Origin of the sequence: Bacillus sp. S2(2019) (assembly GCF_005144805.1) — a bacterium.
Taxonomy (GTDB): domain Bacteria; phylum Bacillota; class Bacilli; order Bacillales; family Bacillaceae; genus Bacillus; species Bacillus altitudinis.
The window spans coordinates 57,672-173,014 of sequence record NZ_SWFL01000004.1 but is presented as its reverse complement, the minus strand read 5'-3'; the positions used below and the strand labels follow the sequence as shown (position 1 = coordinate 173,014).

The window sequence follows — 115,343 nt, the reverse complement described above, 5'->3', positions numbered from 1 at the left end:
CAGAAAGTAGTGTCAATGCATCCTCATAGGAATGCGGCATGACGGCGATCTTTGCAATGTCGGCACCGACCGATTCTGCATTGGTGAATAGTTCCACGAGCCGATCCGCCTCCGGGGTACGCTGGAAATCGTGGTACGACACAATCAAGATGACCCCGTTTCTCTTAGCCGCCTGACTGACTTGCTGGATATGCGAGACATCATGCATTAATTCAAAATCAACGGCAGCCACAAGCTGAGTGGCACAAAGCTCGACAAGCAGGGAAACCTTTTCATCCTCTGAGAGTGAGATGCGTTCGCCGCCCTCTTTTTCAGAACGAATGGTGAATAAAAATGGGATGCTACCTGCCTTTTCAATCATCCCTTTCAGGGTGGTGATGACTTGTTCCTTGTCATTGAGGTGATTGAAAAAATCTGCTCGCCACTCTATCACATCAGGCTTTTTATCAGCTAACACCTCAACTTCAAGAAACAATTCTTCCTTTGTTTGTCCAATGAGCGGCGTACAAATCATCGGCTGACCGCCTGTCTGCGCACTTTTCACCTTTTGCTGAAAGACATTCACATCCATCTGCCCCCTTTATAGCCCATTTGGCAGCACAACCATTTTGGTTTCGGTCATCTCCTCGATGGCGAAACGCGGGCCTTCCCTTCCAATACCGCTTCGTTTAATCCCGCCATATGGCCAGTGATCTAGTCTGAAATTCGATGTCCCATTGATGACTACGCCGCCAGTTTCAAGCTCTTTTGCTGCGTGTAACGCAACATCCAGCTGATTCGTAAAGACGCCTGCCTGCAAACCATATCGACTATCGTTTGCTTCTTTGATTGCCTCATCCAGCTCCTCATATGGGAGAATGCTGACAACTGGACCGAACACTTCTTCACAGACGACCTTGGCTTGTTTTGGCGGGTTTAGCAAAATAGCCGGTGTGATGCTTGCGCCATTTCGTTGTCCTCCATATAGAAGCTCGGCACCCATTTTCTCTGCCTCTCGTATCCATGCCTCCACACGTTTTGCTGCCTGTACATCAACCATACAGCCGATATCACTTTCACTAGACAGCGGATCTCCAACGACGAGCTGTTCTACTTTTTGTTTAAGTGTCTCAGTAAATGTCGACAAAATTTGCTTGTGAACATAAATTCTTTGAACAGAAATACAGCTTTGACCAGAGTTGCTAAAGCCCGTTTTGGCGCAAAGAGATGCGGCTTGCTCGATATCTGTATCATGATGAACAATCGTCGCTCCATTTCCTCCGAGTTCCAGCAGTACCTTTTTTAATCCAGCAGAGTTTGAAATATGTTCTCCGCCCACCGCACCGCCAGTAAAAGAAACAAGATTGGTTCTTTCATCCGTGACTAACTGTCTGCCGGCGTCTACTCCCCCAATCACAAGCTGCAGGCTCTTTTCAGGAAACCCTGCTTCAAGCAGGAGCTTAACAAACGCTGTGGCAACAGCTGATGTTTGCGGTGCTGGTTTTAAAATAATGGCATTCCCTGCCGCAAAAGCTGGACCGATTTTGTGGCAAATTAAGTTGAGAGGCGCATTAAAAGGCGTAATCGCCAGCACAACCCCAACCGGCACTTTAAATGTCATCGCCATTGCTCTCTGTCCACGAGAAGATACATTGCCAGGAATAGTCTCACCGATTAGTCGATTGGCTTCTTCAGCTGACTGTGCGAGCGTTTCAATTGATCGTGAGACTTCATCTCTTGTATTTTTAAGCGGTTTGCCTAATTCTAAAGAAATGAGTTTTGCAAAATGCTCTTTTTGTTCTTCCAATAAAGCGGCTGCCTTTGTTAGAAGCGTTGAGCGTTCTAATGCTGATATTGCCGCTATTTGTTTTTTAGCTTGCTGCGCAATAGAAAGCGCTTGTTCTATATCTTCTGAGGATGCAAGATAGGATGTACCAATCATTTCCCCAGAGTATGGATTGATGATATCTTCTTTGCCATGGTTTGCATCCAGCCATTCGCCGTTTATATATGACAACGCTTTCAATTCACTCAAATCCTCTCACCCTCCTTCAAGTGACGCGTCCCGACCCCCGCATAACGAACAAGTCTTTCTTCATTCGGACAAGGGCCTTTCACTAGGGCACCTTTTGTCAGCTCTTCATATGCATGCGCCACGATGCCCATTCCTCTGGATAAGGAAAAGATGCCTTTTGCCGCTTCAGCTGGAATGCTTAATTCACATTGGATCGCAGCAGATACACCATCTATATTCATCGTGATTTTTTTCCCTTTTAATTGTTCAAGTTCATGCCTAATCGCCTCAGCTAACCGTAAGTACGTTCCGCTGATATCACCTTGCTGCACATATGTTTGACTCAGCTCATACAGCCGTCTCACTCTCGGATCATCGTCATGCAGCTGATGACCGATCCCCGGAATTTTTTCCTTGCGGGCTAACCACGTCTGACATACTTGCTTTGCAGCAGACTTGATATCCTTGTGTTCATCGTAGGCTGCTTTGGCGTCGTATAACATACGCATCGCCTTTTCACCAGCTCCGCCATGAATATCACCTAATAGATTCACCCCTGTTGCAACAGAAGAATTAAACGAAATGCCGCATGTAACCGCCATTCTTGCCGCTGCAATAGACGGTGCTCTTGGCCCATGATCCGCACCTGCGACAAGAACACTTTCAAAAAGAGCTGCCTTCGAATCATCTAGTAATTCACCAACAAGCAGTAGATAAAGCATTTGTGGATACGATAATTGACCAATAAGCTCTTCAATTGGATAGCCCCGAAGTTCAATTGAATTTTTTTGAATATGACTAATCTCAGTCTCCCACCAAGCGCCTCCTTCTTTGTATATTTCCAGTGCACTTCGATTTTTCATTGTGTGAATCATTCCTTTAGCCACTTATTTGGAGATGAACGACTCCTTATATTCCGTCTAGTGGAATTCAATTTCACTTTTTGGAATGTGTTTTTATTGTAAGCGCATTCGTTTTTATCGTCAATCATTTTTTCTGAAAATACTGTCTTTTGATGAGAAATTAAGTGAATCGAACTAATTATTTCACCACTTATTCTTCAATTCATCCTTTATTTAGTCAAACAGACTTATGTATATCGTTCTACTAATTAATGAACCATTTTCGATTCATTCTGTCAAATTCAGCTGAAATTTGACATAAAAAGACCCCTCCATCTTCTGGAGAGGTCACTTATTTTATTTCCACCAGTCATCAAACATAGAAGCTGGTACTTGACGTTTATGTTCTGATTGAACATAGCGTTTTTCAATCGCTTCTGCTGCTTGATCTGAAACTGGTTTTCCTTCTAAGTAATCATCAATTTCATTGTACGTAATACCAAGTTCTGTTTCATCCGTTTGCTGAGGCTTGTCATCCAGCAGATCGGCTGTCGGTTTCTTTAAGTATAATCGCTCCGGCGCCTGAAGAGTCTCAAGCAACAACCGTCCTTGGCGTTTCGTTAAACCTGTGAGCGGAAGGACATCTGCACCGCCATCACCATACTTCGTGAAAAAGCCCGTCACAGCTTCAGCTGCATGATCCGTTCCAATGACAAGTAAGCCTTCCTGTCCACCGACAGCATACTGTGCGATCATTCTCATGCGTGCTTTGACGTTCCCTTTATTAAAATCAGACAGCGCACCGCCTGTTTCCTTTTGATATTGTTCACTGAATGCCGTCACGGCAGGCGCGATGTCATATTTCCAAGACTTGTCCGGCTGAATAAATGATAGAGCCAGTTGCGCATCATCTTCATCTTGCTGCGTGCCATGCGGAAGACGGACTGCAATAAAGACAGCATCCTCTTTTCCTTCTTGACGAAGCTCACTTACAGCGAGCTGAGCGAGACGGCCGGCAAGCGTTGAATCCTGTCCGCCGCTAATACCAAGAACGAATCCTTTTGCACCGGTCTTTTTCAAGTAAGCCTTTAGAAATCCAACCCGTTTTTCGATCTCCTGCTTTGGGTCAATTGAGGGCTGCACATGCAACTCTTGGCTGATTTTTTTCTGCAAACTCATACACTTTTCCTCCTAAGCATCCTCTACATGAAGAGAACAGGTTTTACTTCCATTTCAATTGATTTACCTACGATTTTAGCCACTTTATTATATCATGTTTTGAAAAAAGATATTTTTTAGACGTTCCCCTTTTTCTTAAATGATCAAACATTCACAAACGAAATAGACCAAGTCTCTTTGACTGGTCTTTCCTTTTCAATCAATCTCCACCCGGATGGATGTACAGCTTGAGCCATTGCATTTTCCAATGTCAGCAGGACATGCAGACACCGCGACGATAAGGTCCATTTCTGCACGCAGACGAATGTAATCACCAGGGAGCGATTTTGGTAGCTCGACAGACAGTTTTCCTTTCTCATCAATGACTGTATTCATAAACGCATTAAAAGGATAATACATATCCTCCTTTGGAATCCCGAATGGCTCAAAAGCCGTTCTGAGATTATCGTAGCATGTATGCATGACCTCTAGGTGCGTACGCCCATATAAGAGCTGATACATTTCTTGCCGGCATGCAGGCATATATAAATCATGACATTCAACTGTATCTTCGATGACCGTAAACATTGGTTTATATAAATTAGAATATAGCTGATCTCCCTTTTTCACCTTGGAAGAGAACAGGCTGTCCATTGTAGCGCCTTGATCAAATTTTTCATAAAAATCCTTTTCATGATAGGCCATCACGTCTGCTACTTGCTGCCCTTCGACATCAACCACTCGAATACATTGTCCTTTTCCTAACCGAAAGCCAAATCCATCCTTTGGTAAAATCACGTATTCTCCATTCATCACATGCACTCCTTTCCATGTTGACAGTATGCCCAAAACGTCCTCTTGATCATGTATAAAAAAAAAGAGGCGGTCACAAGCTAATGCTATTGAATCGGAAAGGTGTTGCACACAAATTGAAAGAAGAACAATCTTTATCTTGGTGGCAGCTTTCTCTTATCGGAGTCGGCTGTACAATCGGCACTGGTTTCTTCCTTGGTTCCAGCATCGCCATTACAAAATCCGGTTATTCCGTCTGCATTTCATTTTTGCTTGCGGCAGTCGGCACATATCTCGTCTTTAAACACCTGGCTGCGATGACAGCCGAGAACCCAGATAAGGGATCATTTTGTTCCTATGCCCGAAAAGCCTATGGGCGCTGGGCGGGATTTAGTAATGGCTGGGTGTATTGGTTTTCAGAAATGCTCATCACAGGGAGTCAGCTGACGGCGATTTCTCTTTTTACTCGTCACTGGTTTCCATCCATTCCACTTTGGGTATTTTCAGCGATTTATTCCGCTCTTGCCCTGCTTGTGATTATCATTGGGCTTTCTTCTTTTCAAAAGACGGAAAATGTCCTTGCCGTGCTGAAGACCGGGGCGATCCTATTGTTTGTCGTCCTTGCCGTTCTTGTTTTATGCGGCATTCTCACAGAGCATAGGCCCACCCTCCACCTGCCAAATAAAGACCATGAATGGATGCCGCTCGGCCCGCTCGGTCTATGGAATGGGCTGATTTATGCGTTTTATGCTTTCGGGGGAATTGAAGTCATGGGGCTGATGGCGGTTCATTTAAAAGACCCGAAGGACGCCGCAAAATCTGGACGTGTGATGCTGATCATTCTTGCTGTCATTTATATCGTCTCCATCGGACTTGCGCTTTTGCTTGTGCCAGTGACAGCCTTTAACGAGAATAGCAGTCCATTCATTACATCACTAGAACCATTTCATTTATCGATTTTTCTTCATATCTTTAATGGCATTTTCATTATTGCTGGGTTTTCCACATTGGTTGCCTCCCTCTATGCAGTCACGACACTGCTTGGCACGATGTCGGAACATCAGGATGCACCTGCTTGTTTTAAACAAAAAGAACCATCTCATGTTAGATGGTCTTCAATTCTTTTAACTGCTGCAGGGTTGATTGTCTCGATTTTGCTGGCACTCTTTTTGTCCAAACACATATATGAGCATCTCACAACAGCAGCCGGCTTAACTCTTTTATACACATGGGTGTTTATTCTGCTTTCGAGCAAAAAGCTGTCAAAGCCATCCACTCGCCAAACGTGCGAAATGGTTCTTGCCCTGATCTTAATCGGTGCCGCCGTTTCAGGCACTCTGACAGAGGCAAGCGGACGACCCGGCTTTTTTATAAGCATTGGGATCATCGCCGTGATTGGCATCATGGTACTCTTTATGAGAAAAAAGTGGAAACAGGATCAGGCAGCATCATAATTTCATCATGTTTTTTAAAGCAGTAAATGGGCATTTGGCGGAGGCTGGTTTCTCCGCCTCTTCATCTGGGAGAAAATATTGCTTCCATTCATGATTTGTTGGATCACCGTACCATTTTAACGATGGATGGACGTCAACTTGATCATATGCTTTGAGCCGCTTGCGAACGAGCTGGCTCATTTTTTGTCCAAACTTGGTCGATCCATTCAATTTTTCGAACACCCATCTGGGCTGAAATGCCATCATGACATATGGAAAGTGGCGGCTCTTTCTGAGCTTATGAGCTGGTGTTGAACACAGAATAAAATAAGCCTCGCCATGAAAACAGTACTCCCATTCATGGTGATGAGGGTCCAGTGGAATCTCCGCTGGCCATGGCAATTCATCCTTTTGATGTAACCGTTGAAGCAATGACCAGAACTGCTGCTCAAATTCTTCAATTGGGCTTTCCTTTAAATCCTGCGGAGTTTCAAAAAAGCAGATAAATGAAGCGTATTGACCAGTTTGTTTAGCGCAGCCTTGATATTCTTTTAGCAGCTCTGCTAACTCATTCACTGCCCCGTCTTCCCGCAGATCACCGACAAATCCATAGCGTAAATGATCGAGAAAAAATCCTTGTCTGCCTGGTACACACGGAAATGTATCTGCCTCATCCCCTACCATCTCTCCAAACTGTGTGAAGGCATCCTGCTTCCATTCTTCGAGTGATCGTAGATTTTGATCAAGGCAACTTTTTGCATACAGCTGAGCCATTTTCTTCCACCTCGTTTTAGCGTCTTCTCCATAGCCTATGAGGAGGAAAAAGCTGTGGTGACTGTCCTTCAACGACTTTCACTGGACATTCACAAGGTGATTGATTTGCCGGATGAGGCAGGAATTCACTTCCATTTATCTAATCATGTATGAGTATGCTTCTGCATATCATCATTTAGCCGCCTCTATCTAATAGAGTTGGTCATTATAAAAGAAATGGGTGAATGACATGCGTCTTCTTTTTCTCCATCCGATGTATCTGATCTTATTTACACTACCAGTGATGGCTTTCCTTTGGGGATTTGTTGGTTATCTGCTATATAAACGGATATGGCCTGTCCTCATATTAACGTCCGTGATCTCGATGATTTTCATCTTCGCTTATACTGGATTTGACCTTAGCAATCTATACTGGGTCCTTCTGATGACGGCTCTTGCTTTTGTATCAAGCGGACTCTCGAAGGTCATACACGTTCATTTTCAAGAGAAAAAACGGGAAAAGCCTTTATGATTGTTTCTTCTTTAAAAAGACGGAATCAAGCAGCCAATAAACGAAGGCCGCACAAAAGCTAAATAGATAGACTTTATAGCTAATGAAGACGACAACACCATAATCAATCCATAAAGCAAGCGCCGTACAAACCACCCACGCCCCGATAAAATAAACCAATAAATCACGGCGTCGAAACTTCTCAGGATGACGGTGTAAAACCATTTGGATAGGTGTAGCAAATAGGACATAAGCGATCAAAATGAAAAGACTGGTGACCTCCACATAACTGAATCTGGATTCAGGTGGGTCAAACAACATGGTATAAACAAATGTCGCTGTGATCACAGACAACATCAGCATACACACATAGTTGAATGCTGGCAGGAACATACGCATGGCAAAAACTCCTTCAATTTTATGTATCTTCCATCATTATTGAAGAGTGTCTTATTTCTGTCAAATAAGAAAAAGGGCTAAAATGATTTAGATTTTAGCCCTTTTTCTTATCAACCATTCTATCCAATGAGCGCCATGATCCCTTGATATCCAAAATAGGCACCGAAGCCAAGTAAAGAGAGACCTGCCAGAACGGATAAGCCGTGCAAAATTCGTTCATTTAAATACCGTCTAAACGTACTGGCGAGTAGCGCCATACAGAAATCCCATAAGAGCATGCCGATAAAAATAGCCATGCTGTACATCAGCATTTGAGATGCTCCATACTTTTCAATCGTATTGGCCAAAATACTTCCATAAATTCCAAGCCAAAATAAAATACTAAGCGGATTGGAAAGAGAAATAAAAAATCCCGTCATGAACGAATGCCCGATCGATGTGTTTCCTCCATCCTTCTTTGGGCTTTCCTGCAAATTGATTTTACGAAGGCTTTCAATACCGGTATAGGTCAGAACGAAAAAGCCGAACAGCCACAAAAAGGTTTTCACAAGAGGTGCAGTCAAAAGCTGGGCGACACCAAAATAGATGAGGAGCATATAGACAATATCCGCAGCCATAGCCCCCACACCAAAAATCCAAGCGTGCCAAAATCCACTTTTAATCCCTCTGTCGATTTGGGCTGCATTGACTGGCCCAACAGGCGCTGAAAGTGACAACCCTAAAAAGATATAACCAAAAAACACCGCCACATAGACGTCCTCCTTTTGATGCTGACTTGTACATGTTATTCACGCTTTCGTTGTTTTAGTACAAGTCCTTCGTCACCTTTTCTGAAGATAAGCTATACAAAAGGAGGAGCCACCAGATCAGCTGCTTATCGATCGGCTTTCATCGCCGGCGGCTGTGTGGGTATGGTTTCTTTTTTCTGAGATCGATTCATTTGAATGGCAGCCGCAAAAAGGAGAACAGCTAAAAAGGCGAAAACAAAGACGGCGCTTGCCGCACCTGCCCACTCAAGGCTAAACCCAATCAAAAAGGACAAACAAGCTCCACCTAAACTAGCGGCGGCAATAAAATAACTCGTGGCCTCGTCGATGGCATTTTCAATCATTAATGCAGAAGCCGTCAAGGCAATGGGGAACATGCCAGCTGCGCACAGACCGATGAAAAAGATCAGAATTAGCTGCGCAGCGATGTGGGTGGCTAGAGCAAATACGGCGAGCAGCACAATCATCAGCGCTGCGCTTAACTTTAAAAAACGCAGCGGATGCAGCTGATCGGCTTTTCTCGCAATGACAGTTCTGCCAATGACGATCGCTGTCCAAAAAGTAGAGACCGCAAAAAGACCCCAGTTGTCTCCCCCTTTTTCTAGCATGATCGACGGTAAAAAGTTCGCAAAGTTCGTTTCAATTCCTGCGTAGAAAAACGCAAAACAGATCATCAGCACCACAATCATTCGATTCCCTCGATCAAACAGCAAAGATGGTTTCTTCATGTCTTGAGAAGGAGCTGCCATCTGTCCTTGAGGGAGTTTATTCATAAAAGTAAGCCACAGCATAAGGAGAAAAGTCAGTGCACCGACTTGAAATAAAAACACATAATGCCACGTTTCCTCTGTCACAGTCAACAGAATCAATAGAGGAAATAATAATGCACCTAATCCAAAAAAGACCTCCATGATGCTGATTCGCTTTGCACTGTTTGCCATTGAAATGACATACGCCCCGGCCGTCGTCTCAAGACTGCCTGCACCGCTCCCAAGGAAAAAACCTGCCACCACAAGAATCGTCCAGCCCGGCACTAAAAGGCCAAGAAGAAGCGCTCCGATCATCAGCAGCAATCCCATCGTCAGAACAGTGCCGTAGCCTTTTTTCCTCACAAGAATGGGCGACAAAAGAACGCCTGTCAAAAAGCCAATAAACTGAAAGAAGATTAAAGAAGATAATTCCCCAGGACCCTTATCATAACTAGACAGCAAATAAGGCGTTAAACTGCCAAAAAACACATGAATGGTCCCAATAAAAAAATAAAAGATACAGCCAAAATAAAACACCTTTTTCATCTTTTCACTTCCTCTAAAAAGGAGCGGAGTTATGATATCCTCCGCTCCACCTCTTCATTAATATGCACGGGCAGAGACGACAGCCTCTTCCCTCTCGAAGCATGTATTCAGCGCAGCCTGCGCGCGATAACCATCTTCAAAATCAGCTACCTTCATATGAGATGGATATGAGTTTGTATTTACCCAATGCATCAGCTGATCACGGAATGTATCAGACCATCCATAAAATTCATTCGGCGGATCTGTCAGCAATGTTTGCGGCATTTGATGACGCTCTACACACAAACCATCACTGATCTCATATTCGTTTTTCATGTTTGTATGGTATTTAAAAACCTTGTCATGCCCCACCACTTCTACACTAAATCCACATTCCTCGGGCTGCGTACTTTTGGACGTCACCAAATGAAAGAACACTTGATTCTCCATTTGTCCAAAAATTTCGGTATGGTCATCAACCTGTACCTTTTTCTCTTCTTTTTCCTTTACATGTGTCAGCATCTTCGTATTAAGGGATTCTTTTTTCATTTCACTGCCAAATAAGTACCACAGCATATCAATCAAATGAATCCCTAAATCTCCTAATGCACCACTTGTACGCAGACTTTCGCCGCTGTCTCTCCACGAAAATGTCTTTCTTCTAAGGGCACTATTTTTCTTAAAATGTGTCCGTACTGTCAAAACGCGTCCTAATTCACCATTGGCGATCAAGTTCTTCAAAATATTCACAAAGGATAAATAGCGATAGTTAAAGCCCATACTGGCTTGAACCTGGAACTGTTTGGCTGTCTCCACCATTTCCTTCGCTTCTTTTAACGATACAGCCATCGGTTTTTCGCATAAAATCGGCTGTCCCGCTCTAAGTGCCTGAAGGGCATGGTCCTTGTGACAGAAGTTAGGGGAAGCAATGATCAATCCATCTGATGCATCCGCTAGTGTTTCGATACTGGCATACACCCGTCCGCCGTACTGTTTAATAAATCCTTGTGCGACGGATTCGTGCAAGTCATAGACCCCAGATAATTCTGCACCTTTGATCGTTGATAATGCTCTAGCATGTGCTTTTGCAATATTCCCTGCTCCAACAATTCCAATTTTCTTCATGAATGTGCCTCCTCATGTTTATACATCACTGTTTTCAATGTTTCATAGATTCCTTTTGCATACCCATGATGACAAATTTGATGATGGTGCCGTTTGGCTTCGGCTGTTGCATTTTGGACAAGAAAGCCGTGCGTGACGGATTGAAGCATCCGCAGATCATTCCCACTATCACCAAAAGCAAAACCCTTATCTTTTGACAGGTTATATTGATTCAGCATAAACCGAACGATTTCATCCTTACCTGTTCCCACTGGTAAAAAATCAACGTCATAGCAATCCGCAGGGTCACCCGCAAGCGGGTTGCATTTGTTGATGTTCACCGCCACACCCCGCTCCTTCGCAAGTGTTTGGATGAACGATAGATGATGGAGATCTGTTCGTTCATCCTGCTCCTGATAATAGAAATTCTTTTTATACCCAGAGCTGCCTAGCTGCGTTTGCGGCCTAAGGGTGATCCCCTTTTCACGTACGGCTTGCAGAATATCTTCAATTTTTTCGTCCGAAAAGCCCTGTGCATCAAGCCGTTTCATCCATTCTGCATCCGGCTGTCCAAATTTCCCATCTGATGTATACACGATTTCAGTTCCTAAATTCGACGCAATAAAATGCGGGAATTGATAGAAACCACCTTTCTCCATTTTGCTCGTAACAGAATCGAGGCTGCTTCCCGTCACCCAGCCCAGCATGAGCTGTCCGGCTTCGCTCTTTTCTGCCACAAAAGCTTCCAGCCGTTTTACATCCTCTCTCTGCTCCTCGGTCATTCCGTGAGAATAATAGGTCTCATCGAAATCACAGAAGACGATCCACTGCGGATGTTGCGGTTGATGCACAAGCTTTTTATTGAATGGAAGATTTGATAACATGATGGACCCCCTCGATGACTTTCTCCTGATCTTGCAGCGGCATTCCTGGGTAAAGCGGCAAGTGGAGTAATTGCTGTACGGCTTTTTCCGTATGTGGTAGTTCCGTTTGTCTATACTTTTGAGAAACAAGATTCGTTTGATGCTGATGCGATAAGATTGGGTAATAGACGTCTGTTTCTATGCCCATTTCCAGTAATTTCTCTGCCAGCTCATCTCGGCTTCCCTTCACCACTCTGATCGGGAATAGATGCCATACATGATCGTCTGTCAGCTTCGGAAGCTTTATATAGCCTTCATCTTCCAGCGTTTTCAGCTGATCTATGTATCTCTTTGCCAAGTAAAAACGTTTAAAGTTTTGTAAACCTAAATATTTCATTCGTTCTAGCCCGATTGCGGCCTGTAAGTTATCAATCTTAGAATTAAAGCCATAGTCACTGCGCTTCACGTTTTTCTTTCCTGGTTCAAAACCGTGATAGCTGATTTCCATGCATTTTTCTGCTAGGGCTTCATCATTTGTTGCGATGGCTCCTGCCTTCCCGCAAACTCCAAGGTTTTTGTAAGGATTAAAGCTGAGAACAAGTCCATCCCCAAATGCCCCAAGCCCGCTGCTGCCAATCGCCTGACAGCCATCCTCAATGATCGATAGACCATGCCGTTTCGCAATCGTCGAAATGGCCTTCATATCCGCTTGCTTTCCATACAAATGAACCGGGAGAATACATACTGTCTTATCTGTGATATGCTTTTCTATTTCATTCGCCGCTAGGCAGTAGGTGTCTGGATCAATATCGGCATAGACTGGAACCGCACCAATCGCAAGCACTGCATTTTCTGTTGCAGCAAAGCTGTTAGCAGGTAGGATGACCTCATCTCCAGGATGGACGCCTGCTGATATTAAACTGATCATCAAGGCATCTGTTCCACTTGATGTGGCAATGACATATTTTTTCCCTAAGTACGCTGCGAGCGTCTTTTCAAACTTTGGAATATAAGGGCCTGATGTAAAACGGCCTGAACTTAATACTTCTTTCAGCACCTGCATAATATCATCGATCTCATCCTCCGAAATCAGTTTATCGACCGGCAGGAACGGTATCTTTTTTTCCTTATTTTGTTTATAATGGAAGAGAATTTTTTCCAAACCCGTACGCGCAATATCTTGCTCAAGGAACGCAGCAAGCTTATCATTCGCTAGATTCTTTTCAACTGAATCAGCCTTTACTTGAACACCTTGATTGATCATATCCAGCAACGGTAGATAATCCTTGCTTTTACCTGATATCTTCGTCAATATTTGCATTCCATTCCCTCCAATTAATCAATTCCATTTGTTAATATTTAACTTGTTTCACATTGTAAATGATGTTATCGATTTCAGAACAATAACTTTGTGTAAAGGATTTGTTAATATGTGTACAATTTATGAAATTGCCAAACGCTGCGGGGTTTCAACGACCACTGTTTCTCGGGTGCTGAACAACCATCCATATGTATCAGAAGAAAAGCGCCAGCACATTTTACAGGTGATGAAGGAAATGGAGTATACACCAAGCTCAGCAGCCCGCACCCTTCGGTCACATCAGACAAAAACCATTGCTGTGTCTGTTCCAGCTGTGGACCATCCTTTTTTTGCACAATTGATTAAAGGCATTTCAAAGGAAGCACTGGATCAAGGGTATAAAGCCATCGTGCTCCAAACGTTTTATCAAGAATCAGTAGAACTTGAAGGGCTTCAATTATTAAAAAGAAAAGAAGTAGATGGTGTCATATTGGGGGCGTTAGAAAATAAGTGGGAAACAATCGAGCCATTTTTATCAAACGGCCCGATCGTCATGGCAAATGAGTATCATCAAACAGCAGACATTCCGATTATCGGATATGATGAGCGGGAAGCTGCTTATAAAGCGGTTGACTACTTGATTCAATCAGGGCGTACATCCATTGGATTTTGCTTTGATACAGAAAGCAGTGAAGCGCAAAAACAAAGAAAGCAAGGCTATCTTGATGCGCTTTCTGATCACGGTTTGCCGCTTAAAGAAGATTGGCTGTTCGGCGAGGCTTTTACCATTGAGGACGGCTTTCGTTTAATGGACTTAATCCACAGGATGCCGGATGCGCCGGATGCGATTTTCACCGGCAATGATCAAGTGGCAGCAGGCCTCATTAAACAAGCCATTTCATATGGATATGACATTCCTAAAGATTTAGCGGTGATCGGTTATGACAATCAAGACATTTGCGAGGTGACAGCTCCAACGATCACGACCATCGACATCCCTATCGTCGAGCTTGGCCAGCAGTCTGTCAAACAAATGATTCAGCTGTTGCAAGATCAAAAACCATTACAACGTGAACATATTCAGCTACCTACTCGGCTTGTCACACGAGAATCTACATAAAAAAAAGACTGAGAAATCTCTCAGTCTCAGCGTGTAGACAAACCCTCGCATTCTTTGTCAGTCCTGCGCTCTGGTGCTCACGAATGCCGAATTCGCTCCGCTCCAGTGCTCGTCCTTCCTAGACTGAAAAGGTTTTCTTTCACGCTGAAAAGAAGACAAAGGGCTAAAAAAAGTACATTTTAGCCCTTTGTTAACAATCTGAAGACTGAGAAATCTCTCAGTCTTTCATTTTTCAATCAATCGATCAACCTATATAAATTGAGCAAGAATGAATGTCCATATACATACGATGCCGAGCAAAATGAAGCTGTACTTCACTGTTTTTTGGAAGAGCTCAGATTCTTTACCTGTTTCTCCAACAGCTGCTGTTGCAATAGCGATAGATTGTGGAGAAATTAATTTCGCCATTACACCACCGGTCGTATTTGCCCCGATTAACAAACCTGCCTGAGAGCCGATTTGAGAAGCGGTGACTGCTTGAAGGTTACCAAATAAGGCATTGTTACTCACAACAGATCCCGTAATAAACACGCCGATCCAGCCAAGCACTGGGCTGACAAGCGGGAATAAATCGCCTGTTTTAGCAAGTGCTAGTCCGATAGCAGAACTTAGGCCTGCAAAGTTCGCCAAGTTGGCAAAGCCCATGACAAAACAAATCGTAAGAACAGGGACCCAAAGCTCTTTGACCGCTGCATTTAAGCAGGCAGCCCCTTCTTTTAATGTAATATGTCTGCTGAACAACCCTGTCAGCATCACCGCAATTAGAATGGCGGTACCTGTTGCACTAATAACATCAATTTTAAAGATCGCATCAATCGGTGTTTCTGTTTGGGCAATTGGTGGTAATTTCACAATTTGCTGATGCAGAAACGGCATTTTCACTAAAATGGTTGTCCAGTTAAACGGTCCTCCTTCAGCAAATAATGCTTTAAAAGCTGGTAGGCTCCATACAGTAATGACAGCCGTTAAGATATAAAACGGAGACCATGCTTTCAGCACCTCAACACCGCTATACGTTTGTTTCTTCTCAATGGCTGGTGCCCCTTCTTCACGATAAATATGTTTCGGCTGCCATTTTCGAAGAAATAAAGCCAAAATTCCCATACTCGCTAAAGCTGAAATAATATTGGCAAGCTCAGGACCCATCGTGACCATTGTAACAGCCTGCAGAATCGCGTAGCTTCCACTCACAACAAGCAAGGCCGGAAGCGTTTCTTTAATCCCTTTAAAGCCGTCTACAATGAGAATCAGCAGAAATGGGATACAGAAAGAAATAAACGGAATGGTGTACACAAGGGTTTGAGACAGCTCAAGCGGCGTCATATTCCCCATTTGTGCTCCAGTAATAACTGGAATACCTACTGCACCAAAAGCGCCAGACGCAGCATTTGCAATCAAGCAGAGCATGGCGGCTTTTAGTGGTTTAAACCCAAGCTCTGTTAAAAGAGCGGCACTAATCGCAATCGGTACACCGAATCCAGCGGCTCCCTCTAAAAATGCGTTAAAACTAAAACCAATTAATAAGAGCTGTAACCGTTGATCTTGAGAAATTCCTGCAATACTAGAACGAATGACATCAAACTTTCCAGACTTCACAGCAATTTTATAGAGCCATACGGCCATGATGACGATATATCCAATCGGCCACAGCCCATTAGATACACCGAGCACCACAGCAGATAATGCTTTTTCAATTGGCATATGAAAGAAGAAAACAGCTGTTACAAAACTGACGATCAAGGTAAAACAAGCGGCTAATACCCCTTTTAACTTAAATACAGTTAATGCTAGTAGGAAAAACAAGATTGGAAGCATGGCCACCAATGCACTGACGAACTCATTACCAAACGGATCATATATTTGCTGCCACATAGTGATTCATCCTTTTCTGCTCAGATAGGTTGCCTTTGATTGATTAAAAATGAGGAGCTAAAATCTCTTTTAACACATTCACACTATGTGCGAATTTTTCTTTTTCTGTGTCGTTCAGTGCGAGCTCCATCACTTCTGTTGCACCATTTCGGTTCACGAGGGCAGGTACACCAATGTAGACATCTTCTGCTCCGTATTCCCCATCTAAATAAGTGCTGACAGTCAAAATGCTGTTTTCATTGTGTAAAATGGCTCTAGTAATACGGGCTAAACTCATCGCTACGCCGTAATAAGTCGCTCCTTTTTTCTCAATGATTTGGTAAGCGGCATGACGGACATTTTCCATGATGTCGTCTAAATCTTCTTGTTTGTATTGGTCATTTCTCTTCATTAATTCTGTGATCGGTACACTTCCGATATTCGCATGGCTCCAAACAGCAAGCTCTGTATCCCCATGCTCTCCAATGATGTACGCATGCACATTGTGCGCCGCTGCTTCAAAGTACTCACTAAGCATGTATCTGAATCTTGCCGTATCAAGCGTTGTTCCACTACCAATCACTCGTTCTTTTGGCAGTCCGCTGAATTTCCAAGTCGCATATGTCAAAATATCAACTGGGTTCGTAGCAACTAAGAAAATACCATCGAATCCGCTTTTCATCACATTGTCTACAATGCCTTTAAATATATTTAAATTTTTCTCAACAAGATCAAGTCTCGTTTCACCTGGCTTTTGGTTTGCGCCAGCGCAGATACATACAATGTCAGCATCCTGACAATCCTCATAATCTCCATACCAAGTATTCACAGGATGCGGGGCGAATGCTTTCCCGTGGTTTAAATCCATGACGTCACCCATTGCTTTATCTTGATTCAAATCGATGACTACCAATTCATCTGTGATTGCTTGATTTATTAATGTAAAGGCATAACTGCTGCCGACAAAACCTGCTCCAATAAGTGCTACTTTGTTTACTTTTTCGTTTGTCATTTATCTCATCCTCCTGAGTAAAACTAGGTTGTTTTTTATGTGAAGTATTTCACATTCTTATTGTGCAACACTTCACAAACTTTTGCAAGGGGATTGCTCAAAAAAATAATGTAGCCATTTTGTGAACACTCATATTGTGGTTTTAAACCGCTGTCCCCATACATGTTCTCATAAGAAAAAAGCCACCAAACACTCTTTGGTGGCTTCTCTCTTATTTAATAAGGTCCCCAATTGATCATGACACCGATACAAATAAAGACAAGGCCGATGACGAACCAAATGAGCGCAAGCGGCACCATAAAACGCAGCCATTTCACGTATGGAATCCCACTTGCAGCCAAGACAGCCATCAACACACCTGAAGTCGGATTCACGCAGTTGACCACCCCTTCACCGAGCATCACTGCTTCTACCGCTACTTGTCTCGTGATACCCATTAAATCAGCAAGCGGCGCAAGAATCGGTATAAAGACAACCGCTTCTCCTGATCCTGATGAAATCAAAAAGTGAAGGAGCGCACTGGCGATATACATGCCGATCGCACCAGCGATTGGACTAAACCCTGTCAGCATACTCGCAAGCCCATTCACCACAGTATCAAGCAGCTTGCCGTTTTCCAAAATGACTGAAATGCAGCGTGCCATGCCGACAATGAGTGCGCCGTATACAAGGCTTTGACAGCCGACAATAAACGTTTTTGCAATATCATTGGCAGCTAATCCCCCAAGCAGTCCAGCAGCAATTGCCATGAAAATGAACACACCAGCCATTTCCTTATCGGTCCAGCCAAGCTGAAGCGCACCATATAAGAACCCCCCAAGCGACAAACCGCACACCGCTAAAATCAGCTTATGTCTACCGGTGAATTCAGGCTTGTCCACAGATTCCGCATCAGCTCCTCCTAGCCCTTTAGCTGGAAACCACTCGTCACCAAGCAGGCTCCCCTTTTCTTTATTTTTCAAGCGTTTTGTATATAAATAGATGTACACAATACTAGATAGGAGAAAACAAAGATAAATGATGACACGCAGCCCAATACCAGAAAAAATCGGCAGTTCTGCAATCGTTTGTGATAAACCTAAAGGAGATGGAGACAAAATAGTTGCGTTAAAACCTGCATAACAGCCGATGTAAATAACCGCCGCTCCCGCCACTGCATCCCACTTTAAAGAACGTGCCACAATGATCCCAATAGGAATAAAGCCAATGACTGAGTTCACCACAATTCCGGTCGTCCCAAGTACAGAAAACAATCCGCCAACAATACAAATAAACAATAGCTGTTTCGTTTGGAACCGGCTGATGACATTGTGAATCATCCCGTTAATGGCACCTGTCTTTTCCAAAATTGCAATGGTTCCGCCAGTAAAAAGAATCAGAAAAATAATAGAGGATGAACCAACCATCCCTTCTTGAATCGCTGTAAAAAAACCAACCGGACTAACTGGTGATTGATCTATACGGTGATAACTGCCAGGAACCGCTGTTGTGATTTCTCCTGACGTTTTCCGATCAAATTCACCGGCTGGTACAAAATACGTTGCGATCGTACAAATTAAAGCAATCATAAATAAGAGTACATACGCATCCGGCATCTGAAGTTTTCTTTTTTGTTTCTCAGGTGCTGATACTGTTGTTGTTTTCATCTGTCAAAACCCCTTTGTCCCGATCGGAATTTCACTTAATTTTCAGAATAATCAAATGATGTGTTATATTATAAACACTGATGATATTTAAGATCAATATTATTTCACTAAAAGAATGTTTTGGCAGATTATCTGTCAGCAAGGAGGCTTCTCATGACAACTTTGACAAACGAGATGAAACAAACCGTGACAGACATCTTTGAACATCTGCACGCCCATCCAGAAATCAGCTGGGAAGAGACAAATACGACAGCTTATATTGAAGCTCTATTAAAGAAATTAGGCTGTAAAACGAGAACATTTGAAGACTGTACAGGGGTGATCGGTGAAATTGGGGAAGGCGCACCAGTAGTCGCTGTGAGAGCCGATATTGACGCATTGTGGCAGGAAGTAGATGGCGTATTTCAAGCCAACCATTCATGCGGACACGATGCTCATATGACGATGGCACTTGGGACATTCATGGCATTGAAAGAAAAAGAACTTCCAAGTGGCACGATCCGATTCATTTTTCAGCCTGCCGAAGAAAGAGGCGGCGGCGCTTTAAAGATGATCGAAAAAGGTGTGTTAGCTGACGTCGATTATTTATACGGGGTGCATGTGCGCCCAATTCAAGAAACCTTAAACGGACGCTGCGCTCCTGCCATTTTGCACGGATCAAGTAATCATTACGTCGGGACCATTCTAGGGGAGGAAGCTCACGGTGCACGCCCGCATCTTGGGGTCAACGTCATTGAAGTTGCATCTACGCTTGTGCAGAGACTGGCACATATCCATGTCGATCCACGAGTCGCCCATTCTGTGAAAATGACCAATTTAAATGCAGGCGGCGGCAGCTCCAACATCATACCTGGCAAGGCCTCTTTTACACTCGACGTTCGGGCACAGACAAATGAAGTGATGGATGAATTAGAAAAGGAAATTGAAAGAGCATGCCATTCTGTAGCGGATGCTTTTGGCGCCTCTATCACACTTTCAACTGATCATCGTCTTCCAGCTGCGACATTAAATGAAGAAGCTGTGGAGATCATGTCACATGCCATAGAGCAAGTGCTAGGCAAAGAACAGCTCGATCCACCGATCGTGACGACAGGCGGAGAGGACTTTCATTTTTATGCAGCAAAGGTTCCGCATATTAAATCGACGATGCTCGGTTTAGGCTGTGATTTAAAACCAGGGCTACACCACCCTTATATGACATTTGACCGCTCTGCCATTTTTACCGGTATTGAGATTTTGACGGAAGCTGTATACGAAACACTTCAACAGCATTCATCGTAAAATAAAAAAACCACCCGTCTTTTCTGAAGCGGGTGGTCTCCTTTATTTTACGCATTCACATCTGTCATTGCCGGGACATTGATTTCTTTGACACAGGACACCCTGGATAGATGAATAACACATCTCGCCAGCTCGACAATATCTTGTACAGGTATTCTCGTTTCATCATACAGAGCAATGGCTTTTTCAGCGCCATCTTCGTACGGAACTTCTGCCGCCAGCTCTCCTGGATTGATACAGGTAACGGATATTTTATCTTTCCTTACGTGCTCTCTTAGTGCGTTCACAATACCACGAAGCCCAAATTTAGAAGCAACAAAAGAAACCTGAGGCAAATTCGTATGGTCAAGTCCCGCAGTAGAACCAATGACGATGATCTTTCCATTCTCAGATGTCCTTACGTGCGGAAGCAGAGCTTGAATGTAGGTAATCGTTGAGGTAACGTTCACATTGATTAAATGAGCGATATCCTCCGGTTGATCATGATCGAAAGAATAATCATCTTCAAAGCCGCGTTTCTCCCATAAACCTACGTTATAAATGAGTACATCAATTGTCTGATCCTTCAATGCTTCGAGCATAAAAGGGATATGGGTTTGGCTTGATAAATCGATCTTCAGCCAGATTCTACGCACCCCATCGTCTATGTTCAAACTGCTTGGTTCACTTCGTGACACAATCCATACTGTATCTCCACTTGAAGGAAGACCTTTTACAAAGGCATCCCCTAATCCTTGACTCGCACCAAATATGATATAGTTTTTACTCATGCTTCCTCCTTCATGGCTCACTTACGAGCTTCCATCCATACACCCATTCATCTGTAAGCGTTTTATACCTATATCATACAATGTCTTATACATGCCTGCCCCTTTTATGCTCATCTTCACTTTCTAAATGGCCTAGCTTCCTTATTTCCTTTAATTCCGCTGGTAACGCACGCGCTTCTATAAAGCTTTTGATCATGTCGACAAAAAGTTCTTTCTTTTCAAAAGTAAACGTATGTCCAATGTCAGGAACGATGAACCCGGCTGCATTCGGGTGTGCATTCGTGATCTTTTCTGCTGACCTAGTCATAATGCCCTTTTCCTTTTCTCCCACTGTCACAAGAATCCGTGCCTTTGCTTGTTGAAACGTGTCAGGGAGCTTGTAATGAAGATTTTCTTGAAACATCGTAAGCAGCGTCTTCTTCTGCAATTGTTTGGAATCCTCTGCATAATGATCCAGTACATCGTTTGGAAGTCCCATCTTTTCTGCTTGCAGCTGGATGAACCAATCTTTCTTTAATAACGGATATGTAAGAGGTAAAATGGGCCTTACCATCAAATAGAGCCATGGTAATGGCAACACAAGGGCGCTATTGATGATGGCGATGTCTGCGATGTCTGGCTCTCTCGATAACACATCAACGGCTACCTGTGCACCTAGAGAGAAGCCAATTAGAATGACTGTACGGCCATGTGCATGCTCCTTTATCCATGAAATGATTTCATAAGCACTTTCTCGCATGGAAAACGACGTTTCATTTGCTCTTGTCCCGTGACCAATAAAATCAGGGGTATAGCATTCATACGTTTCCTTGAATATTTCCATATGCTCCTGCCACATCCAGCTGCTTACGCCTCCACCGTGCAGGAAAATCATCATTGGTTTTTCCACCATCGACAACTCATCCACCATCCTTATATATAAGAAAAAGCAGTCGCTTTTTGAGCAGACTGCTTTTTCCATATGCTCCCTTCTATTATAAGGGAACTGTTATACAATTGGCTATTTTTTCAAATCTTCGATCGAGTTGACGTTTTTCATATAAGTCGGAACAACGAGACCCATGCGAAGACCCTTCATACTTGTACCGAGATCATCATATTTTCCTTTAAACTTCGCTGCATACGTTTTATGCGTATTTGGAAGCCATGCAGATAATGATGCATCAGCACTTCCGGTTGCAATTGCTGTCCACATTGGGCCCGCTTCAACCTGAGTCAAGGTCACTTTAAAGCCAAGTTCACGCAATACCTCTGCGGCCACATTGGTACTTGCAATCTCACTATCCCACGCAACGTAGGCAAGATTGATTTTGTCACCGTTTGACTTTTTCACGCCTTTTGTCCATTTCGCTACTTGATCTTTATGCTTTTTCACATATTTAACTGCAGCATCCTTTGGTTTGACGCCATCCTGAATATCAAGCATCACTTCACCCATATCATCTTGAGACCATTTAAACTGACTGAGCATTTTGGCTGCTTCCGGCTGATCCTTCGCAAATCCTTTACGAGAAATGGTGTGAATTTCTTCTTCGTCACCATATGATTTTTTCGGATCATCTAAATATTTCAAATCGTAGCGGGAAAACATCCAGTGAGGATTCCAGCCAGTGATGATAATCGGTTTTTTACGGTCATACGATTTCTTCAATGTCGCTGTCATCGCTGCACTTGAGGCAGATACAACCGTCCAATCCTCTAAACCGTAATCCTTTTTCGCTTGATCGGTTAAGGCCATAATACCTGAACCCGGATCAATCCCGATAATCGTTTTATTGACCTGCTGTGCTGCACTTGCATTTGAATCTGATTGTGCACCACAAGCCGCTAGTAAAAAGACGAGCAGGGCGGTCATCCCAATGTAGAGAGACTTTTTCCACATTAAGCATTCCCCCTGGTTTTTTTCGTTTTAATGTTTTGTGTAATACGATCCAGTGTGATCGCTACAATAACAATGGCAATACCAGCTTCAAAACCAATCCCTGTTTTCAGCTGCGTTACTGCACTATATACTTCCGAACCAAGTCCTGGTGCACCAACCATTGCCGCAATGACGACCATGGATAGAGCAAGCATGATACTTTGGTTAATCCCAGCTAAGATGGTTTTTGTAGCAAGTGGAAGCTGAACTTTGAACAAACGCTGGAATGTCGTTGAACCAAAAGCTTCTGTTGCTTCAATTAAATCAGATGGTACTTGTTTAATCCCGAGAATGGTCATACGAATCGTTGGCGGCATAGAGAAAATAACCGATGCCACAACGCCAGGTACTACTCCGATGTTAAAGAAGAAGATTGCTGGTAAAAGATAAACGAATGCAGGCATTGTCTGCATTAAGTCTAAAATAGGTGTGACAATTTTACGCACTGTTTCCTTCTGTGATGCCCAAATACCGATCGGAACCCCGATCACGATAGAAATGACCACAGCTGTCAGAACGAGCGCAAGTGTTTGCAGCATTGGCTGCCAGTAGCCTAAATAGTCGATCAGTAAGAATCCAATAAGTGTGAAAAGAGCAACTCCTCTTGTACTGATCCACCAAGCAATGCCGGCAAAGATAAGCGTTAAAATAATGGATGGAATGACGCCAAGTGCAGCTACAATACCATTTACTGTTCCAGCTAATCCATTTGTGATGCCATCAAAGAAACCACCAAAGGTTAATGTTAACCAGTCAACAAATTGATCGATATAATCCGCGAACGGAATTCTAGGTAAATCACTCATACTAAACATCTTATTCTACCTCCTGTGCAGAAGGCTCTTGTGCTTTAATTTCCTCTAGCTTGTTAGAAGACATGTTGATATATTCATCATTACCTGATAATGCACCAATCAATGCACCTCTGACCACAATACCCTTCATTCTGTTTTTCTCATCTACAACGGCAATTGGAATGTTCGCATCAGACACCGCGTCAAAGATCTCTGTTAAATACGTTGATTCCAATACTGTCGTAAATTCTTTATCAAGAACAGTTTCTAGCGACGCACCCGTTTCTGCCGCTTTTTTCGCTGCTTGTGCAGAAATAACACCTAATAAATGCTTTTTCTTATCTACTGCATAGATAGACGAAATACCAAGGTTCTTCATGAGCGTGAGCGCAACACGTGCCCCTTTATCAATCTGAACTGTTTCTGCACGTTTCATAATATGACCAGCGGTTAATACTTTAGAAAGGTCTACATCTTCAACGAAACGTTCAACATACTCGTTCGATGGGTTCATCAGAATTTCTTCTGGTGTTCCGATTTGAACGATATTCCCGTCTTTCATGAGGACAATGCGGTCGCCAATACGAAGCGCTTCATCTAAATCATGCGTGATGAAAATAATTGTTTTTCCTACAGACGTATGAAGCTCAAGCAATTCATCCTGCATGTCTTTACGAATTAATGGATCTAGTGCGCTGAATGCTTCATCCATTAACAAAATATCAGGGTCATTAGCTAGTGCACGTGCCAATCCAACACGCTGCTGCATACCGCCACTTAATTGATTTGGGTACTGCTCTTCAAAACCTTCAAGTCCAACAAGCTTTAAAGATTCAAGCGCTTTAGAGCGGCGCTGTTCTTTCTCTACACCTTGCAATTCAAGCCCGTATTCTGTATTCTCCAGAATGGTACGATGCGGGAACAATGCGAAGTTTTGGAAGACCATGCTGATCTTTTTCCGTCTAACTTCACGCAATTGATCCTTTGACATATTTGTTATCATATCCCCATCAATATAAATTTCGCCGGAGGTTGGTTCGATTAACCTATTTAGCAGCCGCACAAGTGTGGACTTTCCGCTCCCTGATAGCCCCATGATGACAAATATCTCGCCGTCATACACATCAAAATTTGCTCGATTGACACCAACTGTTGCGCCGGTCTCTTTTAGGATTTCTCTTTTTGTCTTCCCTTTTTCAAGCATTTGAGATGCTTTTTTAGCATTTTTACCGAAAATTTTAGATACATTATTTATCTTGATTTTGATCTTTCTCTCTTCAGAATTCATTTTTTCCCTCCAAATTAGCATCTTTATAACCGTAACATAAGCGTTATGATGCGAACAATCTTTAGAATTCGCTTATTTCCGTACAATATGTATGAATTCCATATAGAGGTCTGGTGATTACAGTTTATACGCCGTATTACTCGTAAATCCTATAGAATGCTTCATAAACTACATATTTTACGGGGTATTTTCTCTCATCAGACAATATTTTACTGGAAATTCCTTATTGTGCTAAAAAATAAGTCGAATCCTTGTGATAGCGGACTTTTTCTTTCATGGGTGAACCATGCCCCTGAACAGGATTTACCCGAAAAAGGTCACATAAAAACCTTTTTCCTCAAATTTTAATCAAATTCATGAAAAAAACTGCCTGCAACTTTCGTTACAGACAGCCTGTTTTTTTAGGACTCTAGGGCAGCTTTCTTAATATTATCTTGAAGCTCAAGCATACGTTTTGTTCCGTCCTCACGTAATCGTTTGTTTTCTTCTTCAATCTGCTTCGTCTCTTTCATCCCTTGTACAATCGTATTAAAGGATGATTCGATCGTTTCAATGTCGATGCTTGGACGACCTGATAATTTAGCAATCTCAACACTTTGACTTGAGATATTTTCAGCATTTCGTTTCAGCATTTCATTCGTTCTTCTGTCCAGTTCACTCATGGAATCAGCCACAAGCTTTTGTCTCTTCACTGTCACCGCTTGAATAATTCCATTTTTGAAAATTGGAATCGTAATGATGAAGGCAGAGTTAATTTTCCCGATTAATTTCGTATTACCACGCTGTAGCAAACGGATTTGCGGTGCCGTTTGAAGTGCCACCATCCGTGCCATATCAAGATCATATACACGCTCTTCAAGCGCTTGAATCCCATTACGAAGCGTATCCAACTCCATTTGTGCCAGCTGGTTTCCCCCCGCCGCTTTTTCTTCATAAGAAGGAACCAATTGTTTTAATTCTTCGATCTTCATTTGCCCTGCGACGACATACTTTTCAAGCTCCATATAGTATTGAATGTTATGCTCATACATTTCTTCAAGCGTAACCGTCGATTTGGTCATTTCATCTTTGTATTTACTGATTTCCACATTGATTTTTTCAATTTCTGCACCGAGCGTTTGATATTTGCTGAAAATCTTTTCGATCATGCTGCCGCCGCGTTTAAAGATTTTTGATAACAAACCACCCTTAGGCTCGTCAAAATCATTTTTATCAAAACGATCCATAATTTTTCCAAGCTGTGTAAGCATCGTTCCTGAGTCTGTGACACTTGTTGAACGCATCATAGAGAGAATACGGTCAGAAAACTTAGAGATTTCGACAGCCGGCTGTTTTCCGTATTCAAGCAGTTCAAGCTGATTTTTGGCATCAATCTGTCTCGCAATGTTTTGGACTTCTGGTTCATTGCGCAGCTGAACGCGAATATCGTCTGCCTTTTCAATCGTGATTTCCTCTTTATCAATTGAAATGATGTCATTTCCGTTTGTATTTGTCATAAGCTTTGATCTCCTTATCGGTTTTTAATGGATTGAAATAACTTTCTCACAATAGACGGCTCTTTAAACTCTTGGTTCATGACCATTTCATCAAGCCAATGTGTATCAAATAATTGATCGTCTATATACCGCTCTATACACTGATAGCCGGCGGGATGATACACGAAGAGATCCACACCCATTTCATTTAGGAAAATCAGGGCAGCCGCATCAGAACGAGTCAGCTCACCATTATATTCCGTATGGTATAAAATCACTTTCGGTACAGTCTGGGCATAATCAAAGGTTTGAATGAGTTCAATTACATCTTGGTTCATATGCAGAAGCTGCTTGAATAAATAAATACGCACATCTAATTCAGTCTCATGGCCTTCTTTTAACAGCTTCGGATGCTGACAAATGCGAGAAATGGCCTCTGCGATCGCACGCTGCGTGCCCTCATATAAATGCGAGAACTGCCACACATTGCTTTTCATTAACAAATCAGGGTCAACCTCTCCTGCTTTAGAAAGTGCATGCTGATAATGAAATTGATAATTCGAAGACACTTCTTGTGTGAAAGGGAAATGACGGATCGTTTTCGTTTCTTTCCCCTCCATTAGCGTATGGATACGGTCCCAATATTCTCGCTTGTCTCTCGTCACCCCCATCATCTTCGCAAAAAGATTCGGAATCTGTATGGTGTCACGGTCTGCTTTGAAATTCGGGCGGATAAACGACCGTTCCTTTGCAATTAAAAACAGCTCATCATACGTTGTCTTTAGCGTAATAGAATGAGGGGTATGATCTCTGAATTGCCATGGCTTATACAGCATGGAATCTTCTGTGTGAAGTACCTCTTCAAGCTCTCTTGTCGAACGATACGCCACCGTTGATTTCCTCTCAGGCTTTTCAGTAGGGAACGGTTCAAGCTTTGACGTCCCTGGATACTGATCAATAAAAGTCAGCTTTTCTTCTGGATCTAATTCACGAAATTGATCCTTGCCTTCTGGATGAAACAACACCACATCACAGCCAATCAGCATGACATAGTAAAGAAAATAAAGCTGACTTTTATTCGCCTCTCCATACCAAATGACAGCTGGCATTTTTTCTTCCATATTGACTTCCTTCAGCCATGGTCCTAGATGATTATTTGAAAACTTCACCACATCTAGCAACACACGGCGGAAATCAGGATGCTGGAATCCCCCTTCATGCAACTGCTTGAAATGTTCAAACACCTGGATTAACGAAAGGCGAATATGCCGGTTTATCACTGGGTTTGGATGACGGACAATGAGCTGTTCACCGTCTAAGAAAGCCACAAATCGATTCACGGACAATCCCTTTTCTTCCTGATTGATCATATGAATCCGCTGGAGCGCTTGAAAGTGCTCCGGCTCAATATGCCGGTTGAGGGTTTCACTTAAAATATGCATGCCGTCAGTTTCGTATAATTCATGTAAATAAATAAAATAATCGGTTGCATCATGTGGAGTTCCAAGGACACGGGCAGCGAGACGCGGCAAGGATAAGGTGTGCTCGTCCTTGACGTAGCCGTCTCGTTCAGGGAGCGGCTTTTTCAGCAGGTTTTTCCAGGCTTCCTGTTTCGCCCGTGTCTGGGTTACGTTGATTTCTTTATAGCTCACGCCGCTCCTTCCTTTCTCCTATATTTTCTCGAAAGCTACTACTATCATATCATTCAGCCTTCTACTTCTGCTATCGAATCGAAGGCTTTTTTGCTGTGTTCATCTTCTTTGCGACAGAAGCGGCGATTTCGTCTGCCGCCGCCATGCCAGAGGCTGTCGTCGGTTCAAGCGATAGATCAACATCTAAGACTTCCCCATGACTCGGAGCGAAGCCTTTATCCGCTTGACGTATGAGATCAGCATCTAACAAGGAGTCGCCCGCACCATATACATATTCAAGGTGTAGCCTTTCTTTTAGAAAAGCAACAGCAGCCCACTTATTGAGCGGCTTTGGAATAAAATACAGCTTTCGGCCCTGAAGGGAAACTTGCCAGCCTCTCTCCTCACTCCACAGCCTTAATTCAGCGAGCGGAATATGAGAAAGAAACTCGTCTTTCATAATTAAATAAAGAAATCTTCCCTCAGCTGTTCGAGTACGTTTCACCCAAGCGGCAACCGGAAGTTCAGAGATCGCCCGCAGCATATCTATCACTGGCATACACTCTTGCAGTCTCTCATCTACAATCGCCTGCCACTCCTCAAGCGGCTTACCGTGATGAAGGATACAGCCGCCGTTTGTCGTGACGGCATACTCTGGTTTGATCTCTTGCTGAAAGAGAGTGATTCGTTCAAATTGTGCTGTCGTTCTTGTCGTCACTGGGATAAACCAGCCTGCTTGATGAATTGCCTGTAAGGAGGCTTTCGTTTCAATAGACATATAGGAAAGCGGCCGGTCGTCCAGCACCTCAATTAATTCGTATGCTCCCTTGTATGCATACTGCTCAAGCATTCGATGTGAGTATATCAGTGTCCGGTCTAAATCACTGGCAAATGCGATGTTCTTCATGACGATTGCTCCAACGGGCGGATGAGCCCGCAGCATGTGTAGGACATGTTGGCATATTCAATGACGGGCACGCCTCTGTCCTCTGCGAGTAGTAAAATGTGCTTGAGCTTTTCCCGAGATCCAGGCTGAATGAGTATTTTCCAAGGGACTCTTCTGAGCAGCACACGGGTCGTCTCACCGACGCCCGGCTTAATCAAATGTGTATTGTCTATTTTGAACTCCTGACCAATTGCTTCAATGGATGTCATCCCCCGCCAGTCAGGAGGCGTTCCTTGTGCGAGCAGGGTCTCTGCTTTCTCTTGTACATTTGCATTAAGTTCAGAAAATGCTTCTTCAATTGTATTCACGTACAGATTAGAGACATCCTCATCAATGAGCTCTTCATAATACTTGGCCCCATGGAAATCATCGGCATGGATCCAGCGGTTGTTTAGCACCGTTCGACTAACTAGGCCAGAGACCGTTGAATTCAAGCAGGCACTTGGAATGAGGAAATCCTCTCTCGTTCCGTAAACACTCGTACAATAACCAGGATCAGCAAGCACAGCTAGCTCACTCGAAAGACGAATTCCATATTTCTGTTCAAAATCAAGCACCGCTTTTTGAAGCTCTTTGGAAATAGCACCCTTTCCGGTCCAGCCGTCAATAAAGGCAATCTCAAAACCTGGATGTTCTTTGAGGATATAATGTAGCGCATTTTCATCTATTCCACGGTCACGAATAATAGAGATGCTATAATGCGGCAAATCGAGACCATACGTCTTTCTGATATACCGTTTAATGAGCACCCCGATTGGTGTCCCAGCCCGTGCCAAGCTGCACAGAACGGTTTGAAAACCTCGCTTTTTCACAATTTGTTCTGCGACAACCGCTACGGCTTCCGCTACCTTTTGCTTACTTTCTTCAAGAGATTGATAGAATAAGTCCATATAAGATGCCGTCGGCTTATATTCAATTGGCAGCATTTCTGAGTAATGGGCACCGCTTTGAATAGAGCGCTCCCGCTCTTCTGTACTTTTCTCCATCTCAATCGACGATAAATCCTTGAGTAAGAAGGTTACGTCCTGCTCTGGATAGCTTCCCATCTTTGTATACACGTTAGCCATTCACCTTCACCTCATCTGATAAAGTCACAATATGCACATGCTTCACATGCCGCTCAGCAAATAAGTGGATCAGCGGCATCAAAGCTTCTTGAGACACCTTTTTCTCAAAAAACAAAAAGACATCATCGTACTGATCTTTAGGGATATTGTACACATAGTGCTGAATGCGGGCATCCTCTGGACTCAAAAATGCGAATCCGTTTTGAACGGCGTACCCTTCCTTTTCAACCGGATGAATCGGACTTCTTGTCGTCGAATGAAAAAGGACACCTTCGCCCATATGAGCTGCAAGTCTCATCGGCACATACATCAATTCTCCTGTCCCTAAGCAGAGTGTCTGTTTTCCTTTTCGTTCTCGCTGAAGCTTCAGCCCAGCCTCAGCAGCTGCTTGATCAATGGCGTCCGTGTCCGCTGCGCTTAAACCGAAACGACCTGTTTCATGGATATACGGCGAATGCCCCGCCGGATTGACTGCATGGGAAAGTGAATATGGCACTTGCTTAAAGAAGGATTGAAGAGAATGAAAAGAGAGTTCAGGTCTTTTCTCTTGCGCAGCAATTTCATACGAATAAGCAGGCTCATCCAGCGTTGTCCCCCGAAACATCATCTGCCCTTTTAATAAAGATAATGATGTGATATTTACCCCTAGCTCCTCTTGAAGCTGAAGCATCGCTTCCTCGTGCTCCTCTGTTCTCCAATCTAAAATGGATAGAATCGTATAAGAGGATCTAGGGTGCTTTGCGTGCAGATCCCGAATGATATTCATATTTGTCCGGCCTGTCGTGACCTCATCATCTACTAGCACAATCGGGCGATCCGTCCGAAGTAAGGCGTCATCTGCGTAGCAAAGCTGATCTGTCGCATGAGAATGTTCCTCTTCAAATACGAGTGAAGGATCAAGATCCAACAGCTGTTCACGTGTCGTATGAATGTAAGATGCTCCTTCTATGACGTCATACACACCATGACCAAGCGCTGTTGCCGTTTCAGCAAAGCCGATCACAATCGGCTCGTTTACCGCCGAAAGCTTCTCTTTTTTGAGCGCAGCATAGGCTTCAGTTAACTTAACATGATCATTCGTTTTTAGTGCTTCTACTACATCGTCTTGATGCGGGGGCGTCTTGCCTGTTTGTTCTTTTGCATAAGCCATTGCCAAAAGACCTGAGACGAGGAGTGGCTTCAACGGGTGAACAGGCATATGTTTCCCGAGCACCTTGCTAACAAATAAAAAGGCTCTCTTTTTGTTCACCCGTGCCGCCATGTCAAAAAGATGTTCTTTTTCAAGCTGAAGCGTACCCTCTTTGAGGTTAAGCTCCACCTCCATATGTTCCAAGATGTTCAGCGTATGCGGCTTCTGATTCTGTGAGTATGTCGATATAGCTTCTATTTTCATGAAACACCCCGTAAATGTCTGACTTCATTAAAATGTTTTCCGCCCAGCGATAGTGCGGCTTCGTTTCGTTCATTTTATTAGAAAAGGTACTCTTCATCACGCCGACTGTACCATCTGCATGCTCTAAAATACTTAATGCATCCATGTACTCTTCCTTTGTGACAACGTACATGCTTTGAACTGGCTTGAGATGCGTTGGATGGATGACTGTCTTGCCATGAATACCGTTTACCACATCCAGCCTTGTCTCTTTGAGCAGACCTTGCATATGATCGAGCTCAGATGATAAAGACTCACCACTCTTAGAAATTGCACGGATGAATGGATTTTGTTCTTTTCGTGCCGGTCCAAAATGCTCCCATACAGCTCCTGATATCACAAATGAACGACCAAAATAATTGATGATATCTGTGATCAACTCAGCAATGACTCTGATCTCATAAATGGTGGTCTCGCGATCACGGCGAATGCCGTACAATCCACACAGATCCGTTGCCCCAATGCGAATATTCAAAATATATTCCTCATCATTCAGCATGATCTGCTTTAACTCAGACAACACCTGATATCTCGTTTCTTTTTCTAATAAATCTGGTGTTTCTAAAATGGGCATTCCGTATAGTGTTTTCTGAGTTTGTGCTGAAGCTCGTTTCAAACTGTCTACATATTCCTTTGCATTGTGAACGGAGCACTTTGGAAACACAAAACCAGTCAGTAAATGAAGAGAGGAACCGAGCAAATCTGCCATTTTGAGCAGCTGTTTGGGCGAACGAACCCGAATAAATAAAAGCGGCAAATGCTCAGCCATTTCTGGAGATTGATGAATTGTCTCAGAAAGGCAGGTCAATTGTGCCACTATATTCTGTTCAGCCATGTCCACTTCCTGATCACCAATGGCGTCCTCCAAGCAAAACACAACAGAGCAAAGCGCTTCATATTTCTGCGAAAGCAGCATGTCTGCTACATCCTGTCTTGTCGCAGGCATATACAAAGTAGCACCTAATGCATGCGCAAGTACATGCCTTGGCGTCAATGAATGAACTGCCGCCGGCCGCTTAAAAAAAATATCGTGCTGCCTCGTCTCTGATAAAAAACGAAAATATCGCATGCAGTGCCACCTCCTGTTGTAATGACTTGATGATTCAAAAAAGGATGGAGCCGCTAGTCAACTCCATTCCTTTTTGATCGTCCTATTCTTCTTTTGAAGCCGCAGCTTCGTTTGTTACACCTTGATGCTTCTTCTTATTGATTTTATGAACAATAAACGTTCCGATAAACGCTAGGATAATAATCGCAAAGAATGCGAGATGCGGGATTTCAATATGAGCAGCACTTAAGCCCATTTTGATGGCAATAATTCCAATGAGAATAAATGCCGTATTCTCAAGCTCTGGTATACGGTCGATGAGCACAAGGAATAATTGTGCCACTGTACGCATCATGAGAATTCCAAGCATTCCACCTAAAAGAAGAATCCATACTTCCTCAGATACAGCGAATGCAGCAAGAATACTATCTACCGAGAAGGCAAGGTCCATAATTTCTACAGAAATAACAGTTGCCCAGAAGACGCCAAATACACGAATCATCCAGCCTTCTTTTTTCAATTCCTTCGCTTCGTCATCTCCGTCACCTAACCAGAAGTGCTTAATGACCAGCCAAGCTAAGTATGCAGCGCCTAGAACCTTAATCCACCAAAACTTAATAAGCAGCATCCCTACGCCAATGAATAGAAAACGGAAGAAATAAGCGCCAATTAATCCGTAGGTTAATGCCTTTTTACGCTGCTTTTCAGGTAAATGTTTCACCATAACAGCTAATACAAGTGCGTTATCCGCTGACAACAAACCTTCAAGCACGACAAGGGTCCCAATAAGCCCCCAAGAGACAGGGTCTGTTAATACCTCTGCCCACATATGCCAATCAAAAAACGAGGCATACGTGTCCAACATATGTTTCAAAATGTCCAACTGGTTTTCCTCCTATAAGTGTAGAAGCATCAGCAGGCTTTCGCCTGCTGTTATTCTTGATCGCTGTTTCTTTCTCACTTTGGAAAATACCCTCATATGAGTCATTGGCAGCGCCTCTTGAATGAAGTTGTTTCTTCTCTTTACACTTCTAACCCATAATTTTGACAAAGAGCAGCAAGTCCGCCAGAGAATCCGCTTCCGATTGCGTTAAACTTCCAATCGCTGCCGTGTCTGTATAGTTCGCATACGACGACAGCTGTTTCAATTGAGAAGTCCTCCCCTAAATCAAAACGAATCAATTCTTCCCCGCCCTCTTCATTTACAACACGAACAAATGCATTAGAGACTTGTCCAAAATTCTGGCTACGTGCCTCTGCATCATGAATCGTCACTGTAATTCCGATACGATCAATGTTAGCAGGAATTTTCGAGAAATCAACGAGAATTTGCTCGTCATCTCCATCTCCTTCACCCGTACGGTTATCACCGGTATGAGTAACACTACCGCTTGGATGCTGCAGATTATTATAGAACACGAAGTCTGTGTCTTGTTGACAACGATTGTTTGCATCTACTAAGAAAGCCGAAGCGTCCAAATCAAATTCGGCTCCGCCTGAATATTTATTCGTATCCCAGCCAAGTCCGATCATCACTTTTGTCAGCCCTGGATTGGTTTTCGTTAAATCGACACGTTGTCCTTTTGAAAGCTGAATCGCCATATTCGTATCTCTCCTATCTCCTGAAAATATGAAAACGGGCGTTACCCGATATCTAAGCCGAAGTCTGTTGCAATGCGGGCAAGTCCGCCTTGATAGCCTGATCCAACAGCTGAGAATTTCCACTCTCCGCCATGACGGTATAATTCACCTACAATAATCGCTGTTTCAATTGAAAAGTCTTCTGCCAAATCATAGCGAATGAGCTCTTCATTTGATGCCGCATTTAAAATACGGACGTAAGCGTTAGACACCTGTCCAAAGTTTTGGCTGCGTGCTTCTGCATCATGGATTGTAATGACGAAGGAGATTTTCTCAATACTTGCTGGTACAGTTGAAAGATCAACATTGACCTGCTCGTCATCTCCGTCTCCTTCACCTGTACGGTTATCGCCTGTATGTACGATACTTCCGCCACCGCCAGTTGTTTGATTGTAGAAGACAAAGTCAGATGGAGAGTTTGCTTTCCCTGCTGCATCTAACAGGAATACGCTTGCGTCTAGATCAAAGTCATGTCCGCCATCATACTTGTTTACATCCCAGCCAAGACCTACGACTACTTTTGTTAAACCTGGATTCGTTTTTGTTAAATCAATTTTTTGACCTTTCGCTAAAGAAATTCCCACTAGGAACCTCTCCCTTCTAAATTAAATGTAGTTTCTCGTAATATCGGCAAGCTTCGCATCGTTTGTACCATTTCCTACAGCTGCAAACTTCCACTCATTCTCGTGGCGATAAAGCTCTCCAACGATTAATGATGTTTTACCTGCATATTCATCTTTCAAATTATATTTCACTAATTCTTGATTGTTTGAACGGTCAACAATTCGGATGTAAGCATTTTGAATCATACCAAAGTGTTGGTTTCTTCTAAGTGCATCATAAATGTTCACAACGAACACCAATTTATTCACATTGCCTGGCACCTTGCTTAAGTTGACGAGGACTTGTTCATCATCTCCGTCTCCTTCACCTGTCAGGTTGTCACCTGTATGCTCAACACTGCCGCATTTGCTTTTCAAGTTGCCAAAGTAAATCAAATCTTTATTTTCAACAAACTTATCATTTTTCAGCATCAGCACTGAAGCGTCACAATCAATATCAGCGCCGCCTCCGCCGCCAAACAGCTTTCCAAGAAAACCGCCGCCTTGTGACACAGGGTCCCAGCCAAGTCCAACTAGAATATTGGTTAGTCCTGCTTTTCCTTTTGTTAAATCAATACGTTGACCTTTTTCTAATGTAATCGCCAAATCAATCACTCCTCCAGCATAATAAAAATCTATTTATTAAGCGATGGACCCTATTAAAATCATCATACATGAAAATTCGACAAAATTCATGAAATGACATTGGAGCCTCTTACTCTTTTTTCTATTTACTAGTATATACGATCTATGTATAAAAGAGGTTTCAATATGATGATATTTTTTTAAAGAAAGATCCATGACAAAAATGATTCATGTCGTAAAAGAAGTGTTTCATGTGAAACATTGTCGAATGTTCCCGTTATACAGCCTCTCGCTTAAAAACAGAGCTCGCCTCCACTTCATATGTTGATATAGAAAATTCACATACATAGCTGTGATAAACCCTTTCATTTCCTTCCGTTCATGACTTTCTTTATACTTATGAATAGAATTCAACGTATTGATGAAAGGGTGTTGATGATGCCATCACTTCATATATTAGATCAAGTCGCCATCCCTAAAGGCCAGTCCGCACAAGAAACATTGGTTCATACGACAGAGCTGGCCAAGCTTGCGGAAACACTGGGGTATGAGCGGTATTGGTTTGCTGAACACCACAGCACGAGAGGACTCGCGAGTACAGCGCCTGAAATATTAATGGCACATATTGCTTCACACACATCGACATTGCGCACAGGCTCTGGGGGGATTTTACTCCCGCAGTACAGCCCTTTTAAAGTAGCAGAAGTCACCCGCCAGCTTGAAGCCCTTTACCCTGGGCGGATTGAGATCGGGGTTGGTAAATCCCCAGGCGGAATTGAACGGACGAGACTCGCTTTGACAGACGGCGTGAAGAAAGAACTGTCTCAATTTGACCGCCAGTTGGAGGACCTTCTTTTTTACTTATCTGACAGCCTGCCTTCTGGTCATCGGCATGCAGGAGTGAAAGCGGCTCCGCTCGTTGATTCTTATCCGCCAGTCTGGCTGCTTGGACTCGGGGAAAACAGTGCCATCCAGGCGGCATCACTTGGAATCAACTATATTTTCGGACATTTTATTCATCCTGCACGAGGCCGGCAAGCTTTTGAAGCGTATCGGTCACACTTTTCTCCATCCGTTTTCTCACGTCAGCCTCAGTCTATGTTTGCTGTCTTTGTGATCTGCGCAGACACAGACGAGGAAGCAAGCCGCATTTCCACCAGTACAGATTTATGGCTGCTTCGGGTTGAAAAAGGGCTGGACAGTCGCGTTCCTTCTATAGAAGAAGCAGAGAACTATCATTACACTGAGCAAGAAAAGAAAAAAGTGTTACAAAACCGCCAGCGAATGATTGTTGGCTCAAAGCAAACAGTGAAAGAACAGCTGCAAATCTTAATGGACCGCTATCAAACAGGCGAGATCATGATATTAAACAATTCATTTGATCCAATGGAAAAGCAGCGTTCCTTTGAACGAATCGCAGAACTATTTTGAAGCCAATCTTTCGTTGGCTTCTTTTTTACATTGTCATAAAAAATGGGAAATGTAACATCGAGATGTCAAAACGCTTCCTTCTGTCATCTGATCGCAAATGTGTCTTCTAATCGTTAGCGAACTGTAAACGCATTGTAGGTGTACCTTTTATATAGTAGAGGTACATATGAAGTAACGGTTTACAATGCTGAGAAGGAAGGAGATGACTGGCCTTGAATAAGCGACTCGACTGGGTGGATGCGGCTAAAGGAATCGGCATTCTGCTCGTCGTTATGGCACATGTACCCATTCCTGATTCATTCAAGCAATTTATATACTCTTTTCATATGCCACTCTTCTTTTTACTATCAGGTATGATGTTTCGATCATCTTCACAACCTGCTATGTCATTTATACAGAAAAAAGCGAAAAGCTTGCTCTTACCTTATCTCTATTTCTCCATTATTACGTACGTTTTCTGGTTCACGGTGACCCGATTTTTCGCCTTTAAAGGGCAAACAGATATTGATCCCTTCGTTCCATTTACGGGAATTTTCATTTCAAATGCCGATGAAGCAAGACTGACACATAACCCAGCCATCTGGTTTTTAACGACACTCTTTTTAGTGGAAATGTTGTTTTTCTTGATGCATCGTCTGACAAAAGGAAAACCAGCTGTATTGATGTTACTGACCGTCCTTTGCGGTGGAGCCGGATATGCTTCCACGCTATTGTTAAACCAGAGTCTCCCTTGGAATGCCAACGTTGCGTTAACGGCTGTTGTGTTTTATTCAATCGGATTTTTAGCAAAACAATGGTTTGTGGAATTAAAAACAGATCCTACCCTTCTGTTATGTACAGGTCTGCTTGTACTGACTGCATATATGCAAAGCTTTAATTCACGAATTGATATGCGGGTCAATGACTATGGAGATCTATTCATTTTTTATGCTTGTGCACTGCTCGGTTCAGCTGCTGTCATTTATTTAAGCTTCAAATTGAAAACGTCCACGATATTGACGTATCTCGGACGTCATTCCATTGTGATTCTCGTCCTGCAATTTGCCGGTATCGATATCATGAAGGCATTTGTTTATTACGGACTAGGCATCAATATCTCTGATACAGCGCAGCTTTCTTGGACGCTCTTTTATACGATCGGTACATTGCTGCTCATGGTGCCATGTATCTCTTTCTTGAGCAAGTATCCTATGCTGCTCGGCAAACCAGCAAAGTCAGCACACCGCTACAAAGAAAAAACATCCGCCGGCTAACGGGGCGGATGTTTTTCTATTATTCATTTAATTGAGATGGATAAAGTGTCATTCCTCCATCAACAAATAATGTAGTACCTGTAATATAGGCAGCTTCTTTCGATACGAGAAATGCAGCGGCGGACCCAATCTCTTTCGGATCGCCAAACGTTCTCATTGGAATTTTCTCAAGCTGCTTTTGTTTTTTTTGTTCATCTTGAAGGTCGTCATTTGATTCCGTTGCCATCGTACCTGGTGCAATCGCATTGACCCGAATACCCGCTTCGGCATAATCAAGAGCCAGCGTCTTCGTCATCATATTCATTCCTCCTTTAGAAGTAGAGTAATGAACATTGAACGGACGCGGGATCTCTTGATGGACACTGGATATATTCAAGATGGATCCTTTCACATCATGTTCCATCATATAGGCAATCGCTGCCTTTGCTCCTAAAAATGAGCCTGTGATATTCACATCAATGACCTTTTGCCATTGTTCCAACGTCATTTCATGCGGCATTGCTTCTTCACCATTAAATCCTGAATTATTGACGAACACATCTAGTGCGTTAAAATTCTCCAGCGCGGCATCCATTAACGCCTGAATTCCTTCCTCTTTGGAGACATCTGCGTGTACTTTCACCGCCCTACCTCCATGCTGCTGAATGGCTTGTACTGTTTCTTCAGCACCCTCTTCATCGCCTTTATAATTCACAACCACGTTCATTTGTTCTTGTCCAAATCTCAAGGCGATGGCTTGCCCTATGCCTTTAGAAGAACCTGTCACAATGGCTGTTTTCCCTTTTAAGTCTTGATACATTTCATTTCCTCCAATCACGTGCTTCATCTTGTTGATACACAATGGTTACCCATTTTGAAAAAAAGAAAAACACAATCCTCTTGAATACAAAGGATTGTGCTGTTCATCAAGCTAAAAGGTGTTATAAACATTCTCACATGTTTCGGCTGTGGGCTGGTAAAAGCAATGTGACTTATACCTTGCCACAAACGGCTGATTGTACCAAGTGGATGGACAATTTCCAGGCGGTTTAAAATACCAAAGGCTGAATTTCGCAGGCCAAAATCGTTCACCATTAATGTTCCTCCGTGCAAGTGTCTTTTCACTTTCTCGTGCTCGCTGATAAAAATAGCCATGCGTGACTGCCTCAAACGCATGCTCCTGATAAATCATTTGTGGAATCGTACGCAGCCCTTTAAAGTCAGAACAGTTGGCACGCAAACGATTGATGCCTACATTTCCTACAAGCAGCATCCCTTGTTTCCCTTCACCTTCCGCTTCGGCTCTCAGCAGTCTGGCCATTAAATCAATATCAGAGCTTGTCGCTCTTACCACTGCCATACATCCACCTCCCATTCATTTCTCTTTTATTTTATGTAGGGTTTCTGTGTAGATGACTGCCATTTTGAAGGGAAAAGACACATTCCGTGTCGAGAGCCTGTCTAAATACCTCAACATTTCGCTGGACAAGTGTCTCTCTGTCAACAACACACAAACCTAGTGATCATACACATCACAGGAAAAAATATTCATTACTAACGACTCATTTACAAGTCATAAAAATCCTTCTATTTGCTACATCTTCTTCAAAAACAGTCATTTGAACCTATTCAATAATCCGACTCAAAACCTTAAAATATAAAATGTTGAGTTTTTACAGGAGATTTCAAACAATAAAATACACATTTCTCCTCTCAACATAGTGTCATTTTTACTACTTGAAGTGGATGAACCTTTCGAACGCACTGAGGTATTGACAGTACTTTCGCTTCATTCTACAGTAAAAAACATACAGTATTTTTCTTTTTGTGCAAAAAGAATGATATGAACTAAAGCTTTCCAATGAAATTCACCATAAAACCCGAGGAGGAAAACATCTCATGTTTAAAAAGAAATTATCCCTGTTTCTTCTGATTTTGTGTGTAACTGTTGTCGCTGCTGCTTGTAGTGGTGGAAAAGACAAAACTGCTGCGAAAGAAAGCGATACAAAAAAATCCCTTGATGCAGCTGAAGTAAAAGTAGAAAGTGCTGAGTACACTTTACCACCTCAATACGATACATCTGTTCAGGATGATCAATATGTCCTAAAAGTGAATGTATCTGTAAAAAACATCAGCAAAGAACCATTGAATGTGGATAAAAGCAACTTTACGCTTTACCAAGATGACGCTCAGGTGTCTACCATCTCTCCTGATGACTACAACGAAGTATTATCTTCAAGCTCTCTAAATGCAGGTAAAGTATCAAAAGGTGGTCTTTTCTATGTAGTTGATAAAGAAAAAGACTATCAACTTGTCTACACAGAGCCTGGTTCTGGATCGAAAAAAGATGACAAAACACTAGAATTCGATATTAAAGGAAAAGACTTGATGAAAAAGGCAGATACACTTCAAGCGTCTGCAAAAGCCCTTTCTTCTTATATTGATGTCATGATTTTTGGTAAGAAAAATGACGATTTCGAAAAACTAACAGGTGATAACAAATCAACTGTCGTAAACGAATTTGATAAATCATTCAAACAAGGCTACATTTCTTCTTCTGGTATTTCATCTAGCTCAGCAAAAGACGAAAACCTTGATAAGCTTCTAAAAGCTGTGAAAGAAACATTAGCTGAAAAATCAAAAGTATCAACGAAAACAAAATCAATCAGCGGTGATAAAGCTGTCGTGACTGTGACACTTACACCAATTGATGCAAGCCCGCTTGTCGATCGTTTAAAAGAAAAAGCAACTGAATTCTACAGCAAAAACCGTACAGCATCTTATGATGATGCACAGAAATATCTACTTTCTATCTATCCAGATGAATTTAAAAAATTAGGACCATCATCTTCTGAAGAAACAGTAGAAGTGAACATGAAGAAAAACGATATCGACCAATGGAAACTTGATTTGAACGACTACAAAACAAGCTCATTGGTTGAAAAGTTCATCAAGAACTAAAGAAAACCCCCGGTTCCCGGGGGTTTTCTTTAGTCTTTTTTCGATTGATGTCTATATTTGATTCCAACATATATACAAGTAAAGAAGAAAAGCGTGACCCATATCCACAAGACATTCACCATCAATAATATGATGGCTACTATGATCAAAATCGTCAGATCAAGTTTCTTTTCTAGTTTTTTATGGGTAAGAACGAAAGTGATTAATAGAAAAGCGATGAAGCAGGCGATTCCATAACTGAAGACTGTTGGCAATTCTCGCATCTCCTTATCGGGAAGGCTTATACTGACAAAAGGAAGCATATTATGAAGAGGCATTCCCTTTTTCAGCATCATATTCTCTTATGATGTCAATTGGATCAATGGCATCGTCTTCTTGCATGTATTCCTCTACATAAGGAGTGATTAATTTCTCGAACCTTTGCTCATCGTTTACTAAAGCAATATAAGTTTCATAGCCTTCATAATCAGATGGGAATACATGTGCAACAGAACTACCTGTTTCTAAAGCTCTATCAATTGCATTTCTCAATTCTATCAGTCCTTTTTTATTCCCTAAAATGAAAGCTTCAAAATGATGTGTTTGCTGAGCATATATATTACATAATCCCAAAACATCATCGTCTTCTACTTGATAACTCATATACAAAACCCCTTTTAAGTAAAATTAAGTAAAATTTCACACGACTGAGCATTTTTATTCTATCACCTCATTCACATTGTGATCCCTTTTTTATCACTCACTTAAACATACAAAACAAAAAACTTGTAGAAAAAATCTACAAGTTCTTCATCTTTATCAATGAAATGATCTTTCTATTTCGCCAGCATCCATTTCTCTTTCATAAACAAACTTCTCACAATGACAAACAAGATCATCACTGTCAGCGCCGAAGAGCCGAGCGTCAGGGCAATCGACATTGGGTCAACGATGCCAAACATCAATTGCTTGCATAGTGCGTGAATATTAAGGAATGGGATCGCAAAGTAATACGTATCTAGCTGCGTAGCGCCTGCTCTCATGGTGAAAAACATCGGAATCACACCTAGTGTAATAATCATGGACATGTACGACTGTGCTTCTTTCACTGAGCTTGAAACGACACTGAGCAGCAGTTCAATCATGGATACCATGAATGAGAAAATAATTAATGCCGCAAACATAACACCGATGATGCTCCATACTTGATCTCCGAAGTTCAGCGCTTGTTTCAGCTTTTCTGTAAAGAGCAATGTAGAGAGCAGCAGCATACCAATCGCCACAATGCCACTTAATATACCAAACATAGAAACAGCTAGCCATTTTCCAATTAAAAGCTGAAGTCTGCTGGCCGGTGTCAGTAATAAAGCTTCAATTGACTTTCTATCCTTTTCACCTGCTACGATATCAAGCGCAGCTGGCAAAGCACCTGAGATCACAGAGGTCACTAAAATCATTGGAAGGAGAATCGACAGCAGCATGGTGGTCACCCCGTTTTCTCCATCCCCGTCCTCTCCTTCTTGCACATCAACCGATTGCACCTCAAATGGATGAATCACTGACGATTTGATCTGATCCTGTGCCAAACGCTTTTCTACGACTTGGTTTTGATACTGTTCAAGCAATGATTGCAGCATTTGAACCGCAATCACGGAATCATCATCTGTTGGATACCCATGGACTTTAATGGCAAACGATGTTTGATGCTGAAGCATATCGCCTGCATCTTTTGGCATTTCTAGATAAGCATTTGCCTCACCGTCTTTAACGGCTTGCTGCGGGTCATCAAATGTTTCAAGTTTCAGGTTTTTCACTTCTTTGATCATGTCATTCATATCGGACGGAAGCTTTTCATTGATTGCGACTGTATACGTTTTATCGCCTGGATCAGCGATCATGCTTTCGTAGAAAAACACGAGTCCGAGCATTGTCAAAAGAGGGATCAACACTGTTAAGAGCAACGTTTTCCTGTCTCTGAGCGAATCTGTCATTTCTTTTAAAAAGACGGTTTTCCACATTATGCATTCCCCCTTGCGAGCTTCGACATAAAGATGTAATTCAAGTCTTCACTTTGTTCCTGTGCATATAATTCTGGAAGCGTTCCTTTGTACACGAGCTCCCCTTGATGAATCATCATGACACTGTCACAAAGCAGGCTGACTTCTTCCATGATGTGGCTTGAAAATAGAATCGTTTTATTTTGCTGTTTCAACTGATGAATAAACTCTCTGAAAATATTACTCGATGTGATATCTAAACCTGTTGTCGGTTCGTCAAACAAAATAATGTCAGGGTCATGAATCAATGTTCTGGCAATCGCCACCTTTTGTTTCATCCCTCTTGAAAATCCTTTTACCTTGCGATCCATGTACTGCCTCATCCCGAAGCGCTTTGCTAAATCCTCAATTCTTGCTTTGATTTCATGCTGATCTAAGCCATATAATTTCCCAAAGTATTCAAGGTTTTCACGAGCCGTCAAACGGTCATAAAGTCCCGTCTCGCCGCCAAATAAGACCCCAATTCGCTTCTTCACTTCAGTTGCTTCTTTGACTGTATCAAAGCCTGCAACATTGACTGTTCCATGAGTAGGCTCCAATAATGTCGCAACGGCGCGTAATAATGTGGTTTTCCCCGCACCATTTTCTCCTAAGATGCCGACAACTTCTCCTTCCTTCACGGAGAACGTCATATGTTTCATCGCCTTTACGACTTTTTTCTTATCTGTAAACCAGCAACTGCAATCGCTGAGAGTAATCATTTGGTTCGCCCCTTTCGACTATCTACGTCTATGATAGAAAAAATACCGCCTGTCTGACATAAAAATGTCGTGAAACGTCCTTTTTATGTCTTGAAATGATCCATTTTAAAAAACAAATGGTAAAATAGACAAATAATAAGAAGAGTCATAGGTGATTTTTATGATAAAAGTAGGTCTTGTCGATGATTACCGAGTGGATTTAGAAAAGCTGCATGCCATTGTCGGCAGAATGGATACCGTTGACATCGTTTTTGTGACACAGTCAGCGGAGGATGCATATGAGAAGGTCAAACAGGGCGACATTGATCTATTGTTTGCAGACATTGAGATGCCTGGCATGTCAGGCTATGAATTAGCAGACCTTATTCACTCTCATGCACTGAATGTAGATGTTGTATTTGTGACGGGAAACAGTGGGTATGCTGTTCATGCCTTTGATTTGAATGTCCATGATTATATTATGAAGCCCTATCAAGCTGATCGAATTGCCAAATCTTTAGAGCGCTACATGTCCACCAAGCAGGAGAAAAGCATTCACGGACGGCTTCTCATCAAGCAGCAATCAGATATCCATGTACTGCAAAAAAAGGATGTCATCTTTGTTGAACGTACTGGCAGGTCGACGACCATTGTCACAACAACAGGAGATATTCAAACATACCAAACTCTCAACGAGTTAAAAGGTGATTTAGCTGAGAAAGACTTTATCCGCTCCCACCGGTCGTTTATCATCAATATTCATTACATTAAGAACTTTTCGGCGTATGCCAAAAATTCATTTATCGTGTCTTTTGAAGGGACTGATAAAAAAGCCATGATGACGAAGCAGCAATTAGAATACTTTAAGAAATACTACTTTTAAGGAGAACGAACGTGAACGCTTTTTATCTTGGATTTCGCATATATACGCTCATCTGGCTGGGTCTTGCAGTTCATGCTGCTGCTAAAGCTGTTCTGCCTTTGTCATCAAGCATGGTGTGGCTTCTGACCTTTTGCATCATGTGCCTTTACACCTTTTTCATTTACAAAAGGTTTTGGCTAGGTATGAGTGGTTACGTGATATTAGGCGCTTTTGTGCTCATCACCTGTTCAGGAATTTCACTTTTTCTCAATCACGGAAATGGGCTCAGCCATCTTTTAACTGTCATCATCATTTTGACAGCCGATCTCCTTTCCTTCAAGATAATGCAAACGGAGCAACGATTAAATGGACGGCTTCAAGAGCTGATTCATGCTGAGTCGAGAACCAATGACTTGCTGCTTGAGCTGCGAAGTAAACACCATGAAACAGCTAGACATTTAAATGCCTTTTCCGCATCGAATGACGAGCATGAGATCAAAGATTTGATTCAGCAATATGTGAAACATTTCCCTTGGATCAAAGGGGAAAATGCTTATTTGGCCTCAACCCTTCATTCCTTTTTCCAGCGGGCTGAAAAAGAGGACATCGCCCTTTCACTAGATCTTCAAGCACCCTTTTCTTCTCTGCCTTTTTCTAAGGCGGATCAGGTGAGTTTTACTGGCAACCTGCTTGATAACGCATTAGACGCCGCCATTGAAGCGAAGCAAGCTGGGAACGAGGGAAGCATCTCGATCACGACTTCCATACGGAGCGGGCTCTTTTTGATTCATTGTGAAAACAGTACGAAGGGAATGGAAAAACACGTATTAGATCATCTGTTTAAGACGTTTGGCCGCTCGACAAAAGGCGGTGATCATCAAGGTATGGGTACTTATATCATTCATCAGCTTGTTGAAAAGGCAGACGGCACGCTTGATTTTACGTATCGTTCTCCAAACCTGAGGCTCGTGATCAAGATTCCTCTCACAATGGCATAAAAAAATAAGGTGCTGCTTGGCACCTTATTTTTTATATTATGAAAAGATCTGATCGATTTCGTTGATTTCTTCTTTTGTTAACTGAACATCGTTTGTTTTCAAGTTTTGTAAGACTTGCTCGGCTCGTTTTGCACCCGGAATTATGGCATCAATGCCATCCTGCGCCAATAGCCACGCCAGCGCTACATGAGCTGTTTCGGCATGTTTTGATTGCGCAATGGCCTTCAGCTTGTCTACTTTTTCGAGGTTTTGAAGGAAAGCATCACCTTGGAAAAGCGGGTCCTTTGCTCGAATATCATCAAATGTCGCATCCTTTGTAAACTTCCCGGTCAACAGGCCTGACGCCAATGGAAAATAAGGGATAAAGGAAATCCCATGCTCCACGCAGTATGGGAGAAGGTCTTGCTCGGCCTGACGTTTCAGCAGAGAATACTCTGATTGAAGCACGTCTAGGTATCCATCTCGATTAAAGGTTTGAAGCTGTTCAAAATCAAGGTTTGATGCCCCAATTGCCCGGATTTTCCCCTCATCCTTCAATTCCTTTAAAGTACCGGCTACTTCATCCAGCGGCGTGCGACCGTCTGGGAAATGCATATAGTACAAATCAATATAATCGGTTTGCAGCCTCTTCAGGCTGTCTTCGACCTGCTGTCTTAAGAAATCTCGGCTATTATCCAGTTCAATTTGTCCGTTTACTTCTTTATGAGCCCCTTTTGTCGCAAGAACCAGTTCTTTTCTGCCGCCTCTTTTGGCAATGATCTCGCCAATCAATTCTTCTGAACGGCCCAGCCCATAAATAAAAGCAGAATCTAAGAAATTGACACCATGATCAAGAGCTGTTTCTACTAGCTCCCGCCCTGCATCTTCACTCAGATTCGGGAATAAATTATGCCCGCCTACTGCATTTGTTCCAAGCCCTATCGGATTCACCTGTAAATCAGTTCGTCCAAGCGTTACTTTTTTCAAAAGCTCATCTCCCTTATCTGCTTAATCATCCTTATTTTCCCATGAATCATTTTCAACATTCAAGTATTCTGCTCTCTGAAAATCAATCTGGAGGTGGACGCTTTGAAAGAAAAAAGTTTTGCGATGTGAATTCTAACACATCTTTTGAAATGAAAACTACCTCCATTTCAAGAATTTTATACAAAAAACATTTAAAACCCATGATAAATAGATAAATTAATTCTTATTAACTAGTATATTTTACTTATTAAATTCCGTTTTTTATAGGTATTTGTGTAAAAATCTATTAAAGATAGGGACTAAAACCTATTCCTCATCACGAATGAAATTCGATAGAATGAATAGTGCAAATCGTCATTAGGAGATTTTCCCCTTTAACACCCGAATATACCATTCTATCTGTTTCTTTTTTCTTAGTCAGATAGCGGGAAGAAAATGACGAAAGAAAAGCAAAGGAGCATCAACTGTGAATCTTAAAAAAATAAGTGCACTCCTCATGATTTCATTCGTGATGATCATCTCTGCAGCCTGCCAGAGCTCAGCAAAATCAACAAAGGCTGACCAAAAATCAACAAAAACAGCAGAGGTAAAAGTGAATAGCTACGAATATACGTTACCAGAAGACTCAACAACTACCCTGCGGGACAATGAATTGGTGTTAAAAGTCAACCTGACGATCACGAACAAAGGTGACAAAGCCCTTTCATTATATAACTCTGATTTCACCCTTTATCAGGACGATGCCAAAGTCTCTGATTTAAAATTCTACGGCAGTAAAGACCGCCTTGATCTTGGGTCATTGAACAAAGGGAAATCACTATCAGGAGCTCTTTATTTCCTAGTAGATAAAGGCAAAAAATATCAGTTCGTGTACCAAGATAGCATCAAGAAAAACAGCGATTCGATCGAAATTGAACTAGATGGCGAAAAGATACTGGATACAGCGAAAAAGCTAGATAACCCAGCAAAAGCACTATCTGCTTATACAGATATCATTGTTTTTGACAAAAAGAATGATCAATTCTCAGAATTAACAGGTGACAATCAATCAGATGTCGTTAATAAATATCACGAAATGTTTGTGAAAGACTTCAAGAGAAGTGCAGGCATATACGGAAACGAAGTCAGTGACCGCGATATTTTATCCATGTACAAACGCATGCAAAATACAATGAAGGATAAAGCGAAAGTGGAAACAAGTGTGAAAACCATCTCAGATGACGAAGCGAAGGTTGTCGCTCAAGTAACCGGTATTGATGCTTCTAACTTAAAAGACAAACTAGACAAACAAAGAGATGAGTTTTACAACGGCAAAATCCGTTCGAAAGAAGAATTGTATAAGAAAAGCTTGAATATGTACGCATCTGAGTTTGAAAAGCTTCCTCCAGTCTCAAGCCCTGCTGAGTATGAAGTGAAAATGAAACGTAACGGAGATGGTCAGTGGAAAATTGACCTCAATGATTATAATACAGAGCAATACATGAGTGGTTTTATTAAAACAAGATGATGAAAAAAAGACGCTGACTCCTTGAAAGGTGCCGCGTCTTTTTTCATGCTATGATACAGTCGTCTCTTGCTCTTCTTTGACCGCTTTTTCAATATCTTTAAATCGGCTCGATACAGTGGACGCACTAATGCCATACTTTTTAGCAACTTGTGCTTGAGAAAGCGGGGCATCGCTTGCAAGTGAATGAATATAATATTCGATTCCTGCAGCAAATGACGCCGCTTTACGGATCACAGGTGCTTTCTGATCACAGTAAGCTTTCCAAACTGTTAAAGCGCCATCTGTCAGGCTTTGGTCACCGTGCTCTTTCATCCCGTCTTCAATCAGCTTGGCTGTTTCCAACTGAACGTCACTAGCCCAGTCCATCCGATCTGCTGATAGTCCTACTGTACTTCCTTCTGTTTGAGCAGGCGCTTCTATTTCTTCAGCTTCTTGCTTCGCAAACATACACTTCAGCACTTCAGGGAAGGCTTCTCTCATAAATGTACTACGTGCTCCTCCGTTTGCCTCATGTGCTTCAACGAGCTGGCGAACCTGAAGAAGAAGCGTATCAGTAAACTCTTTCGCGAACATCGTATATTGAATGAAAAACTCTGCTTTTTCTTCAAACTGAACAGGGAAACCTAGAACAAGACTACCTTTCTCAGGGAGCACGGTTTGATCCGGCTTCACATCAACTTCAACCTTGTCAGCTGTCACCATATTCTCAAAGTAAAGAGACTCGTCCGTTTTTTCATTTAATAAAAGCAAAGATGGCTCCATGTCTGTCCAAGATTCAACCACTTGTCTTGTTTTAGGACGGGTAATATCTTCTGCTTTTTTTGTCAGGAATTCTTGGAAGATGGTCTCTTTCTTATCTGTTAATGGGCGGAAGAAAATGCCCCATACACTCAAATGAAAGACTGAGATTTGTTGCGTTTCTTTATCCATATCTGCTAGGAAAGAAAACTCATTAATGAATTGATTGATCGCTCTCTGATGCTTAGAGAACGCATAATTCATTAAATCCTTTTGAACTTGTACAGCTTCCTTAAACACAAGCTCAGACGTTTGTTCTCCGCCTGACTTTTGACCACAGCAATGTTTATATTTTTTTCCGCTTCCGCATGGGCAGAGCGCATTTCGTTTAATTTTTCCCAAAATAAAACCTCCGACATTCTAGTCTAACCTCACTATTTTAACAAACGATTGCACAGGAGAGTTTTATTTTCAAGAAAAAAGAAAAATCAGAATGATCAGATAAATAACAAAGACGTCTAAAAGAGCAAGGCGGCTCATAGTCAAAAGCACTCTGTCTCTGTTTATTTTCTCCAATCATTCCAATAGATTTCCCTCAGCTCATCCCTTCGAATAGCTGCTTTGCTTCAAAATAAAAGATTTGCACGAACTTTTTCGTATTGACTCTGCCTGTTGACCCTGCAGATGAAGAAGTCTTCTGCATTTCTTTCATCCTTTGGCTGACATCAGTGAAATCAAAAAACTTCGACGCATAGTGCTCAAATTTAGGATTTGAAAAATCTGTGAGCCCAAGTGATGCGAAATGATTTAAGGAATGATGGATGGCTCGTCTAATTCGCTGCTCTGCTGCTTTCACTTCCCGCATCACTTCCACATCCGCCGCACCACGACCAAGCTTTCGTTCCGCCGTTTTGATAAATAGCTGCTTTAATGGCGGAAAATTCACCTCATGAGAATTGGCTGTCTGCGTTTCATGTAAGTAGATCAATATCTCTAGTAAATCCTTAGAGCCACTCTCTCCGACAATTCCTAATTCAGATAGGAGGAATTCCCCTGCCTCTTTCATCGTTCTTCGCTTTGATCCAGTACCTGTCTCATGAGAAATCACTGGCTCTAATGGCAGCACATGCCGAAGAGAAGCTTGAATATCGTAAATTGATTTTTCGAGCTTGATCCGCTCCATGACCTTTCGAATGACACTGACAATCTCAATTCGATTGACGGGTTTATGAATATAATATTCAATTCCAAGTTCATAGGCTTCTGCCATCATCTCTTTTGCTTCTACTTGAGATATCATGATGACCTTTCCTTTGAATTCAGGGTGAATATGACGTATGGTTTGAATGCCATCTCTAGCTGGCATTAAAAGATCAATCAGAAGGATGTCTACTTTTTTCAGGTTCAATGAATGCGCTTCTAATCCAATGCCGTCATCAGCTTCATCCACGACCTCTCCTAGATCCTCATCCTCAATGATCTGACCTAAAATCGAGCGTATTGCACGATCATCATCTGCAATGAAAAATCGCATACACTCACCCTCTCTGTATTAAATTTTTTATCGGAAGAACAAGCTGAAAAGCTGTTCCTTTCGTTTCTTTCTGCTCAATCTGGATTTGACCGTCCAGCTCTTGAACCAGCTCTCTCACATAGGATAAGCCAATCCCAGTTGACGGTGTTCCATATGCATCAAATTTTGAGGTATATCCAGGATCAAATACAATCTCTCTCAATTTCTCAGGGATACCCGGTCCATCATCCTCGACCCGAATCTCTATTTTATCATGACTGCCTTTTAATACGAGTGAGATGGCTCCATCATCCTTGATTGCTTCAACTGCATTTGCCATTAAATTATTAATCAGCGATAAGAAAATGAACACATGATACTCATGCAAGTGAATGCCTTTTATATCAGATGTAAAGGAAATGTTCTTCCCGAGAGATAGCGCATATTTCTCTTGAATGCGAATCACGATTTGAACAAGATCCTCTGCCCTCATATAATCTTGCATATTTTCCTTTGAAATCAGCTTTGAAAGCCCAGCGTAAATACGCTGATTGTCCTTTTTGACTTCATGTATTTCCCCTGCAAGCTTCAGCAGCTCCTGACTCACTTTCTTTCCTGCCTCATGTTCATTCAGCAGACGATAGAGCCGATAGGATTCTTGCGTTATGTGCTCTGTATGATTTAACGTTTTCTTTAAATGAACTGTTTCCTCATATAGATTTGAAATGACCATCATCATATGCTCATTTTGCTTCATGATTTGTTTCTCTCTTGATTGTGCCTCATACAGTCTCATCATATTAAAAAAGCTGATGACCACGAAGCTGTGAGCAAATGCAATGAGGATCATATCACTCAGCTTTGAGAAAGTCATGGTTGTATCAAACACTAAAAATTGTACAAACAGCTCAACAAAATCAGCAAGCAGTTCAATCATCAGTCCGATCAGCCCAATAAAAATGGAACGCTGCTTGAAACGTCCTGTACGGACAACAAAGAAAAGAAAAGCATAAGTAAAGTAAAAAAAGAAGCTCGGAAACTGCTGATAAAATGACAGAGCCAGATCAGCTTTTTGCTGAATAAGATCTAAACCTACCCGAAATAGGACAATGGCTGCGCCTGTTAAAAACCCTGGCAGCAATGGTCTTGATTTTCTTAAAAGTAATAAGCAAAAGAAAAACGCAGGTGCCCCAAAACTAATACGAAATGTTTCATTCACAGGATAAAACTTCAGCTCTCCCGCAAGCGGCACAATGACGATCATAAAAATCAAAATAAATGCGTCTTTTTTGACAAGCTGGTTTAAACTCAAATGACTGACATCCCTTCCCCTGTTTACATAGCCACAGTATACAAGGAGACTCTTTGCTTCACAATGAGCAAAAAAATTATTTTCACGGCTACTTCTCTCTTCAAAATCATTTTTTATGACTATTCTCCGAGAAGGCATGGTGACCTTTCAGCTATTCTACGATTTGGAGATTGTCTACAATAATGGGAATTGTTTAGACAATTACATGCAGACTGATTTTTATTTGTAAGTTTTTCTGTAGATTTTCGTCAGATTGTGTAGTTTCCAAGATAAATTGAATGAACAATTTTAGTGAAACTATATGTAAGCGTTTTCTGAATTTTCACTAAAAACCCTTTTTGTTGTTTCGCCGCCAAAGCCTTCATTTGAACATATATTTAGGTGTAAAGGAGTGGTACAAGCAGCGCATGACAAGTTCTTTGAAGATGTGTAACATGTTTTCGTGCCTATTTGATCGCATTTTTTGTCATCCGCCAATTCAATAGGGTACTTTTTGATTTTTGATTGGAGGAATCGTATGAAAACAGCAATTTCTAATAATACACAACACGCATGCCAGTCTTCTGTTGATCAATGGGCAGAAGAAATACGTCCGTATTACAAAAACGGGCAGAACGCTGGCTACATTCCAGCACTCGGAAAAGTAAATTCCTCTCAACTTGGTATCAGCGTGATAGGCCCAGATGGATCATCTGTACGTTATGATGATTGGGACGTTCCCTTTACCCTGCAAAGTATCTCAAAAGTCATCAGCTTTATAGCTGCCTGTTTAGGAAGAGGCGTTCCGTACGTCTTGGATCGGGTAGATGTAGAGCCAACTGGTGATGCATTTAATTCCATCTACCGCCTTGAGATGCATAAACCAGGGAAGCCCTTTAATCCAATGATTAATGCTGGAGCTATTACCGTATCCTCCATCCTTCCTGGAAAGACTTCTACAGAAAAGCTAGCATATATTTTCGATTTAATCGAAAACTTAATAGGTAAGCGTCCTTCTGTTAATGAAGAGGTTTATCAATCAGAATGGGCAACTGCACACCGCAACCGGGCACTTGCTTATTATTTAAAAGAAACCAATTACTTAGAATCAGATGTCGAGGACACGTTAGAAGTGTATTTAAAGCAATGTTCCATTGAGGTCACAACAGAGGACATCGCCTTGATTGGACTGATTATTTCAAGTGATGGCTTCCATCCCTTTAAACAAGTCCAAGTCATCCCAAAAGATATCGCAAGACTAACAAAGGCATTGATGCTGACATGCGGCATGTACAATGCGTCTGGTAATTTTGCTGCTTTCGTAGGCGTTCCAGCCAAAAGTGGTGTGTCTGGAGGAATCATGGCTTGCGTTCCGCCAAGCGCAAGAAGAGAATTCCCATTTCAGACAGGCTGCGGTATCGGCATTTATGGTCCTGCCATTGACGATTGTGGAAATAGTATTACCGGTGTCATGATGCTGAAGAAACTCGCCAAAGAGTGGGATCTCAGTATTTTTTAAAAAGAACAGTGATGAATTCGAAGAGGTGATGTTATGAACGAAAAAGCTTTGCTATCTTATTTAACAACTACAAATGATTTTATTTGGACTTATCTAATCATTGCTCTGTTACTTGGAGTAGGGGTCTACTTCACATATAGATCACGCTTCCTGCAAGTCAGAATGCTGAAAGAAATGCTGCGTGTTCTAAAAGAAGGAAGAAAAGAAAAAGAGGGAATCTCACCGTTCCAAGCATTTGCCATCAGTATGGCAGCACGTGTCGGAACAGGGAATATCACAGGGATTGCCATCGCTATTGCGATCGGTGGACCTGGCGCAATCTTCTGGATGTGGATCGTAGCGATTATCGGTTCTGCTTCAAGCTTTGTTGAAAGTACACTAGCTCAGGTGTATAAAGTAAAAGATAAAACAGGATTCCGCGGTGGACCTGCTTATTACATGGAAAAAGGGTTAAATAAGCGCTGGATGGGGATTTTATTTGCCATCCTGATTACGATCTCTTTTGGGATTGTCTTTAACGCCGTGCAATCAAATACAATCACCGTCGCTTTTAAAAACTCTTTTGGCCTAGATCGTTTAACTGTCGGAATCGTTATGGCTGTTATTTTTGCGTTCATTATTTTCAAAGGGATCAAAGCGATTGCAAAAGCATCTGAATATATTGTCGTTTTTCTTGCCGTTGCTTACATCGGGATTGCTTTCTTTGTGATTATCACAAATATCACTGAACTACCAGGCGTCATCAGTACGATTGTGAAGCACGCTTTCGGATTTGAACAGTTTGCCGGCGGTACATTAGGTGGAGCATTGTTACAAGGGATTAAACGCGGTCTCTTCTCAAACGAAGCCGGTATGGGTAGTGCCCCTAACGCAGCAGCAACTGCTGTCACGAGCCACCCCGTCAAACAAGGATTAATCCAAGCATTTGGTGTGTTAACAGATACGTTAATTATTTGTACAAGCACAGCCTTTCTTGTTCTGTTCTCTGATGCGTATAAAACAACCAATCTGGAAGGAATTGAGCTAACTCAGGCTTCATTAAGCCAGCACATTGGCCCTTGGGCTTCTGGATTCCTGGCGATCATGATTTTCTTATTCGCTTTTAGTACGTTAATTGGTAACTATTACTATGGTGAAACGAACATTGAGTTCTTGGGAGCGAATAAAATTTGGCTCAACATCTATCGTGTGGCTGTCATTGGCATGGTTCTATTCGGAGCTGTTGCGACTGTTCCTCTCGTTTGGGGTCTAGCCGACTTATTCATGGGTCTCATGGTCATCGTCAACCTCATTGCCATTACCATGTTGTCCAAAGTCGCCTTTGCAGCACTGAAGGATTACATGAGACAGAAAAAAGAAGGCAAAGATCCTGTTTTCTATAAAAATGCCGTTCCAAACAATGAAGAGATTGAATGCTGGGACGACGAACCTGTTTCCTTGAAAAAGAATCAAATCGGATAAAACAAATAAGCTCTGGTCATATGATCAGAGCTTATTTCTTTATGTTAAAAATTCGAGTATGAGCTTATTCACGACATCTGGTTTTTCATGATTGATCCAATGAGTGGCATCATCGACAAAAATCAGCTGTCCATTTGGGCAAATTTTGATTGTTTCTTTTGCGAGCTTTCTGCTTAGAAACTTGTCCTCCATTCCCCAGATCATGCGGACAGGAACGAGAATTCGTTTGGAAATCGGTTTTTCAAAGCCGCCTTTTTTAATACCTCGATACCAATTCAACATGGACGTAATGGCTCCAGGCTGCGTCCATGCCAACTTATAGCTTGAGACATCTTCTTTTGTAAACAAATGAGGTCTAGCAGATAGTCCAATGGCTTCATCCAGTCTTTGAAAGTGATTTTCTTGAAGGGCTGCCTCTGGTACATTTGGAAGCTGAAAGAACGCGATATAAGAGCTCTTCTTCCACTGCGGCGGATAAAACGGAAGGACCTTCATCATCACACGAGGATGCGGCATGTTGACGATGATTAATTTTTCTACATATTGAGAACGGGTTGAAGCAAGATGCCAAGCAACAGCTCCACCCCAATCATGTCCGCCGACAATGGCCTTTTGATTTGGGCTCAGCGCCTTAATTAATCCCACGATATCATCTCTTAATTTGTCTAAGACGTATGATTCGACTCCTTCTGGTTTGTCACTCAGATGGTATCCCCTTTGATCAGGAACAACGACACGATACCCCGCCTCAGCTAGGGGGAGGATTTGATTTTTCCAACCATACCAAAACTCAGGAAATCCATGCAGCAGGACCAGCAGTGGGCCATCTTCAGGACCAGCCATTGCTGTATGGAGCTTTATGCCGTTTGTTTGAATATATTGAAACTCAACTTGATCCATTCCTTTTCCACCCTTTCCCCATGTCTTATCATTCTTCCAACATAGCATATTTTCCATTTTTCAGAAAATAAAAACACTCACAAAAAAACCTTCACAAGGGTGAAGGTCTTTATTTATTTCATATAATTCAGCACCCATATCAGACCATTCTTCCGATCTTGTACTTGTCCATGAAGTGCGCCAAAAAACGTATCCTGTAATTCTACAAGGACATCTCCGTCAGCTTCAAGCGCCTCGTATACAGCCTTTAACTCTTCCTCATTGTCAAACTGCATGATCAATCGAAGATTCTCCGGTTTTGGTGTGCGGCCAAATGTATCTGAAAAGTGGAGCAGTGATTCTCCAAGGTGTAGCTCAGCATGCAATACACGGTCTTGATGTTCATTTAAGATACGAATATCTCCGCCAAAAATTCCTTGATAATATTGAAGAGATTCTTTGACGTCTTCTACGACAATATAAGGACTAACGCTGATCATTTCCCTCATCCTCCTCTTGTTCCGTTCATTATCTCTTATATAGCTTATCCCAAATCGTATGAAAAAAGGCACAAATCGTCAACGGATTTGCACCTTTTTCTCAAGCAGATTTCGCTAATTCACTATGTTTGTTAGAATATGCTGCGTACATGACGACACCGATCATCAGCCAAACCCCGAAGTACAGCCATGTCCGGCCTGGTAAATTGAGCATCAGGAACACACAACAGCCCATCGAGATAATTGGCAAAACCGGTACAAACGGAACCCGGAATCCCCTTTCCAGCTGTTTATGTGTCTTTCTCAAAATGAGTACGGATAAGCTCACCATCGCAAACGTTAATAATGCACCGATATTGGCTAGGTTGGACAGATTCTTCAAATCAATAAACCCTGAAATAACAGCTGTCATCCCGCCAATCACCCATATACTGGCAACAGGTGTATCACTTTTGTTTGTTTTTGAAAACACTTTAGGCAAGAGCCCGTCCCGCCCCATCGCAAAAGCAATTCGAGTTGCCGCATAATTATTGGCGAAAATCACAGCCATCAATCCAATCACAGCACCGACAGAAATAATACCAGCCACGCTATGTTGATGGACACTTTGCAATACATAAGACATTGCCTCTGTCACATTCAACTTCGTATAGTGCACCATGCCTGTCATGACCAAACAAACGACAATATAAATGATCGTACAAATGAGCAATGAACCAATAATGCCAATTGGCAGGTTCCGCTGTGGATTTTTCACCTCTTCTGCAGAAGCCGAAATGGCATCGAATCCTAAAAAGGCAAAAAACACAGCAGCGGCTCCAGCAATAATCCCTTCCGTACCAAACGGCATGAACGGCTGCCAATTGGCTGGCTCTACATAAAAACCACCTACTACAATGAAAAGAACAATAATGCCAAGTTTCACAAACACCATGATATTATTGAATTTTTTACTTTCTTTCGTTCCTCTAGATAGGATCCACGCAATGAGTAAAGCAATGATAATTGCTGGCAAATTCATATATCCGCCTTGTTCTGGACCAGCTAAAAATTGATGTGGAATTGAGATTCCAAACCCCTCCAGCAGACTGTTAAAATAACTCGACCAGCCACTCGCTACAGCTGAAGCAGTCAGCATATAAACAGATAATAACGTCCATCCCATGAGATGACCTACGAGTTCACCCATTGTGGTATATGAATAAATGTACGCACTGCCGAACACAGGCAGCGCGGAAGCCATTTCTGCATAACAAAGTGCTGCTAAACTGCACACAATCGCTGCGATCGCAAAGGAGAAAATAACAGCCGGTCCTGCATCTTTAGCTGCTGTAATTCCGGTTAACACCATGACCCCCGTCCCAATCACAGCCCCTATGCCAAGGAGCGTGAGATCGAGCCCGCCTAGTGTTTTCTTTACCTTTTGCTGTCTGCTCTGTTCTAACAAATCGTGAATGTGTTTCTTACGAAGTATATGTCGCAAACCCTTTCCCTCCAAAACGTTAGAAAAACAAAAAATCATTCAAATTTCATTATAGCAGAATAGGTCCTACGCATTCACAACCAATTCACGTAAATCTTTCTTCATGATTTTACCAAGTTTATTCTTTGGCAGATCCTGCGTGAAATGAATGGATGGCACTTTGTAATCTGCTAAACGTTCCTTGCAGTAATTCACCACATCTTCTTCGCAGAAATCGACAGATTCGTCTTTTACGATATACGCACTTGGTACTTCACCATATAAGTCATCTGGTACCCCAATGACAGCAGATTCAATTACACCTGGAATTTGATCAATGACCTCTTCCACTTGGTCAGGATAAATATTATCCCCACCGTATAGAATCACATCTTTGTATCTCCCTGTGATATAAAGAAAACCGTCTTCATCCAGATAGCCTGCATCCCCCATATGGAACCAGCCATCTTTGAGCACTTTCTCTGTCGCTTCAGGTTGATGATAGTAGCCTAAGAAATAAAATGGGCTTCTCATGACGACCTCACCAATTTCTCCAGCTGGGAGCGCCTCCTCTGTCTCAGGATGCACGATTTTGACTTCTACATCCGGATCCACTTTACCAGCAGAGCCCATCTTATCCTCGCCCATCGCTGGATGCCACGCACTCACAACCCACGCTTCTGTACTTCCATAGCCATGCATCATCTGAATGCCTACTTCTTTGTAATCTTTAATTAAGCGTACCGGTACCTTCGTACCACCAGAAATCGCAATTTCAAAAGATGAGAGATCGTACGAACCGCGCTTCATTTCTTCTAGCATGTACGTATAAGCTGATGGGAAAGCCATCATAAACGTAATTCTTTCTTTCTCAATCGTTTCTAAAATGCGTTTCGGTGTTGCATCATGTAAGAAGACTAACGTATACCCTTCAATTGCAGCTGCAATCAAGTGATTAATAGAACTCATATGATACAGCGGATGACTTGCCAAGTACCGTTTTCCTTTCAGATCAAATCCTCGATTCCCACGTCGTGTTAAAAATTGATAGATTCGTCCATGTCCGACCATACAGCCTTTTGGATTGCCTGTTGTACCTGAGGTGAATAAAATCATGGCCAAATCTTCTTCTGATACCTCTTCAGCAAGATCACTTCCATCATTAGACGCCAATATGTCTTCAAACAGCTGTGTTGTTTTCGCATTGACACCAGATTCCACCATGAGACAATCTTCTAAAGACACATTCACTGCCGCAATGATGTCACGGAATTCACGGTCAAAAAATAAAGCCTTTGGCTCTGCTTTTTTCAAGATACCTTCTAGCTCAAAAGAGGTAAGCTGCCAGCTAAGCGGTACGGCGACTGCACCTGCTTTAATGGCTGCCAGCATAATCGTAGAAAAGTGATGATGGTTTTGACAAATAAAGCACACCCGGTCACCTTTTCGAATTCCTTTACGGTTTAAGTAATGTGCCAGCTGATCAATGCGTTTTGCATATTCTTCAAATGTATAAGACACACCTCCGCCAGTTATCGCTTCAATTTGTGAAGAGCGTTCCATTCTGTCGTTTAGTAATGCCTGTAAAGTATTCAATATCTTCATCTCCAAACGTTTGATGTCCAATAGCCAATTTCCAGAGAATTGGATTGGCAGATTTTATCTCATTCACATTCTAAAATAAAAAGAGGTGAAAGTAAAATCATTTCATTTTGGAATTGTTCCTTTTATTAATTGATAATATAGGTAATTTTATAGCCGTCTTCCATTTTGGTTTAAATGATGATGCTTATTATGATAAGATAGACCTAGTAATTGATCGGAAAATGCGAATGCAATAGGAAAAGAGGTATGGAGAATGCAACATTTCGAGCTAGAGGCAAGTTTGTTAGACCATGCACTGACAAAGTATTTAAAGGCGACGAAACGAATAGATGAAGAGAATATCCCGAAAAACGTCACGAATGTAAAAGGGTTTATTTTACGCATCATCTACCGCCATCAATCATGTACTGTGAAAAATATTCTGCAGGAAGTTTCATTATCTCCCTCCGCAACAACAACCGCTCTCAATCACTTAGAAGATGAAGGGCTGATTATCCGCTCTAGAAATAACAATGACCGCCGTACGGTATGGATTACACTCTCTGAATCAGGTGAACAAATCGCCAGACAAATGATCGACAATCGTCAGCTACTTGTCAATCAACTGTTCAATCACCTATCAGAAGAAGATAAAAAAACATTTTTTGAATTAATCGAAAAAATGATGGACGAGTATACATTAAAGGCTTAGGAAATATCCTAAGCCTTCTTTTTATGGCTTTAAGATGACTTTTATACAATCATCTTGTTTTTCATTGAATATGTGATACGCATGAGCTGCGTCATCTAGCGGCAATTGATGTGTGATGATCGCTCTAGGATCAATTTCCCCGGTTGTCACTTTTTGATAAAGCTTTGACATGTACCCTCTCGCTGGCGCCTGTCCCATTTTCAGCGTGACGTTTCTTGCGAAAAAAGCACCCAATGGGAACATATTGTAAAGACCTCCATACACACCCGTCAGCTGAACAGTCCCACATTTCCTCACGGCTTTTGTGGCAATTTGAATGGGCCCTATCGTTCCGCCTTGCAGCTTGAGCTTCTGTTCAATCTTTTCAAGCGGTGACTTTTTCCCATCCATCCCCACACAATCAATGACAACATCCGCCCCGCCTTTTGTGAGCTCTTTTAGGGTTTCTCCCATGTCAGGGTCTTCTGTAAAATCAAATACTTCTACGCCGCTCATTCGTTTTGCATGGTGAAGGCGATAGTCTATGTAATCAACAGCAATGACCCGCTCTGCGCCCTTTTGCCAAGCAAATTGCTGTGCCATTAACCCAACAGGTCCACATCCTAGCACAATGACCGTATCCCCCTTTTTTACACCTGCGTGTTCTACACTCCAATAAGCAGTTGGCAGAACATCTGATAAAAACAGCAATTGTTCATCCTCTAACTCACAATCATCCGGCACCTTAAATGGTGTATAGTTTCCAAAGGGCACACGTAAATATTCAGCCTGTCCTCCGGGGTAATTCCCATATTTCTCACTGTATCCAAAAAGTCCGCCTGAATCATAATGGGGATTTGAGTGATCGCATTGACTTTCTAAATGGTGATGGCAATACTGGCATTGACCACACGCCACGGTAAATGGAATAACGACACGATCTCCCTTTTTCACCGCAGTGACATCCGGCCCGACTTCCTCTACCACCCCCATCGGTTCATGCCCAATCACATAGCCGATAGGAAGCGGGAAATTCCCTTGATATAAATGTAAATCTGACCCACAAATAGCTGTAGATGTTATCCGAACGATGACATCTTCACGATCTTGTATGGATGGTGCAGCTACTTCCTTTACCGCAATGCGGCTTTTCCCTTGATAGGTGACAGCTCTCATTTGCATTTCCTCCTTTAGTTCAAGTCATCATTTCTATAGCTTCACCTTGAATGGATGGTTCATACATATGAATAGGGATGCTGTTCCATAAGGGAAAACAAAATAACCCGCCGATTTATTCAGCAGGTTGTATACTTCAATATGTGTAACGCGTTACACAGCTATTTTTCTTCGACAAACACCAAATCATACTGAGCAGAGGTCTCCCCACCCTCCATCATGTTCCCTTCCTGTATAAAATAAGGGCACATACCTGGACTTTGTGCTTCTTCAAATTGTTCAAACACTTGCTCAATATAGCCAGGCAGCAGCAAAACCAACATTTTATTTGAATGAGACACGAATTCATACGAGTGAACGGTATTCGGAGGAATATAGGCAAAATCCCCTGGCATCAAGCAAATATTTTCTCCGTTTAACTGAAGATTGATTCTGCCTTCAACACAATAAAGTGCTTCTGTATGCATTTCATGATAATGCGAACGTAACCCTTTTCCCTTTGTCCCTTCAATCACAAAATAACTAAATCCGTCTCCTGTTGTTTCCGTTGTCGCAATCAGCTCATGAAGCTGACCTTCGACCATGTATTGCTTTCCTTCACCAGCCTCCAGCACATATGGCTGCACTGCGCGCGGGAGCTGACTATGAAACAAAACAGCTGGCTTGGTTGTATTGGATAGCTCCCTAATGCCATGCATCAACATGATATCGCTTTCTTTTTCAGCCTGATGAAAGCTGTCTGCATCAAATGGGTGATCAGTCATCGGCCATTCATTCTGCAACAGCCTCTTTCCGATTTGCTGATAGACATCTGTCATTTGCCCGCCCAGTGTATAAGAAATAAACCTTGTTTTGTGACTATGCATTCTATAGCCATGAATTGTTTTGGGCGGAATATGAATATAATCGCAGGCCGTCACCATATACTTTTTACCGTCCAGTATCACTTCCAACTTCCCTTCCAGCACAAAGATGGTTTCAAATAGCGTCTCATGACAATGCAGCGGAAAGTAAGCACCTTTCCCACCTGTGATTAAGACAAGCTCAAACAGTTGATTTGTTTGATTTGCTTCTGCCAGCACATGTACAAGCTGATTTTCCAAACCATACAGCTCCCCCGAACCGGACACGGTATAAAAAGAGGTATCTTCGGATTGCTTGATCGATTGTGGTTGCTCCGACATCCCATCACTCCTCATGACTAATTGACTATCTTTATTATATAGACCAATTGATATAATAGATAGGCAATATGCGAGAGATTTTACTCTTCTCGCATAAATAAGTGTCTAAGGTAACATTTTACGTGCTCTAAAGGTGTCGTTTGCTTTAATGCAGTAGTCATTGATAATCCGCCGATGACCATTGAATGAAGGAGAGATGCCCGCTCATCCGCTTTTATTTCATCATATCCGCTATTCATCAGCTTTTTTTTGACAAGCTCTTGCCAGCGGATCATTTCTTGTTTGCATGCAGCATGAAGTTTTGTATGTTCAGGTTTTGACTCTGCCGCCAGTAAGACAATCGGTATCCCTCTTTCACTTTCTTGCTCCATAAAACCCCGAATAATATTTGTCATAAAATGATCGACGGCGACATATGGGTCATCAGAATAGGCAAAGCTTGCTTCAATTTGATCGATGACCCTTTGACTAATATATTCAACGGCTGCTATGGCTAGCTCTTCTTTTCCATTTGGAAAGTAATAATAAAGAGATCCTTTCGGCGTGCCGCTCTCTCGAATGATTTGATTCAACCCTGTCGCATGATACCCCTGTTTACGTAAAAGAAGTGCGGCCGTTTGAATGATTTTGTCCTTCGTACTCACGTGTGACACTCCTTTCCTCCATAGACCAACGTCGATGCCATTGTATTATTGATTCAGTAATGGATGCGTTCCTTTCCATAATGAGGATGATTCTATTTCTGACGCCAGTCTGAGCAGCCAGTCCTCTTTTCCTTTCGGTGCTGTCACCTGTACGCCTAAAGGCATGCCTGCTTCTGTGAGATGAACTGGCACACTCATAGATGGCTGGCCGGTTAGGTTAGCCAGCTGTGTAAATGGTGTGTAGATCAAACTCTTGAGGAACATTTCATAAATCAGATCCTGCTGTGCTTGCATTGAAAGGGATGACACACGTAACAATGCAGCAATTTCTTGATCGTTATGCATCAGCTCGCCAACCTTTGGAGCCGAATAGGCAGTAGCTGGGGTCACATATAGATCGTAGGTTTGATGAAATGCGGCCATTTTTGCAGCGGCCATATCCCATGCATCAAGACTTTCTGTATAAGCAGCAGCTGTCACATTTTTTCCTGCTTCCGCCAGTACCCATGCCACAATATCTGTCTCCTCAGGCTTCACCGGACGCCCGAATGAACGAGCCAGAGAGGTAAATAAGGCAGACATTTCACCGCTGTTCATGACATAATATTGCTGCATCAGATGGACACCATCAATGTCCGGCTTCGCTTCCTCTATTTGATGCCCTTGTTCACTCAGCCATTTCACAGTGTTCAAGACTGCCTGCTTTGCTTCCTCACTCACCTTCGTGCCTACTGGAGAGTCTACACTGTAAGCAATTCGCATAGAAGAGGTTCGTTTCACCAAATCCTCCTGATAGCTACCGTCATATAATGGCGTTTGGAACGCAGCCTCTGGCTGAATGACTTGAAGCAAATCAAGCAGGGCTGCACTGTCTCGAACTGTTTTTGTGAGCGTAAAGTCAATGGAAGCTCCTTGCCACTGCCTTCCTGCACCCGGGCCGACCGGTGTTCTCCCCCTTGTTGGCTTGAGTCCAAATAAACCAGTAAAGGATGCCGGAATCCGAATAGACCCTCCGCCATCACTCGCTCCACCCGCCGGTACGATGCCGCTTGCCACAGCTGCTGCCGTCCCGCCGCTTGAACCGCCCGGAGAATAGTCAGCATTCCAAGGGTTTCTCGTCGGACCATATAAAAAGGGTTCTGTCACATTTCGCAATCCGAATTCAGGTGTGTTTGTATGACCGATCATGAGGAGTCCAGCCTGCTTCAATCGACGGACAAAGTGGGAATCTGTTTGCGCCTTTACATCCTTTAACAGCAAAGCACCCGCCGTCAAAGGTTCATGTTCCAGCCCCTGCGATATATTTTTCAACACAAACGGAACACCAGCAAACGGCTGATCCGCATCTAGTGACTTCATGTCTTTGAACACTTGATCTCGCCTTGTCTGAATCACCGCATTTAGTAGTGGATTCACTTCTTCCAATCTAGCAAATGCAGCTTGTACAAGCTCTTCGGGCGTGACCTGCTTTTTCTGCACAAGTGACGCCAGTCCCGTCGCATCATACGTCATATACTCTTTTACATTCATCGGCATGTCCTTCTTTCTCATATTATGATCTCTCTATTGTCTACTAGAATTCTATGAAATTCAATTTCGGGATACATGTGAAAAAAACTTTCTTTCTAGACTATGATTCTTCTAACCATCCATCTTATTTCTCCGATATAATAAAGAAAAAAAGACGGAGGTCACCTCATATGCAAGGAGCCATTGCCTTGAAAAAGAAAATCGTCGTGGTCATCGCGTTTCTTCTTGCTTTGACAACTGCTTTGCCCTTCCATTCGCAGGCAGTTGCACCACCAAAAGAAACAGATGTCATCATCGTCTATAAAAATCAAAAAGGAAAACAGACGGCTATTCAAGAAAGTGAAAAAGTGAACGCTCAATACATACATCTTCCAGCTGTAGCAGTGACAGCAGATGAGCAAGCTGTCACCTCACTTAAAAAAGACCCAAACATCGCTTATGTTTCAAAAAACGTTAGGGTCAAACTCGCTTCTTCTACCGTGAAAAAAACGGCTGCTGCTACTGGTCAGGATGCTTTGGTACAAAAATCTTATAACTTGCAGAAGCTCAATGTAAAGCAAGCAATCAAAGAAGGTGTGACAGGGAAAAATGTGAAAGTAGCCGTTCTCGATACTGGTATTTTCCCACATGAAGATTTAAAGGTAGCCGGCGGTAAATCATTCGTCAATTACACGTCTTCTTATAAAGATGATGAAGGACATGGAACACATGTCGCCGGTACAATTGGGGCGCTCAACAATGATTACGGTACGGTCGGCGTCGCTTCTGGTGTGAAGCTGTATGCTGTAAAAGTATTAGATAAAAAAGGAGAGGGCGACTTATACAGTCTGCTCCGAGGCATTGATTGGGCGATTAGCAATAAGATGGACATCATCAACCTAAGTCTAGCTTTTGAAGATAACATTCCGATTTTACGTTCAGCAGTTGATGAAGCATACAAAAAAGGACTGCTGGTCGTTGCTGCAAGTGGAAATGATGGAAAGAAGAATGGGATTAGTTATCCTGCCGCATACAATAGCGTCATTGCTGTTTCCGCAACGACTGACAAAGACAAACTCGCCTCCATCTCTAATACGGGGAAAGGAATTGAATTTTCCGCTCCCGGCGAGAACGTCATCAGTACCTATTTGAAAAATGAATATTGGTATGCCACGGGTACATCACAAGCGGCACCGCATGTCACAGGGATGCTGGCGCTGTTAAAACAGCTACATCCTAAGAAAACAAATGTTCAGCTCCGCACTTTATTGCGCAGCTATACAGTGGATCTTGGCGCAAAAGGAAAAGATTCACAATTCGGCTATGGCCGCGTGCAATATGTGCCGCAGTCAACCTTTTTAAAGGCTGCGACAAGCGCAGTCAAGACAGCCGAAACATCTAAAAAACAGACAGATGTTGATCAAGCCAAAACGAAAATTGGCAGACTCACTGCCAGCAAGCAAAAAACCGCACTCACTGACCGAGTCAAAAAAGTCCAAACAGCCATTGATATTCGTGACGCACGAGCGAAGGTCAAATCAGCTGAAAAAAGTAAAACCCAAGGCTCGATTAAAAGTGCCCAAACGGCTATTAAAAAGCTATCCAAAGGCAAAGAAAAAACAAGCCTGCAAAACCGGCTCGACAAAGTCAAAAAACAAGTCGCTTATCAAAAGAAAGTGACAGATGCCAAACAAAAAGTCAAAAAAGCCGAAGCCAAACGAACAAAGAAAACAAAAGCAACCGCTCAAAGTGCGGTCAAACAACTAAAAGCATCTAAAACAAAAACTGATTTACAAAAACGAATCAGCCGGATCAAGGTTTGATAAAAAAACGATTCCTTTCAGCAAGGAATCGTTTTTTCTATTTCAACATCTTCTGAAACAGGGTGTGAGGATATTTCCCTTTCGCATCCAGCCTCACTTGATCGAGGATGTGCGCTAACGAATGGATGACATCACGGAGTGCCCGATGAACCGAGCCCTGCTCAAAGGAAGCTAAACTCTCCGGCAGTTCATCTTCATCCAAAACAAAGAAATCACCATTCGGAAGAACGAGTAGATCAATCAATAAATCTTCAAAAACAACCGCCCGTTCTTCAAACCATGTATGTCTGACGATATTCACATAAGAGCCAAGTTCATTGCCTTGATCATCTCGCCAAAAATAGACATTGTAAGGCCGATCCGTCCAATAATAGGCGGTCGTATAACTCCCTTTTGGAATCGTGACAGTGCCATCACCAGCAACCATTGTAAATGGTTCTTGAATTTTATGAAACAACACGACTTGCTGCTCCTGTGCGTCTAACAGCTGACACGTATGTTCCACAACCTGATCATCGTATTTGATTTTTCTCTCAATGACGTCATCCCAAGAATTTACATATAGCGGAAACAATCGGTCACAACCCCTTCTGCATCTACTTCTTATTCTAGTATACACTGCTTTCTTTTGAAGAAATAAAGGTTCACTGCTGCTGCCTACGGAAGACATATGGTGAGGTGAAAACAAATGAACGGAATCACAATCATCGAAACCGTAGCAGAACTCGGACAAATCATCTTGGTTTTTTGTGGCGATGCCCTTTACTGGCGGCTTGTGAAAACGAAAAGAGATCGAAAGCTGACCCCTTATGAACATGTGTTGAAATTCTTTGTCATGTTCGGGTTAATCTCTTGGTGCTTTTCATATATGGCACTGAACGTATGGGTGTCATGAGAAAAAGGAAGAGTCCCGTCCATGCAGGACATACTCTTCCTCTTCTTATTCGGTGTATATTATGAGCCAGCCGGCTGTTCTTTTTTAATCACATACTGATAGCTCTTCACATGCGTCCCATTTTGATTCACAAATTCTTTATCAAGTGCCCGTTCAAAGCCCATTCTTTCATATAAACGAATGGCGGCCTGCATTTTATCCGACGTATGAAGGTACAGGACGTTCTCGCCCCACGATTGCGTTAGTTCTATACTTTTACGCAACAATGACTCTGCAATGCCTTTTCCTCTCACATCAGGATCTACCCCTAAAAACCGGACAATCGCTGAAGTAATGCCCATCTCCGGCTTGTCATATGCCTGTTCTGATGATCGAAACATTTGAAGGGTCCCCACGACCTTGCCCTCAAGCTCGGCCACGAGCATCAACTCCATGTTTGGGTTATCTACAGCCGCTCGCAGCGCTGCAGAATAATTTTGCCAGCCTTCCTCTGTAAATTGAGGCTCATACTGTGCGTATGATTTGATCAACACATGTGTGATCGCCTCATGATCTTCGCTCACCGCTTGACGAATGATCAACTCTTGCTGCTCCATGCCAGCACCTCCTGTTTGTCTATGAATGGATATACGAATCATGCAATCATTGCATGCCGATGATCTGATTCTTTTCTCTACTCATTCAATGTAAAGAGTCTCCTTCGAAAGATCAATGATTTTGCACGAAATTTTCTTTGAAAATTTTGATTGAAATGGAAAGCTTGATTCATTATGCTGATTTGAGGACGTATACGAGGAGTGGCATCATATGAATTCTTTAGCTTATCCCCAAGAATCGAAAAAAAATCGATTCCTCCTTGCCACGCTTCTTGGCTCTTTAACAGCCCTGGCACCGCTGGCAATGGATATGTATTTACCTGCTTTACCTAATATCGCCCGTGACTTTGAAGCAAGCACGGCACTGTCTCAGTTAAGTCTCATGGCTTGTTTAATTGGACTTGCGCTTGGACAGCTCATTGCAGGTCCAATCAGTGATACAGTTGGCAGAAGAAAGCCGCTGATGGTTGGATTGATCATTTTTATTGCGGCATCTCTTTTATGCACAGTTGTCACATCAATTTGGACATTCATTCTTTTAAGGCTGATTCAAGGACTTGCTGGTTCAGCAGGCATTGTCATTGCACGAGCCATCGTACGAGATCATTATGAAGGCTCAGAAATGACGAAATTCTTTGCTTTGCTCATGTTAGTCAACGGAGTGGCTCCAGCAGCGGCACCGATCGTGGGCGGACAAATGTTACGGTTCACGACGTGGCAGGGTGTGTTTGTTCTGCTAGGAATCCTCGGGGCACTCATGCTCCTAAGATCGATGTTTTCATTGAAAGAAAGCTTACCTGTGGAACGTAGACAGACTGGGGGCTTCAAACAGATCCTAGGTGCGATGAAAATTCTAGCGAGCGATCGACTCTTTGTCGGATATGCTCTCTCACAAGGACTTGTCTTCGCCGCCATGTTTGCGTATATCTCTGGATCACCGTTTGTATTGCAGGAGATTTTCAACCTTTCTCCGCAGGGCTTCAGCGCTGCCTTTGCGGTGAATAGTCTTGGCATCATCACAGCCGGACAAGTATTTGCCCGCGTTGCTGCGAAAATTGGTGAGGAGAAAGTCCTTCGCATCGGGCTGCTGACAGCTGCTTTAGGGGGCGTCACCTTGTGTGTGATGATCTCTATTGATGCAGGATTGTATGGCATTCTCATTCCGCTCTTTTTTGTGGTCTCAAGCGTTGGGATTGTCGGCACCTCTGCACCATCTCTTGCGATGCAGCATCACGGCGCACATGCTGGAAGTGCCGCTGCCCTCATCGGTGTGGCGCAAATGCTGCTAGGCGCTTGCATGACACCACTTGTCGGCTTAGCTGGTAGCCAGACTGCCTTTCCAATGGGGCTGATTATTATGCTCTGTGACCTTGGCGCACTTTGCTGTTATTTTTTCTTTGTTGCCAGAGCGAAAAAAAGACCCGCATAAGCGGGTCTTTCATTTATGGCTTGCTCCAATTGATCGTGCGGAAGATATTGTTCTGGTCATTGTTTTGATATGCATCTAGGTCAAAGCCTGAAAGTCCAAAACCAATTGCCATGATCATGCCTCCAACAACGGTGAAGATGATCCCCCATTTGATGCATTGCTTTTTTAAATCATTCACGTTCATACTCTCACGACCTTCTTTTTAAACATTCCCATGAATGCCTTAGTGGTTTGAACAGTCCCTTGCACAAATAGTTTTGTCAAATACGCCGTGGCTATGCCGCTTAATAATCCGACACCTAATAGAAGAATACCAACTCCGATCTGCGTCACCACCACATGCAAACCGTCCTGAAAAATAAACGGAGAACCAATGATGCTCCAAAAACCGCCGAGCAGACCAACTAGCGTCATTGTACCTGTCACGAGTGGAATGCACCAAATCACCATATACACAGAAAGAAACAGCAGGAAGACTGTTGCTAGAATACTGCCCCATAACGGAAAGCCCAAAATGAGGATGGAGAGCCTTGTGGCTTTTTCTCCAAACGTCGGCACCTGAACGGTTTTGATTCCTTGTTCCTTCATAATCCCTTCAGCGATGATGGCAGGCTGACCGACTTGATGAACTGCCTCCTGTTCACTGTAGCCATCTTCCTGATAATCCTCGATCATTTCATCGTAATACTCGATGAACCGATCACTTTCTTTTTCGCCTAGACGATGCAGATGCTTCTCCAAGCTGGCTAAAAATTCTTTTTTATTCATTGCTCTGTCCTCCAGAAATAAAGTCGTAAATCGCCATCACTTGATCCCATTCCGCTAAGAACTGCGCCATATGCTCACGGCCGCTTTTTGTCATCCGGTAGTATTTTCTTAATCGACTGTTATGTTCCTGTGAATAGGTCTCCACATAATTGTTTTGCTCTAACCGCTTTAATATCGGATATAATGTCGATTCTGAAATCTCAATACAATGGGACATATCTTTAATCATTTGATAACCATAGGAATCGCCTTTCTTTAAAACTGCCAGTACACAGAATTCAAGTAAACCTTTTTTTAATTGTGCATTCATGATTACAACTCCTAACTATTTATACTATACAATACATAGTATGATGTTACAAGAGGTATCTTTTGCAACTTTTCACACTCAACGTCCTATAAATTTTCATACAGGAAGTTTCTCTTTCTTCAAGGCTTCACCTGATCAAGGTAAATCTAGCGTGTATCTATTGTAGACAACGAACATAAACAAGAACGAATATCAATAAATTAGGAAACAACTCATTTAATCTCTTTATTTTAAAGGGATAAGCTGAATTTTATGGAATTAAGAAGTTCATTCACAATGGCTTATCCTTATGATCATCATACTAAGTTTTACGAACACTCAACTCGAATTAAAGTGATGAGAACGGCTGAAAGTGGCTAGTTCTTTTCAACCCAACCAATAATACCGAATAATGTCAGAACTTAAAAAACGAGGAGCTGATGACCTTGAAAAAAATGTGGAGTAATTATCTCACTTTAGTCATTACACTAACTTTGTGTTATATCGTGTATTTGTTCATCTTCAAACAACCTTTTACCATTACACCCATCATCCTGTTTGTGGTGGGAGCGGCCATTGCTGAGTGTATACGCTTTTTCGTTCTGAAAAGTAACGAGAAGAAAGATGATACCCTAAAAAAATAGTCACTTAAACATAAGATCACTCAACATATGAAAAGACACCCCCACTTTATAGTGGAGGTGTCTTTTTTTACTTTTTATATATTCACAAATCCTTCTCCAAACACATCACGCACGTCATGGACAACAACGAATGCGTCTCGATCAATTTTCTTAATGATTTTCTTTAAACGCATCAGCTCCTGTTTTTGAATGACCGCATAGAGAATTTCCTTCGATTCCTTTGAATAATGACCGCGACCGTTTAATATTGTCACGCCTCGATCCAAGGTGTGATTGATTTCTTCTGCAATATCATCTTTGCATGAAGAAATGATCGTCACTGCTTTTTTCGTGTTAAGCCCTTCTATGACGAAGTCCATCACCTTAGTCGCCACATACAGCATCACAATCGTAAACATTAATTTTTCCGCACCAATAATAAAGTAAGAAGCAAAAACAACGATCAGATCAAAGAACAAGATGGCGTAGCTCACGTTCCAGTCTAGATACTTATTCGCAATTCGACCAAGAATGGCAGATCCCGCTGTTGTACCGCCCGCTCTTAAAACAAGACCAATACCAATCCCAATGATGATCCCAGCGAAAATAGAACCAATGATCAATTCATGGACATTCACCACCCATGTAGTGGTCAAATGTAAAAATAGAGAGTTACTTGCGACAGCTACCACTGTGTAGATCGTGGTCTTCTTGTCCAAGTATTTATACCCCACAAGTAATAAAATCGCATTCAACACAAGGTTTGTCAGCCACGGCGCAATCTCAAACATATAGTAGAAAATGATGGACAGCCCCGTTACGCCGCCTTCACCAAACTCAAGTGGAATGACAAACATGTTCACAGCTGCAGCAAATAAAAAAGAACCAACTAGAATCATTGCAATATCTTTTACACATTTTTTCAATTTCTTCTTTCCTCCTTTTTTTAAGCATATAAAAAACCCTCTTTCTGCACGAAAGAAGACAGTCGTTGGACAAAATAAAAATCAAAAGACGGCGCCTTTTGATGAAGCTTTCTGAAATGAACCTTTCCATAATATATATCTCTTTTTAGAGGCTGTCAATGACTTGGTTTTCTATTATTTCAACTGTATGTTTATGCACTCAAACCCGCATGTTTTCAGGGTTTTTCCGTCGTATGATGCTTATTCCTCTCCTTGACAAAAACACTTTAGTCATTTAAACTACTGCCTCATATCATATCCATTATTTCCGATCGACAAAGGAGGCTGTTTGATTTATATGAATCCTATTCAAAGCCGTTTACAGGCTCACACACCTTTGATTTTAGATGGTGCACTTGCAACGGAGCTTGAACGAAAGGGCTGTGATTTAAACGACAGTTTATGGTCAGCCAAAATCCTCATTGAACAGCCAGAATTGATTCAGCAAGTACACTTGGACTACTTCCAAGCAGGTGCTGACTGTGCAACAACAGCCAGCTACCAAACGACAATTGATGGCTTTGCTGAAAAAGGCTACACAAAAGAAGATGCCATCGAATTAATGAAACGATCTGTCACGTTAGCAAAAGAAGCATGCGAGCAGTTTTGGCAGGATGAGACACATCGTAAAGAGCGGACAAAACCATTCGTCGCTGGATCTGTGGGGCCCTTCGGCGCTTATTTGTCTGACGGTTCAGAATATAAGGGAAATTACGGACTCACAGAACAGGCGCTCATTGATTTTCACAGACCAAGAATTCAAGCATTGGTAGAGGCTGGTGCAGATATTCTCGCTTGTGAAACCATCCCTTGTCTCATTGAAGCAATCGCTATCGCTAAACTGCTGCAGGATGAGTTCAGCGGTGTATATGCGTGGATTACATTTAGTGCAAAGGATGGTCAGCACATTAGTGAAGGAGATTTACTTAGAGACTGTGTACAAGCACTTGAGCCATATGAGCAGATCGCTGCTGTTGGCGTAAACTGTACACCGCCGCAATATATGTCTTCTCTCATTCAGGAGATGAAAAAAGGGACGAGCAAACCGATTGTCGTGTATCCGAACTCAGGGGAATTATATGATCCTGAAGAAAAGGTTTGGAGCGGCGATACGTCTCACCATACATTTGGTGAATGTGCGCAGCAATGGTATAAAGACGGCGCACAAATCATCGGCGGCTGCTGCCGGACGACACCAGAGGATATTACCGATATCTTAAAACAGGCAACATCGTAGCATCATGACTCAACACACATACTTTTAAGCAAAAGGGCGGGAAGACATGGAACAAGCAAAAGATCAGTCACAACAATATCAACGAAAAATGACAAGCCGTCACCTGTTCATGCTTTCTTTAGGTGGCGTGATTGGCACAGGACTCTTTTTAAGTTCAGGATATACGATCAATCAGGCCGGACCTGCGGGAACGATTTTGGCTTATCTGGTTGGGGCATTAATTGTGTATCTCGTGATGCTCTGTTTAGGTGAACTGTCTGTCGCAATGCCGGTTACAGGCGCTTTTCACACATATGCAACAAAATACATTGGGCCCGGCACTGGCTATACAGTGGCTTGGCTTTATTGGCTGACATGGACCGTGGCACTTGGTTCAGAATTTACAGCGGCAGGTCTTTTAATGCAGCGCTGGTTCCCGGACACATCAGTTTGGATGTGGAGCGGTGTTTTTGCCATTCTCATCTTTTTACTCAATGCTTTTACAGTTAAGTTTTTTGCAGAATCGGAATTTTGGTTTTCTAGCATTAAAGTCATGGCTATTATTCTCTTTATTATCCTTGGCGGAGCCGCGATGTTTGGATTGATTCCACTAAAAGGCGGTGAGGCCGCTCCGTTCTTCTCTAACTTCACTGGAGATGGGGGTCTCTTCCCAAACGGCTTTTTACCGATTTTAATGACAATGCTGGCTGTTAATTTTGCTTTTTCGGGTACTGAGCTAATTGGGATTGCTGCGGGCGAAAGTGTCAATCCAGATGAGACCATTCCCCGGGCGATTCGCACGACTGTGCTACGTCTTGTCCTGTTTTTCGTCGGAACGATCGTGGTCTTAGCCGGCTTAATTCCAGTAGAAGAAGCCGGGGTGATCAAAAGTCCTTTCGTTGTGGTCTTTGACCGCATCGGTATTCCTTATGCGGCAGATTTTATGAACTTTGTCATTCTGACGGCGATCTTATCTGCTGCAAACTCAGGACTATACGCTTCATCTCGCATGCTATGGTCCCTTTCTGAAGAACGAACATTACCTAAAAAGCTGGCAAAATTGACGTCAAAGGGAATTCCTTTGAATGCACTCATTTTGAGTATGATTGGGGGCATTCTCTCTTTGCTATCGAGTGTCATCGCACCTGAAACGGTGTATCTGGTTCTTGTTTCAATCTCTGGACTCGCCGTTGTTGTTGTATGGATGGGAATTGCAGCTTCACAGTTCATGTTTCGCAAAAAATTCTTACAGGATGGCGGACAGCTTCATGATTTATCTTTCCGAACCCCGCTCTATCCGGTGGTTCCGATTGCTGCCTTCCTCCTATGCCTTGCATCTGTGATCGGCATTGCTTTTGATCCAAATCAGCGTATTGCTCTTATCTGCGGTATCCCTTTTATCGCACTCTGCTATGCTGCCTATTACATGACAACATGGATTCAGAAAAAACGAGAAAAACCTGGTGTATAGCACCAGGGTTTTTGTTTGTCCCAAAAAAGGATATCACTAGCAAAACAAAGACATTTTGGTATATGATAGGAATCTATGATTTTCAGGATGAATCAAGGGAGCTGTTTTTAATATGGAAATGACCATTACAAGAGCATTAAGTGAACTGAAAATGTTAGATAAGAGAATCAGCCGAACGATTGATGAAGCCGTACTCGGTGGTTTGATCATCGGGAAACATATACAGAACGGATTTCAAAATCAAGAAGAAGTAGAAAAAAAGGCAAAAGCAGATGACCAATCGATTCAAGCATTAATCAAACGCCGAAATGCCATTAAATCAGCCATCGTTGTGTCGAATGCTACGACAACGATTGAGGTGGCGGGTGTTAGCATGACCGTAGCAGAAGCCATTGAACGCAAGACATCCATAGATTACGATATTCGTTATTTACGAAAATTAAAAAAGGTCTACACAGAGCTGGTTGACCGGTCAGAACAAATCAATGAAGATGTGAAAAAGAGACTGGATCAGCATTTAGAAACACTATTTGGGAAAGACGGGAAAACACAAGCCGCTGCCAACCAAGAGATCGTCAAGTCATTCCTAGCTGAAAATGAGGCGGCGATCATTGACCCTCTTCGTCTCCGAGTGAAGATTGAACAGCTTTCGAAAGAGATTGAAGATTTCCAAATGGAAGTGGATTTCTCCTTGTCAGAAAGCAATACCTTGACAAAAATACAGATCGACTAGTCGATTTTGTTAGTGAGCCGAAAATCGATAGGACTAAACACCTCCGAGGGAAAGGTCATTCCCTCCTCATCTGATGATCATCTTAGGATGATCCATGATAAAAGCTCAAAGCTGAACGTTCAAAGCTGAAAGCTCAAGTATTCAAAGTTCTTATCCATCAAAGTTCAAGATGAAAAGCTCAATGCTCGATCGAATCTGGGAGAAACGGCTCATGAGTGTTTGTTTATCGACTCTTTCGGTTGCCGCCCAGCAGGTTTGCTAACAAAAAGAAAAGGATGTCACTAGCTGACATCCTTTTTTTCTATGAAAACGACAGGAATTTCGCCAAGTCGCCTCTTCTAGCAGATTAGTAACGTGATGTATATGCCAAATGGTACACACTTGTCACATTTGAAGATAGCGTGATGTCGTTTGAAGTAAAAGTCACTGGAACGATATCGTAGTAATGTGTAGACCAGCCTGCATTATTGTATGTACGGTAGCCTGCACCTGCAGGAACTTGAATCGTTAGTGAAAATTGTCCATTCTCGTCTGTTGTACCTGTCGCTGTTTGAGCATATGATTTGATTGCTGCTTCAAAATAAAGCTGAATTGGCTGATTCGCCATGAGTTGACCACTTGTGTCCTTTAATGTTCCTTTAAAAGTAGCTGGATAATATGAACCTACACGATATTTACTGCCAGAACCGTAATTAACCATACCACCGTCTGCTGCTGTGACGCCTGTTACTTGTACGGATGCTGGTACTGCTCCTGTTTCCTCTGCATGTGCAAAGCTTGGGAAAACGAGAAGCAATGATAGAAAGAAAGCAAACATGATTTTTTTCATCGATAAATCCTCCTTTTTTTTCCTACTATATTACTATCGACAGTTATTGTCATTTTTCCAGTAAAAAACAAAAACTTCCCTTTTTATTCAAAAGGGAAGCTGCAAAACTATTTTTTCACAACAACTTTCACTGCTTTACTTTCTCTTTTTCTCACATCTGAAGCCGTCACATACAAGACGGTTTTGGCTTTTTGCGGCTTGATTTTAGCCGTAAATGCGCCTTTGCTATTGGTTTTGACCGTTTGAATGACTTTCTTTGATTTGTTCTTCACCTTGATTGTCAAGCCTGCACCCGCAGTTCCTTTGACCGTTTTACTTTTCACTGTTACTCGATTCACCTTTGGCTTAGCTGGTGCTTTGCCCTTTTTCACGACCGTTTTGAGCGAAGTCGCAGCCTTTCCTTTTGATATCTTGATGTGAAGCACTTTATTTTTGTTTTGATGCTTGATCTTCACACTAAAGGTTCCCTTTTTGCTTGCCGTGCCTTTTCCAAGCAGGGTTTTGCCTCTATACACAGAAATGGCAGCGCCGGCTTTCGCCTTTCCTGTCACCTTTTGATGCTGATCTTCTACTTTGCTGACTGATGCGTTTAATTCAACAGCACTTAATGCGGCAAAAGCATTGAGTCTGCCATGTCCAGTCATCCAATCGATACCCGGAATTTTCGGATCGACAACAGGCTCGTCATTTTCATCATAGAAAATGTCATCTGTTCCATCAACAGCTTTAAATGAAATATCATCCGCTGTATTTTGTAAAATATTTCTCACTTGGTTTGGTTTCAGGGTTGGATTTTTAGAAAGCAGTAATCCTGCTGCTGCTGCAACATACGGTGTAGCCATTGATGTCCCGCTCAAGTATGAAACATTCCCATCAGGCATTAAGCTTGGGATATCGGACCCTGGTGCAGACATGCTTAATCCTTTCCCATAGCTTGAGAATTCAGCGGCAATATCCATGCGATTGCTTGCACCAACTGCCATGGCATATTTGGAAGTCGCAGGATAACCCATTTCTGGAATGCCATCGTTTCCGCTCGCCACTACCACTAATACATTTTTTTGTGCAGCATAGTTCATCGCATATTCAATGACCTTGCTATAGTAGCCACCAAGGCTCATGTTGATGACCTTTGCACCTTTGTCCACTGCATGTTTAATGCCAAGAGCAATATGCTCTGTATCTCCATTTCCATACGCATCCAGCACTTTGACTGGGATGATACCTGTATGTTGATTCAGCCCTGCCATGGAGTAATGATTGTCGGCTTTTGCTGCAATGATACCTGCCACATGGGTACCGTGGCCATTGTCATCAATTGCATCTTTATTACGGCCAATCAGATTAGCACCTAAGTCTGTGCGAACCGTTCCGCTTAAATCGGACAAACGGCTGTCGACACCTGTATCCACAACAGCAATTAACGTTTGCTTCATTTTGCTTGTGCCAATCAATGTATTCATTTGTTCAAACTTCACATCAGCGCCTTTTTTCCCACTGTTCTGCGCACTGTTTTTCAGCGGCCACTGGTAACCATACTGCGCGTCATTACTGAGCGCACGATACGTTTGTACAGGCTCTGCAAATTCAACATTCGGCATACTAGAAAGCTTTCTCGCCGTGCTTTTGATCACAGCTTTGCCTGCTTTAAGCGTTTTGCCAGCTGATTCTTTCCCTGCCGGTACATCGTAAACATACATTCCTTTAAATAAAGGATTTACTGACTGAGATGTCACACGGTTTTCTTGAATTCCGTAGCCTTTCATCTTCTTTTTTGCGGATTGAAGCGTTTGTCCATCCTTTAATTTAAAGATGATTTTGTTTGTGTTGACCTTTTCTTCTGGAACAAGCTTTTGTTTCTCTAATACATAACCGATCGATTTTCCTTCAAGCTGATCGATTCCTACTTTTTGTCCCACTGTTTCTAATTCCTTTTTTAGATAGGCTGGACTTGCCTCTTTGAGCATATCAAAAAGGGAACGGATCGCCTGTTGCTCTTTCTCTGTGACGATATGACCGCTGAATGCACCATTTTTCTCTACGTCATTCAGCAATGATTTTAATGTAAGCAAATGATTGTACACCGTTTGCTGCTTTTTTTGATTGTTGATGAGTTTAGATTTAAGAAACGGCTTTGTTTTTTGTAGCAGACGTGTAAGCTTCTGACCATCGGCTGTTTCATTGAATCGTTTGTCTTCGATCGTACGAATGGATTGAAGAATTTGACGTCCATGCTTTTTCTCAATAATGATGATCCCTGGCTCTTCTTCTTCAGGGAAAATCGGTTCAGATGGCGGAAGATTCGCGCCTTTATACCCGATTGTATATGCTGCATCCTCTTCCTCATCACGGCTGTCTTCTTCTGAACCTAAATACAGCACTTTGACATAGTAAGGACCTGACCATGCATGCGGGAAGTTGATTTCTGTCTCTCCACTTGCTGTGTCCACACGATATCTCGAATAAGTGTCATCCTTTATCGCTCTATCCTTACTTGGGTAGACCGATACAGATAACACTTGTTTGCTTTTGACAGCAATTTGCATATGTGTATGTTTTGCCACATCATCTGCAGATGGCGTGATTTGGTACCATGACTCTTCTTTTTCATTCTGTAATGTACCTGAGATGACTTCACCATCTTTCAACCCAATGGCTTCATTGACACTTGTGCCTTTACTAGCTGCTGATGCTTCGTACCCAGGTAATGCAGCCATACATAGAATGATGGCCATGAGTACAACCACACAGGATTTGACCTGCTTTTTAAACATGAAAAGACCCCCTTATCTTTTACAATACCTTGGAAGAATATCACAGAATCCCTTTTAGTAGAATCTATTTTTGACATAATTAAACTCGTTTTAAGCTAGGATTTGAGATATTCAGATGGCTAGTCTAATCGCTTCATAAACTTTTTGCCATTTCAAACGGAAAATGATGCTATTTAACCATATCGAAAAGTACATTACAATCAAAATGTAAGCGCTTAACAAACAAGAGAGAAGGGATCAGCTTGTTCCAAAAAGATCATGTTTTTACACAAGTAAACGGTCGATCAAAGAATGAGATTTTACAATACATTTCCGAGAAAGCTGAAGACCTTCACATTACAGATGATCAGTCAGGGTTATTAACAGATTTGTTGAAACGCGAAGACGAAGTCTCAACAGGACTTCAGCAAGGTTTTGCGATTCCTCATACAAAAAGCTCTGCTGTTCAAACGGCTTCACTTCTCTTTTTAGAACTTGAACAACCCATTGATTGGGGAAGCTTCGACGATTTGCCAACAAGCTATTTATTTACACTGCTCGTTCCACTAGAAGAGGCCAATGTCACACACCTCAAATTACTGTCTGGCATTGCCACAAGTTTAATGGAGCCTGCTTTCATCGAAAAGATTCAACCCGGTCAAACAGCAGACTATTATTACGAAGTCATTGAACAACAATTGAAAGAGGGGATTACACAATGAAAATTGTCGGTGTCACTTCATGCCCAGCAGGGTTAGCTCATACACCAATGGCAGCAAAAGCATTAGAGAATGCGGGTAAACAGCTTGGACACGAGATTAAAATCGAGCAACAAGGAATTATGGGACAGGTGAATGGCATTACAGCAGAGGAAGCCAAGCAGGCAGACCTTTGCATTATCGCCTCCAATCAGCATATTAACGACGCTGAACGCTTCTCAGGTATTCCTACTGTTCGTGTCGAAATCGGACGCGCCCTAAAAAATGCCGAGCAAATCATCACAAAAGCCGTTGCGCTGGTTGAAAAGAAAAAATCTGAATCCCAATAAACAAGAGCAATGCCATATAGAAAGGAGCAAAGCAGAATGAAAGCAAAATTAAAAGTCATTGAAGGCCACCTCATGACCGGTATTTCTTATATTCTTCCGGTGATCATCGGAGCTTCACTTATCGTTGGTTTAGCCAAACTAGTCGGGTTAGGTTTTGGTGTGTCAGATTTAAACGCCTATAAAGATGCAGGCGGCATTTTACATGGTGCCTATTTGATGGAACAGGTTGGCTGGACAGGCATTGGCTTAATGAACGTACTGCTCGCTGGCTTTATTGCCTATTCGATTGCGGATAAATCTGGTCTTGCGGCCGGCTTTATCGGCGGAGCTCTTGCCAGCTCAACAAATGCTGGTTTTATCGGCGCCGTCATTGCAGGTTTCTTTGCCGGATATGTCGCTCTCTTTGTGAAAAGAAAAATTCAAATTCAAGGCTCTGCAGCCGGACTCGTCCCTCTGCTCATTTTACCGCTCATTACTGTTGGCTTAACCGGACTTCTCATGTCCGTTCTGCTAGGCGGTCCATTAGGGGCTTTGAACACCGCATTAATTGAATGGATCAAAGGCATGGTCGCAGATGGAACAAGTACACTCGCACTTGCTCTCATTCTAGGTGCAATGATTGGCTTCGATCTTGGCGGCCCAGTGAATAAATCAGCTTGGATGGCTGGTAACGCGCTCTTCCTATCAGGTGTCTATCTTCCTGCCATTCTCGTCAATATCGCGATTGTCATTCCTCCGCTTGGATACGGGCTTGCGACATTGATTCGAAAACGCAACTTCTCTCCTACGTTTAGAGAAGCCGGACGAGGCGGTCTTGTGATGGGGATTATCGGGATTACAGAAGGAGCCATTCCCTTTACACTCGTCAATCCTTTGAAATTGATTCCGCTGAATGTCGTCGCTTGTGCTGCTGGAAGCGGGGTCGCTGCCTTATTAGGTGTCCATGACATCATGCCGCCAATTGGCGGACTATACGGATTCTTCTCAGTAGGAAACTGGTGGGCGTATTTAATCGGCGCGCTAACTGGCGCACTTGTTATTGGAATTGGCGCCAACCTGCTTGTGAACTTCTCTGAGAAAAAAGAACCCCAAAAGCCAGAACATGATCAGAAGCAGAAAGAAGAAGATGATTTTGACCTTGTGCTAGAAGGATAATTTGAACAAAGAAAGGTGTCGTTACACAATGACTGTCAATGTACATGTGATTCCACATACTCACTGGGACCGGGAATGGTATTTTACCACCTCCCGTTCCCGTATCTATTTAATGAAAAGCGTAATGGACATATTGGACACCCTCGAAACAGATGAACGATTCCATTACTTCATGCTCGATGCACAAGCATCCTTGCTAGATGATTACTTGAAATGGCGACCAGAGGATGAGGATCGAATTAAACATCTCGTCACAGCAAAACGCCTCATCATCGGTCCGTGGTATACACAAACGGATCAGCTCGTTATTTCTGGGGAATCGATTGTACGAAACCTGCAATATGGGATTGAGCGCTGTCAGCAGTTTGGACATGTCATGAAGGTCGGTTATGTCCCTGATTCCTTCGGTCAATCTGCACAAATGCCTCAAATTTATCAAGGCTTTGGTATTGTCGACACAGCCTTTTGGCGCGGCGTTTCTGATCATATGACGAATCACACAGAATTTAATTGGCGCGGGGCTGATGGCAGTGAAGTGTTTGCAGTGAATCTGCCATTTGGCTACTACTATGGTGGAAATATTCCTGAGAAGGATGAAGACCTGCAAGCCTTTCTTTCTGAAAAAATCGGGGCGCTGCAAGCAAAAGCCACGACAAAGAATGTCTATTTCCCAAATGGCTTTGACCAGGCGCCTATTCGTAAAAACCTGCCTGACTTATTAGAAAAAGCCAATGAAATAGACGAGCACCACTATCAAATCAGCAGTTTAGAAGATTACATTGCAGCAGTGAAAAAAGAGCGGACTTCTTTTGAGACATTAGAAGGAGAACTCATTCATGCCAAGCATATGCGAATTCATAAGTCCATTTTTTCAACAAGAGCAGATTTGAAAATCTTAAACAACCAAATTGAAAACTATCTCGTCAATGTGATGGAGCCAATTCTTACAATCAGCTATTCACTCGGACACGATTACCCGCATGACACCGTACGTGACATTTGGTACCTCATGTTTGAAAATGCAGCGCATGACAGCATTGGCGGCTGTAACAGTGACACGACAAATCAAGACGTTTTCTTCCGCTACAAGCAGGCAAAAGAAATTGCCGAGAACCTGGTGGACTTACACATGCGTCTCATCGCCATCCGGCTGCAAACTGAGCAAGAAATCACGTTCACTTTATTTAATACACTGCCTTCAAAGCGCTCTGAAGTCATTGAAATCGAAACCTTTATCACAGAACGTCCATTTACACTAAAAGACACTGATGGACGAACTCTTCACTACACAGTCAAAAGCAAAACCGATGTGACAGATTATGTCTTAGCACAGCAGATTTCACTTAACCCAAGCAAAGAGGTGTACATGCCAAAGCAAGTATGGAAAGCTGTTTTACTCATTGAAACAGTCGACTTGCCATCCGTTGGTTATACACAAGTCAGCATGGTTTTCGATGAATCTAGTGAATCCATTTTTGAAAAAACAGAAGGTCGTGTCATTGAAAATACGTTTTACCGCATTGCAGCAAATGACAATGGGTCATTAGAAATTACGGATAAACAGACTGGACGAACGTTCTCTGAGCAAATGATCTTTGAAGACAACGGAGATGATGGGGATTCTTATAACTATTCACCACCGCGTGAGGATCTTTATGTATCATCTAAAGATATCTCATCAGCAGACATCACCGTATCTAAAAGCCGTTTACAGGAAGAGCTCACCATCAAGCTTCAATTGACTGTCCCATATGATTTAGAGGAACGTTCGAAGCAAAAGGTGACGACTTCCCTCCCGATCACAGCGAAGGTGGCTTTAAATAAAGATGAAGCGGTCATCCGTTTTCATGTGAATGTGGACAACCATGCGCTAGACCACCGTCTACGGGTGCTCTTTGATACAGGTATTGAGTCAAACGTATCACTCAGCGATCAACAGTTTGGCACCATCGAACGTCCAACGGAGCTGATGCAAGAGCTAGAATGGTGGAACAATGAACATTGGGAAGAAAAACCGATTACCATTGAACCCATGCAATCATTTGTTGCACTTCGCGATGAAGCATATGGTGTCTCTCTTTTGACGGACTGCGTCAGAGAATACCAAATCACAGGCGCAGGCTACACAACCATTGCTTACACACTCTTCCGCTGTTTCGGAAAAATGGGGAAAGAAAACCTTCTTTACCGTCCTGGCCGGGCTTCTGGAGAAAAAATCGTGGAAACACCTGACGCCCAGCTTCAAGGATCGCTATCATTCTCCTTTGGCATGCACTATAGCCAAGAAGCGGTGAGTGAAGGACACTTGGCTCAACTTGCTAAACGTTACACCACCCCGGTTCAGTGCTACGAGCGGGCAGACTTTTTAAACGGTCGTTTAATTTTCTCTTTCCGAGATGAAAAAGAAGACTTACAATCTACTTATAGCCTGCTTGACATTGAGACAGACGGGGCCGTTCTAAGCGCTTTGAAAAAGGAAGAGCATGGAACAGGCATTGTCATTCGTCTCTTCAATCCATATTTAACACGTCAAACAGCCGCTTCAATCAATAGTTCATCTCTACAACATGGAGAAACAGCGAATTTAGGCGAAACACCTGAAGGACATATACTGAAAGCACAACATGGATCATTACACATTGAACCGCTCACACCTTGTCAGGTACAAACCTACATTGTAAAGAAAAAATGAACATGTAGGGGCGGGATCCATTTGGATTCCGCCCCTCTTTAATGGAGGGCATTGATCATGCGAATTGGAGGCATCGAAGCAGGCGGTACAAAATTTGTCTGCGGCTACGGAACAACAGACGGAACGATTGAACATATGACTTCCTTTGCAACAGGGAACCCAGAAGAAACATGCCGGCAAGTGATCGAATACTTTACAGAGCATCCAGTTGATGCGATTGGCATAGGCGCATTCGGACCTGTCGATGTAAAAGAACACAGCCCTAGCTATGGAACGATTCTCGAAACACCCAAAACAGCTTGGCGCCAATTTCCATTACTCTCAACCTTAAAACAAGCACTCGGTCTCCCTATGAAGCTTGATACGGATGTGAACTGTGCGGCGCTTGGTGAAGCTCGTTTTTCAACGGAAACAGACAGACCAAATTCCTTGATCTATATCACGGTTGGGACGGGAATCGGCGGCGGTGCCTATATTGAAAACCGCCTCATCCACGGACTGCTTCATCCAGAAATGGGACATATCACCGTTCAGCGCCACCCTCATGACACCTATGGGGGCTGCTGCCCGATCCACCATGATTGTTTAGAGGGACTGGCATCTGGACCTGCCATAGAAGGCCGCTATCATACATTGGCACAAATGCTGCCAGAAGAGCATCCAGCCTGGTCACTTCAAGCTTATTATCTCGGGCAAATGACCGCAAATTTATTACTCACCCTTTCACCAGAACGCATTATATTTGGTGGAGGTGTCATGAAACAGCCGGCCTTGCTGCCGCTCATCCTTGAAGAAACAGACAAGCGCCTTCATGGTTACTTACAATTACCAAAGCCATTAAATGAAATCGTCACAAAGCCTTTCTTTGACGGATTATCTGGTTTAATGGGAGCCATTGCCCTTGGAGCTGATGCCTTAAAGGAACAAGGAGCGGCGCAATGATGATGACGGCAGATACTCGAACCTACCAGCTCATTCAGCGGCTATTTGAAACGAAAGGGTTCGTGAAACTGGAGGAGCTCACTGCCTCTTTTCGCTTATCTGACCGCTCCATCCGCAATTTAATCAAAGAAGCAAACGAACTGTTAACACAAGCTGGAGCCATGATCAAGACCATCCGCGGGAAAGGGTATACACTCTTAACAAGTGACCAAGACGCTTTCCTGCTTTGGCTTCATCAGCAAAAGCTTCCTGCCCGCTCTCTCGTACCCGTCATGCCAGAAGAGCGCATACGATTTATGATGAGAAAATTATTGCTTCAATCAGACTACTTAAAAATTGATCAATTAGCAGAAGAATTGTTCATCAGCCGTATGACGGTCAGCAGTGATTTAAAAAAAGGACGGGAGCTGTTAGCCCGTTACGGTATGACCCTTGTCTCAAAGCCTGGACTTGGCTTAAAAGTAGACGGAGACGAATTGCAAAAAAGGACGTGCTACGCAGACTTACTGCTTGAAGAAGAACCCGCCCTATCTCATATAACTGAGCGGGAACAGCTTCATTTCCCTGACATTTCACTTGAAACCATTCGATCCATTGTGCTGACAAATCTATATCAAGAATCACTGCTCATTAAAGATATTGCCCTAAAGAATTTAGTGATTCACTTAGCGATTGCCATTCAACAAACGCAAAAAAAACAGCGGATACCCGCCAGTATCACTCATACACAAAGACCGCCAGTGTTAACAAGAATCGCTCAAAAGATCACGCATCAAATAAACGACACGTTTCATGTCACCTTATCAGAGGATGAAACAGATTACTTGGTGATGCATCTCTTGGCGAATCAAACGTGGAAAGAAATCGATGAGCACCAAACAACAGAAGAAGTACGTCAGGCAGTGACACGATTTCTCCAGCACATTGAAAAAACAAGCGGTCATCGTTTTGTAGATGACGATATCCTGCGTCAAGATTTGATGCTGCATATGAAGCCATTATTAAATCGAATTCAATACGGCGTGTCTTTACAAAATCCGCTTTTGCATGAGATCAAAACTTCTTATCCTTATCCGTTTGATTTGGCCGTCAGCGGACTCAATGCCTTACAGCTGGTGCGGACGCCAAATGAAGATGAAGCGGCATATGTTGCCTTACATATTGCTGCTTCATTTGAAAGAAGTCATCTTGACACCTCACAAAAAAAGAGGGCCATTATTGTATGCGGGTCTGGACTAGGAACGGCACGGCTGCTTGAAATTAAATTGAAGGCGGCCTTTCAACATGAGCTTGAGATTGTTGAGCTTTATTCTTATCAGGATTACGCTTTTAGCACCACTTTGCCATGTGATGTGATTATTACAACTGTACCTCTCGCACCAAAGGGGAAGCCAATCATTCAAGTGAATGCTTTTTTTGAACATCATGATGTCCAGCGTGTGAGTGAGGTCATTCACCTGTTAAACGGACACGGTTTCCCTTCGCAGGAGCTGATGGCTTTTTTCCAAGAACGATTGACCTTGTTGGATGTGAACCTTTCAAGCAAAGAAGAGGTATTAGATACGCTTTGCAGCCGGCTGGAGGCGCATCAGCTTGTTTCATCTTCTTTTCGTTCCTCCGTGCTGGAGCGGGAGCAAATGTCATCGACCTATCTTGGCAAGGGAATTGCAATGCCTCACCCGCTCATCACAAATGAAGGCACCTCCTGCGTGGCAATTGCACGATTGAAACAGCCAATTGATTGGCAGGGCGATCAAGTATCTCTGATTTTCTTGTTAGCCATTCAGAAAGACGACGCTGCCTGCATGAATCAATTTTTTGAACAAGCTGTCGATTTATTAGACAGTCCTGACCGCCTTCACTCCTTGACACATGCAAGGACATTTGATGAGCTGATGCATGTCCTGTTTCAATAGCACATAAGGCCGCCCAAGTGAAATCGGGCGGCCTTTTATTCATCTATTCCTCACATACGAATCAATCGTATATGACATTTTTTCCTTCTTCCCTTAACTTTTTTAACGACGTCAGCATATGATTGATTTCTTCATCGGAGTGTCTTTCCCAAGCGCCTAATTCTGCGACAATTTTCAAAGGGGATGTCGATCGATAAGAACGGGTCGGATTCCCTGGAAACTTTTGATCCGTCAAATTCGGATCATCTTCAAACTCGCCTGTCGGTTCTACAACATAAATTCTCTCTTTGGAATCAGACCGGGCTAATTCAGCTCCCCATTTGGCTGCATTTAATGTTCCGGTGAAATAGATGTGGTTCGATTGTTTATCCTGATAATTGGATAAATGCAACGGTTCAAGCAGGTCCCCAATCTTCAATTCCGCTTTCGTCCCATGAAAAAACGGCCCAGGATCTAAAACATCTTTCTTGTCATTCATACAGCCACATCCCTTATCGTTTTTGACTTGCGTATAACAGTATACGGCCTGATGCGGGCGGAAAACAGTCTATAAATGAGATTAAATTCGGGGTATAATGATAGTAGAGAGTAAGATGTGATCGGACATAGATGATTGATTGAACCTCCTCTATTCGGTTATCTTTTAACAATCTTAGTGTTTTTTCGTAATTCCTTTGCAAGATATTTGTTGATGTTGATAGATGACGCAATAAATAAAGTGATTAACTATAAAGGCTCTATGACAAATATTGTCATAGAGCCTCCTCTTTAGCTAGATACATTGCTATACTTTTTTTGCTTTTTATAAAGTAGATTATCACTGTAATTATAACTACGGGTATCACCACAATTAAACCAAATGTCACATTTGTATTCCAAGGCATGTTACGATCTAGTTCATGTTCTGAACCTGAATGGATTGGAAAAAATCCACTTTTATATACCAATAAAACCAATTATTGTATTTATTTTCATTTTATAGGAGGACTTTTTAATTAATGTACGAATTTAATATATTGTTAGTGAAAAAATTAATTAGGAGTGATTAATTATGTCTATTAAAAAAGTACTAATTACCTCTTCGTTGGCTGTGGCGTTACTTGGAAGTTCTATTCCTGCTTTTGCTACTAGTCCAGTTACTACAAGTTCTAATCAAAATGTAAGAATAACAGATGATGCCTCAACTAAGGCGAGTTTCACAAGATATATTTATGGCCAAGATTTTAACGCTTTTCCAACTTCATTTACTGAAGACAACTTACTATGGATTCTTCAGCAAAGAGTAGATATGGGAGACGGCTGGTGGCGTGCTGAATATAAAGCCACATTTTAAACGGCTATGATTTGAAGAACTCACTAATCTTACATGATTAGTGAGTTTCTTTTCCGCAGGTATTTTTTACTTTTTTATGTTTCATGGCTTATAAAATAAATTTTCTTTGATTTATTATTTAAAAAAAAGGAAATTTCTCATTGAGTCCAACAAGGACAAAAACAAGAATACCTTCCACAGCTGACAGCGTCACAATCAATCCGTGGTTCATTGGGTGTTCCTTCGCAATTAATTTCTGACCAATATAGTTTAAAGCATAAAAAAGAAAGAACAATAAGAAAAACAAATAAAGGATCGTCATCATCTACATAACCCTCTTTCTTATAATGGATAATAAACCAATTTTTACAATATATCATTAGACTAACATTTTAGAACAATTCGAACAATATGCTCTTGCCAATAGAGTGAACAAAAAAAACCAGCCACCCGCTAATAAGGTGACTGGCTTTTTTCTGTTATTTCCCGATGTTCTCTCCATTTTGCTCGATCAATGTTTCATACCAATAAGAGCTCTTTTTCCGAATTCTCTTCAGGTCTTTCAGGTCAAATTCATCACGGTTGACGTAGATAAAACCATAACGTTTTGAGCAGCCTTGGTGTGTACTGATTAAGTCGATGGCTGACCATGGGCAGTACCCGAATACCTCAACACCGTCAGTGATCGCCCATTTGATTTGTTCAATATGTTTTTCTAAATAATCAATTCGATAATCATCCTGAATCGATCCATCCGCTTCTAACTTGTCAAAAGCGCCTAGCCCGTTTTCTGTAATAATAAGAGGCAGCTGATAGCGGTCGTAAATCTCACGCATCGTTGATCGGAAACCGGTAGGGTCAATCTCCCAGCCAAATGCATTTTTACTTAAGAACGGGTTGTTGCCGCCTTTGTAGACGCCATCTTCACCAGATTTTAAATGCTGATCTCCGCCACGGGCAAATTCATCATTGCCATCTCCTTTACTCGCTTCAACCGTTTGAGATGTGTAGTAGTTAAAGGCAATGAAGTCTGGTTTTGCACTTTTCAAAATATCCATATCTCCCTCTTCAATCACAGGAAGAATGTCTTTTTCCTTCATGTATGCCCATGCAAGGTTGTTATAGCGACCGAATACCGCCATATCAAGATATAGCCAGTTGCGGATCGCATTGTAATTAGCCGCAGCAATGACATCCTCAGGTTTTGGAGATGCCGGGTAAATTAGGGCAATGTTTGGCGCTGGTCCGATTTTCGCCTCAGGCAGCAAACGATGACAAAGCGTCATGGCTTTCGCCTGTGCCACAAGCATATGGTGGTTCTGCTGATATAGTTCTTTTTTCGGATTTTCTAAATTTGGATCCAGTGTACCTAATGCTGATCCATGTAAGATCATCATGTTTTGTTCATTAATCGTCAGCCAATATTTTACCTTCTCGCCATACTCCTGGAACAAAACCTCCGCATAACGTTCAAACGCATCGACTGTCGAACGATTTGACCAGCCGCCTTTCACTTGAAGCGCATGAGGTAAATCAAAGTGATACATCGTCACAATTGGTTCAATGTCATAGCGGCGCAATTCATCAATGAGAGAATGGTAGAAGTCAATTCCCTTTTGATTGATCTCCCCATCTCCATCTGGAATGATACGTGTCCATGCAATGGAGAAACGATAAGCCTTCAAGCCCATTTCTGCAAACATCTTCACGTCCTCTTTATATCGATGATAGTGATCGCTGGCTACCTTAAAATCAGTTGTTCCTTCAGGATAGCTTTCTCTCATATCAATGACTGAAGGTCCCTTGCCATCCTCGTTCCATGCACCTTCTACTTGATAGGCGGAAGTCGATCCGCCCCAGAAAAAGTCTTTTGGAAATGGTGCTAGTGTTGAATATCTCATGATTATGTCCTCCCTTTCTTAAACTAAGTGTAAAAATGATTGTCCTGGTGTCACTTGTTTTTCTTCTGTCTCAATGATATCGCTAAATTCACCGGAATTGGTAATAATCACAGGTGTTGTGACAGAAAGACCTGCTGCTTGAATGGCCTCAATATCAAACTCCGCAAGCAGTTCACCTTCTGTAATCGTTTGGCCCTGCTCAACCTTCGGCGTAAAATGTCGGCCCCCAAGTTGTACAGTATCCAGTCCAATATGAATGAGTACTTCTGCTCCACTTTCAGAGGTGAGACCGTATGCATGTCCTGTTGGAAATACCGTTGTCACGACTCCAGTTACTGGTGCAAACAGCTTGCCTTCTGATGGAATAATGGCTGCACCCTTACCTAATGCGCCAGATGAGAAGGCTTTATCCTGCACCTCTTCTAGCTTGATGACTTCGCCAGATAAAGGACTTTTCACATGAGCTGCTTTGACACCATGTTCATTTTCAGATGCTGGTGCAGAACTAGCTGCAGGAGCATCTTCTTCATCCACAGGATCTTTGAATCCAATCAAATAGGTTAAGACGATTGAAAGGACAAATGAAACGGAAATTCCGATTAAGAATCCTGTAAATCCTTGACCATAGAAGATCGGAAGTGTCAGTAAACTCGGAAGACCTGACGCGATCGCAATACTTTGTGAATAACCGATAATGGCACCACCGACACCGGCAGAGATCACCGCTGCAATAAATGGTTTTTTCAAACGAAGTGTGACGCCGTATACAGCAGGTTCTGTAATTCCAAATACAGCAGAAACCGCTGTCGATCCAGCTAATGATTTCAGCTTTTTGTTCTTTGTTTTCAGCATAACACCGATTGAAGCACCGGCTTGTGAAAATACAGCTGGCGCAGTGGCCGGCTTAATATGATCTTTTCCATGAACCGCAATATTATTTAAAATGACTGGCACAAGCCCCCAATGGATACCGAAGATGACAAGAACCTGCCATGCCATCGCAATTAAAGCACCGGCAAGTGTAGGGCTAAAGGAGAATACTTTCAGCAGGACGGCTGCAATTCCATTCCCTGCATACACACCAAATGGTCCAAATACGATCAGTGTCAGTGGAACGACCGTGACCAGTAAAATCAGTGGTGTAATAAAGTTTTTCACACTTTCATGAATGACTTTGTTAAAGAAACGTTCGATATATCCCATCACAAACACTGCCAAAATAATCGGGATAACCGTTGATGTATAAGACATTAAGACAACCGGAATGCCGAAGAACGACACATCTCCGCCGCCTTTTGTGAGCTCTTGAATAGTCGGGTAGATCAGTGCACCTGCAATCGTCACAGCGACAAATGGATTCGCTTTAAACTTCCTAGCAGAAGTGAATGCGAGCAGCAGCGGCAGGAAGTAGAACAAGCTGTCTGATGCGGCAAATAAAATTTGATACGACGTATCTTCAGGAGATAACCATTTTGCATTAATACAGATGCCTAGAAGTCCTTTTAAAATACCGGCACCCGCCATGACACCTAGAAGCGGTGTGAAAATTCCAGAAACAATGTCGACGAATTTTCCAAAAAGACTTGTACTTTCTTCACTTGATCTAGCAGATGAAGAAGTGGAATCCTCTAATAGATTCGTAAACTCCCCAATCTCTCGATATACCTCTGGTACGGTGTTGCCAATGACCACCTGAAACTGGCCGCCGCTTTCCATGACAGTCACCACACCATTTAATTTTTCAATGGCCGCTTTATCTGCTTTTGATCTGTCATTTAATGTGAAGCGAAGTCTTGTGGCACAGTGAACCAATGAATGAACATTTTTCTCTGTCCCGATATGTTTGATAATGTCTTCTGCTATTTGACGATGACTCATACAAAAACCCCCTTTTTTTCAAAAAAATACGTTTTTAGGCAAAATAAAAACCTAAACGGGCACCAAAAATAGTCGCAACTTGCTATTGCGCTTTTTCAGTGAACGTTTAGGTTTTGCCTGCCGAACAGTCACAATCCTCTAAGACGATCATTGTGAAACCGTATTCTTTTATGTTTATGAGCAAATAGTACCACTCACTTTTTGTGATGTCAACGCTTTCTTTTAAAATTCTATCTTTATTTTTCTCGTTTGATGAGTCGATTCAAATGAATCGATAGATAGAGCATCTCCTCTGATGTCAGGTCGCGATGATACGTTTGATACACATATTCCGCGATTTTCTTTGCGCAATCGTACGCCTTCGGATATTTCACTTTAATCAGCTGATATAAATCTTGATCTTCACTGACGAGTAACGTTTCGTTGATGAGACGCTGTACGAAAAAGCGTAAATGTGTGAGAAAACGATAAAAGTTGAGCGAGTCTTCATCAAATTCCATGTTCAAGTGATATTTCACAATGGTCAGTATGGCATTCACTTCTTTCGTGATATTGACCGTTGTATTCATGTCTTCATTGAGCTCTGCATTAATGATGTGCATGGCAATAAAGCCCGCTTCATCTTCAGGCAGTTCAATATGAAGACGATCTTCAATCATCTCAAGGCATTCTTTCGCCACAAGAAACTCATCTTTGTATAAACGTTTAATCTCCCAAATCAGCGAATTCTCAATCAAGTGGTTTTTCTTTAATCGTTCAATGGCGTAATGAATATGGTCTGCCAGCGATACATGCAGACTTTCGTTTAATCTTCGGTTCAGCTTTGTATGTGCGTATTGGATCATTTCCTCGGTCACCTTGACGACATCATACGGAACCTCTTGAAGCAGCATTTTCATCCGTTCATGTACGGAATGATCCTCTAGGCGGAACACTTTATCAATTAACGCCTCATCCACCGGATCGCCGGGACGTCTTTGAAAAGCGATGCCTCTGCCCATGACGACGATTTCTTTTCCTTGTTCATCTATCACACTAATGACATTATTGTTTAGAACCTTTTGAATCTGCATCTCCAAACACCTCCGTCTATAACCAGCCATCTACACTCAAAATATGCTCTCATCTTAACACAACTGTCAAATCACTTGGCGTTTTTATCTGACTTTTGAAATAGATTTCACGATATTTTTACTTCTTTCTTGCTGGTCTGATCCTCCCTCAGCCTGCATACAATACCTCGAGGAGGTGACCTTCGATGAAGGCTTTTTTCTGGTCAGCATCTTTTTTATTCATGTTCATTCTGACTCTCTTTATTCTAGGTATTGTTTTTTGGCTTAGTGGACAAGGCTTAGATCAGCTATGGAGATATGCGCTTATCTGTCTTGTGACAGCCACCGTTCTACACGGCGTTACCACTTGGCTAAAGCAGCATGTCATGGATCATCCATCCAAATAAAAAGGCTGCCCTCAGTATTCAGGCAGCCCTTCCGTTATTCCTTAGATGAGGCGGCTTCTTTCTGAGAAGCACGCAGTTCATCATTGATTTTTTTCGCATCTTCTAAAAACTCTGTTTCAAATCCACTTTTGAGTGCCCACATATAAAATAACAACGCCACAACTGCAATAAGTGCCATATCCCAACCATAATGAATGACGTTATACCCGCCAAATTTATCACTGCCGAGACAGGAAATCGTCATCATCACAAGCAAATACACAACCATCCAAGCACCTGCTTTAAAGTGACGACCAAAGCCCTTCCACTTCGCTTTTGCTTGATAGTAAAAATAGATTGGCAAACCGATGAGAATAATGAACAACACCTGACCCGTCAGCGGCCATCTCGCCCAGTACAGTGTCAATGATGCAAAGACAAAACCAAGCGGAGCAATGATGCTGAGTCCTTTAATTCGCAGTGGACGATATAAATCTGTGCCCGTCTTTCTCAGCGTCATCACTGTCACAGGTCCTGTCAAATAGGAAATCAGGGTCGCCACAGAAATAATTTCAGCGAGAACCCCCCAGCCTCTAAACAAAAACAGAAAGATAAACGATACACCCAAATTAAAAAACATCGCTGGACGAGGCACACCGTAAATTGGGTGCAGACGGCCAAGTACACTCGGCATGTACTTGTTTTTTTCCATCCCATAAATCATACGAGACGTCGTCGCCGTATACGTAATCCCTGTGCCAGAAGGAGAAACGAACGCATCTGCATATAAAATAAGGACAAGCCAGTTAATCCCTAGCGCAATGGCAAGGTCAGCAAATGGCGAGTTGAAATTCAAATGCCCCCAGCCATTCACAATCATTGATGGATCGACAGCGCCAATAAAAGCGATTTGCAGCAGCACATAAATGACCGTTGCAATCAAAATCGATCCAACAATGGCGATTGGAATCGAACGCCCTGGATTTTTCGCTTCTCCTGCCATATTAATCGGGCTTTGGAAGCCATTAAAAGCAAACACAATCCCCGATGTTGCCACAGCTGTGAGCACACTCGCCCAGCCGTTCGGCGCAATACTTGTTCCAGAAGTAAAATTCTCACTATGAAAACCTACGAATAAGAGCGCACCAATTGTTAATCCTGGAATGACGATTTTAAAAACCGTAATGAATGTATTCGCCTTTGAAAACAACCCAACTGTCCAATAATTGAGCAGAAAATAAATCACCAGCAGCACACTTGCCACCATGAGCCCCTCGGTCGTCAAAACCCCTTTTGTGACCAAATGGCTTGTCCACTTTGCCCACTCCCAAGGCCATGAGCTCATGTATTGAACGGAGGCCACTGCCTCAACAGGAATCACTGAGACAATCGCAATCCAGTTTGCCCAAGCGGCGATAAATCCAATAAAAGATCCGTGTGAATATTGCGTATATTTGACCATTCCGCCTGCCTCTGGAAACATCGACCCGAGTTCACTATAAGACAATGCGATAAATAAAATAACAACCATCCCGATCAACCATGACAAAATAGCAGCAGGGCCGGCGATTTGAGCAGCCCGCCACGCACCAAAGAGCCATCCTGAACCAATGATTGAGCCAAGACCTACCATCATTAAAGCGAAAGTTCCCATCCTACGATGCAAATGATTCATGTTCATAACACCTTTCGATTAAAATACAGAGATGTGTCGAGCAAGCGCCTTTCTTTTATAGCAGCTCACCTTTCATTCCATTAGCAAATACTTTCTGATCTGAACTTTTATCTTTGTTCATTTTTTTGCCTGTTATATTATCTCTCAATTCTCCATTTTCTGAAATAGTCGAACATGCTTATTTCAAAAGAAAGCGCTTTTTCAACTGTTCAATCTATTAGACTGATTAACTACCTTTACCCTTATTTTGAAAAAAACAAAACAAAAAAGAAAGAGGAAATGACTTCCTCTTCCCTCTGAACACATATCATCCAAAGAAAAAAGGATAAAAGGGAAACCCTCTTATCCTTGTGAGATTGCTTGTTCTTTTTCAATGACAGCTAGTCTTTCTTGAACTTCTTCTTCAGATAAATTGTGCTGTTTCACATAAAGGTTACGTTCGCTTGTTCGGCATTCATGGCTGCAGCTGCGCATATATTTATGCTCGCTTTCTTCTGTTGCAATCATTTTGCGGTTACATGCAGGGTTCGCACAGTTCACATAACGCTCGCAAGGTTCGCCAGTGAAGAAATCTTTTCCTACCACAACGTGCTCTGTTTGATTGACTGGAACCGTTAGGCGGTTATCAAACACATAACATTGACCGTCCCATAGCTTTCCTTGAACTTCTGGGTCTTTTCCGTACGTGACAATTCCACCGTCAAGCTGGGATACATCTTCAAAGCCTTCACGCTTTAACCATCCTGAGAATTTCTCACAGCGTACGCCGCCTGTGCAATACGTCAGAATTTTTTTTCCTTCAAGAATCTCTTTATTGTCACGAATCCACTCAGGCAATTCACGGAATGTCTCAATGTCAGGGCGCACAGCACCTCTGAAGTGACCGACATCAAACTCATAATCATTACGTGCATCAATCACAACCGTATCAGGTGATTGCATTTGCTCGTAAAATTCAACTGGGCTGAGATGTTTCCCCGTTAATTCTAGCGGATTCACATCATCTTCAAGACTTAAATTCACCAATTCATTTCGGTGGCGGACGTGCATTTTCTTAAACGCATGACCATCTGCTTCGTCAATTTTAATTGGCATGGACGCAAAGCGTGGATCTTCTTTCAATGCTTGCATGTACTTGTCCGTCTGCTCAATGGTACCAGAAACGGTTCCGTTTATGCCTTCAGATGAAACAAGAATACGACCTAACAAACCAAGTTCCTTACAGAATGCTAGATGCTCTGCTGTAAATGTTTCTGGATCCTCAATGGGGACATATTGGTAGTAAAGTAATACACGATATTGTTTTTCCATATATATAAACACCTCTTAAATTTAATCAAAACATACCATTTTATATCATACAGGAAATACATACCTTAAGGCAATGTCAGCAGTTCAATTCCATAAAACGGAAGGGTCTATGGTCTCATATTGTTCGATTATTTGACAGAACTTTCTGCAAAATGAGATGATTTAAGAACTATATGATTTCGTAAAGGAGCATAAGTCCATGATCCAACCAGAAGAGATCGTCAGAAGCGGTCCTAACCAGTTTATTTCTCAAAAGGGGATTTATCATGAAATCGAGTCATTTGTTACTCCCTTTCAGTCACCAGCTATAGTGACAGGATATGACTCATATCAAGCCTTTTCACAGTACACAAAGCTTCCATCCGAGTGGCCTGTTGTTCAGCATAAAGGTTACAGTTCACCAAATGCGATCACACGAATTGCGGAAGAACTCAAGAGTTCAGATGTGATCATCGGGATCGGTGGCGGCACGATTTTAGATACAGCGAAGTCTGTTGCCGACGCTCTCCAAATTGAAGTGATCATGGTGCCGACGATTCCTGGGACATGTGCGGCTTCTACACCGCTCAGCGTCATTTATGATGACAAGGGAAATTTCATGAGGGTCGACTATCATAAGCGGTCCAGCTATCTCACGTTAATTGATCATACTTTTTTGCTTTCATCTCCTCTTTCCTATCTCCAAAGCGGAATTGGGGATACGCTCGCAAAATGGTATGAAGCGGAAGCCATTATTCGTAACACAAAAGGCACCTTGCCGCTCATGGTACATGCTGCATTAAAGCAGGCAGTGTACGTTCGTGACATTCTTCTGACTCATAGTGAAGAAGCCGTTAGCAGTTTAAAAACAGGCCAGCTTTCTCAAGCCTTTGCAGATGTAACAGATACGATCATTACGTTAGCCGGAACAGTCGGCGGCTATGGAGGACGTTATGGCAGAATGGCAGGAGCCCATGCCGTTCATAATGGATTAACATTTATTGATGCAACACATCATGTGTTACATGGACAAAAAGTGGCCTATGGCATTCTCGTCCAGCTTGCCGCAGAAAACCGTATGACGGAAGTAGAAGAATTACTTGAGCTCTATCAAACACTCGGATTACCTAGAACGATGCGTGATCTTGGCATCACAGCTCAGCTAGAGGAAGCAGCACATACAGTGGCAAACCATGCTGCACGTAAAGATGAAACCTTTTGTTTGATTGGAGACTATACGAAAGAGCAAATTGTCGACGCCATTCAAATCATTGAGACCTATCAGCCTCAAAAGACGGTCTGAACATAGGGGCAAATAAAAAAGCACAGGCATCCCGCCTGTGCTTTTCTTATATTAAAAATCGAAGTTATCTGGGTCTGGACCCGTGCGCTCATCTTCATTGAGCTGATCAATGACACTCATTTCATGGGCGGACAACTCGAAATCAAATACGTTTGTGTTTTCGATGATTCGGCTCTTCGTCACCGATTTCGGAATGGTGATAATGCCATGCTGCAAGTCCCAGCGAAGAATGACTTGCGCCACTGACTTCTCATGCTTTTTCGCAATATCTTGAAGCACCGGATGATTAAGAAGTTTCCCGCTGCCTAATGGCGACCATGCTTCTACATGAATGCCTTTTGCCTTGCAGTAGTCACGTAAAGGCTCCTGCGTCAGCTTCGGATGCAGCTCAATTTGATTGACCATTGGTACCACTTCTGCCTCTTCTAATAAATCTTCTAAATGGTGCTGATGGAAGTTACACACGCCAATTGCCTTAACACGGCCTTCCTTATACAGCTTCTCTAGCGCTTTCCACGTTTCTTTATATTTACCTTCAACCGGCCAATGGATTAAATAAAGATCCAATACATCCAAACCAAGTTTGTTCATACTTGTTTCAAAGGCTTCAAGCGTTGACTCATATCCTTGATCACTATTCCAGACTTTTGTCGTAATGAACAGATCATCGCGAGAGATGCCTGATTGCTGAATGGCTTTGCCTACACCTTCTTCATTTTGATAGGCCGCTGCTGTATCTATACTGCGATAACCCGCTTCAAGTGCGTCTTTGACTGCATTTACAGCCTCATCCCCATCTTTTACTTGCCATACACCAAAGCCAAGCTTCGGCATTTTCACTCCGTTTGCTAATGTGACTGTATCTGTTAATCCACTCATCAAACAAACCTCCGCTTCATTTATGCTTACCATGCACTATACCCGAATGTGCGAAAGATCATGCATGAAAATAGACCATGCAAGGGCTACTATGACCTAATTTCATTTTGTCCCATACTAACAACACAAAATTTTTATGTGAATATATTTGTTTTTATATTAAATAGATTTCTACTTATCCCTATACAAACAGTGAGGTCCAATCATCCTCCTCAGAGAATACTTGAATCCCATGCTGTTTCAGCAAGGCAGACGTCACACCGTCCCCAGCCTTTGTCTTCCCGTTAAATTCTCCCCGATAGATCATCCGGCTTCCGCAAGAAGGGCTGTACTCTTTTAACACGACGGATGTTGCGCCAAATGTCTGAGCCTGCTTAAGCGTGGCTTGTGCACCATTTACATACATCTCTGTCACATCTGTTCCATGAACATCAACAACAGCAGCCTGCCCCCGTAAGACATCATGACCATCTCCACCAATAATTTCTGCGGGAGGTCTTGGTGTAGAGAAACCGCCAAGCAGCTCAGGGCAAACTGTTACCGCCTTTCCTTCCTGCACAAGCTCCTCGATACGTTGATCTAATCGATGGCTGCCATTATAACGGACCTTTAATCCCGCAAGACAAGCGCTGACAACGATCATGTATGTTCCTCATTTCTATGTATTGAACGTTTTTTGCTGACTTTAAAATAAATCCATAAAGGCAAACAGAGTATCGTGTACATCAGAAAGGGCAGAGCACAATACAAAACAGCCGCCCACATGGACCCTTCAACTCCTGTGATCCCAAAAAAATAAACAAATAATAGCAAGCTGACAAACAATCCGACGAACGGCATGATAAATACATATTTTTTGAAATTTCCCATCATCTCTTCCACCAACACGGTTCCCTCCCTCAATCATCCTCACGAATAACGTCAATATATGTTAATTTTACCATAAAAAAACCGAAAGCATCTAGTTTATAGAAAGCTTTCGGTCCGTTATTTATATCTTTTCCTTCCAAGCCTTTAAGAAGCGCTCAATAACCTGTAGTTCGTCTTCATTAAATTCATGGAGGAATTCTAAATAGGAGGAGACTGCCTGTTCATGAAGTTCATCATGCAGTGCCGCAAGCTGTGTGCCTTCCTCTGTGAGTGAATAATAGACGGATTTCTTGTCACCTTGCCGGTGGCGATAGTCGACCATACCTTTTTCGATGAGCTTTTTCACAGCCTTTGTAATAGCTGGTTTTGATAGTTTTAGTTGTTGTGAAAGAAATGTATTATTGGATTCGTTAGGGTTTGCTTGAATCATAGATAAAATATGAAGCTGTGTAAGTGTCCAATCTTGCTTGAGTGTATCAGTCGTGGTAATCAGTGGATCTGTTGGATCGTTCCGTTTCTTTTCCCTATGCATAATCAAATCTTGAATCGCTTTTAAGACAATCTGCTCGTTTGTTTCCATCTGAACCTCCACTCTTAACTGGTTAATAAAATGGTACTAATAATCAATAAAGGAGTCAAAAGAAATGTGGGGATGATGAAAAGAATGGGTCATCAGACCTGATAAATAAAAGAACTTTTTTACTAGATTACAAGAGACGGCACAATTTCCTTTTCTTTGCTATTATTTATGATAGGTACCCCTCAATCAAAAAAAGAAGGTGAGAGAATGAAAACAGAGCAGCAAATGGCCATTCGCCAGTTAGAAGAAAAAATAAATTTGTTTACTTCTGTTGTCAACGGATCGTTCCTATCAACGGAGGATTTCGTTCTATCAAACACGCATATATCAACTGACACGTTCAATTTGTTATTACCCATTTCAGCGCACATACAAGATCAACAAAAAGTGGAAGCTGCCATCGAACAAATGCAGCAACAGCAGCTAGCATTCAGCACATGGATCACTCAAAGCCTGCTCCACCCCGATTGGTCGAATACCATGCAGAAATATGGGCTTCAAGAAGTGGAACGCAATACCATCATGATGCTTGAACATACAAACGACATCGATCAAAGGACCTCTCAATCGCTTACGATCAAGGAAGTGACTGACGATCAAACTTTTCTCGATTATCAACATTTATTTATCGAACTTTTCGAAGGATCACATGAGGCAATCTCTTTAAACAGCTATTTCCAGTGCTTTTCGATTGAACGATTACACCCGAGTACACGCATGTTCGTTGGATATGAACACAACAAACCGGTCACAACGGGCTTATTGATCGAAACAACAGACAGCTACGGTATTTATGATGTGATCACAAAGGCAGAACACCGCGGAAGAGGACTTGGCAGTGACATGTTTCATTACCTTCTGACCCAGACAGATAACAAACAAAAGTGTGTGATGTTACAAGCCTCAAATGACGGCAAACATATCTATCAGCGTGCCGGATTTCAACCAATTGGAGAAATGGTTATTTTTGAATAGAAGATGACATTTTTCCTGACGTATCAAGGGCAAAGAAAGGCATCCTGTCTCTTCTTTGCTTCCAACATCTCACCACAAAAATGAATGTACATTCATTCATTCCTTTGGTACATTTAAAAAAAGGAGCTGAAGAACAGATGGTTCGACCAGGCGATCAATTTCAAACAAGCAAAACCTATACGCATGAAGATGTGATCAAATTTGGCGAGATGACAGGTGATCTTGGCAAACACCATACCGAGCTAGATGATCAAGGCAGGCTCATGGTACACGGCTTTCTCACAGCAAGTCTAGCCACGAAGCTTGGCGGTCAGTTTCATTTTATCGGTCAAGAGATGACATGTACCTTCATACGCCCTGTTTATACAGGTGACACCATTACCTGTCAGATGGCCGTCACCAAGGTAGAACCCCTTGAAAAATACCATCGTGTCCACCTTTTTTCCCGGTATATCAATCAGCATGGAGAAGAAGTCATTACTGGTAAAAGTGAAGGTGTGGTTTTCAAAAAATAAAAAGCTGCCTATGATGAGGCAGCTAAACGATCTAATTCTCTTCTATTCAGCATGATGCTGACGATCCATATAAAGCGGCGGTCTCTTTAATGAAATCACTGCACAGCTAAAGGCAATCAGCACAAAAACAGCACCGAATTTAGCCAAATCAACAGATGAACCGGTCATTGTAAACATGACGCCACCCACTGCTGATCCAATGGAAATCCCAATTTGCAAAGCGGATGTATTTAAACTTTGCTGAATATCAGACGTCACAGGGTCTGTTTGAATCAAATAGCTCTGCAAAGCAGGTGTCAGTGCCCAGCTAAGAGCACCCCATAGGACAACCATCACCATAAAGAGCATAAACACTCCCGCTGTATAAGGAAGGATAAACATCACAATGGCAAACGCCATGGTCACAAGCAAAATGGCTTTTCCTGATCCTAGTTTGTCACTCAGCCAGCCGCCAAACCCATTCCCGCCAATCGACGCAAGCCCGAAGACCAAATAACAAATACTAATCCAAAACGGAGTCATATGCAGAACTTCCATCAGAAATGGCGTGAAATAAGAATACAGCATATAATGACCAGCAAGCATGAACAAGCTAATCAAATGTGCACTGAAAATTTTCGGATGCCCTAAAGAACGAATTTGTTCTTTAAGCGGTGTGACTTTTTCAACAGGCATTTTCTCCAATAGAAAATAAATGAGTACCATGGATATAGCTGACAGAATACTGATTCCTAAAAACATCACTCTCCAGCCAAAGCTCTCTGTAATAAAAATACCGATCGGTACACCGAGAACAAGTGATGAGCTAATCCCAATAAAAATCAGACCTAATGCTTTCGCTCGATGAGCTGGTTCCACCAGCTTGGCAGTAATCGTCAATGATAGTACCACAACAAGCGCCGTACTCATGGCAATCAAGACCCTAGAAATCATGACAAGGGCAAAGGTGGAACTAAAATATGTGAATACATTGCCTAATGTAAAGACCAATAATGCGATTAAATAAAGACGCTTTCGTTCGATTTTGGCTGTGACGGTCAGTAGCACCGGTGCTGAAATAGCATACACAATCGCAAATACCGTGATCAGCTGCCCAGCTGTCGCAAGAGACACATTGAGATCCTCTGCTAAACTTGGCAAAATGCCCCCGACCACAAGCTCAACTAATCCAACCGCAAAAGTAGAAACAGCTAATAAATAAACTCTCCAGTTCATGTCTAACATCCCTTCTCTATATCATGGCTTTCACTTTTGATACAGGGTGCAGACAAACAAAAAAACCCTGATTACAAAAAAGGAAAGCGCGCTTTTGTAATCAGGATTTATCGGATCCTGGTAGAAACCCTCAAACCATATTATTGAGGTTATACAAGTCTATTTTTTTCTTCAAATATATTAGCATAGCCTTCCATAACGTGCAAGCTGCAAAAACAGAAAGTGTCTGCCAATGGCTCAGCAACATAAACGACCTCAGAAGGGCATGAAATGAACTTGCGGACCAACTTGCTTTCTCCCCCATTTACAGGTAAACTGATGAAAAATCAACGAACAAGAATCAACGTAGATCTGGAATAGTAGCTTGAATTGATCTTTACCAGAGAGGGAACGGTGCTGAGAAGTTCCTACTGACATCTTCAAGTGAACCTGCCGATTTAGTTCTGTTTCATACAGCGGTTCATACCGTTATCATGATCGAGTGTAAAGCTGTGCTTTAAATTAGGGTGGTACCACCAGGAATGGTCCCTAACTTAAAGCACAGCTTTTTTGTTTTTTTAAAAGGAGGAAAAAGACGATGTCAAAGAAACAATTTGTTGAGAAAATTACAAGCATGGAAGACGACTTTGCCCAGTGGTATACAGATGTTGTCACAAAGGCGCGTCTCGTCGATTATTCAAGCGTTAGAGGCAGTATGATTATTCAGCCATACGGTTTTAAAATTTGGGAGAATATTCGCGACGAACTTGATCGTCAAATCAAAGAAACGGGTCACGAGAATGTCTATATGCCGCTCTTTATCCCAGAAAGCCTTCTCCAGCAGGAAAAAGATCATATCGAAGGCTTTGCTCCTGAAGTGGCATGGGTGACACATGGCGGTGATTCGGAATTACAGGAAAGACTCTGCGTCAGACCAACATCCGAGGTGCTGTTCGCCGAGCATTATAAAAACATCATTCATTCCTATCGTGATTTACCGAAGCTATATAACCAATGGGCCAATGTCGTCCGCTGGGAAAAGACAACACGTCCATTCCTTAGAACCCTTGAATTCCTCTGGCAGGAAGGGCACACTTGTCACGAGACTGAGCAAGAAGCGATTGAAGAAACAGAAAGAATGCTTCATATCTATGCGTCTATTTGTGAAGAGCTTCTAGCGATCCCTGTCATTAAAGGCAGGAAAACAGAGAAAGAAAAATTCGCTGGCGCCCGCTTCACCTATACGGTTGAAAGCTTGATGCATGATGGAAAAGCCCTGCAAACCGCCACTTCTCACTTCTTCGGCAACGGATTTGCCAAGGCGTTTGGCATTGAATTTTTAAATCGAGAAGGAAAATTAGAGCATGTCCAGCAAACATCATGGGGCTTCACCACAAGAATTATTGGCGCTATGATCATGGTGCATGGCGATGACAGAGGACTTGTCCTGCCGCCAAACATTGCGCCAACCCAAGTACGTGTTGTGCCAATTGCTTCCCATAAAGAAGGTGTCCTCGATCATGCCTATGAATTAAAGGATAGACTCGCCCGCATCGCACGCGCTGACATCGATGCAAGTGATAAACAGCCTGGCTGGAAATTCAACGAATGCGAAATGCAGGGCATCCCATTACGCGTAGAAGTAGGACCAAAGGATATGGAAAAAGGTCAGGTGATGCTCGCAAGACGAGACACTGGTGAAAAGCAAGCCGTCACATTAGATGCACTTGAACAAACCATCACGTCCACGCTTGAAGACATTCAGCAGACGATGTACGAAAAAGCAAAAGAACGATTACATGAAAAAACATCAAACGCCCACACAATCGAAGACATCGAGCAGCTTCTTGCCGAAGAAAACAGGTTGATCAAAGCCATGTGGTGCGGCGATGAAGACTGTGAAAACGACATCAAAGAGAGAACAGGGGCGACATCACGCTGTATCCCGTTTGAACAAGAATCCGTTTCTGACACATGTGTCTGCTGCGGGAAACCAGCTTCTGATATGGTGTTCTGGGCAAAAGCCTACTAATCATATTTCAAATTTTTTACAAATAATGCAGGGGTTTGTCTATACACTGAAGCATCTTATACGATGCTTCTTTTTTGTTAAAAAGAGCCAAATATCCATTGACCTCCTTCACACAATCCCCTATAATTCATATTAATATAATCGGTTTTTAAGACTTTAACTGGAGTGGTGATCTATGAAGCGCTGGCTCTCAATATTTAACGAACGTTGTCCAAAATGTAAAACAGCATTAGATGTCTCGAAGTCCAATGCCTTGCAAGGCAAAGTCGTGAAAACATGCCCCAATCTTCATTATCAAAAAGAGTACCACCCTGCACTTGAAACGTATATCGAGCACGATGATATGAAATAAAAAGGACCAACACATGGAAAAGAGCCCTTGCTCTCAGTTGTTGGTCTTTTTTTTATAATAAATCCAGCCAGATTTTAATTGCTGTAGCTGTAATCATCACGGCAAGTGCCCATTGCAAATAAACGGCATTGATCTTCTGACCAATCTTCGCCCCAATCGGCGCAGCAATCAAACTGGCTGCCATTAAGACAAGCGCAGGCATGAACATGACTTGACCAGTCAGCACTTTCCCAGCCGATGCGCCGATCGCAGAGAGAAACGTAATGGCCAGAGACGAGGCAATCGTCATCCGCACAGGGATTTTGAGAATCGATAGCATCACCGGCACTAAAATAAAGGCACCGCCTGCACCTAATACACCGGATACACTTCCGATCACAAAGGCAATACCAGCCGCCAATCCTTTATGAAAGGTCACCTCTCCATCTGCTTCTGCCCGCTGACCTTTTTTCGGAACAAGCATTAAAATGACAGCGACAATGGCAAGCAGACCATAGACTACATTGATGCCTTTCTCTGGAAGGAAATGTGATAAATAGCTGCCTAATAAACTCCCTGCCAATATACTGCTCCCCATATATAAAATCAATGGACGATGTAAAAATCCGCTTTTTCGATACGCCAGCACACCGCCGAGTGTCGAAAACAGTACTTGAATGGCACCAATCCCTGAAACCTCGTGAGCCGATAATGCCATCACTCCGACAAGAGGTGGGATATAAAGCAGCATGGGATAGTTGATCACCGATCCTCCTATTCCGACCATTCCTGATAAGAAGGAACCAATAAATCCGATGATAAATAAAGTAATGAAAAATGCAAAATCCACGCTGGTCTCCTCCTTTGCAAAAGGAAAAGGGGTTCCCTCATAGATACCCCTCTCCCCTTTAGGACCCTTTTCTCACCCAGAACTTCAGCACCTGTCCTTCATCCGTCTGCATGATCAATTCATGTCCGCTTGACTTAGCCCATGCAGTCAAATCAGCTTTGGCCCCTTTATCTGTTGCATGTATTTCTAATACTTGGCCTTCAGCCAAGTCGTTCATTTTTTTCTTCGTCCGAATAATCGGCATTGGGCATGCAAGCCCGGTTACGTCTAAAATGTGATCTGATGTCATCTGATCATCCCTCGCTTCTTTATTTTATTGAACATTATCGAATCGCACAACGGTTTGGACCAATTTCCATGTCTCGCTGCGCTTCCTCGTCTGGATGCAGCTTCCCCATATTGGTAGACCGAATGTATTGATAAGCGTTTGGCTGTGCAGGAAGATCCTGCGTGACCATTTGTCTAAATACGTCTTCATCTTCAATGTTCAGCCCGTGATTTTCTTCGAACAAAGCGCCCAGCTCCTTCCAAACGCTCCCGTCTTCATTAAGCTCCTCCACGATCATAAAATGTGCAGGTAGCACAATCAATTCTGCCGAAAGCGCCGTATATCGCGTATAAAGGGTTTCCCTCAAATCACCTACCCAGTCCTCCGCCATACCGGCTAGATCAGGTCGTCCGATCGAATCAATGAACAAAATATCACCTGAAAGGAGATAACGGTCGTCTACGATAAAAGAGGTTGAACCAATCGTATGGCCTGGTGAATAAAGGGCGTGAATATCAATATCCGCCGCTCCAATCGTCACACGCTGTCCTTCTTCAAGGTGATTGTACGCAAATGTCACCTCTTCGGCGTCTTTTGGCGGCAGCCAGTAGATAGCGCCAGTCTGTTCAGACAGCTTTTTCCCGCCAGATATATGGTCCGCATGAAGGTGCGTATCAAACACATGCGTCACCGTGACTTGGTGTTTTTTAGCAAATTGCGTATAGACCTCCGTCATTCTAGCTGCATCAATAATCGCAGCTTCTCCATTCGACATGATCATATAGGACAAGCAACCCTTGCCCATTCGCACAAATTGGTACAACTCTCCACCGCCAGTTAAATCACCGATCTTCACTGGCTCTAAATGCTCACTCCATGCCTTCATGCCGCCTTGCAAATAATGGACCGTTCTGCCTGCCTCTGACAGCATCTCTGCCACCATAATAGAAGAGCCCTCTTTCGCACAAACGACCAGTACATCTAGGTCATCCGGTATGTTCTCCACCATATCCTCTACGCCATCAAGAAGCTCAAAGTAAGGCACATTTAAATATTCAACGGCTTTCCCTTCAATTTTCCAGTCCTGCACATCTGATTCGTTTCGTACATCCAACAAAAAGATCGGCTCTTTGTTGATGATCTTTTTTGTTAACTGTTCTGCTGTCATTGCTTTTACAGTCATCGTTTCATTCAGCTCCTATTTTTCAATCTCTCCTGTCCAGCTGTTCATACCTGGCACTACATTGATCAATTGATGAAATCCTTTTTCTTTTAACTTTTGTGCGGCTAATTCACTTCTTCTGCCTGAATGACAGATGAGGTAAATGAGCGTCTCTCGGTTCAATTCTTCAGCACGTTGTTCCACCTCGCCAAGAGGGATGTGAACAGCTCCTGGAATATGACCCGCTTCGTATTCATCTGGCTCTCGTACATCTAAAATAAACAATGACTGATCTTCTTTTACCTTCTGTTGAAACATGTTCAACGACATTTCCGAAATCATTGACTGCTCCTCCTCCTGTTTCGCTCCGCCTTTACGAATCAAATGATGAAGCACCTGTCCTTCTACTTTTGTTCCTAAAAATTCATGACCGGCGCTTTTTGACCAAGCTGCTAAATCCGCTGTAGACCCTTTATCGGTTGCTTGCACTTCAAGCACATCTCCTGGCAAGAGCTCATTCATTTGTTTTTTCGTTTTGACAATGGGCATTGGGCATGCCAATCCTTTTGCATCTAGAATTGCTGTTGGTTGCTGCATTGTTTTTCCTCCTTTTTATAGGGGTGGGGGTATATTTTAAAGCCTATTTATACCTATAATCGCCAAGCATTCATGCCACCCTTGATATTCGTAATGTGGGTAAATCCCTGTTTTTTTAACAATTTAGCCGCCTGCATACTTCTCATCCCGCTTTGGCAGATCACATACACTTCTTTGTCTTTCTCAAGCTCATGCGCTCGATTCCTTAACTGTGGTAAGGGGATATTTTGAAATCCTTTTATATGATTTGTTTGAAACTCTAAAGGTGATCGCACGTCTATCAGCTGTTGATGCCGACTATGCAATTTAGGTTTCAGATGAGCTGCGTCCATTTGTTTCACACCGCGTACGGGAAGAAAACGGCTCACAAGCAAAGCGATCACAATGATGAGCAAAAGCATTTGAATCATGTATGGACACCTCCCTAGATAAATAAGTTCACATTCCCGATTTCTGCCTCTGCTAAATACGCGGCCACACCGGCATATTGAATGTCTGCTAGTAATTCATTCTCCTGCAGCCCTAAAAGATCCATCGTCATCGTACATGCCACGAGGTTGATCTCTTGTTCCTTCGCCATATCAATGAGCTGCGGCAGGGTCATGGCATTGTGTTTATTGATCACATGCTTGATCATCTTCGGTCCCATTCCTGCAAAATTCATCTTTGACAGCCCCATTCGATCAGCGCCACGCGGCATCATTTTGCCAAACATTTTTTCTAAAAATCCCTTCTTCAGTGGCACCATCTCTTCCTGACGCAAGGCATTCAGCCCCCAAAAAGTATGAAAAATAGTCACCTCGTGATCATAAGCTGCTGCGCCATTTGCAATAATATAAGCGGCCATCGCTTTATCATAATCTCCACTAAATAAAACAATCGTCGTTCGTTTATTTTGTTCTTCCATCATGATCCTCCTTATCTTAATTACCCGTGGGGGTATACAAAAAGCAAAAAATATATACATATACCGGTAAGGGTATATTATAACAAGTAAAAAAATTCGTCAACCTCCAAAGGCTGAGGAATTTCTTACCGGCTTTTCACCAAGAGCTCAACCGCTTCTTTGACAAGCCCCTCTGTATCCTTGCCTTGTTCAAGACTTTCACGGACACATTGTTCAAGGTTTGTACTCACAATCACACCCATTGCACGATCAATGGCATTGCGTGATGCAGATAGCTGCGTCACCACTTCGCGGCAATCTTTTCCCTGCTCCATCATCGCAAGAACCCCTTTAATCTGCCCTTCAATCCGGCGAAGACGATTCTTCATCTGCTGATTATACTCCACGTTTAACACTCCTTTCTCTTTTCCTTATGATCAGATAGTATACCCTGATAGGTATTTAGTCAAACATGATGATGGTATTAAAAAGAAGAACTATTGATATAAATATCACAACAGTTCCTCAATTTTAAGTACTTTATTCTTCCAAAGATCGGGTAAATTTAGATTTCAAAATCTACAGGATACTATAGGGTTATAAAATCTCATTCCTTTTCCATATCACTTATTAAATCATACTTAGATAGATAAATTCCCCCACCTATCGAAAAAACAATACAGAGAATAGGAACTATAATTAGTGTCATAATAATTGAGACAACTGGAGGTAAACCAAACATAGGATGCCTAATCAGCATAAATTCATTCCCAAGTAGCATTGGATTATCTGAGAAAATGGAAAGAAATAAAATACAGATACAAATTATGAAACTATAAATTGTTTTAAAAATTAATGTTAAAAAAGCAAAGATAAAAGTAAAAAGAAATGTGCCAGCTATATTTAAGAGAATTGAATAAACAATAATTTGACTATAAGAGAATTGAAAGGACGAATATCTTAAAATACTTTCGCCGTAATCTGTCAAGTTATTTACTGTCCCCCCACTCAATTTCCAAACAAACCAGGTAAGGGACAATATTAATATGTAGAAGATAAATATTGCGGCACAACAAAATAATAGTTTGCTTACCCACATTTTAAATATTGACTTTGTTCTAACTCTAATAAAGGCACTATGGGCAAATAGATCTTCTTTTATAAAAGTATTGACCAATATTGCACCACTTAATTGAAATATAATCCATCCAAAAGGAAATTCAATTGTTTGTTGTTCGACAAGTTCAAAGGGAACACCTGCAAAGGTTTTACCAATAACATCCCAAAATGCAACATTACTTTTAGTTAAACTAATATGCAGAAAATAAAGGTAGTATAGGAAATTAAACAACCCTAGAATAGATATAATGATAAAAGTTTTTGTAGTTCTATGAAACCCAAGAATCATATCTCTTTTAAAAAGTAATAATAAACCAATCATGTAAAAAAGCCCTCTCTTATCAACTAACTAGAACATAGCATAACATAGCATTTTAAATAAAAAAATACAAAAAAAGGTGTATTTTTCTTTATTTTATTGTATAATTCTCACGTACCGGTACAAATTATGGTTTTAGTGGGGAAAATAGTGAAAAAGTTATTTACATTTTTTTTAATTTTAATAATGATATCTTTGATTAGTGCTTGTCAATCAAATAATTTCAATAACACCATAAAAGACAAAGCTCCAGATCCTTCTGTAAGTATAGAAGATTTGGATAATAGCACAAAGGATGATTCTAAAATATTCTATTTTGATACCGAACAAAAGCAAAGTCTTTTTAAAGTTATATTTTGGGAAAAGTTGAAAGAGGATCATTATTATCAAGGTCAGATAAAGAATAATGATGTGGCAATTGAAAATGTTTTCAAAGGAGAGGACATTGAAGTTGGACCACTTCCTAAAAATTATGAATTAGCGATGACCTTTAGTCAAAAAGAACCTCCCCCATCAAAAATCTTGGGAAAATTGAAAGATGATAGAGGAGTTACTCATCAATGGGAACAACCTTATGATAGATCAGATGTAGATCACGATTATTTAATTAATTTACCAACATTCAAAGGTCAGAAAGCAGAAATAGCATTAAGAATGATTTGGCTAAATAAAGATAATAATTGCATAGGTGTCGCAGATAAATACTTAATTGTAAGTAAACAATGAGGTGAAGACAGTTGAAAAACAAAATAATCATTAGCCTAACTTTAATTCTAGGAGTAACCTTTTCTACTATAGGAATTGTGCATGTCTATGCAGGAGAACCAAGTGGCAACTATAAAGATACTAATTATAATTTTAGATTTCTAAAAGGAAATCCATATGATGAGACAACATCTAGAACAAAATTTACTAAATCTTGGTATTATATGAACAGTGAAAAGAATAATACTTCTTATGTAGCCTGGGCCAGATCTAAAGGAAAAGATGTTTCAGATGGCCACTATTATACAATTAAGAAAAATTATAAAGGAGTACAACTCCTATACAATTTGGCAGTTGAAAAAACATTCTTGGGAATAGGATATCCGCCTGTTTCGATAGGTGCTAAGAAGAATGCAGCTGGTCATGCTAATGGCAAATGGAGTCCCGATTACGATCCAAAAAGCCCTTGATTCTATTAGGCTCTTTAAACTCAAAAGAGAACTATGTGACACAGCGACTCAGAATTAACTGAGTCGCTTCTATATTTAGTTTTAAATAAACGAAATGGAGAGAAACATGTTTTATTTGCTTATATTACGATTAATAAAGCGCCCTTCTTTTTACATATCATTAGCCATTGGTTCAATTTTAGCGATTGCTTATTTTTGGACAGAAGAAATGCCACTCAAAGAACATTTAGAACTTACAGGAGGAATTTCTTTTACCCCTTATACAAAATGGATGGGGATCGGTGGAATATCAGATTATCCAGCACTTTACATGTTCTTATTACCAATTTTGGCAACACTCCCATTTTCAGATCTGTACTCAAGAGATCGGTCAACTGGTTTTTTTCGCTTTTTAATTATTAGAGGAAAACAAAAACAATATTTCTTTAGTTTGTTTCTTATAAACTTTTTAGCAGGTATGCTCACAGCTGTCTTTTCCCTATTATTAAATATTTATTTGTCTTTCATGAGACTTCCAAATATAAAACCTGATAGAGCGATTAACAATGAGATGCCTTTAGACTCTGATAATACTTTCTTACCAGATCTATATTATACACATCCCTTTGTTCATATGCTTTTATATGTCATATTGATTGGTATTTTCTCTGGTATGTTCGCAAGTATAGCTTTGGGATTTGGAATGTTTATTAAAAAATCATTTGTTGTTCTAATTACACCTTTTGCAAGTTTATATGTCATAAACATGGTACTTTCAACACTAGGGCATCAGGAAATGATATCAACAAGCTTCTTGCAACAACAGGCTACAGATGGTGTGAGTCTAGCAAGTCTTGTTTTACACTTGTTTATCGGATTTATGTTAAGTTTTTCATTATACATTCTAGGGGTTAAAAAGAATGTTATTCGTTAAAGAACTACATATCGTTTTACTCGACATATGCCGTTATAAAGTGCGATTATTCATCTGGTTTTTTTGTTATTTGCTCTGTATTTTATATTTAGTCAAAGAAAGTATACCGCAACATGGAATAATGGGAATACCACAATCTTTAAATTTATTTTTCTCTTCCTATACATTTATTTTTCCCGTATTACCCCTTTTTCTAATGTTTTTTTCATTTGGAATCGTACCTTTTTTCGACTCTTCTCGTTTTGTTCGTTATCAAAAAAGAGAAAAAGTATTTTTATCGTTATTATTACGTGTCTTTTGGATCTGTCTAATATTCACTCTCATATACCTAATTGGTGGTTTCCTTCTGGGTGGCTTCCTGTCAGGAAGGTGGAACAACGTTTGGCTGTCTACAAAAGGAGCTCCATACTTAATATATGGCGATCAACTACCTTTAGATGAATACTTTTCATCTAATATCATGTTAATTAGATATCTGATTACAAGTTTATTGGTATTCCATCTGATCGGACTATTTGTTGTGGTTTGCTATTTGTTAAGTAAAAATTATATATACAGCTTTATTATCATTTCATCTGCTGTGATTCTTGATAAAATGCTTAATATTTATTTTGGTTTTTCTTTCATTAATGACTCACTGTCATTAGAAATGACATCTTGGCTTATACCAGGTTTATTTTCTAGAATGATTTATTTATTTAGTGGTTTTGGATTACTTTTTACTTTTCTAGCATATAAAATTTTTATCAAACAAGATTTTTTAACTGAATACGGCAATGATCATGAAAAAGAATATTAATCGAGGTGAAACTCATGTCAGAAGAATATATTAAAATTGAGGCATTAAACAAATTTATTAAAAAAAACCAAGTCCTTAAGAATATTAACTTATCATTACAAAAGGGGAATATTTATGGTTTTCGTGGACCTAATGGATCCGGAAAAACAATGTTGTTTCGTGTATTATCCGGATTAGTAAAACCAAGTGATGGAAAAGTAACTGTAGGTGGGAAACAATTACACAGAGACATCTCATTTCCCGAAAATGTTGGAATATTAATAGAGTATCCTGGTTTTATCCCAGAATATACTGGTTTTGCTAACCTAAAATTACTCTCTATGATTCAGAATAAAATTAACGATAACGAAATTTCTGCTGTGATTTCTCGTGTAGGGCTTGATCCAAATGACAAAAGAAAGTTTAAAAAGTATTCTCTTGGGATGAAACAACGTTTGGGAATAGCTCAAGCAATTATGGAAAAACCGGATTTGCTCATTTTAGACGAACCTACTAATGCTTTAGATGAGAAAGCAGTCGAAATAGTACATCAATTACTCGTAACATTAAAAAATGAAGGTAAAACAATTTTGATCGCTAGCCATGATAAAGAAACTCTTCAAAAGGTTTCAGATACGATTTATGATATTGAATCTGGTGAAATTATAAAAGAAACGATTGTTGATAGGGATAAAGAAAAATGAGAAAAAAAGTAATAGTAATTTCAGTGATGACTATAATTTTTATCTTAATCAGCATGTTCCGCTATCAACAAGTGAATAGTGAATACTCCAACTATAAAGTAACAGAAAAAAACCTTACGACAAATGAAACGTTTGAATTTCTAAAAATAAGTCATACGTTTAAAAAAGCTAAGAAAATTAATACCATTGATGAAATGAGAAATAAAATAACTGAATACCGCATACCATTTACATTAAAAAATAAAACAAACGATAAACTTCCCCTACATCCTGAATTTTATAGAATGATGAGGGGAGAGGAAGAAACCCAGACCATAGACTTTATTAATAATAAAACAGGCAAAAGAGTTAAAGATATTAAGCCTCATCAATATATAAGCGGTACCGTCACCTTTACATTTGCAAATAATGGTGAGGGAAATTTAAAAACGCCTAAACTCCATATGATCGGGAGTGATGGAATATCAGTTGAGAAATTCATTGTGAAAATTGATTACTTCAAGTAGCATATACTATTCAAATCAAAAGAAATACGTCCTTTTGTCCTCTTCTACTTTAAGAGGATTTTTTATATAAAAAGGCGAAGTTTTACTAAAGTTAAAGTACGAAGGAAATTAATATATGAAAGCAGATGAATTCATGCCAAACAATCAAAAATCCACCCCACTCCACTGAAAAATCACCATACCTCCTTCAGCACAGCACACACACAATGCCTTCATCCAAATACAAATAACCAATTGCTACTATACTAGTTGTTTTTTAAAATCTACACAAAGTTAAAGAAGTATTCTTTGAATCAGCCCTATTCTTCTCTCCAAACAACAGCTACCCTTCAATTAAACGTTTTAACTTAAGCTCCGTTTCAGTATCCTCAACTGGAGTATAGACACTGCATCTTAAATCAGTATCCCCATACACTTGTAATGAAGTGAGATTAAACAACATTTTCCCTACCTTAGCATGACGAAATTCAATTAATACTTCAGGTGCATAGCTGATCTCATTTTCATTCCATATTTTACGAAACTCAGGATATGCCTGCTCCATTTCTTCTATAAATTGCTCATACCAGTCATCCGCCACATACTGTCCATAATACGTTCTAAATATGGCGATATATCCTCTTACAAAATGCTCCCAATTCACGGCTAAACTTTTAAATTCCTTTCTTGCGAATAGTAAGCGGATGATATTCCTTTCTGCCGGAATGATTTGTTCAAAGTCCAAAAATACATTAGCTGCTGCTTGATTCCACCCAACAATCTGACTTCTTCTATCAGATATAATCGTTGGACAATAACGAAGTTCCTGCAGAATTTTCACTAAAGCCGGACTGATTTCCTTCTCATTCTCAATGATATAGGATTGTTTCACACCTTCCTCTAACGCTAAAGCGTACAAATATCTCCTTTCATCGTTATTTAATTGTAATGCACTAGAAATCGCATCTAATACCGAAGTAGATACTTTTATATCTCTGCCTTGCTCTAACCATGTATACCAAGTAAGACTCACACCGGCTAGTTGAGCCACTTCTTCTCTTCTGAGTCCTGGTGTTCTTCGGCGGGTTCCTACAGGTAAACCAACCATTTGAGGCGTGATTTTTGAACGTTGGTTTTTTAGAAATTCTGATAATGCTTGAAGTCTTGTTTCAGGTTTCATTAAGGTCTCCTTTTAAAATATTATTCATTATACTAGGATAAACAACAACTTGTAATAGGATAACACAATGGCTAAAGTTAATAAAAACAAGGAGGGAATGATCATGAAAAGAGTTGTCATTACTGGAATGGGAGTTATTTCTCCACTTGGAAATGATATAGATAGCTTTTGGAATCAACTCATGAAAGGACAATCGGGAATATCTCACATTGATTCTTTTGATACGACTGATTATAAAACAAAAATAGCTGGAATCGTTCGTGATTTCGATGCAGATGAAATATTAGGGAGAAAAGAAGCAAAACGATTAGATCGTTTTAGTCAGTTTGCCTTAGCAGCAGCCGAACAAGCATTAGAACAATCACAATTACAGTTAGATCAAGTAGATCTTGAACGTTTAGGCGTATATGTTGGATCAGGAATCGGGGGCATACAATCGCTTGTTGATCAGGTGAATGTATTAGATAA

The 115,343-nt window shown here is 41.9% G+C and carries 114 protein-coding genes and 1 riboswitch (2 of these 115 cut by a window edge); of the genes, 38 read left to right on the top strand and 76 right to left on the bottom strand.

Features of this window, described 5'->3' with window-relative positions; genetic code table 11:
* From aroD to FBF75_RS15650, 5 genes are all read right to left on the bottom strand, one after another.
* A protein-coding gene (gene aroD, locus FBF75_RS15670; RefSeq protein ID WP_099496290.1) for a type I 3-dehydroquinate dehydratase crosses the window boundary here: on the bottom strand, positions 1 to 571 show its 5' portion. Its footprint begins 203 nt before the window's first position; only the first 571 of its 774 coding nucleotides appear in the window; the start codon lies at positions 569 to 571; its stop codon lies beyond the left edge, outside the window.
* Positions 572 to 580: 9 nt separating this feature from the next.
* Positions 581 to 2,014: an aldehyde dehydrogenase family protein gene (locus FBF75_RS15665; RefSeq protein ID WP_136944909.1), complete on the bottom strand. Its 1,434-nt coding sequence runs from the start codon at positions 2,012 to 2,014 to the stop codon at positions 581 to 583.
* Positions 2,011 to 2,868: a citryl-CoA lyase gene (locus FBF75_RS15660; RefSeq protein ID WP_082114286.1), complete on the bottom strand. Its 858-nt coding sequence runs from the start codon at positions 2,866 to 2,868 to the stop codon at positions 2,011 to 2,013. The genes FBF75_RS15665 and FBF75_RS15660 overlap by 4 nt, the downstream gene beginning before the upstream one ends.
* Before the next feature lie 324 nt (positions 2,869 to 3,192).
* On the bottom strand, positions 3,193 to 4,014 hold the full coding sequence (gene nadE / locus FBF75_RS15655) for an ammonia-dependent NAD(+) synthetase (protein WP_007498287.1): 822 nt from the start codon (positions 4,012 to 4,014) through the stop codon (positions 3,193 to 3,195).
* A gap of 195 nt (positions 4,015 to 4,209) precedes the next feature.
* A complete protein-coding gene (locus tag FBF75_RS15650; RefSeq protein ID WP_046527192.1) occupies positions 4,210 to 4,806 on the bottom strand; it encodes a DUF1989 domain-containing protein in 597 nt (198 codons plus the stop codon).
* Between the two features lie 83 nt (positions 4,807 to 4,889).
* Between FBF75_RS15650 and FBF75_RS15645 the strand changes: the two genes are divergently transcribed.
* Complete coding sequence (locus FBF75_RS15645; protein ID WP_081114634.1) at positions 4,890 to 6,239, top strand: amino acid permease; 1,350 nt, start codon at positions 4,890 to 4,892, stop codon at positions 6,237 to 6,239.
* Here the strand turns inward: FBF75_RS15645 and FBF75_RS15640 are convergent.
* The 7 genes from FBF75_RS15640 to FBF75_RS15605 all read right to left on the bottom strand — a co-directional run bounded on the left by FBF75_RS15640 (position 6,234) and on the right by FBF75_RS15605 (position 13,210).
* Complete coding sequence (locus FBF75_RS15640; protein ID WP_058214127.1) at positions 6,234 to 6,992, bottom strand: YqcI/YcgG family protein; 759 nt, start codon at positions 6,990 to 6,992, stop codon at positions 6,234 to 6,236. The genes FBF75_RS15645 and FBF75_RS15640 overlap by 6 nt on opposite strands.
* Positions 6,993 to 7,497: 505 nt before the next feature.
* Entirely contained in the window at positions 7,498 to 7,881 is a 384-nt protein-coding gene (locus FBF75_RS15630; protein ID WP_017358575.1) for a UPF0715 family protein, read from the bottom strand.
* Between the two features lie 119 nt (positions 7,882 to 8,000).
* On the bottom strand, positions 8,001 to 8,630 hold the full coding sequence (locus tag FBF75_RS15625) for a LysE family translocator (protein ID WP_017358576.1): 630 nt from the start codon (positions 8,628 to 8,630) through the stop codon (positions 8,001 to 8,003).
* Positions 8,631 to 8,755: 125 nt separating this feature from the next.
* Positions 8,756 to 9,943, bottom strand: a complete 1,188-nt coding sequence (locus tag FBF75_RS15620; protein WP_136944908.1) for an MFS transporter — start codon at positions 9,941 to 9,943, stop codon at positions 8,756 to 8,758.
* A gap of 57 nt (positions 9,944 to 10,000) precedes the next feature.
* Positions 10,001 to 11,047 carry a Gfo/Idh/MocA family protein gene (locus tag FBF75_RS15615; protein ID WP_007498302.1) on the bottom strand — a complete coding sequence of 349 codons (1,047 nt, stop codon included), beginning with the start codon at positions 11,045 to 11,047 and terminating at the stop codon, positions 10,001 to 10,003.
* A complete protein-coding gene (locus FBF75_RS15610) occupies positions 11,044 to 11,910 on the bottom strand; it encodes an HAD-IIB family hydrolase (RefSeq protein WP_024718989.1) in 867 nt (288 codons plus the stop codon). Before FBF75_RS15610 ends, FBF75_RS15615 begins: the two co-directional genes overlap by 4 nt.
* On the bottom strand, positions 11,885 to 13,210 hold the full coding sequence (locus tag FBF75_RS15605; RefSeq protein ID WP_072367518.1) for a DegT/DnrJ/EryC1/StrS family aminotransferase: 1,326 nt from the start codon (positions 13,208 to 13,210) through the stop codon (positions 11,885 to 11,887). The genes FBF75_RS15610 and FBF75_RS15605 overlap by 26 nt, the downstream gene beginning before the upstream one ends.
* 109 nt (positions 13,211 to 13,319) lie before the next feature.
* Between FBF75_RS15605 and FBF75_RS15600 the strand changes: the two genes are divergently transcribed.
* Positions 13,320 to 14,309, top strand: coding sequence for a LacI family DNA-binding transcriptional regulator (locus FBF75_RS15600; RefSeq protein WP_046342561.1), 990 nt, complete (start codon positions 13,320 to 13,322; stop codon positions 14,307 to 14,309).
* Positions 14,310 to 14,558: 249 nt separating this feature from the next.
* Here FBF75_RS15600 and FBF75_RS15595 read toward each other — a convergent pair whose 3' ends face one another.
* The 3 genes from FBF75_RS15595 to FBF75_RS15585 all read right to left on the bottom strand — a co-directional run bounded on the left by FBF75_RS15595 (position 14,559) and on the right by FBF75_RS15585 (position 18,818).
* Positions 14,559 to 16,181, bottom strand: a complete 1,623-nt coding sequence (locus FBF75_RS15595) for an L-lactate permease (protein WP_050826906.1) — start codon at positions 16,179 to 16,181, stop codon at positions 14,559 to 14,561.
* Positions 16,182 to 16,224: 43 nt separating this feature from the next.
* Complete coding sequence (locus FBF75_RS15590; protein WP_007498309.1) at positions 16,225 to 17,172, bottom strand: L-lactate dehydrogenase; 948 nt, start codon at positions 17,170 to 17,172, stop codon at positions 16,225 to 16,227.
* Positions 17,173 to 17,387: 215 nt separating this feature from the next.
* Positions 17,388 to 18,818, bottom strand: a complete 1,431-nt coding sequence (locus FBF75_RS15585) for a YfcC family protein (protein WP_017366562.1) — start codon at positions 18,816 to 18,818, stop codon at positions 17,388 to 17,390.
* Between the two features lie 153 nt (positions 18,819 to 18,971).
* Here FBF75_RS15585 and FBF75_RS15580 point away from each other — a divergent pair, with 153 nt between their 5' ends.
* Positions 18,972 to 20,099: a M20 peptidase aminoacylase family protein gene (locus tag FBF75_RS15580; protein WP_057078597.1), complete on the top strand. Its 1,128-nt coding sequence runs from the start codon at positions 18,972 to 18,974 to the stop codon at positions 20,097 to 20,099.
* 47 nt (positions 20,100 to 20,146) lie between these two features.
* Here FBF75_RS15580 and FBF75_RS15575 read toward each other — a convergent pair whose 3' ends face one another.
* The 15 genes from FBF75_RS15575 to FBF75_RS15505 all read right to left on the bottom strand — a co-directional run bounded on the left by FBF75_RS15575 (position 20,147) and on the right by FBF75_RS15505 (position 35,320).
* Positions 20,147 to 20,869, bottom strand: a complete 723-nt coding sequence (locus FBF75_RS15575) for an SDR family NAD(P)-dependent oxidoreductase (protein WP_007498314.1) — start codon at positions 20,867 to 20,869, stop codon at positions 20,147 to 20,149.
* An 85-nt stretch (positions 20,870 to 20,954) separates the two neighbouring features.
* On the bottom strand, positions 20,955 to 21,761 hold the full coding sequence (locus tag FBF75_RS15570) for an alpha/beta fold hydrolase (protein WP_240692392.1): 807 nt from the start codon (positions 21,759 to 21,761) through the stop codon (positions 20,955 to 20,957).
* 108 nt (positions 21,762 to 21,869) lie between these two features.
* Complete coding sequence (locus tag FBF75_RS15565) at positions 21,870 to 22,751, bottom strand: glycine betaine ABC transporter substrate-binding protein (protein ID WP_008342122.1); 882 nt, start codon at positions 22,749 to 22,751, stop codon at positions 21,870 to 21,872.
* A complete protein-coding gene (opuAB, locus tag FBF75_RS15560; RefSeq protein WP_024718999.1) occupies positions 22,751 to 23,596 on the bottom strand; it encodes a glycine/proline betaine ABC transporter permease subunit OpuAB in 846 nt (281 codons plus the stop codon). Before opuAB ends, FBF75_RS15565 begins: the two co-directional genes overlap by 1 nt.
* A gap of 10 nt (positions 23,597 to 23,606) precedes the next feature.
* Positions 23,607 to 24,872 (bottom strand): glycine/proline betaine ABC transporter ATP-binding protein OpuAA, encoded by a 1,266-nt coding sequence (opuAA, locus tag FBF75_RS15555; protein WP_017358586.1) that lies wholly within the window; start codon positions 24,870 to 24,872, stop codon positions 23,607 to 23,609.
* Between the two features lie 401 nt (positions 24,873 to 25,273).
* Positions 25,274 to 26,368, bottom strand: coding sequence for a toxic anion resistance protein (locus tag FBF75_RS15550; RefSeq protein ID WP_025206695.1), 1,095 nt, complete (start codon positions 26,366 to 26,368; stop codon positions 25,274 to 25,276).
* Between the two features lie 14 nt (positions 26,369 to 26,382).
* Positions 26,383 to 27,999: a YceG family protein gene (locus tag FBF75_RS15545; RefSeq protein ID WP_076822617.1), complete on the bottom strand. Its 1,617-nt coding sequence runs from the start codon at positions 27,997 to 27,999 to the stop codon at positions 26,383 to 26,385.
* Positions 28,000 to 28,069: 70 nt separating this feature from the next.
* Positions 28,070 to 28,885 carry an HAD family hydrolase gene (locus FBF75_RS15540; RefSeq protein WP_079920302.1) on the bottom strand — a complete coding sequence of 272 codons (816 nt, stop codon included), beginning with the start codon at positions 28,883 to 28,885 and terminating at the stop codon, positions 28,070 to 28,072.
* Positions 28,882 to 29,991, bottom strand: a complete 1,110-nt coding sequence (locus FBF75_RS15535) for a cysteine protease StiP family protein (RefSeq protein ID WP_024719003.1) — start codon at positions 29,989 to 29,991, stop codon at positions 28,882 to 28,884. The genes FBF75_RS15540 and FBF75_RS15535 overlap by 4 nt, the downstream gene beginning before the upstream one ends.
* Positions 29,984 to 31,315, bottom strand: a complete 1,332-nt coding sequence (locus tag FBF75_RS15530; protein ID WP_098680981.1) for a phosphoribosyltransferase family protein — start codon at positions 31,313 to 31,315, stop codon at positions 29,984 to 29,986. The genes FBF75_RS15535 and FBF75_RS15530 overlap by 8 nt, the downstream gene beginning before the upstream one ends.
* Positions 31,299 to 32,492 carry an HpcH/HpaI aldolase/citrate lyase family protein gene (locus tag FBF75_RS15525; RefSeq protein WP_017358591.1) on the bottom strand — a complete coding sequence of 398 codons (1,194 nt, stop codon included), beginning with the start codon at positions 32,490 to 32,492 and terminating at the stop codon, positions 31,299 to 31,301. Before FBF75_RS15525 ends, FBF75_RS15530 begins: the two co-directional genes overlap by 17 nt.
* 82 nt (positions 32,493 to 32,574) lie before the next feature.
* Positions 32,575 to 33,354: a TerC family protein gene (locus FBF75_RS15520; protein WP_008342130.1), complete on the bottom strand. Its 780-nt coding sequence runs from the start codon at positions 33,352 to 33,354 to the stop codon at positions 32,575 to 32,577.
* A gap of 140 nt (positions 33,355 to 33,494) precedes the next feature.
* Positions 33,495 to 34,073, bottom strand: coding sequence for a TerD family protein (locus tag FBF75_RS15515; RefSeq protein ID WP_007498343.1), 579 nt, complete (start codon positions 34,071 to 34,073; stop codon positions 33,495 to 33,497).
* Between the two features lie 41 nt (positions 34,074 to 34,114).
* Entirely contained in the window at positions 34,115 to 34,696 is a 582-nt protein-coding gene (locus tag FBF75_RS15510) for a TerD family protein (RefSeq protein ID WP_008342133.1), read from the bottom strand.
* 21 nt (positions 34,697 to 34,717) lie between these two features.
* Positions 34,718 to 35,320, bottom strand: a complete 603-nt coding sequence (locus tag FBF75_RS15505) for a TerD family protein (RefSeq protein ID WP_017358594.1) — start codon at positions 35,318 to 35,320, stop codon at positions 34,718 to 34,720.
* Positions 35,321 to 35,737: 417 nt separating this feature from the next.
* Here FBF75_RS15505 and FBF75_RS15500 point away from each other — a divergent pair, with 417 nt between their 5' ends.
* Both FBF75_RS15500 and FBF75_RS15495 read left to right on the top strand, forming a co-directional pair.
* Positions 35,738 to 36,730 (top strand): LLM class flavin-dependent oxidoreductase, encoded by a 993-nt coding sequence (locus FBF75_RS15500; RefSeq protein ID WP_035703092.1) that lies wholly within the window; start codon positions 35,738 to 35,740, stop codon positions 36,728 to 36,730.
* A gap of 212 nt (positions 36,731 to 36,942) precedes the next feature.
* Positions 36,943 to 37,983: an acyltransferase family protein gene (locus tag FBF75_RS15495; protein ID WP_079920296.1), complete on the top strand. Its 1,041-nt coding sequence runs from the start codon at positions 36,943 to 36,945 to the stop codon at positions 37,981 to 37,983.
* Between the two features lie 19 nt (positions 37,984 to 38,002).
* Here the strand turns inward: FBF75_RS15495 and FBF75_RS15490 are convergent, their stop codons facing one another.
* Together FBF75_RS15490 and FBF75_RS15485 are read right to left on the bottom strand one after the other, a co-directional pair.
* Complete coding sequence (locus tag FBF75_RS15490; RefSeq protein WP_008342137.1) at positions 38,003 to 38,782, bottom strand: glucose 1-dehydrogenase; 780 nt, start codon at positions 38,780 to 38,782, stop codon at positions 38,003 to 38,005.
* A 111-nt stretch (positions 38,783 to 38,893) separates the two neighbouring features.
* The gene (locus FBF75_RS15485; protein ID WP_008342138.1) at positions 38,894 to 39,322 is read right to left on the bottom strand and encodes a cell wall hydrolase; all 429 of its coding nucleotides are present in this window, start codon (positions 39,320 to 39,322) and stop codon (positions 38,894 to 38,896) included.
* Between the two features lie 539 nt (positions 39,323 to 39,861).
* Here FBF75_RS15485 and FBF75_RS15480 point away from each other — a divergent pair.
* The gene (locus tag FBF75_RS15480) at positions 39,862 to 40,923 is read left to right on the top strand and encodes a DUF4352 domain-containing protein (RefSeq protein WP_035390550.1); all 1,062 of its coding nucleotides are present in this window, start codon (positions 39,862 to 39,864) and stop codon (positions 40,921 to 40,923) included.
* Between the two features lie 29 nt (positions 40,924 to 40,952).
* On the opposite strand, the gene FBF75_RS15475 is transcribed toward FBF75_RS15480, so the two are convergent.
* From FBF75_RS15475 to FBF75_RS15460, 4 genes are all read right to left on the bottom strand, one after another.
* Entirely contained in the window at positions 40,953 to 41,186 is a 234-nt protein-coding gene (locus tag FBF75_RS15475; protein ID WP_230680575.1) for a hypothetical protein, read from the bottom strand.
* 40 nt (positions 41,187 to 41,226) lie between these two features.
* Positions 41,227 to 41,565, bottom strand: coding sequence for a hypothetical protein (locus FBF75_RS15470; RefSeq protein ID WP_048001329.1), 339 nt, complete (start codon positions 41,563 to 41,565; stop codon positions 41,227 to 41,229).
* A gap of 173 nt (positions 41,566 to 41,738) precedes the next feature.
* Positions 41,739 to 42,920, bottom strand: coding sequence for an ABC transporter permease (locus FBF75_RS15465; protein WP_048001330.1), 1,182 nt, complete (start codon positions 42,918 to 42,920; stop codon positions 41,739 to 41,741).
* Positions 42,920 to 43,660, bottom strand: a complete 741-nt coding sequence (locus tag FBF75_RS15460) for an ATP-binding cassette domain-containing protein (RefSeq protein WP_007498365.1) — start codon at positions 43,658 to 43,660, stop codon at positions 42,920 to 42,922. The genes FBF75_RS15465 and FBF75_RS15460 overlap by 1 nt, the downstream gene beginning before the upstream one ends.
* A 160-nt stretch (positions 43,661 to 43,820) precedes the next feature.
* On the opposite strand from FBF75_RS15460, the gene FBF75_RS15455 reads away from it, so the two are divergent.
* On the top strand, positions 43,821 to 44,522 hold the full coding sequence (locus FBF75_RS15455) for a LytR/AlgR family response regulator transcription factor (RefSeq protein ID WP_017366549.1): 702 nt from the start codon (positions 43,821 to 43,823) through the stop codon (positions 44,520 to 44,522).
* Between the two features lie 11 nt (positions 44,523 to 44,533).
* Positions 44,534 to 45,499, top strand: a complete 966-nt coding sequence (locus FBF75_RS15450; RefSeq protein ID WP_017366548.1) for a sensor histidine kinase — start codon at positions 44,534 to 44,536, stop codon at positions 45,497 to 45,499.
* 36 nt (positions 45,500 to 45,535) lie between these two features.
* On the opposite strand, the gene FBF75_RS15445 is transcribed toward FBF75_RS15450, so the two are convergent.
* A complete protein-coding gene (locus tag FBF75_RS15445; RefSeq protein ID WP_008342143.1) occupies positions 45,536 to 46,465 on the bottom strand; it encodes an aldo/keto reductase in 930 nt (309 codons plus the stop codon).
* Positions 46,466 to 46,931: 466 nt separating this feature from the next.
* On the opposite strand from FBF75_RS15445, the gene FBF75_RS15440 reads away from it, so the two are divergent.
* Positions 46,932 to 47,972 carry a DUF4352 domain-containing protein gene (locus FBF75_RS15440; protein WP_017366547.1) on the top strand — a complete coding sequence of 347 codons (1,041 nt, stop codon included), beginning with the start codon at positions 46,932 to 46,934 and terminating at the stop codon, positions 47,970 to 47,972.
* A 48-nt stretch (positions 47,973 to 48,020) separates the two neighbouring features.
* On the opposite strand, the gene FBF75_RS15435 is transcribed toward FBF75_RS15440, so the two are convergent.
* The 3 genes from FBF75_RS15435 to FBF75_RS15425 all read right to left on the bottom strand — a co-directional run bounded on the left by FBF75_RS15435 (position 48,021) and on the right by FBF75_RS15425 (position 51,535).
* Entirely contained in the window at positions 48,021 to 49,112 is a 1,092-nt protein-coding gene (locus FBF75_RS15435; protein ID WP_056703080.1) for an SEC-C metal-binding domain-containing protein, read from the bottom strand.
* A gap of 193 nt (positions 49,113 to 49,305) precedes the next feature.
* On the bottom strand, positions 49,306 to 50,244 hold the full coding sequence (locus FBF75_RS15430; RefSeq protein WP_024719015.1) for a response regulator: 939 nt from the start codon (positions 50,242 to 50,244) through the stop codon (positions 49,306 to 49,308).
* 4 nt (positions 50,245 to 50,248) lie between these two features.
* Positions 50,249 to 51,535, bottom strand: a complete 1,287-nt coding sequence (locus FBF75_RS15425) for an ATP-binding protein (protein ID WP_017358607.1) — start codon at positions 51,533 to 51,535, stop codon at positions 50,249 to 50,251.
* A gap of 517 nt (positions 51,536 to 52,052) precedes the next feature.
* On the opposite strand from FBF75_RS15425, the gene FBF75_RS15420 reads away from it, so the two are divergent.
* Complete coding sequence (locus FBF75_RS15420; protein WP_076822605.1) at positions 52,053 to 53,033, top strand: glutaminase; 981 nt, start codon at positions 52,053 to 52,055, stop codon at positions 53,031 to 53,033.
* Between the two features lie 33 nt (positions 53,034 to 53,066).
* Positions 53,067 to 54,494, top strand: coding sequence for an alanine/glycine:cation symporter family protein (locus FBF75_RS15415; RefSeq protein ID WP_017358609.1), 1,428 nt, complete (start codon positions 53,067 to 53,069; stop codon positions 54,492 to 54,494).
* Positions 54,495 to 54,533: 39 nt separating this feature from the next.
* Here the strand turns inward: FBF75_RS15415 and FBF75_RS15410 are convergent, their stop codons facing one another.
* From FBF75_RS15410 to FBF75_RS15395, 4 genes are all read right to left on the bottom strand, one after another.
* Positions 54,534 to 55,394, bottom strand: a complete 861-nt coding sequence (locus FBF75_RS15410) for an alpha/beta fold hydrolase (protein WP_065459765.1) — start codon at positions 55,392 to 55,394, stop codon at positions 54,534 to 54,536.
* A gap of 113 nt (positions 55,395 to 55,507) precedes the next feature.
* Complete coding sequence (locus tag FBF75_RS15405) at positions 55,508 to 55,873, bottom strand: VOC family protein (protein ID WP_008342155.1); 366 nt, start codon at positions 55,871 to 55,873, stop codon at positions 55,508 to 55,510.
* 100 nt (positions 55,874 to 55,973) lie between these two features.
* Positions 55,974 to 57,356, bottom strand: a complete 1,383-nt coding sequence (locus FBF75_RS15400) for an amino acid permease (RefSeq protein WP_136944906.1) — start codon at positions 57,354 to 57,356, stop codon at positions 55,974 to 55,976.
* Between the two features lie 66 nt (positions 57,357 to 57,422).
* The gene (locus tag FBF75_RS15395; protein WP_136944905.1) at positions 57,423 to 58,931 is read right to left on the bottom strand and encodes a class I adenylate-forming enzyme family protein; all 1,509 of its coding nucleotides are present in this window, start codon (positions 58,929 to 58,931) and stop codon (positions 57,423 to 57,425) included.
* Positions 58,932 to 59,193: 262 nt separating this feature from the next.
* On the opposite strand from FBF75_RS15395, the gene FBF75_RS15390 reads away from it, so the two are divergent.
* The gene (locus tag FBF75_RS15390; protein ID WP_024719020.1) at positions 59,194 to 59,631 is read left to right on the top strand and encodes a MarR family winged helix-turn-helix transcriptional regulator; all 438 of its coding nucleotides are present in this window, start codon (positions 59,194 to 59,196) and stop codon (positions 59,629 to 59,631) included.
* A gap of 21 nt (positions 59,632 to 59,652) precedes the next feature.
* Here the strand turns inward: FBF75_RS15390 and FBF75_RS15385 are convergent, their stop codons facing one another.
* The 4 genes from FBF75_RS15385 to FBF75_RS15370 all read right to left on the bottom strand — a co-directional run bounded on the left by FBF75_RS15385 (position 59,653) and on the right by FBF75_RS15370 (position 64,144).
* Complete coding sequence (locus FBF75_RS15385; RefSeq protein WP_035390568.1) at positions 59,653 to 60,786, bottom strand: zinc-dependent alcohol dehydrogenase; 1,134 nt, start codon at positions 60,784 to 60,786, stop codon at positions 59,653 to 59,655.
* Positions 60,787 to 60,947: 161 nt separating this feature from the next.
* Entirely contained in the window at positions 60,948 to 61,970 is a 1,023-nt protein-coding gene (locus tag FBF75_RS15380) for a quercetin 2,3-dioxygenase (RefSeq protein ID WP_136944904.1), read from the bottom strand.
* A gap of 80 nt (positions 61,971 to 62,050) precedes the next feature.
* Positions 62,051 to 62,614 carry a TetR/AcrR family transcriptional regulator gene (locus FBF75_RS15375; protein ID WP_079920288.1) on the bottom strand — a complete coding sequence of 188 codons (564 nt, stop codon included), beginning with the start codon at positions 62,612 to 62,614 and terminating at the stop codon, positions 62,051 to 62,053.
* Positions 62,615 to 62,659: 45 nt separating this feature from the next.
* On the bottom strand, positions 62,660 to 64,144 hold the full coding sequence (locus FBF75_RS15370) for an amidase (RefSeq protein WP_136944903.1): 1,485 nt from the start codon (positions 64,142 to 64,144) through the stop codon (positions 62,660 to 62,662).
* 188 nt (positions 64,145 to 64,332) lie between these two features.
* Here FBF75_RS15370 and FBF75_RS15365 point away from each other — a divergent pair, with 188 nt between their 5' ends.
* On the top strand, positions 64,333 to 65,946 hold the full coding sequence (locus tag FBF75_RS15365; protein WP_240692385.1) for a S8 family peptidase: 1,614 nt from the start codon (positions 64,333 to 64,335) through the stop codon (positions 65,944 to 65,946).
* Between the two features lie 37 nt (positions 65,947 to 65,983).
* Here the strand turns inward: FBF75_RS15365 and FBF75_RS15360 are convergent, their stop codons facing one another.
* Positions 65,984 to 66,520 (bottom strand): ribonuclease FAU-1 family protein, encoded by a 537-nt coding sequence (locus FBF75_RS15360; RefSeq protein WP_136944901.1) that lies wholly within the window; start codon positions 66,518 to 66,520, stop codon positions 65,984 to 65,986.
* A 114-nt stretch (positions 66,521 to 66,634) separates the two neighbouring features.
* Between FBF75_RS15360 and FBF75_RS15355 the strand changes: the two genes are divergently transcribed.
* Positions 66,635 to 66,841: a hypothetical protein gene (locus FBF75_RS15355; protein WP_136944900.1), complete on the top strand. Its 207-nt coding sequence runs from the start codon at positions 66,635 to 66,637 to the stop codon at positions 66,839 to 66,841.
* A gap of 59 nt (positions 66,842 to 66,900) precedes the next feature.
* Here FBF75_RS15355 and FBF75_RS15350 read toward each other — a convergent pair whose 3' ends face one another.
* Positions 66,901 to 67,437: a GNAT family N-acetyltransferase gene (locus FBF75_RS15350; RefSeq protein WP_008342165.1), complete on the bottom strand. Its 537-nt coding sequence runs from the start codon at positions 67,435 to 67,437 to the stop codon at positions 66,901 to 66,903.
* Between the two features lie 211 nt (positions 67,438 to 67,648).
* Between FBF75_RS15350 and FBF75_RS15345 the strand changes: the two genes are divergently transcribed.
* Complete coding sequence (locus FBF75_RS15345) at positions 67,649 to 68,866, top strand: multidrug effflux MFS transporter (RefSeq protein WP_136944899.1); 1,218 nt, start codon at positions 67,649 to 67,651, stop codon at positions 68,864 to 68,866.
* A gap of 13 nt (positions 68,867 to 68,879) precedes the next feature.
* Here FBF75_RS15345 and FBF75_RS19705 read toward each other — a convergent pair whose 3' ends face one another.
* From FBF75_RS19705 to FBF75_RS15325, 4 genes are all read right to left on the bottom strand, one after another.
* On the bottom strand, positions 68,880 to 69,050 hold the full coding sequence (locus FBF75_RS19705; protein WP_008342167.1) for a hypothetical protein: 171 nt from the start codon (positions 69,048 to 69,050) through the stop codon (positions 68,880 to 68,882).
* Entirely contained in the window at positions 69,047 to 69,634 is a 588-nt protein-coding gene (locus FBF75_RS15340; protein WP_017366536.1) for a DUF1700 domain-containing protein, read from the bottom strand. Before FBF75_RS15340 ends, FBF75_RS19705 begins: the two co-directional genes overlap by 4 nt.
* The gene (locus FBF75_RS15335) at positions 69,627 to 69,944 is read right to left on the bottom strand and encodes a PadR family transcriptional regulator (protein WP_136944898.1); all 318 of its coding nucleotides are present in this window, start codon (positions 69,942 to 69,944) and stop codon (positions 69,627 to 69,629) included. The genes FBF75_RS15340 and FBF75_RS15335 overlap by 8 nt, the downstream gene beginning before the upstream one ends.
* Positions 69,945 to 70,641: 697 nt before the next feature.
* Positions 70,642 to 71,472, bottom strand: a complete 831-nt coding sequence (locus FBF75_RS15325) for a YitT family protein (protein ID WP_025206673.1) — start codon at positions 71,470 to 71,472, stop codon at positions 70,642 to 70,644.
* Between the two features lie 337 nt (positions 71,473 to 71,809).
* Between FBF75_RS15325 and mmuM the strand changes: the two genes are divergently transcribed.
* The 3 genes from mmuM (at position 71,810) to FBF75_RS15310 (ending at position 74,931) form a co-directional block, all read left to right on the top strand.
* Positions 71,810 to 72,748 carry a homocysteine S-methyltransferase gene (mmuM, locus tag FBF75_RS15320; protein ID WP_046526612.1) on the top strand — a complete coding sequence of 313 codons (939 nt, stop codon included), beginning with the start codon at positions 71,810 to 71,812 and terminating at the stop codon, positions 72,746 to 72,748.
* A 46-nt stretch (positions 72,749 to 72,794) separates the two neighbouring features.
* A complete protein-coding gene (mmuP, locus tag FBF75_RS15315; protein ID WP_035390586.1) occupies positions 72,795 to 74,198 on the top strand; it encodes an S-methylmethionine permease in 1,404 nt (467 codons plus the stop codon).
* A 112-nt stretch (positions 74,199 to 74,310) separates the two neighbouring features.
* Complete coding sequence (locus FBF75_RS15310) at positions 74,311 to 74,931, top strand: hypothetical protein (RefSeq protein ID WP_017366532.1); 621 nt, start codon at positions 74,311 to 74,313, stop codon at positions 74,929 to 74,931.
* 346 nt (positions 74,932 to 75,277) lie between these two features.
* Here FBF75_RS15310 and FBF75_RS15305 read toward each other — a convergent pair whose 3' ends face one another.
* A complete protein-coding gene (locus FBF75_RS15305) occupies positions 75,278 to 75,760 on the bottom strand; it encodes a DUF2059 domain-containing protein (RefSeq protein WP_007498435.1) in 483 nt (160 codons plus the stop codon).
* 107 nt (positions 75,761 to 75,867) lie between these two features.
* The gene (locus tag FBF75_RS15300) at positions 75,868 to 78,534 is read right to left on the bottom strand and encodes a S8 family peptidase (protein ID WP_060832033.1); all 2,667 of its coding nucleotides are present in this window, start codon (positions 78,532 to 78,534) and stop codon (positions 75,868 to 75,870) included.
* Between the two features lie 242 nt (positions 78,535 to 78,776).
* Here FBF75_RS15300 and FBF75_RS15295 point away from each other — a divergent pair, with 242 nt between their 5' ends.
* From FBF75_RS15295 to FBF75_RS15270, 6 genes are read left to right on the top strand one after another with little or no spacing between them, the layout of a single operon-like run.
* On the top strand, positions 78,777 to 79,235 hold the full coding sequence (locus FBF75_RS15295) for a PTS sugar transporter subunit IIA (RefSeq protein WP_008342176.1): 459 nt from the start codon (positions 78,777 to 78,779) through the stop codon (positions 79,233 to 79,235).
* Complete coding sequence (locus tag FBF75_RS15290; protein WP_007498438.1) at positions 79,232 to 79,561, top strand: PTS fructose transporter subunit IIB; 330 nt, start codon at positions 79,232 to 79,234, stop codon at positions 79,559 to 79,561. The genes FBF75_RS15295 and FBF75_RS15290 overlap by 4 nt, the downstream gene beginning before the upstream one ends.
* Positions 79,562 to 79,597: 36 nt before the next feature.
* Positions 79,598 to 80,716 (top strand): PTS fructose transporter subunit IIC, encoded by a 1,119-nt coding sequence (locus FBF75_RS15285; protein ID WP_017358746.1) that lies wholly within the window; start codon positions 79,598 to 79,600, stop codon positions 80,714 to 80,716.
* Positions 80,717 to 80,744: 28 nt separating this feature from the next.
* A complete protein-coding gene (mngB, locus tag FBF75_RS15280) occupies positions 80,745 to 83,408 on the top strand; it encodes a mannosylglycerate hydrolase (RefSeq protein WP_136944897.1) in 2,664 nt (887 codons plus the stop codon).
* Positions 83,409 to 83,465: 57 nt separating this feature from the next.
* Positions 83,466 to 84,350 (top strand): ROK family protein, encoded by an 885-nt coding sequence (locus FBF75_RS15275; protein WP_136944896.1) that lies wholly within the window; start codon positions 83,466 to 83,468, stop codon positions 84,348 to 84,350.
* Positions 84,347 to 86,266 (top strand): BglG family transcription antiterminator, encoded by a 1,920-nt coding sequence (locus FBF75_RS15270; protein ID WP_136944895.1) that lies wholly within the window; start codon positions 84,347 to 84,349, stop codon positions 86,264 to 86,266. The genes FBF75_RS15275 and FBF75_RS15270 overlap by 4 nt, the downstream gene beginning before the upstream one ends.
* 61 nt (positions 86,267 to 86,327) lie before the next feature.
* Here the strand turns inward: FBF75_RS15270 and arr are convergent, their stop codons facing one another.
* Positions 86,328 to 86,744: an NAD(+)--rifampin ADP-ribosyltransferase gene (gene arr, locus FBF75_RS15265; protein ID WP_007498448.1), complete on the bottom strand. Its 417-nt coding sequence runs from the start codon at positions 86,742 to 86,744 to the stop codon at positions 86,328 to 86,330.
* A 573-nt stretch (positions 86,745 to 87,317) separates the two neighbouring features.
* On the opposite strand from arr, the gene FBF75_RS15260 reads away from it, so the two are divergent.
* Complete coding sequence (locus FBF75_RS15260; protein WP_025206666.1) at positions 87,318 to 87,599, top strand: hypothetical protein; 282 nt, start codon at positions 87,318 to 87,320, stop codon at positions 87,597 to 87,599.
* 118 nt (positions 87,600 to 87,717) lie between these two features.
* Here the strand turns inward: FBF75_RS15260 and FBF75_RS15255 are convergent, their stop codons facing one another.
* The 4 genes from FBF75_RS15255 to licT all read right to left on the bottom strand — a co-directional run bounded on the left by FBF75_RS15255 (position 87,718) and on the right by licT (position 92,430).
* The gene (locus FBF75_RS15255) at positions 87,718 to 87,903 is read right to left on the bottom strand and encodes a hypothetical protein (RefSeq protein ID WP_058336295.1); all 186 of its coding nucleotides are present in this window, start codon (positions 87,901 to 87,903) and stop codon (positions 87,718 to 87,720) included.
* Between the two features lie 154 nt (positions 87,904 to 88,057).
* Positions 88,058 to 89,479 (bottom strand): glycoside hydrolase family 1 protein, encoded by a 1,422-nt coding sequence (locus FBF75_RS15250; RefSeq protein WP_008343856.1) that lies wholly within the window; start codon positions 89,477 to 89,479, stop codon positions 88,058 to 88,060.
* Positions 89,480 to 89,497: 18 nt separating this feature from the next.
* A complete protein-coding gene (locus FBF75_RS15245; protein WP_136944894.1) occupies positions 89,498 to 91,357 on the bottom strand; it encodes a beta-glucoside-specific PTS transporter subunit IIABC in 1,860 nt (619 codons plus the stop codon).
* Between the two features lie 236 nt (positions 91,358 to 91,593).
* Positions 91,594 to 92,430 carry a BglG family transcription antiterminator LicT gene (gene licT, locus FBF75_RS15240; RefSeq protein ID WP_017358738.1) on the bottom strand — a complete coding sequence of 279 codons (837 nt, stop codon included), beginning with the start codon at positions 92,428 to 92,430 and terminating at the stop codon, positions 91,594 to 91,596.
* 185 nt (positions 92,431 to 92,615) lie between these two features.
* Here licT and FBF75_RS15235 point away from each other — a divergent pair, with 185 nt between their 5' ends.
* A complete protein-coding gene (locus tag FBF75_RS15235; protein WP_008343859.1) occupies positions 92,616 to 92,816 on the top strand; it encodes a hypothetical protein in 201 nt (66 codons plus the stop codon).
* A 34-nt stretch (positions 92,817 to 92,850) separates the two neighbouring features.
* Here FBF75_RS15235 and FBF75_RS15230 read toward each other — a convergent pair whose 3' ends face one another.
* Positions 92,851 to 94,470 (bottom strand): APC family permease, encoded by a 1,620-nt coding sequence (locus FBF75_RS15230; protein ID WP_024719047.1) that lies wholly within the window; start codon positions 94,468 to 94,470, stop codon positions 92,851 to 92,853.
* A 342-nt stretch (positions 94,471 to 94,812) separates the two neighbouring features.
* Positions 94,813 to 95,781, bottom strand: coding sequence for an oxygen-dependent tRNA uridine(34) hydroxylase TrhO (trhO, locus tag FBF75_RS15225; RefSeq protein WP_007498459.1), 969 nt, complete (start codon positions 95,779 to 95,781; stop codon positions 94,813 to 94,815).
* A gap of 199 nt (positions 95,782 to 95,980) precedes the next feature.
* Between trhO and FBF75_RS15220 the strand changes: the two genes are divergently transcribed.
* Positions 95,981 to 97,063 carry an iron-containing alcohol dehydrogenase family protein gene (locus FBF75_RS15220; RefSeq protein WP_136944893.1) on the top strand — a complete coding sequence of 361 codons (1,083 nt, stop codon included), beginning with the start codon at positions 95,981 to 95,983 and terminating at the stop codon, positions 97,061 to 97,063.
* 51 nt (positions 97,064 to 97,114) lie between these two features.
* Here the strand turns inward: FBF75_RS15220 and FBF75_RS15215 are convergent, their stop codons facing one another.
* The 3 genes from FBF75_RS15215 to FBF75_RS15200 all read right to left on the bottom strand — a co-directional run bounded on the left by FBF75_RS15215 (position 97,115) and on the right by FBF75_RS15200 (position 99,392).
* Positions 97,115 to 97,942 (bottom strand): aldo/keto reductase, encoded by an 828-nt coding sequence (locus tag FBF75_RS15215; RefSeq protein ID WP_039963249.1) that lies wholly within the window; start codon positions 97,940 to 97,942, stop codon positions 97,115 to 97,117.
* A 181-nt stretch (positions 97,943 to 98,123) separates the two neighbouring features.
* On the bottom strand, positions 98,124 to 98,585 hold the full coding sequence (locus tag FBF75_RS15210; RefSeq protein WP_136944892.1) for a 2-thiouracil desulfurase family protein: 462 nt from the start codon (positions 98,583 to 98,585) through the stop codon (positions 98,124 to 98,126).
* Positions 98,586 to 98,933: 348 nt separating this feature from the next.
* On the bottom strand, positions 98,934 to 99,392 hold the full coding sequence (locus FBF75_RS15200) for a MarR family transcriptional regulator (protein WP_017366520.1): 459 nt from the start codon (positions 99,390 to 99,392) through the stop codon (positions 98,934 to 98,936).
* A gap of 207 nt (positions 99,393 to 99,599) precedes the next feature.
* Here FBF75_RS15200 and FBF75_RS15195 point away from each other — a divergent pair, with 207 nt between their 5' ends.
* Complete coding sequence (locus FBF75_RS15195; RefSeq protein WP_136944891.1) at positions 99,600 to 100,367, top strand: GNAT family N-acetyltransferase; 768 nt, start codon at positions 99,600 to 99,602, stop codon at positions 100,365 to 100,367.
* Positions 100,368 to 100,504: 137 nt separating this feature from the next.
* On the top strand, positions 100,505 to 100,882 hold the full coding sequence (locus tag FBF75_RS15190; protein ID WP_017358728.1) for a hotdog domain-containing protein: 378 nt from the start codon (positions 100,505 to 100,507) through the stop codon (positions 100,880 to 100,882).
* A 42-nt stretch (positions 100,883 to 100,924) separates the two neighbouring features.
* Here FBF75_RS15190 and FBF75_RS15185 read toward each other — a convergent pair whose 3' ends face one another.
* Positions 100,925 to 102,097 (bottom strand): MFS transporter, encoded by a 1,173-nt coding sequence (locus tag FBF75_RS15185; protein WP_017358727.1) that lies wholly within the window; start codon positions 102,095 to 102,097, stop codon positions 100,925 to 100,927.
* Between the two features lie 77 nt (positions 102,098 to 102,174).
* A riboswitch (purine riboswitch) is annotated at positions 102,175 to 102,274 on the bottom strand.
* A 400-nt stretch (positions 102,275 to 102,674) separates the two neighbouring features.
* Here FBF75_RS15185 and proS point away from each other — a divergent pair.
* On the top strand, positions 102,675 to 104,108 hold the full coding sequence (gene proS, locus FBF75_RS15180) for a proline--tRNA ligase (protein WP_035703007.1): 1,434 nt from the start codon (positions 102,675 to 102,677) through the stop codon (positions 104,106 to 104,108).
* A gap of 175 nt (positions 104,109 to 104,283) precedes the next feature.
* Positions 104,284 to 104,460, top strand: coding sequence for a hypothetical protein (locus tag FBF75_RS19700; protein ID WP_017358723.1), 177 nt, complete (start codon positions 104,284 to 104,286; stop codon positions 104,458 to 104,460).
* 52 nt (positions 104,461 to 104,512) lie between these two features.
* On the opposite strand, the gene FBF75_RS15175 is transcribed toward FBF75_RS19700, so the two are convergent.
* The 8 genes from FBF75_RS15175 to FBF75_RS15140 all read right to left on the bottom strand — a co-directional run bounded on the left by FBF75_RS15175 (position 104,513) and on the right by FBF75_RS15140 (position 109,643).
* Positions 104,513 to 105,289, bottom strand: coding sequence for a sulfite exporter TauE/SafE family protein (locus tag FBF75_RS15175; protein ID WP_017366514.1), 777 nt, complete (start codon positions 105,287 to 105,289; stop codon positions 104,513 to 104,515).
* Positions 105,290 to 105,347: 58 nt separating this feature from the next.
* Positions 105,348 to 105,578, bottom strand: a complete 231-nt coding sequence (locus tag FBF75_RS15170; RefSeq protein WP_017358721.1) for a sulfurtransferase TusA family protein — start codon at positions 105,576 to 105,578, stop codon at positions 105,348 to 105,350.
* A 34-nt stretch (positions 105,579 to 105,612) separates the two neighbouring features.
* On the bottom strand, positions 105,613 to 106,740 hold the full coding sequence (locus tag FBF75_RS15165; RefSeq protein WP_136944890.1) for an MBL fold metallo-hydrolase: 1,128 nt from the start codon (positions 106,738 to 106,740) through the stop codon (positions 105,613 to 105,615).
* A gap of 15 nt (positions 106,741 to 106,755) precedes the next feature.
* The gene (locus FBF75_RS15160) at positions 106,756 to 107,316 is read right to left on the bottom strand and encodes a sulfurtransferase TusA family protein (protein WP_024719146.1); all 561 of its coding nucleotides are present in this window, start codon (positions 107,314 to 107,316) and stop codon (positions 106,756 to 106,758) included.
* A gap of 53 nt (positions 107,317 to 107,369) precedes the next feature.
* Positions 107,370 to 107,726: a rhodanese-like domain-containing protein gene (locus tag FBF75_RS15155; protein ID WP_050826873.1), complete on the bottom strand. Its 357-nt coding sequence runs from the start codon at positions 107,724 to 107,726 to the stop codon at positions 107,370 to 107,372.
* Between the two features lie 14 nt (positions 107,727 to 107,740).
* Complete coding sequence (locus tag FBF75_RS15150; protein WP_050826872.1) at positions 107,741 to 108,223, bottom strand: DsrE/DsrF/DrsH-like family protein; 483 nt, start codon at positions 108,221 to 108,223, stop codon at positions 107,741 to 107,743.
* A gap of 125 nt (positions 108,224 to 108,348) precedes the next feature.
* Entirely contained in the window at positions 108,349 to 108,609 is a 261-nt protein-coding gene (locus FBF75_RS15145; protein WP_003217059.1) for a metal-sensitive transcriptional regulator, read from the bottom strand.
* Positions 108,610 to 108,809: 200 nt separating this feature from the next.
* A complete protein-coding gene (locus FBF75_RS15140) occupies positions 108,810 to 109,643 on the bottom strand; it encodes a hypothetical protein (RefSeq protein WP_008359322.1) in 834 nt (277 codons plus the stop codon).
* 147 nt (positions 109,644 to 109,790) lie between these two features.
* On the opposite strand from FBF75_RS15140, the gene FBF75_RS15135 reads away from it, so the two are divergent.
* The 6 genes from FBF75_RS15135 to FBF75_RS15110 all read left to right on the top strand — a co-directional run bounded on the left by FBF75_RS15135 (position 109,791) and on the right by FBF75_RS15110 (position 113,716).
* Positions 109,791 to 110,366 (top strand): hypothetical protein, encoded by a 576-nt coding sequence (locus FBF75_RS15135; RefSeq protein WP_017358716.1) that lies wholly within the window; start codon positions 109,791 to 109,793, stop codon positions 110,364 to 110,366.
* A gap of 11 nt (positions 110,367 to 110,377) precedes the next feature.
* On the top strand, positions 110,378 to 110,815 hold the full coding sequence (locus FBF75_RS15130) for a hypothetical protein (RefSeq protein ID WP_008359326.1): 438 nt from the start codon (positions 110,378 to 110,380) through the stop codon (positions 110,813 to 110,815).
* A 106-nt stretch (positions 110,816 to 110,921) separates the two neighbouring features.
* Complete coding sequence (locus FBF75_RS15125; RefSeq protein ID WP_136944889.1) at positions 110,922 to 111,728, top strand: hypothetical protein; 807 nt, start codon at positions 110,922 to 110,924, stop codon at positions 111,726 to 111,728.
* Positions 111,715 to 112,527, top strand: coding sequence for a hypothetical protein (locus tag FBF75_RS15120; RefSeq protein WP_008359331.1), 813 nt, complete (start codon positions 111,715 to 111,717; stop codon positions 112,525 to 112,527). Before FBF75_RS15125 ends, FBF75_RS15120 begins: the two co-directional genes overlap by 14 nt.
* A gap of 14 nt (positions 112,528 to 112,541) precedes the next feature.
* Complete coding sequence (locus FBF75_RS15115; RefSeq protein WP_008359334.1) at positions 112,542 to 113,210, top strand: ATP-binding cassette domain-containing protein; 669 nt, start codon at positions 112,542 to 112,544, stop codon at positions 113,208 to 113,210.
* A complete protein-coding gene (locus FBF75_RS15110; RefSeq protein ID WP_008359336.1) occupies positions 113,207 to 113,716 on the top strand; it encodes a hypothetical protein in 510 nt (169 codons plus the stop codon). The genes FBF75_RS15115 and FBF75_RS15110 overlap by 4 nt, the downstream gene beginning before the upstream one ends.
* A gap of 322 nt (positions 113,717 to 114,038) precedes the next feature.
* Here the strand turns inward: FBF75_RS15110 and FBF75_RS15105 are convergent, their stop codons facing one another.
* On the bottom strand, positions 114,039 to 114,875 hold the full coding sequence (locus tag FBF75_RS15105) for a helix-turn-helix transcriptional regulator (protein WP_008359338.1): 837 nt from the start codon (positions 114,873 to 114,875) through the stop codon (positions 114,039 to 114,041).
* Between the two features lie 103 nt (positions 114,876 to 114,978).
* Here FBF75_RS15105 and fabF point away from each other — a divergent pair, with 103 nt between their 5' ends.
* Positions 114,979 to 115,343, top strand: the beginning of a protein-coding gene (gene fabF, locus FBF75_RS15100) for a beta-ketoacyl-ACP synthase II (protein ID WP_136944888.1). Its footprint extends 868 nt past the window's final position; only the first 365 of its 1,233 coding nucleotides appear in the window; it begins with the start codon at positions 114,979 to 114,981; its stop codon lies off the right edge, out of view.

Excerpts from the sequence above, each read along its gene's own strand:
- FBF75_RS15660 (WP_082114286.1), bottom strand. The coding sequence starts at position 2,868 with ATGATTCACACAATGAAAAATCGAAGTGCACTGGAAATATACAAAGAA.
- nadE (WP_007498287.1), bottom strand. The coding sequence starts at position 4,014 with ATGAGTTTGCAGAAAAAAATCAGCCAAGAGTTGCATGTGCAGCCCTCA.
- FBF75_RS15650 (WP_046527192.1), bottom strand. The coding sequence starts at position 4,806 with ATGAATGGAGAATACGTGATTTTACCAAAGGATGGATTTGGCTTTCGG.
- FBF75_RS15645 (WP_081114634.1), top strand. The coding sequence starts at position 4,890 with ATGCTATTGAATCGGAAAGGTGTTGCACACAAATTGAAAGAAGAACAA.
- FBF75_RS15640 (WP_058214127.1), bottom strand. The coding sequence starts at position 6,992 with ATGGCTCAGCTGTATGCAAAAAGTTGCCTTGATCAAAATCTACGATCA.
- FBF75_RS15630 (WP_017358575.1), bottom strand. The coding sequence starts at position 7,881 with ATGCGTATGTTCCTGCCAGCATTCAACTATGTGTGTATGCTGATGTTG.
- FBF75_RS15620 (WP_136944908.1), bottom strand. The coding sequence starts at position 9,943 with ATGAAAAAGGTGTTTTATTTTGGCTGTATCTTTTATTTTTTTATTGGG.
- FBF75_RS15615 (WP_007498302.1), bottom strand. The coding sequence starts at position 11,047 with ATGAAGAAAATTGGAATTGTTGGAGCAGGGAATATTGCAAAAGCACAT.
- FBF75_RS15610 (WP_024718989.1), bottom strand. The coding sequence starts at position 11,910 with ATGTTATCAAATCTTCCATTCAATAAAAAGCTTGTGCATCAACCGCAA.
- FBF75_RS15605 (WP_072367518.1), bottom strand. The coding sequence starts at position 13,210 with ATGCAAATATTGACGAAGATATCAGGTAAAAGCAAGGATTATCTACCG.
- FBF75_RS15600 (WP_046342561.1), top strand. The coding sequence starts at position 13,320 with ATGTGTACAATTTATGAAATTGCCAAACGCTGCGGGGTTTCAACGACC.
- FBF75_RS15595 (WP_050826906.1), bottom strand. The coding sequence starts at position 16,181 with ATGTGGCAGCAAATATATGATCCGTTTGGTAATGAGTTCGTCAGTGCA.
- FBF75_RS15590 (WP_007498309.1), bottom strand. The coding sequence starts at position 17,172 with ATGACAAACGAAAAAGTAAACAAAGTAGCACTTATTGGAGCAGGTTTT.
- FBF75_RS15585 (WP_017366562.1), bottom strand. The coding sequence starts at position 18,818 with ATGAAAACAACAACAGTATCAGCACCTGAGAAACAAAAAAGAAAACTT.
- FBF75_RS15580 (WP_057078597.1), top strand. The coding sequence starts at position 18,972 with ATGACAACTTTGACAAACGAGATGAAACAAACCGTGACAGACATCTTT.
- FBF75_RS15575 (WP_007498314.1), bottom strand. The coding sequence starts at position 20,869 with ATGAGTAAAAACTATATCATATTTGGTGCGAGTCAAGGATTAGGGGAT.
- FBF75_RS15570 (WP_240692392.1), bottom strand. The coding sequence starts at position 21,761 with ATGGTGGAAAAACCAATGATGATTTTCCTGCACGGTGGAGGCGTAAGC.
- FBF75_RS15565 (WP_008342122.1), bottom strand. The coding sequence starts at position 22,751 with ATGTGGAAAAAGTCTCTCTACATTGGGATGACCGCCCTGCTCGTCTTT.
- opuAB (WP_024718999.1), bottom strand. The coding sequence starts at position 23,596 with ATGAGTGATTTACCTAGAATTCCGTTCGCGGATTATATCGATCAATTT.
- opuAA (WP_017358586.1), bottom strand. The coding sequence starts at position 24,872 with ATGAATTCTGAAGAGAGAAAGATCAAAATCAAGATAAATAATGTATCT.
- FBF75_RS15550 (WP_025206695.1), bottom strand. The coding sequence starts at position 26,368 with ATGACAAATACAAACGGAAATGACATCATTTCAATTGATAAAGAGGAA.
- FBF75_RS15540 (WP_079920302.1), bottom strand. The coding sequence starts at position 28,885 with ATGAAGAACATCGCATTTGCCAGTGATTTAGACCGGACACTGATATAC.
- FBF75_RS15535 (WP_024719003.1), bottom strand. The coding sequence starts at position 29,991 with ATGGCTAACGTGTATACAAAGATGGGAAGCTATCCAGAGCAGGACGTA.
- FBF75_RS15530 (WP_098680981.1), bottom strand. The coding sequence starts at position 31,315 with ATGGAGGTGGAGCTTAACCTCAAAGAGGGTACGCTTCAGCTTGAAAAA.
- FBF75_RS15525 (WP_017358591.1), bottom strand. The coding sequence starts at position 32,492 with ATGCGATATTTTCGTTTTTTATCAGAGACGAGGCAGCACGATATTTTT.
- FBF75_RS15515 (WP_007498343.1), bottom strand. The coding sequence starts at position 34,073 with ATGGCGATTCAGCTTTCAAAAGGACAACGTGTCGATTTAACGAAAACC.
- FBF75_RS15500 (WP_035703092.1), top strand. The coding sequence starts at position 35,738 with ATGCCATCACTTCATATATTAGATCAAGTCGCCATCCCTAAAGGCCAG.
- FBF75_RS15490 (WP_008342137.1), bottom strand. The coding sequence starts at position 38,782 with ATGTATCAAGACTTAAAAGGGAAAACAGCCATTGTGACAGGTTCTTCT.
- FBF75_RS15485 (WP_008342138.1), bottom strand. The coding sequence starts at position 39,322 with ATGGCAGTGGTAAGAGCGACAAGCTCTGATATTGATTTAATGGCCAGA.
- FBF75_RS15480 (WP_035390550.1), top strand. The coding sequence starts at position 39,862 with ATGTTTAAAAAGAAATTATCCCTGTTTCTTCTGATTTTGTGTGTAACT.
- FBF75_RS15475 (WP_230680575.1), bottom strand. The coding sequence starts at position 41,186 with ATGCGAGAATTGCCAACAGTCTTCAGTTATGGAATCGCCTGCTTCATC.
- FBF75_RS15470 (WP_048001329.1), bottom strand. The coding sequence starts at position 41,565 with ATGAGTTATCAAGTAGAAGACGATGATGTTTTGGGATTATGTAATATA.
- FBF75_RS15465 (WP_048001330.1), bottom strand. The coding sequence starts at position 42,920 with ATGTGGAAAACCGTCTTTTTAAAAGAAATGACAGATTCGCTCAGAGAC.
- FBF75_RS15460 (WP_007498365.1), bottom strand. The coding sequence starts at position 43,660 with ATGATTACTCTCAGCGATTGCAGTTGCTGGTTTACAGATAAGAAAAAA.
- FBF75_RS15455 (WP_017366549.1), top strand. The coding sequence starts at position 43,821 with ATGATAAAAGTAGGTCTTGTCGATGATTACCGAGTGGATTTAGAAAAG.
- FBF75_RS15430 (WP_024719015.1), bottom strand. The coding sequence starts at position 50,244 with ATGCGATTTTTCATTGCAGATGATGATCGTGCAATACGCTCGATTTTA.
- FBF75_RS15420 (WP_076822605.1), top strand. The coding sequence starts at position 52,053 with ATGAAAACAGCAATTTCTAATAATACACAACACGCATGCCAGTCTTCT.
- FBF75_RS15415 (WP_017358609.1), top strand. The coding sequence starts at position 53,067 with ATGAACGAAAAAGCTTTGCTATCTTATTTAACAACTACAAATGATTTT.
- FBF75_RS15410 (WP_065459765.1), bottom strand. The coding sequence starts at position 55,394 with ATGGATCAAGTTGAGTTTCAATATATTCAAACAAACGGCATAAAGCTC.
- FBF75_RS15405 (WP_008342155.1), bottom strand. The coding sequence starts at position 55,873 with ATGATCAGCGTTAGTCCTTATATTGTCGTAGAAGACGTCAAAGAATCT.
- FBF75_RS15390 (WP_024719020.1), top strand. The coding sequence starts at position 59,194 with ATGCAACATTTCGAGCTAGAGGCAAGTTTGTTAGACCATGCACTGACA.
- FBF75_RS15385 (WP_035390568.1), bottom strand. The coding sequence starts at position 60,786 with ATGAGAGCTGTCACCTATCAAGGGAAAAGCCGCATTGCGGTAAAGGAA.
- FBF75_RS15380 (WP_136944904.1), bottom strand. The coding sequence starts at position 61,970 with ATGTCGGAGCAACCACAATCGATCAAGCAATCCGAAGATACCTCTTTT.
- FBF75_RS15370 (WP_136944903.1), bottom strand. The coding sequence starts at position 64,144 with ATGAATGTAAAAGAGTATATGACGTATGATGCGACGGGACTGGCGTCA.
- FBF75_RS15355 (WP_136944900.1), top strand. The coding sequence starts at position 66,635 with ATGAACGGAATCACAATCATCGAAACCGTAGCAGAACTCGGACAAATC.
- FBF75_RS15350 (WP_008342165.1), bottom strand. The coding sequence starts at position 67,437 with ATGGAGCAGCAAGAGTTGATCATTCGTCAAGCGGTGAGCGAAGATCAT.
- FBF75_RS15345 (WP_136944899.1), top strand. The coding sequence starts at position 67,649 with ATGAATTCTTTAGCTTATCCCCAAGAATCGAAAAAAAATCGATTCCTC.
- FBF75_RS19705 (WP_008342167.1), bottom strand. The coding sequence starts at position 69,050 with ATGAACGTGAATGATTTAAAAAAGCAATGCATCAAATGGGGGATCATC.
- FBF75_RS15340 (WP_017366536.1), bottom strand. The coding sequence starts at position 69,634 with ATGAATAAAAAAGAATTTTTAGCCAGCTTGGAGAAGCATCTGCATCGT.
- FBF75_RS15335 (WP_136944898.1), bottom strand. The coding sequence starts at position 69,944 with ATGAATGCACAATTAAAAAAAGGTTTACTTGAATTCTGTGTACTGGCA.
- mmuM (WP_046526612.1), top strand. The coding sequence starts at position 71,810 with ATGAATCCTATTCAAAGCCGTTTACAGGCTCACACACCTTTGATTTTA.
- mmuP (WP_035390586.1), top strand. The coding sequence starts at position 72,795 with ATGGAACAAGCAAAAGATCAGTCACAACAATATCAACGAAAAATGACA.
- FBF75_RS15310 (WP_017366532.1), top strand. The coding sequence starts at position 74,311 with ATGGAAATGACCATTACAAGAGCATTAAGTGAACTGAAAATGTTAGAT.
- FBF75_RS15305 (WP_007498435.1), bottom strand. The coding sequence starts at position 75,760 with ATGAAAAAAATCATGTTTGCTTTCTTTCTATCATTGCTTCTCGTTTTC.
- FBF75_RS15300 (WP_060832033.1), bottom strand. The coding sequence starts at position 78,534 with ATGTTTAAAAAGCAGGTCAAATCCTGTGTGGTTGTACTCATGGCCATC.
- FBF75_RS15290 (WP_007498438.1), top strand. The coding sequence starts at position 79,232 with ATGAAAATTGTCGGTGTCACTTCATGCCCAGCAGGGTTAGCTCATACA.
- FBF75_RS15285 (WP_017358746.1), top strand. The coding sequence starts at position 79,598 with ATGAAAGCAAAATTAAAAGTCATTGAAGGCCACCTCATGACCGGTATT.
- mngB (WP_136944897.1), top strand. The coding sequence starts at position 80,745 with ATGACTGTCAATGTACATGTGATTCCACATACTCACTGGGACCGGGAA.
- FBF75_RS15275 (WP_136944896.1), top strand. The coding sequence starts at position 83,466 with ATGCGAATTGGAGGCATCGAAGCAGGCGGTACAAAATTTGTCTGCGGC.
- FBF75_RS15270 (WP_136944895.1), top strand. The coding sequence starts at position 84,347 with ATGATGATGACGGCAGATACTCGAACCTACCAGCTCATTCAGCGGCTA.
- arr (WP_007498448.1), bottom strand. The coding sequence starts at position 86,744 with ATGAATGACAAGAAAGATGTTTTAGATCCTGGGCCGTTTTTTCATGGG.
- FBF75_RS15260 (WP_025206666.1), top strand. The coding sequence starts at position 87,318 with ATGTCTATTAAAAAAGTACTAATTACCTCTTCGTTGGCTGTGGCGTTA.
- FBF75_RS15255 (WP_058336295.1), bottom strand. The coding sequence starts at position 87,903 with ATGATGACGATCCTTTATTTGTTTTTCTTATTGTTCTTTCTTTTTTAT.
- FBF75_RS15250 (WP_008343856.1), bottom strand. The coding sequence starts at position 89,479 with ATGAGATATTCAACACTAGCACCATTTCCAAAAGACTTTTTCTGGGGC.
- FBF75_RS15245 (WP_136944894.1), bottom strand. The coding sequence starts at position 91,357 with ATGAGTCATCGTCAAATAGCAGAAGACATTATCAAACATATCGGGACA.
- licT (WP_017358738.1), bottom strand. The coding sequence starts at position 92,430 with ATGCAGATTCAAAAGGTTCTAAACAATAATGTCATTAGTGTGATAGAT.
- FBF75_RS15235 (WP_008343859.1), top strand. The coding sequence starts at position 92,616 with ATGAAGGCTTTTTTCTGGTCAGCATCTTTTTTATTCATGTTCATTCTG.
- FBF75_RS15230 (WP_024719047.1), bottom strand. The coding sequence starts at position 94,470 with ATGAATCATTTGCATCGTAGGATGGGAACTTTCGCTTTAATGATGGTA.
- trhO (WP_007498459.1), bottom strand. The coding sequence starts at position 95,781 with ATGGAAAAACAATATCGTGTATTACTTTACTACCAATATGTCCCCATT.
- FBF75_RS15220 (WP_136944893.1), top strand. The coding sequence starts at position 95,981 with ATGATCCAACCAGAAGAGATCGTCAGAAGCGGTCCTAACCAGTTTATT.
- FBF75_RS15215 (WP_039963249.1), bottom strand. The coding sequence starts at position 97,942 with ATGAGTGGATTAACAGATACAGTCACATTAGCAAACGGAGTGAAAATG.
- FBF75_RS15210 (WP_136944892.1), bottom strand. The coding sequence starts at position 98,585 with ATGATCGTTGTCAGCGCTTGTCTTGCGGGATTAAAGGTCCGTTATAAT.
- FBF75_RS15200 (WP_017366520.1), bottom strand. The coding sequence starts at position 99,392 with ATGGAAACAAACGAGCAGATTGTCTTAAAAGCGATTCAAGATTTGATT.
- FBF75_RS15195 (WP_136944891.1), top strand. The coding sequence starts at position 99,600 with ATGAAAACAGAGCAGCAAATGGCCATTCGCCAGTTAGAAGAAAAAATA.
- FBF75_RS15190 (WP_017358728.1), top strand. The coding sequence starts at position 100,505 with ATGGTTCGACCAGGCGATCAATTTCAAACAAGCAAAACCTATACGCAT.
- FBF75_RS15185 (WP_017358727.1), bottom strand. The coding sequence starts at position 102,097 with ATGAACTGGAGAGTTTATTTATTAGCTGTTTCTACTTTTGCGGTTGGA.
- proS (WP_035703007.1), top strand. The coding sequence starts at position 102,675 with ATGTCAAAGAAACAATTTGTTGAGAAAATTACAAGCATGGAAGACGAC.
- FBF75_RS19700 (WP_017358723.1), top strand. The coding sequence starts at position 104,284 with ATGAAGCGCTGGCTCTCAATATTTAACGAACGTTGTCCAAAATGTAAA.
- FBF75_RS15170 (WP_017358721.1), bottom strand. The coding sequence starts at position 105,578 with ATGACATCAGATCACATTTTAGACGTAACCGGGCTTGCATGCCCAATG.
- FBF75_RS15165 (WP_136944890.1), bottom strand. The coding sequence starts at position 106,740 with ATGACTGTAAAAGCAATGACAGCAGAACAGTTAACAAAAAAGATCATC.
- FBF75_RS15160 (WP_024719146.1), bottom strand. The coding sequence starts at position 107,316 with ATGCAGCAACCAACAGCAATTCTAGATGCAAAAGGATTGGCATGCCCA.
- FBF75_RS15155 (WP_050826873.1), bottom strand. The coding sequence starts at position 107,726 with ATGATTCAAATGCTTTTGCTCATCATTGTGATCGCTTTGCTTGTGAGC.
- FBF75_RS15150 (WP_050826872.1), bottom strand. The coding sequence starts at position 108,223 with ATGGAAGAACAAAATAAACGAACGACGATTGTTTTATTTAGTGGAGAT.
- FBF75_RS15140 (WP_008359322.1), bottom strand. The coding sequence starts at position 109,643 with ATGATTGGTTTATTATTACTTTTTAAAAGAGATATGATTCTTGGGTTT.
- FBF75_RS15125 (WP_136944889.1), top strand. The coding sequence starts at position 110,922 with ATGTTTTATTTGCTTATATTACGATTAATAAAGCGCCCTTCTTTTTAC.
- FBF75_RS15120 (WP_008359331.1), top strand. The coding sequence starts at position 111,715 with ATGTTATTCGTTAAAGAACTACATATCGTTTTACTCGACATATGCCGT.
- FBF75_RS15115 (WP_008359334.1), top strand. The coding sequence starts at position 112,542 with ATGTCAGAAGAATATATTAAAATTGAGGCATTAAACAAATTTATTAAA.
- FBF75_RS15110 (WP_008359336.1), top strand. The coding sequence starts at position 113,207 with ATGAGAAAAAAAGTAATAGTAATTTCAGTGATGACTATAATTTTTATC.
- FBF75_RS15105 (WP_008359338.1), bottom strand. The coding sequence starts at position 114,875 with ATGAAACCTGAAACAAGACTTCAAGCATTATCAGAATTTCTAAAAAAC.